Genomic DNA, 112612 nt, shown 5'->3' on the forward strand with positions numbered 1-112612 from the left:
GGTCGCGGATAGGGCGTCACATCATGGCGGTGACGGTCGCAGTGGGCCTGCTGGGCCTGTACACGGTGTTGATCACGCTGGTGTGGCCGTCGGGCCCGGCGGCGGCGGTGCTGCGGTTCGGCCGGTGTGTGCTGCTGGTGGTGCTGGCCGGGTTGATGGTGCAGCGGGTCCGGTTGGTGGTCGACGCCCAACGGGAGCCGCCGGAGGAATCTCCTTGATCGCGTTGCGGGTAGCCGCAGAGTGATGCCCCGCTCGGCTTCGGCCGGGCGGGGCTTTCGTCGTGCCTGGGGTTAGAGGTCGACGCGCAGGTACTCGAACCCGTCGGGGATCTCGTCGTCGTCCTCGGTGTTGAGGTAGACCAGTTCGTCGGGGTCGTCCGGGCCGTAGCCGATGCTGTCGAGCCACGCCTGTACGTCGGGCCGGTCGAGGAGGCCGGGGATGTCGGGGCAGCCGGGGTCGGCGAGTTCGTGGCCGGGGACGGTGTCGCCGGGGGCGGCGGAGATCAGCCAGATGGTGGGCATGGTGGTTCCTTCCGTGGGTGCTGGCGGGGAACCCTCAAGGGCTGATGATGGGCCAGCGTAGCGCCGGTCAGGCAAGGCCGGGCGGGGCTTTCGGAGCGTCTGGGGTCAGGCGAGGTCGGTGGCGGTGACGGTGGCGGCCGGGGCGTCCGACTCGTCAGCGTTCCAGACGATCACCCGGAGCAGGGGGCGCCCGTCGGTGTCGACGGCCTGGGCGTCGTTGTCGTAGGTCCAGCGGTCGAGGACGTTGCGCCCGTAGTCGGCGGCGGTGCCGTCGTGGTCCTCGGCGGCGTCGGCGAGGATGATGGTCTGCCAGGTCGGGTTGGCGGCGGTCTCGGTGCTCTCGATGGCGTGCAGGTAGCGCATGGTGGGTCCCTTCGGGTGCTGGCGGGTGATCAGGCGAGGTCGGTGCGGGCACCCCGGCCGGGGCGGGCCGCCTTGGCGGTGCGTACGTCCCCTGCCCGGTAGCGGGCGGTGACCCTGCCGCTGTCCGGGTCGGGGGCGTACTCGGCGGCCTTCACGCCCCAGCGGGAGAGTGTGCGCCGGGCGGAGTCGGGGGTGGCCGCGCCCAGGTAGTCGGCTGCTTGGGCGGCGGTCCACAGTTCGTCGCTCACTGCTCGCCGTAGGCGGCGGCGAGAGCTTCGCGGATGGCGTCGGCGGTCTCGTCGCTGATGGTCAGCCAGCAGTAGACGTCGAGGTCGCGGGGGTTGTCGACGAGGAGTTCGGGGCGCATCGGCTCGGTGGCGAGGATGGTGTCGTCGCCGTCGATGTCAACGATTTGGGCGAGGAAGGCGTGGATGTCGCCGTGGGCCTGGGCCCGGGTGAGGCCGTAGGTGTCGACGGCCTCGTCGAGGAGGTCGTAGCTGTGGACGGAGCGGCCGGGGATGCGGCTGGCGATGTCGGTGGTCATGGTGGTGGGCTCCTTGTGGCCGGCGGTGGGTGCTGCCTTCGAGAACAACTATGCCTCACGTGAGGCAAGGTTGCAAGTGGGCGATCCACCCATCACTGTCCGTCAGAAGTGCTACGGTGAAACCGCTTTACTCCCCGCACGCGCGGGGATGGTCCGACGTTGGAGTCCACACAGCCCTGCTCCCCGCCCTCGCGGGGATGCTCCAACCTTGAACCGCGTCCAACACTGCTCCCCGCGCCTGCGGGGTTGGTCCGTCGATGGGCCTAGGTGCATCGACAGCCCTTTCCCGCCTTCGCGGGGATGCTCCGTAGCCCTTTTTTCGAGGCGCTTTGGGCCCGCGCTCGCGGCAACACACCGCCCCGTCTCCTTCGGGAGGCGGGGCGGTTCCGTGCGTCCAGGCCCGGTCAGGCAGCCGTCGTCGGCAGCGCCTCGACGTCCACCGACGTGAACACCACCGGCTCCCCGGTGCCCTCGTCCCGCCCGTACTGGGTGTGCACCGCGACCACCCGAACCCGATCCCAGTGCAGCCCGATCACGTCTCCCACCGCCGGAAGCGGGATCGGGCCCTGCGAGTACCAGCCCATCAGCTCGATCGGTCCCGCCGGGTCGAGGGCCACGAACGTGATGCCGTGCCGGATCGGCACCACGGCCCGCGCTTCGGGCATCGACGCCTCGGCTCGCCCGATCTCCTCGAACACCGCCAGCACGTTCTTCTCGCTCATGCCGGCAGGATGCCAGCCCGGGCGCGGCGGCGGGCGAGTTTCGCGAGACCGGTCCGATCAGGCGGCTGCCGCGACGGCCTCGCGGGCCCCGTCCCGCAGCGCCTGCAGCGTCTGCGCGTGGCAGCCCTCGACACGGGCGTGCTCCAGCACGGGGTGGAGGCGCACGGCGTCCGCCGCGGCCAGGTATGCGGCACGGGCGGCATCCACGTCACCGCCCCGCAGGCCGCGGCCTCCAGGGCCCGCGCGGCATCGAAGGCGGCGCGTCCCAGATCGCGCAGGTCATCGGGGAGGTCCAGGGGCTTCGGCCCCCTGGCAGTGTAGGCCGCGGCGCCCCCGTGGGATGATCACCGCCATGAGCGAGTGGACCGTGCACGGCAGCCGCCCCATCTACACAAGCCCCTGGGTCGAGCTCGACCTCGTCGACGTCGAACCCCCCGGCCGCGACCGCTACGAGCACCACCTCGTTCGATTCGCCCCCGTCGCCGCCGTCGTGGTCCTCAACGACCGCGACGAGGTGCTGATGATGTGGCGCCACCGCTTCGCCACCGACACCTGGAACTGGGAGATCCCCTCGGGCATCGTCGAGGACGGGGAGTCCCTGGAGCAGGCCGCGATCCGGGAGGTAGAGGAGGAGACCGGCTGGCGCGTCGCCGCGGTCGAGCCCCTCGCCTACAATCAGCCCATCGGCGGCATGAGCAACGCCGAGCACACCACGTTCCTGGCCCGCGGGGCCGAGTACATCGCGCCACCCGTCGACACCCACGAGGCCGACCGGATCGAGTGGATCCCCCTCGACCGCATCCAAGGAATGATCGACCGTCGGGAGATCGTCGCCGGCGTCGCCGTGGTCGGCCTCCTGCAACTCCTCGCCCGCCGCCCCTAACCCTCCAACTCCGGAGCGGCGGGCGGCTGGACCAGCTCGCGCAGCTCGGCGACGGCCACACCCCGGGCCGCCCGGGCCGGAACAGCGGCCAGCACCTCGCGGGCCCGGGACACCACGATGCCGGTCCGGTGCTCGTCGGGCAGCGACTCCAGCGCGTCGACGCCGACCTGAGCGCCGGTGGTGATCTCACCGACACCGATCAGCCCATCGGCCTGGTCCAGGGCGATCAGCGCCCGGTCGAGGCGCTCGGCGGGCGAGTACAGGGTGAGCGCCTCGTCGAGCGCCAGGTGCGCGCGCCGGGTGTCGCCGAGCGCGGTGTGCATGCTGCCCACGTGCCAGCGCAGTTGGCGCAGGGTGTAGCCGTAGGCGAGGTCGGCGGTGTGCCGCTCGTCCAGGCGCTCGAACGCCCGGACGGCGATAGCCATGGCGGCCCGGGCATCCTCGTCCCGGCCTAGCCGGGCCAAGGAGCGGGCCTCCAGGGCCGGGGCCCACGCGGCGGTGGCGCACACGGTGGAGCCGGCCACCATGCGGGCCCGCTCGGCCAGCCGGGCGGCAGCAGCCGGGTTCCCCCCGTAGAACGGGATCACGGCCTCCCGGCACAGCAGCCACGCCCGCAGCGCCCGGTCACCGGTCTCCTCCGCGGCCAGCTGCGCGACCCGGAACCACTCCCGCGCCTCCCGCTGCGAGCCGAGCGCCACCAGCGCCATGCCGGCCGCCCCGGCGAGCTGCGCGGCCACATGGCACAACCGGCTGCGCCGGTCGGCCGGCTGGCGGCGGGACAGCACCTGCTGCACCTCGACGAAGTCGAGCACCGCGCCGCCGAGCATCCGCGCCGGGGGGACGACCTGGTACGCCTGGCCGAGTTCGGCGGCCGACCGTTCCAGCTGGTCGATGGTCGTTTCGGCCAGCCCGTCGGAGAGGGTCTCCGCCATGCCCTGCCGGGCGCCGGCCAGAGCGTGGAGCACGTGCCCCGGGATGGCCGGACCGAGGCCGCCCAGCAGGTCTTGCAGTATCGCCCGCTGCTCTGCCGACGCCGCCGTACTGCCGCGGCGTACGACCTGCCCGGAGAGCGGCGGGCGGGCGCCGCCCGGGTCGTCGGGCTGGCCGGCGGGGGTGTAGTCGCGCCCCCATCCGAGCCGGTCGGGCCGGGTCCGGTAGAGCTCGCACAGCCCGTCGAGGTGGGTCTCGCCGGGGCGCACGGACCCGGTCTCCCAGCTGGACATCTGCTGCACCGTCACCGGCGCCCTCAGATCGCGGTAGGCGGCGCACGCCTGCGCGAGGGTCCACCCGCGGGCCAGGCGATGCGCCTGGGCGAGGGAGACCTCGGCCTGCTCGGAGATCCGCTGGACCAGGGCCCATGGGGACCAGCCGTCGACGTCGGCCGTGGCGCGTAGCTGGGCGGCGGTACTCCGGGCGCTGGGCCGCATGAGGGGCTCCTGCTGCAAGGGGGTGAGTGGCGGTGAGTTCACCGTAGCGCCGCACGCCGGGCGCTGTGGGCCGTCGTCATCATGCCGTCGCGATGGGGCGGGTGGCTCGTCATCGCAACGCCGTGATGACCTTCGGTTTTCGCGGCCGGGCCGTCATTGCCCGGGCCTGGGCGTTGGCCGACTCTGATCCTGCACCGCTTGGTGCCGCTCCCCGGCGATCAGAGGAGTACCCATGAGCACGACGACGCGACGGGCCCGCATCCCGTGGCCGCCGGACCCCGACGAGCACCGGCCGTGCAAGGTCTGCTCCCGCTGCGTGTCCGGCACCGGCCGCGACCGCGACCCCGACGCCTCCGACTGCTATGTGGACTGGCTCGAAGCCGCCACCGTCCGGCGGTCGGCGTGAGCGGCCAGCAGCCCGGCTGCTACCGGGCGGAGCGGCTGAAGGTGTCCGCCGCCGGCGTGCAGCTGTGGGGCGTGCGCGCCCCGGACGGCGAGTGGCTGCTGTCGATGGGCCAGCCGGAGTGGCACCTCAGCGAGACGACCGCGCTGCGGATCGCCGACGAACGCAACCAGGCCAAGGGCCTGCTGCCGGCCGGCGACGCCCGACCGTAGCTACTCGGCCTCCGGCTCGTCCTCGTCGCGGAACAGGCGCCAGGCGGGAACGCCGAGCGCGTCGGCGACGACGAGGTAGGCGGCCAGGGACGGAGCCTGCCCTCCGGCTTCCATGCGGCCGATCGTGTTCCGGTGCAGGCCCGTGCGCTCGACGAGGTCTTCTTGGGTCCAGCCGCGGTCCTCTCGTAAGGACTTGATGCGGCTGGCGATCACCTGCAGTTCCATCAGCAGGTGTACGGGCAAGTGGATCTTGAATGGCACCCGTCTAACGCTGCCCCGGCGCAACCGGAATGTCCGCACCTTATTGTGTGCATCTGCGGCTCCATCCGGGTAGCATCCCGCGCACGGAGCCACTCTGTGTCACGAATCGCCGAAGCTGTGCAATCGCAAATCCGTTCGATAAACTGCTCCACCCGCCCGCCAAACGGCCGCCTTCCAGGACCTTGTGCGGGATGCACACATGCGGAATCGTGGATACCTCCACTCCGTCAACTATCCCTGTGGGTACGGGCGGTAACACTCGACCCTGCAACGACGAAGGCCCGACCGATGAGTCGGCCGGGCCTCCCGATCGCCCGCCGGCAGCGCCCGTTCAAGCCGGGCACTGTCGGCGGGAGTACGGGTCGGTCGGATGTATCTCGCGTGGGAGACGCGTCGGCATCCTACTGACCCACCGAACCGCCTCGTACCCCCTCGGCCGGGGGGCGCGAGGCGGTTCTGCGTGCGCTCCCCTGGGGAGAGTCTGGGGAGTCGCCCCACTCGGGGAGCGTCCGGGGAGACGCGGCCCGAGGAAGCCAGGGGTCGCGTGAGGAACTGTGAGGAACCTTCCCATGCAGGTCGACACCCCTGAGCGACCATCACTGCACGTCATCACCCCCCGGCCTCATGTACGAGGAGTACAAAGAACCGCTGTACGCCCCGCCTCCGCTGCTGGCCCGGATGGTGGAGGCCGGGATGCTCGGCCGCAAGAGCGGGCGCGGCTTCCACCCGCACCCGGCGGTGTGAGCGGGCTCGGCCCCGCCGGTGCCCGTCCCCCGTCGCGGAGGGCCGGTCAGCGGCGGGGCCGTCCCCGTCGGACCGCCTCGTCGATGGCTTCGATCAGGGCCGCGGGGTCGGCCGGTCCGTCGTCCTGTCGCTCTCCGTCCGGGGGCGCCAGCATCTCCCGCACCCGGCCCAGCAACGCGCGGGCCTGACGCAGTTCGGACTTCAACTGCTCCGCGTGGCTGTTGAGTGCGCCCAGTTGTCTGCGCGAGGCGCTCAGCGCGGCGTAGTCCTCCGGAGTCAGCACGACGACCTCCCTGCCGTCGATCGACATCGTCCGGGGCTTCGGGTGACGGCTCACCGTGCCGACCTCCCCGCTGCGGTGATGGTGCCCGGGACGAACGCGACCGGTGCCTCGAAGGCGGCGCGGCGGGCGGCGCGGCGGAAGACGGCGAGCACGGCCGGGCCCGCGAGCAGCACGGCCAGCGCGGTGGTGACGGCGCGGCCGGTGTCCCAGCCGAGCGAGGTGGCCAGGTCGAACAGCAGGTAGCGGTGCCACTGCTCGGTGAACGGCAGGCCCGGCAGGTAGGCGATCGAGCTGTGCGGGTCGAGGGAGAACGGCCAGAACGAGAGGTTCAGCAGGAAGCCGAACAGGTAGCCGGACAGCGCCCCGTACCCGGCCAGCAGCAGCACCTCGGCCCGGCCGCCCAGCCGGGGCAACAGGCCCGCGATCAGGCCGACGAACGCGCAGCCGAACATCTGGTACGGCATCCACGGGCCGACGCCGCCGGTGAGCAGGGCGGAGGCGAACAGCGAGGTGCAGCCGAGGGTGAAGCCGAAGCCGGGGCCGAAGACCCGGCCGGCCAGGACGAGCAGGAAGAAGACGGTCTCCACGCCCGCGGTCCCGGCGCCGAGCGGGCGCAGGCCCGCGTTGACGGCGGAGAGCACGCCCAGCATGGCCAGCGCCTTGGCGTCGATGCCGCCCGAGGCGATCTCCGAGACCACCACGGCCAGGATCAGCACCAGCAGCGCGCCGAAGATCAGCGGCGGCGCGTACGCGGACCCGAAGCGGCCCGGTGCGACGACGAACGGCCAGGTGAAGGCCACCAGGCCGGCGAAGGCGGCGCCCGCGATCACGGCCCGGGCCCGGAGCGGGACGCGGACGGCCCGGACGGCGGCGGTCATCGGGCCGCCCCCGCGGTGTCCAGGGCCCGGCCGACCTGGGGGACGGTCAGGTAGGGCAGCGGGGCGAGGATCTTGGCGGTCTGCGGGGCGAAGGTCGGCGAGGCGGTGATCACTTCGGCCGTGGGTCCGTCGGCGACGACCTCGCCCTCGGCCATCACCACCACCCGGTCGGCGGCCGCGGCGACGAACTCGACGTCGTGGGTGGACACCATGACGGCGTGCCCGTCCGCCGCGAGCCGGTCGACCACGCCGATCAGGGCCTCCTTGGCCTGGTAGTCCAGGCCGCGGGTGGGCTCGTCCAGGAGGACGACCCTTGGTGCGGCGGCGAGTTGGACCGCCAGGACGAGAGCGAGCTTCTGTCCTTCGGAGAGGTCCCGGGGTGGGTGCCGTCGGCGATGCCCGGGGCCAGGCGGTCCAGGATCTCACGGGTGCTCGGCCCTGAGCCGACACCGTCCCGGTCGCTCTGGGCGAGTTCGGCCGCCACGGTGTCCAGGTAGAGCAGGTCGGTCGGGGTCTGCGGGACGAGTCCGACCAGTTGTCGGGCCTCGGCGGCGGAGACGCGCTTGGGATCGACTGCCTTCCCGCCCGCTGTGCCGGTGGTGCCGACGGTGCCGCCCTGACGCGGTCCCGAGCCCTGGAGCGCCCACAGCAGCGAGGACTTCCCGGAGCCGTTGCGTCCCATCAGCGCCGCCACCTGTCCGGCCGCCAGGTCGAGCGAGACCTCCCGGACGGCGAACACCGGGCCGTGGCGCACGACGATCCGTTCGGCGGTGAGCACCGTCTCCCCGGCGGTGCCGGTGCGTCGCGGCGGCGGCACGGGACGCGCGGAGAGCCGCTCGCGCAGCGGGGCGGCGGCCCGGCGGGCGTCGCGCACCGACAGCGGCAGCGGGTGCCAGCCGGCCAGCCGGCCCAGCTCGACGACCGGCGGGGCGATCGCGGTGTCCCGGAACACCTCGGCGGGCGGCCCGTACCGCACGGTGCCGTCCCCGGGCAGGTACGCGACGCTGTCGGCGTACTGCACCACCCGCTCCAGCCGGTGCTCGGCCAGCAGCACGGTCACCCCCAGGTCGTGCACCAGCCGGGTGACGGCGGCCAGTACCTCCTCGGCGGCCGTCGGGTCGAGGGCGGAGGTCGGCTCGTCCAGCACCAGGACGCGCGGGTGCGCGGTGAGCACCGAGCCGATCGCCACCCGCTGCTGCTGGCCGCCGGACAGCTCGTGCAGCGCCCGGTGCCGCAGGTCGGCCAGGCCCAGCAGGTCGAGGGTCTCCTCGACGCGTTTGCGCATCACCTCCGGCGGGACGGCCAACTGCTCCATCGCGTACGCGAGTTCCTCCTCCACCGTGTCGGTGGTGAACCCGGCCAGCGGGTCCTGTCCCACCACGCCCACCACGTCGGCGAGTTCGCGCGGCGGGTGGTGCGCGGTGTCCCGCCCGTCGACCGTCACCCGGCCGTGCAGGGTGCCGCCGGTGAAGTGCGGCACCAGCCCGTTCACCGCGCCCAGCAGCGTCGACTTGCCGGCGCCCGTCCGGCCCACCACCAGGCACAACTCGCCCTCCGGGATCGTCAGTCCGACGTCCCGGAGGACCGGCTCGGACGCGCCGTGGTACACCACGGAGACCTGGTCGAAACGGATCACTCGGACACCTCGGAGAGTTCGCGGTCGGCGGCAGGAGCGGCTGTCCGCTGCCCTGGCAGGGCCGCGGGGGCGGGCGGTCGGCCCGGCGGCGGGGCGAGGGCCCGGCGGCGGCGGCGATCAGCAGGGCCAGCACCGGAACGGTCGGCAGCGCGGGCCAACTCAGCGGGTACAAGGAAGGGTTGAGGTCGGTGGCGTCGTAGCCGACGGTGACGCACAGCAGCACGGCGGCGGCGACGCCGCAGCCCGCCACCCCCCACTCGGCGCCCCGCCACGGATCGGGCCGGTAGGTGGTGCGCCGCACCCGCCGCCCGCCCAGCGCCAGGCCCGCCACGCACAGCGCCGACCCGACCGCCAGCCCCGGCAGGCCCAGCCAGGCCGGGGCCGTCCCGTCCAGCAGCCCGTACAGGCCGGCGCACAGTCCGCACATGCCCAGCAGCATGAGCCCTCCGGTGAGCCGGCGGGACGCCTTGGTGGCGGTGCCGGAACGGCCGTAGCCGCGCGAGTCCATCGCCGCCGCCAGCCGCAGCGAGCGCTCCAGCGCGTCCTCCAGGACCGGGACGACGATGCCGCGCAGGGCGCGGACGCCCTTGCCGCGTCCGGCGCGCAGCCGTCGGGCCCGTAGGACGCGCTGTACGCTCTGGACGAGCTGGGGTGCGACGCTGAGCGCCACGGTCACGGCGACGCCCAGTTCGTACAGCGCGCCCGGCAGCACCCGCAGCGCGCGCTTCGGGTTGGCCAGCGTGTTGGCCGCGCCGATGCAGCACATCAGACAGGCCAGCCGCAGCCCGTCCACCGCCGAGGACAGCACCGCCTCCAGCGACACCGGGCCGCCGATCTCGATGCCCGCGTACCAGGCGGGGGTGGGGAGGTGCGGCAGCGTCAGCAGCACGTGGTCGTCCGGGGTGACGCCGGTGGCGAAGACGCACCGGAACAGCACCCGGATCGCCACGATCGTCAGCGCCAGCCACAGGTAGTACTTGAAGCCGCGCGCCCACGGGGCCTCGGTCCGGCGGGCGGTGACGACGTAGCCGAGCACCGCGAGCACGAGGAACAGCAGGAGCGGGTTGGTGGTGCGGCTGGCGGCGGTGGCCATGGCGAGGGCCCAGATCCACCAGGCGAACGGGTGCAGGTCGCGCGGGATGCGGCGGCCGCCCGGTGCGTCGCCGGGACCGGCCGGGTCGAGCTTCGGCACCGGGTCACTCCGCCCGTCGGCGGCGGCGCAGCGCGGTGACCGCCGTGGCGATGCCGAGGGCGACCACGAGGGCGACGCCGGTGACCGCGGGGGCGATCGAACCGGAGGAGGGGTGCGGGGCGTCGGCTACGGGTGCGGCGTCCACCGCCACGGGCCGGCTGCCCTCAGCCGAGGGGGCCGCGGAAACGGCGGAGGCGAGCCGGTGGGCGGCTGGGACCCGCGGCGGTGTCGAGGGGCCGGCTGACCGGAAGGACTCTCCTGCTCGGCGCCGGACCCGTCGGTGGACGGCTCGGGGGCGGACGTACCACCGCCGGACGTCCCACCGCTTCCGGTCCCACCGCCCGATGACTTGCCGGCTCCGGTTCCACTCCCGGTCCCGCCACCGGACGTCCCACCACCGGACGTCCCACCGCCCGTACTGCCGCCGCCGGCAGGAGGGGTCGGCTTGGGCGCGGCGGTCTGGGTGGTGCCGCCGGGGGTGGTGTTGTGGGCGCGGACGCTGTCGGGCGAGAAGGTGGGACGGCCCTCGGTGCCCTCGATGTCGGTGCCACCGAAGATCCACAGGTCGACGCTGCCCGGCACCGGGTGGTAGCTCATCGCCCCCAACTGGCTGTAGGACCAGGTGTTCTGGCCCGGGTCGGCGTGCCAGTACGACCAGTACGCGGTGGCGGGCGGGGTGAGGACGCACTTCTCCTGGGCCGGGTCGGGTACTGGGTGCCGCCCTGGTGGCCGCTGTAGCCGATTCGGCAGATGAAGGCCGGGCCGTCGTGCTGGGTGCCGGTGGTCTTCCAGCCGCCCTGGTTGAGCAGTTGGTAGCCGGTGGTCGGCGTGGTGCCGCAGGAGCGCAGCAGCGGGCCGCCCCAGTGGCTGAAGTCGACCGCCAGCACCACGCCGGAGGTGGTGGTGCACTGCTCGATCGGCAGCGCCGTGGCGGCGGCCGGGGTCGCCCCGGGCCGAGGCCGACCAGGACGAGGGCGAGGGCGGCACAGCCGGATGCGGCGCGCGCGGCGAGCCGGCGGATCACCGGTGCCTGCCCGCGGCCGGGGCGTTGCGTCGGCGGTGGCGACCAGGACCGCACCGCCCGCGGCGGTGAGCAGCAGGCCGGGGACGACCAGTTCCAGGACGTCGGTACCGGTCCACGCCAGGCTGTCTGATGCGGTACCGGTGTCGCTGCCGCTGCCGGTGTCGCTGCCGGGCGGAACCTGGCCCGCACCGGTGCCCGCTCCCGCCCCGGTGGTCGAGGAGGTGGGCGGCACGGAGCCGCCGCTCGCCGTCACCGAGGGCGACGACGGTGCCGAGGGAGAGTCGGACGGCGGGGCGGACACCGAGGGCGACGGAGACGGAGAGGGAGAGGCCGAATCCGACGGGGACGGGGACGGCGAGCCGGTCGGGGTGTCACCGCCGAGGTCGCGGTGGAGCGTGCCGAAGGAGAGGCCGGTCACGCCGCCGAGCGTCTGGGTGGAGGCCCGGACGTCGGAGCCCTGCTGGCCGGCGGAGGCGACGTTGAAGCCGCCGTCGGCGTTCTGCTCGGCCGCGAGGAACTCGACGGCCCTGGCGATCTGCGCGGCGTGGGCGGACTGGCGGAGCGTCAGCCCCTGGATCGCGAGGGCGGCGGAGTTGGTCGAGTCGCCGGCGGCGCCGGGGAAGCCGCCGTCCGGCAGTTGCTGGGCCGCCAGCCAGGCCAGGCCCTTGTCGACGGCCCGGGCCGCTTCGTCACCGGGGACGAGGGCGAGCGCCATGACGGCCATCGCGGTGCTGTCCACGTCGGAGTCGCCGGAGGCGGGGATGAGGCTCGGCCAGGAGCCGTTCGCGGCCTGGAGGCCCTTCAGGTAGGCGATGGGCGCGGCGGCGTGCTCGGCGTCACCGGCCCTCAGCTGGGCCATGACTCCGAGCGACTGGGAGAAGACCGAGGTGGCCCAGAGGTAGTTGCCCTCGGCCGCACAGCCGTTGGCGGCGTCGGCGTGGTCGCAGACGGCCTGGGCGAGCGCGGCGATCAGGTCGTGGCCGCCGAAGTTCCGCGGATCGCGCCCGACGACCTCGGCGAGCAGCGCCTCCTTGCCGACGGAGCCGCCGCCCACGTACTCGGTGCCGACTGACGTCCAGTCGTTGACGGTGCGTTCGTTGCCGTCCTTTCCCTGCTGGTCGAGGAAGTCGACGATCCGGCGCAGCGCCGCGTCGTCGGTGCCGGTGGCGGCGAGCGCGTAGGCGGCGTCGATGGTGAGGCCGAAGTCGGCGAACCCGGAGTCGGGGAACGCCTCGTAGTAGTGGCCGCCGAGCAGGCGGGCGGGGTCGGTGAGGTAGGCGCCGCCCTTGGCGAGGTCGGGCGTCCGGCCGGGCTGGGGCGCCGTGCCGAGGTCGTGGGTGACCGTCAGCGGGTCGGTGCCGGTGAGGGCGAGGATCGCCTGCTCGGTGGCGGCCGGGTCGGAGTCGGGGGTCCACTCGTCGGTGGCGAAGCCGCCGTCCGGGTTCTGCCGGGTGGCGATCCACGCGGTGGCGGCGGCCCCTCCGGTGGTACGGCCCGCGGCCTTGAGGCCCTGGGCCGCCATGGCGGTACTGGAGGTGTCGCCGCTGGAGGCGCCGACGTAGGGGAGGTAGGAGCCGTCGGTCTGCTGGCTCGCGGTGAGCTGGCCGACGGCCTTGTCCACCGTCGCTCCGCGGCCGCCCGCGGCGTTCAGGGCGAGCACGGTGAGGGAGGTGGTGGAGGGGTCGGACTCGCAGTGGTCCCCGGCGGCGATCATGGCACCGGATATGCCGCCGTCGGCGCACTGCAGGGTGGTGAACCGGTCGAGGGCCGCGGCGGGCACGGTGGTGCCGGCGCGCAGCAGGGCCATGACGGCGAGGGCCTGGGTCCAGGGCGAGGCGGCGCCGCGGAAGTCCCCGGCGGCGGTGCACTGCCCGTTCTCGCCCGCGGCGGTGCAGACGTGGTCGGTCAGGGCGGCGATCAGGTCGTGGCCGCCGAACGCCCGGGGTTGCCGCCGGTGCTCTCGGCGACGAGGGCGAGCAGGGCGGCGGCCCGGGTGTCGGGAGCGCCGGCCTGGCCGTCGGGCAGCAGGAAGTCCTCGGTGTGGGCCCGGAGGAAGGCCACCACCTTGCGCAGGGCCGGGTCCTGGGTTCCGGCGGCGGCGAGGGCGACGGCGGTGAGCGCGGTCCTCGGGTAGTCGGGGCCTTCGAAGGCCCAGTTGCCCATGTAGCTGCCGTCGACGAGCTGGGCGGCGAGCCAGGCCGCCGCCGCGGCGGGGTCCGCGGTGGCGGGCGGCGGGCCGCTCTGGCTCGGGCTCGGCGAGGCGGACCCGGAGGGCGGGGTGGACGCCGAGGCTGAGGCTGAGGCGGAGGCAGACTCGGACGCGGAGGGCGAGGACTGGCGCTGTTCTTGGCACGTACCGAGTCCGGGGTGAAGCTGGGCGCACCGCTGGTGCCCCCGATGTCGGTGCCGCCGTAGACCCACGCCTCGACCTCGCCGGGCTTGGGCTTCTGGGTGTCGGCGCCGAACTGGCTGTAGGACCAGGTGTCCTGGCCGGGGGCGGCGATCCAGTACGACCAGTAGGCGGTGGCCTGCGGGGTGTTGACGCAGGGCTCCTCGGCGGGGGTCGGGTACTGGGCGCCGTTGCCGAAGGTGCTGCTGCCGAGGCGGCAGATGAAGCCGGGGCCGTCGTGCTGGGTGCCGGTGGTGGTGAACCCGGCGTTGTGCAGCAGGTTCATGCCGGTGGTGGGGTGGGCGTCGCAGCCTCGCACGACGCCGCCGCCCCAGTGGCCGAAGTCGACGGCGACGACCGCGCCGGTGGTGGCGGTGCACTCCTCGATCGGGTCCGCCGCGGCCCGGTCGGGGTGACCGAGGGCGAGGGTGGCGCCGGCGGTGACCGCGAGAGCTGACGTGAGTGCCAGGTAGGTCAGCCGTCGGCCTCCGCGGCCGTGGCTCGTAAGCGTGTTGGTGGCCCGCACCGGCGACTCTCCCCGTGGTAGGTCGAGGCTGGATACGACGGCGCGGCAGACGGTCCTCGGAGGAGGGAATCCGGCCTGCACCGCGTCGTAGTCCGCGACGACGCATCTGCTTGTGACTGAAGTCCCCCGGCGCAGGCATTCCGGCTCATCCGCCCGGAGGGGCGGATCTACGGTTGCGGGTCAGCGCCGGATTCGGACCGGCTTCCCCTGACTGCCGAGGGTGAAAAACCGGTTCATCAGACCATGGTGCGTGGCGGCACGTCAACGGGGCGTCATGTCGCCCGCGCCACCTCGTGGGTCGGGGCGCGGTGCGGTAGCGTCCCGGGTGGCCGCGTGGGGGAACCCGGTGCGAATCCGGGGCTGACGCGCAGCGGTGAGGGGCCTCCACGCGCCCGAGTCCGAATGCCCGCCGGCCACGCACCACGAGCGAAAGCCAGCCCACGCGATCCGGGCGGCGGCCGCCCACCAGCACGCGGCCCGTCAGCGCAGCCGTGCGCCCGGGGCAGGTCGGCGCCCTCCTTCCAAGGAGACCCACCGTGTCCCTCCGCTCCTTCGCCGCCCCCGCGGCCGTCCTGACGGCCGGCGTCGTCCTGCTGTCGGCCGTCCCGGCCGCGGCGACCGCCACCCCGGCCCAGATAGCCACCTCGAAGACCAACGGCGTCGCCTACCTGAAGACCCTGCAGGCCGCCGACGGCAGCTACGTCACCTCCGGCGGGCTGTCCAACGAGTGGGCGTTCAGCGCGCTCGCCGCCGCCGGGACCGCCGCCGTGGATGTGCTGCCCGGCAGCGACCCGGCCAAGAACGCCCGCACCGTCTACCGGGGCCAGCTCGCCGCCGGCAGCTGGCCCGGCTCGTCCCCGGTGGTCACGGACTACGAGCGCGCGATCCTCAACTCCTACGCGGCGGGCATCGACCCGGCTCGGGTCGGCGCCGGACGCAACCTGGTCGCCGACCTCGCCGCCTACTGGCAGAGCGCCGAACCCGGCTACTGGGGGCCGTCCGCCAACTTCAACGGCACCGTCTTCGGCCTGCTCGCCCTCGGCGGCGCCCGCACCCAGGCGGGCGGGCAGCGAGTCCCGCAGGCCCTGGTCGACGCCTCGGTCGCGGTCGTGCGCGCCAACCAGCACACCGACGGCGGCTGGAACTACAGCAAGGCCGCCGGAGACCCGAGCGCCCTCGCGCAGGGCAGCGACATCGACATGACCGGTGCCGCGATGGCCTCGCTCTGCGTCGGCGGTGTCCCGAACACCGACGCGGCGGTCGTGGCCGCGAAGAACTTCCTCAAGGGCAAGCTGCTGTCCTCCGGTGCCTTCAACTCGATGTTCGGTGCCAACACCGACTCCAACGGCTGGGCCGTCTCCGGCCTGAACGCCTGCGGCATCAACTCGCAGGGTACCGACTTCACCAGCGGCACCGGCAAGACCCCGGTCGACTACCTGATCTCCCAGCAGTTCAAGCCCGGCGGCGGCTTCAAGTACCTGTCCACCGACGCCTCGCCGTCCGCGTACGCCTCCGTGGACGGGCTGCGCGCCGTGGCCGGCGCCGGGTTCACCGCCGCCCCGCCCGCCCCCGTCACCTCCGGCGCCCCCACCTGGGTCGCCACCTCCGCGTTCACCTCCGGCACCGCCGCCCGGATCGCGCTGGTCGTCGACAACGGCACCGCCGGGGCCCTGAAGGTCTGCGCCGTCACGCTCACCCCGACCGGGACCACCACGACGCTCGGCGCCGTCCTGGACGCCGCCGCCACCGCCACCCGAGCGGCTGCGTCACCTCCGTCACCCCCTCCAGCGGCACCGGCACCGTCACCGCCGTCAACGGCACCGCCAACAGCGGCTCCTCGACCTGGAAGGTCAGCCTGGACGGCGCCACCGCCACCGCCGCGACCCGTGGCACCGTGGTCAACGTCGGCGATACGGTCTCGCTCCGCTACGGCAGCTGACCGCGCGTCGGGCAGACAGTGGGAACACCTCTCCCGGGAAGGGATCGCGCCGCCCGGGAACCGAAGCGACGGAGGGGGAACCGATGGGACGGTCGACATGGCCGGGGGCCTGCTACGTGGCCCTGGTCGGGGCGCTGGCGGCGCTCGGCGGGCTGAGCGGGAACGGGCGGTACTACTTGGCGGCGACGGTGCTGACCCTGCCGGTCGGCCTCGTCGCGGTGGGGGGCGTCTACTTGCTGCGCGGTACGGCGACCGGGGTCGGCGGGCTGTTCGCCGACACCGTGCTGCCGGACGGCAGCGATCCGGGCTGGCTGACCTCGGTGGGGGTGGTCGGCAACACCGTGCTCTTCACCGCAGCAGCGGCCGTCACGGCCCTGTTCGCCGCCCGGCTGCTCCGACGCGCGCGGACGTCCGCCCGCTGAGCGGAACGCCGGTGCCCCGGCCCTCTCGACGAGGGTCGGGGCACCGGCGTCACCGGTTCAGGGGGCGGTGATGCCCGGCTGGGCCCCGCGCCGAAGGACCAGCCCTCGACCTCGCCGGGGGCCGGGTTGTAGCTGCCCGCACCGAGGCTGCTGTAGGTCCAGGCGGTGCCGTGCTGAGCGTGCCAGTACGACCAGTAGGCGCTGCCGGTCGGGTTGGTGCAGGTCGTCGGCAGGGAGTTGATCGTGCAGACGAAGCCGGGGTAGCGCGGGTGGAACGCGTACGAGAATCCGGCGCCGGTGAGCGCGGCGAGGCCGCTGGCGGGGTCGCCCGGGGCACAGCCGGTCTGGATGCCGCCGCCGACGGCGGTGAAGTCCACCACGACGGTGACGCCGGTGGTGCCGGAGCAGGCCGCGGCCTTTGCCTGTGGGGCCTGGACGGCGGAGACGCCGAGCAGGCCGGCGGTCAGTGCCGCCGCTGCGGCGATCGAGCCGAGGGTGCGGCGGGCCGGACGGGTGGGCGTGAGGGTGTCGCTCATGGAGGTGCTCCTGGTTCCGAAGGTCGGCCGGTCAGGGTGTTCAGTGGGCCGCGGGGCAGGCGAGGACAGGTGCGGTGGGGCGGGCGCCGCGGGCCGAGAGGGAGACCAGCGGCGTGCCGGAGAGCCCGAGGACGGCTTGGGCGGTGGCGCGCGCGGCGTTGCCCGGGTCGAAGCCGGTGGCGTCGTAGGCGACCGCGCCCCGGACGGCCGAACCGGCGGCGCAGCCCTGCTGGAGCTTGACCAGAGCGCCCCAGCCCTTGAGCCCGGCCACGAGGCGGCCGGAGGACAGCAGGCTCTCGGTGGCGAGCCCGGTGCTGTTGGCGTTGGAGGCGGCGGCCCCGGCCGCGGCGAACCCGCCGTCGGCGTTCTGGTGCGCGCTCAGCCAGTTCAGTCCGGCGGCGGCCTTCGCGGCGCGTCCGGTGGCGGCGAGGGCCTGGACGGCGAGCGCGGTGGCGTCCGGGTCGGCGGTGCAGGCGGCCTGGCCGAAGGAGACCGGGAACCCGCCGTCCGCGCACTGGCTGCCGGCCAGGAAGTCGACGGCCGCGGCCGGGGCCCCGGCGGGGGTGCGGGTGAGGGCGATGACGGCCAGGGACTGGCCGAAGGAGTTGCTGTAGTCGCCCCACTGGGAGCGGTCGGAGAACCGGCCGCTGGGCGTCTGCAAGGAGCGCAGCCGGGCCGGGAGGTCGACACCGCCGAAGGCGGCCGGGTTCACGCCGCGGACCTCGGCTGCGAGCAGGAGCTTCGCGGTGGCGCCCGCGTACGCCTCAATGGTGCCGTCGCCCAGGTAGCCGGCGGTGTTCTCCGGCCGGGCGAGCCAGGCGGTCGCACGGGCGGCGGCCTCGTCGGAGCTGTGCGAGGCGGCGAAGGCCAGCACGGCGTCGATGGTCAGCCCCTGGTCGGGGTAGGCGGTGCCGTCGAAGACGGTCTCGAAGTGGTCGCCGTCGACGAGTTGGCGGGCCAGCCAGCCCGCAGCGGCGGCGTCCGGCCGGAGGGCGGCGGTGCCGGCGGGGACCGGGGCGGCCTGGGCGGGGACGGCCGCGGGGAGCGTGGCCGCGAGGGCGAGCGCCGGTATCGCGAGCAGGCGCAGGGGGCGGCGGAGCACGGTCATGGAGAGCCTTTCCGAACCTGCGCGCGGGGCCCGGAGGAGATGGCGCGCGGCGGCGCAGCCCTCGGAGCTCCGACCCGCAGACCACGACGGGAGGAGTGGACGTACACCTCCGCCACCGGGTGATCGGGCTCGCCGTCGACAGCCGTCGACGGCCTACCGTTGCGGGTCAGCGCCGGATTCGGACCGGACTTCCCCCGACGGCGGAGTCAGGAAACATGACGGCCCATCATGGCGAGGCGCCGAAGGCCGGGTCAAGGGCGCACGCACCCCGCCGACGGACGCCCCGGTCGGCGGTGCGCCTCCGGTTCTTCGCAGGATTCGCCGATTCGCAGGTCCGCCGGGTGCGGATTCCGCAGTGTGGCCTGCTGGACCGCCCGCGGTGCGACCGGCAGTCTCGATCATGCGAACCCCAGCAGCCGACGCCTCCGAGGAGTCCCGTGATCGAGCACCGCGTCCGTGTCCACCCCAGCGCCGACCGCCTCCCGCGCGAGGAGCAACTCGCCTGGAAGCTGGCCTCGGTGGCCACCGGAACCGAGGAGTTGGAGCCGGAGAGCGTGCGGATGGCCGTCAACCGGGTGATCGACAACGCGTCGGTGGCCGTCGCCTCGCTGCTGCGCCGCCCGGTGGCGGTGGCCCGCGCCCAGGCCCTGGCGCACCGCCCGGCCGCGCCCGGCGCCTCGGTGTTCGGCAGCGGCACCCGGGTCTCCCCGGAGTGGGCGGCCTGGGCCAACGGCACCGCCGTGCGCGAACTCGACTTCCACGACACCTACCTGGCCGCCGACTACTCGCACCCCGGCGACAACATCCCGCCGCTGCTGGCCGTCGCCCAGCACACCGGCCGGACCGGCGCGGACCTGCTGCGGGGCGTCGTCGCGGCGTACGAGGTGCACGTCGCCCTGGTCAAGGGCATCTGCCTGCACGCGCACCGGATCGACCACGTCGCGCACCTGAGCGCGGCCACCGCCTGCGGCCTCGGGGCGCTGCTGCGGCTGCCGACCGAGGTCACCTACCAGGCCGTCCAGCAGGCGGTGCACACCACCACCGCCACCCGGCAGTCCCGCAAGGGCGAGATCTCCAGCTGGAAGGCGTACGCCCCCGCGTTCGCCGGGAAGGTCGCGATCGAGGCGGTGGACCGGGCGATGCGCGGCGAGACCTCGCCGTCGCCGGTCTACGAGGGCGAGGACGGCTTCCTGGCCTGGATGCTGGACGGCCCGTCCGCCGACTACGGGGTGCTGCTGCCGGGGCCGGACGAGCCGCGCCGCGCGATCCTGGACACCTACACCAAGGAGTACTCGGCCGAGTACCAGGCCCAGGCGATCATCGACCTGGCCCGGCGGCTGCGCGAGAAGGCCGGCCCGCTGGAGCGGGTCCGCTCGGTCGTCCTGCACACCAGCCACCACACCCACCACGTGATCGGCTCCGGCGCGAACGACCCGCAGAAGTACGACCCGACGGCGAGCCGCGAGACGCTCGACCACTCGATCCCGTACATCCTGGCCGTCGCCCTGGAGGACGGCGGCTGGCACCACGAGCGCTCCTACGCCCCGAGCGGGCCGGGCGCCCGGAGACGGTCGCGCTGTGGCGCAAGATCACCACCGTCGAGGACCCGGAGTGGACCCGCCGCTACCACGACCCCGACCCGGAGCGCCGGGCCTTCGGCGGGCGCGTGGTGATCACGCTGGACGACGGCTCGGTGGTCGAGGACGAGCTGGGCGTGGCCGACGCCCACCCGGCCGGCGCCCGCCCCTTCGACCGGCCCGCCTACCAGCGCAAGTTCCGCACCCTCGCCGCCGACGTCGTCGCCCCCGCCGACCAGGACCGCTTCCTGGCCGCCGCCGACGGCCTCGCCGAACTCGGGGCCGCCGACCTCGGCGAGCTGTTCCCGGCCGTGGACACCGAAGCGGTGCGCGCCTTCGACGCGACCCTGCCGAAGGGCCTGTTCTGATGCTGCACACCCGCACCACCCCCGCCCAGCGCCGCCGGGCCTTCCGCGAACAGCTCGCCTCCGGCCGGCTGCTGCGCCTGCCCGGCGCGATCAACCCGCTCTCCGCCCGCCTGATCCAGGATCTGGGCTTCGAGGCCGCGTACCTGTCCGGCGCGGTGCTCGCCGCCGACCTCGGCCTGCCCGACATCGGCCTCACCACCGTCACCGAGATCGCCCAGCGCGCCCAGCAGACCACCCGCGCCACCGACCTGCCGGTGCTCATCGACGCCGACACCGGCTTCGGCGAACCCATGAACGCCGCCCGCACCGTCCAACTCCTGGAGGACGCCGGCGTCGCCGGCCTCCACCTGGAGGACCAGGTCAACCCCAAGCGCTGCGGCCACCTCGACGGCAAGACCGTCACCCCCCGCGAGCAGATGGTGCGCCGGATCCGGGCCGCCGTGGACGCCCGCCGCGACCCCGACTTCCTGCTCATGGCCCGCACCGACGCCCGCTCCGTCGAAGGACTCGACGCCGCGATCGCCCGCGCCAAGGCCTACGTCGACGCGGGCGCCGACGCGGTCTTCCCCGAGGCGCTGGCCGACCTCTCCGAGTACGAGGCGTTCCGCAAAGCCGTGGACGTACCGCTGCTCGCCAACCTCACCGAGTTCGGCAAGACCCCGCTGCTGGACACCCGCACCCTGACGGACCTCGGCTACAACATCGCCCTCTACCCCGTCACCCTGCTGCGCCTGGCGATGGGCGCGATCGAGGACGGCCTGCGGACCATCGCCGCCGAAGGCACCCAGGAGTCCCTGCTGCCCCGGATGCAGACCCGCTCCCGGCTGTACGAGCTGCTCGGCTACCGGGAGTACGCGGCCTTCGACTCGGCCGTCTTCGACTTCACCCTGCCGCCCGGCACCTGACGCACCGGAGGTTCACCCATGCCCGCCACCACGCCCGGGGTCCACCGCGGCCTCGCCGGTGTCGTCGTCGACACCACCGGGATCTCCACCGTCATCCAGGAGACCAACTCCCTCACCTACCGCGGCTACCCCGTCCAGGAGCTGGCCGCCCACCGCTCCTTCGAGGAGACCGCCCACCTGCTGTGGCACGGTGAACTCCCCGACCCGGCCCAGCTGCGCGAGTTCCGCGCCCGCGAGAGCGCGCTGCGCCCGCTCGACCGCACCACCGCCGAACTGCTGGCCAAGCTGCCCGAGACCTGCCACCCGATGGACGTGCTGCGCACCGCCGTCAGCTTCTTCGGCGCCGAGGACCCCACCGAGGACGACGGCCGCCCGGCCCCCGCCCTCGCCAAGTCGCTGAACCTGCTGGCGAAACTGCCCACCGTCGTCGCCGCCGACCAGCGCCGCCGCCGCGGCCTGTCACCGATCGCCCCGGACCCGGACCTCGGGTACGCCGAGAACTTCTTCCACATGTGCTTCGGCGCGGTGCCCGCCCCCGAGGTGGTGCGCTGCTTCGAGATCTCCCTGGTGCTGTACGCCGAACACAGCTTCAACGCCTCCACCTTCACCGCCCGGGTGGTCACCTCCACCCTCTCCGACCTCTACAGCGCCGTCACCGCCGCGATCGGCGCCCTCAAGGGTCCGCTGCACGGCGGCGCCAACGAGGCGGTGATGCACATGCTGGAGGAGATCGGCGACCCGGACCGCGCCGCCGACTGGCTCGACGAGGCGCTCGCCTCCAAGCGCAAGATCATGGGCTTCGGCCACCGCGTCTACAAGAACGGCGACTCCCGCGTCCCGATCATGCAGGCCGCCCTCGACCGGCTGGTCGCGCAGTCCGCCGACCCGGAGGTCACCCGGCTGGCCGCCCTGCACACCGCCCTGCGCGAGGCCATGCTGGAGCGCAAGGGCATCCACCCCAACCTCGACTACCCGGCCGGCCTCGCCTACCACCTGATGGGCTTCGACACCCCCGTCTTCACCCCGATCTTCGTGATGAGCCGGATCACCGGCTGGACCGCCCACATCATCGAACAGCTCGCCCACAACGCCCTGATCCGCCCGCTCGCCTCCTACGACGGCCCCGGCCAGCGGCCGGTGCCGGCCTCCGTGTAGCCGCCGGGCTCACCCGGCTCCCGGGTACTCCTCCCCGTCGGCCACCGGGTAGGGGACCCGGGTGCGCCGGTCCGGGTCCACCACGAGCCGGCCGGCGGCCGGGGGGCGGGCCCGCTGGGCGCAGTCGGTCCGTTCGCAGATCCGGCAGCCCAGGCCGATCGGGGTCGCGGCCCGCCCCCCGTCGAGGGCGATCCCCTCGGAGTACACCAGACGGTGGGCGTGGCGCAGTTCGCAGCCGAGGGCGACGGCGAACTCGCTGCGGGGCGCCCGGTGGCCGTGGCCGCCGTGGGTCACCGTCCGGGCGATCCAGAAGTAGCGCTTGCCGTCGGGCATCTCGGCGACCTGGGTGAGGATCCGCCCGGGGGCGGAGAACGCCTCGTAGACGGTCCAGAGCGGGCAGGTGCCGCCCAGCCGGGAGAAGTGGAAGTCGGTCGCCGACTGCCGCTTGGAGATGTTGCCCGCCCGGTCGGCGCGCAGGAACGAGAACGGCACGCCCCGTCGGCCGGTGCGCTGCAAGGTCGAGAGCCGGTGGCAGACCGTCTCGAAACCGACGCCGAAGCGTGCCTGGAGCAGTTCGATGTCGTAGCGCACCTCCTCCGCGGCCGTGTGGAAGGCGGAGTACGGCATCAGCAGGGCGCCCGCGAAGTAGTTGGCGAGACCGATCCTGGCCAGGTCGGCGGCCTGCGCGGAGGTGAAGGCCGGTTCGGCCGCCGCGACCAGGGCGTCGAGCAGCGGGCGGTGTTCCAGCAGCGCGAGCTGGGTGGCGAGTTGGAAGGCCCGCTGGCCGTCCGCCAGCCAGGGCGACAGGCGCAGGGTGCCGCTCGCCGGGTCGAACCGGCGCATCTCGGCCCGGTCGCCCGGGTCGGCGTCCAGCACCCGCACCCCGTGCCGTTCGCCGAACCTGGCCACCAGCGCGGCCGTGCGGCCGCTCGGGTCCGCGGCGAGGGCGGCGGCGGTGCGTTCGGCCTCCGCGTCGAGGACCGCGATGTGGTTGTGGTGCGCGTAGAAGAAGTCCCGCACCTGGTCGTGGGGTTCGGCGGGCACCAGCGCCGCGGCGGCACCCCCCGGGTGGTCGAGTTCGGCGACCCGGGTGACGGCCTCCCGGTAGCGGCGGTGCAGCGCGACCAGCGCCCGGGCGACGTCCGGATGGTTCCGGCTCGCCTCCACCACCTCCTCCGCCGCGACCGCGGGGCCGCACGCCTCGTCGGCGAGGGCGGCCCGCAGGTCGGTGGCGAGCCGTTCCTCCTCCGCCTCGGAGAAGAACTCCGGCTCCACGCCGAAGACTTCGGAGATCCGCAGCAGCACCGCGGCGGTCAGGGGCCGCCGGCTGTGCTCGATCTGGTTGAGGTAGCTGGTCGAGAGGCCCAGCTCGTGCGCCAACTCGACCTGGTTCATGCCGTGCTCGCGGCGCAACCGCCGCAGCTTCGCGTGGGCGAAGACCTTGCGCCTGACGGGTGGTGCCATGGTGCGGCGTACCTCTCTCCTCTTTCCCGGATGGTCTTTTTCTCCGGATGGTCTTTCGTTCGGGTGCGTCAGGGGGCGGTCGCACGCCCCGCCCGGTGGGCCCGCAGGGCGGCTTCGACCCGGACCGCGTCGGCGACGGCCCCGACCTCGTGCACCCGCACCGCCCAGGCGCCCTGCGCGGCGGCCAGGGCGGCCGTCGCGGCGGTGGCGGCGTCCCGCTCCCGGGCCGGGCGGGGTTCGCCGGTGGCGGGGTCGGCCAGCAGCTCGCCGAGGAAGCGCTTGCGGGAGGGCCCGACCAGGAGGGGGCGGCCGAGCGCGGCCCAGGCGTCCAGGGAGGCGAGCAGCGCCCAGTCGTCCCGGCGCCCCTTGGCGAAGCCGAGCCCGGGATCGACCACGATCCGCTCCGGATCGACGCCGGCCGAGACCACCGCGTCCATCCGGCGGCGCACCTCCTCGACTACCTCGGCGACCACGTCCCCGTAGTCGGCCAGGTCGTCCATCCGCCGGGACTGCCCCCGCCAGTGCATGAGCACGAACGGCACGCCCGCCCGGGCGACCGTCTTGGCCATCGCCTCGTCCGCCAGACCGCCGCTGACGTCGTTGACGAGACCGGCCCCCGCGTCGACCGCGGCCTCGGCGACTTCGGCCCGCATCGTGTCGACGCTCACCGGGACGCCCTGTCGGGCCAGGCCCCGCACCACCGGGAGCACCCGGGCGAGTTCCTCCTCGGCGGGGATGCGGCGCGCGCCGGGGCGGGTGGACTCCCCTCCGACGTCCACGATGTCGGCGCCCCGGGCCGCCAGCTCCAGTCCGCGTGCGACGGCCCGTCCCGGGTCCAGCCAGCGGCCCCCGTCGGAGAAGGAGTCCGGTGTGACGTTGAGGATTCCCATCACCGCGCAGCGGTGGTGGTCGGGGACGCCGGCGAGTCCGTGCGAAGGTCTTTCCATGCCCTCATTGTGCGGCATCACCGCAGCCTGCCCCGCCACCCGTCCGACCGCCTTTCCCCTCCTTCGGAAATTCCGCACCTCCGCATTCACCCGGCGAAATCCAGCCGTATCACAGGGTGGACTGCCGGGGACAGTTCCGCGTGCACCGGATAGCCTGCTTTCATGACACTGGGAACCTCGTCCATCCGCACCGACCGGGCGGTCTCCGTCCGTGATCTCCTGGCCACCGGAAAGCGTTCCTACTCGTTCGAGTTCATGCCGCCGCGCAGCGCCGAGGCGGAGGCCGGGCTGTGGAACGCGATCCGTCGGCTGGAGGCGCTGGCACCGACCTTCGTCTCGGTGACGTACGGTGCCGGCGGCTCCACCCGGGAGCGGACGGTGGGCGTCACCGGCCGCATCGCGCAGGAGACCACGCTCACTCCGGCGGCCCACCTGACCGCCGTCGGCCACAGCGTGGCCGAGCTGCGCAACATCCTCGGGCACTACGCCGACCAGGGCGTACGCAACATCCTGGCCCTGCGCGGCGACCCGCCCGGCGACCCGCTGGGCCCCTGGAACCGGCACCCCGAGGGGGTGGAGTACGCCGCCGACCTGGTGGCCCTGATCAAGGAGTCCGGGGACTTCTGCGTCGGGGTGGCCGCCTTCCCCGAGCGGCACCCGCGCTCCCCCGACTGGCAGGCGGAGATCCGCCACTTCGTCGGGAAGTGGCGCGCGGGTGCCGACTACGCGATCACCCAGATGTTCTTCGACGTGGACAGCTACCTCCGTTTCCGCGACCGGCTCCAGGGCGCCGGATGCAATATCCCGGTGATTCCGGAAATCATGCCGGTGACCAGCATCCGGTCACTCCGACGCATTCCCACGCTCAGCACAGCGGCCATTCCGGCCGATTTCTCCGCCCGGATGGAAGCACACGGGGACGACACCGCGGCGGTTCGCTCCATCGGGATCGAACACGCCACCGGCATGTGCCGCCGACTGCTTTCCGAAGGAGTTCCCGGCCTGCATTTCATGACCATGAACTTCTCCACCGTCACCAGCGAGATCTACCAGAACCTCGGTCTGTCCCGGTCCTGACGGGCGGGGGCGGTCCGGGCCGCCCCCGCCCGTCAGGACGGCTCCCGGTCCGGCGCGCCACCACCGCCCTCGGCCAGGGCCAGCCGGGCCAGCGCGTCCGCGAGTGCCTGTTGGAGGACCCGCGTCCGGGCTCCGATGGCGCCCACCTGGCGGCGGGTGGCCAGCAGTCCCTCGTACTCCTTCTCCGAAATGACGACCAGGACTTCACCGTCGATCCGGACCCGGCGCGGCAGCGGCCTCCTGCTCATGTACGACCCCCTCTGTCACTGCGACGGCCGGCTCCCCGCCCCGGACGGTCCCGGGCGGGGAGCCGACCGTCCGGGCGGGCGCGGCTCACGGACCGCACCCGCCCTTCCTGCCTGTTCCCGGTGGTTCAGTCGGCCAGTTCTGCCCGCAGGGTGCGGGCGGCGGTGACCAGGCTGTCGATCGAGGCCCGGGTCTCGGTCCAGCCGCGGGTCTTCAGGCCGCAGTCCGGGTTGACCCAGAGGCGTTCGGCGGGGATCGCGGCCAGCCCGGCCCGCAGCAGTGCCAGCGCCTCCTCGGGGGAGGGGACGCGCGGGGAGTGGATGTCCCACACGCCCGGGCCGACCTCGCGCGGATAGCCGGCCTCGGCCAGTTCACCGGCGACCTCCATGTGCGAGCGGGTGGCCTCCAGGGAGATCACATCGGCGTCGAGGTCGTCGATCGCCGTCATGACGGCACCGAACTCGGCATAGCACATGTGGGTGTGGATCTGGGTGTCGGCGCGGACCCCGGAGGTGGCGACCCGGAAGGACTCGGTGGCCCAGTCCAGGTACGCGGAGCGGTCGGCGGCACGCAGCGGGAGCGTCTCGCGCAGCGCGGGTTCGTCGACCTGGATCACGGCAGCGCCCGCCGCCTCCAGGTCCGCGACCTCGTCGCGCAGGGCGAGGGCGACCTGCCGGGCGGTGTCGGCCAGCGGCTGGTCGTCGCGGACGAACGACCAGGCCAGCATGGTGACCGGGCCGGTCAGCATGCCCTTGACCGGGCGGTCGGTGAGGCCCTGCGCGAAGCGGTACCAGTCGACCGTCATCGGGTGCGGACGGGAGATGTCGCCCGCCAGCACCGGCGGACGCACGTACCGGGTGCCGTAGGACTGCACCCAGCCGTGCCGGGTGGCCAGGTAGCCGGTGAGCTGCTCGGCGAAGTACTGCACCATGTCATTGCGCTCGGGCTCGCCGTGCACCAGCACGTCCAGACCGGCCTTCTCCTGGTACGCGATCACCTCGCGGACCTCCGTCTCCATCCGCTCGCGGTAGGCAGCGGTGTCGATCCGGCCGGCCGTCAGGTCGGCACGGGCCACCCGCAGTTCGGTGGTCTGCGGGAAGGAGCCGATGGTGGTGGTGGGCAGCAGCGGCAGGCCGAGCCGGGCGCGCTGGGCCTCGGCGCGCTGCGGGTAGGGCTGGGCCCGACGGGCGTCGGCGTCGGTGACGGCGGCGGCCCGGGCCCGGACCGCCGGGTCGCGGGTGATCGGCGAAGTGGCGCGGGAGGCGAGGTCGGCCCGGTTGGCGGCCAGGTCCGCGGCGATCGAGACCGCCCCCTCGCGCAGGCCGCGCGCGAGCAGCGCCACCTCGGCGGCCTTCTGCTTCGCGAAGGCCAGCCAGCGGCCGATCTGCGGGTCGACGTCACGCTCGGCGGACGCGTCCAGCGGGACGTGCAGCAGTGAGCAGGAGGGGGCGACGTCCACCGTGTCGGCCAGGCCGAGCAGGGTGCCCAGGGTCGCCAGGGACCTCTCCAGGTCGTTGATCCACACGTTGCGGCCGTCGACCACGCCCGCGACCAGCCGCTTGCCGGGCAGCCCGCCGACGGCCGCCAGGTCGCTCAGGTTGCCCGCCGCCGGGCCGGTGAAGTCCAGCGCGAGCCCGTCGATCGGGGCCTTGGCCAGCACCGGCAGGGCTTCGCCGAGCCGGTCGAAGTAGGAGGCGACCAGCAGCTTCGGCCGGTCGGTGAGCGCGCCCAGCTCCCGGTAGGCGCGGGCGGCCGCGTTCAGTTCGGCCGGGGTGCGGTCCTGCACCAGCGCGGGCTCGTCGAGCTGCACCCAGGCGGCGCCGGCCGCCCGCAGGTCGGCCAGCAGCTCCGCGTACACCGGCAGCAGCCGGTCCAGCAGGGTGAGCGGCTCGAAGTCGGCGGCCACGCCGGGCGCGGGCTTGGCGAGCAGCAGGTAGGTGACCGGGCCGACCAGCACCGGGCGGGCGGCGTGGCCGAGCGCGAGCGCCTCGCCGAACTCGGCGACGGCCTTGGCGGAGTTCGCGGCGAACACCGTGTCCGGGCCCAACTCCGGCACCAGATAGTGGTAGTTGGTGTCGAACCACTTGGTCATCTCCAGCGGCGCCACCTGCTGGGTGCCGCGGGCCATCGCGAAGTACCCGGCCAGCGGGTCGGCGGCCACTGCGGCCCGGTGCCGGGGCGGGATCGCGCCGACGGCGACGGTGGTGTCCAGCACGTGGTCGTACAGCGAGAAGTCGCCGGTGGGGACTTCCTGGACGCCCGCCTCGGCGAGCTGCTTCCAGTTGCTCCGGCGCAGGTCGGCGGCGGTGGCCAGCAGGGCTTCCGCGGTGACGGCGCCCTTCCAGTAGCCCTCGATCGCCTTCTTCAGTTCCCGGTTCCCGCCCTGGCGGGGGTATCCGTGAACGGTTGCCGCGGCTACGGACTTCGTGGTCAAGGGACTCTCCTTCGCGAGTCTGTCTCCTCAAGGGGCCCGGGACGGGACGAGGACGCGAAGGTATGCCGAACCGGACGGACGCCGACACGGCTCCGCCTGGTATGCACGCCGACCCGCCCACGAGGTCACCGGAAGACCGCGCGCGAACGGTCGCGCACGGACAGCGGGCAGGTCTTCGGACTCGCGGGCACACCCGGGGAGTTCGACACTCCCGGGCACCTACTGGCCGTCGCTTCCCAGGTCCGTCCGGACCCAGTGCGTATGACGGCGGTCGTTCCCACTCACCGCTGCGGGGCAGTCCCGGACTGGCCGTTGAAGGCGTCACCGGGTTCCCTCTTACGACGCCCCGCCTGGCGGACGGGGCGAACCAGCTGCACCGGCCAGAATACGGCCAACACCGAGGTGCCGTGGGAAGAATCGCCAAATCGTCCGCATCCTGAGATGAGCGGGGTCTTGTGGGCTCGCCGCAGAAGGCTCTGCGGCGAGCCCACAAGACCCCGTCGGCGGATCAGCGGTGGGTGAACGACGGTGCGCGCTTCTCGGCGAACGCCGTCATGCCCTCCTTCTGGTCCGCGGTGGCGAAGACCGCGTGGAAGAGCCTGCGTTCGAAGCGGACGCCCTCGGCGAGCATCGTCTCGAAGGCGCGGTTGACGCTCTCCTTCAGCATGACCGCCGCCGGGGCGGACATCGCGGCGATCGTCCCGGCGGTGGCCAGGGCCTCGGCCTGCAACCGGTCCGCCGGGACGATCCGGGAGACCAGGCCGGCCCGTTCGGCCTCCTCGGCGTCCATCGTCCGGCCGGTCAGACAGAGCTCCATCGCCTTGGCCTTGCCGATCGCCCGGGTCAGCCGCTGCGAACCTCCGATGCCGGGGATGACTCCGAGCTTGATCTCCGGCTGGCCGAACCTCGCGTTGTCCGCCGCCAACAGGACGTCGCACATCATCGCCAGTTCGCAGCCGCCGCCCAGCGCGTACCCGGACACCGCGGCGACCACCGGTGTGCGCAGGGCAGCGAAGCGGTCCCAGGCCGCGAACCAGTCGCCCAGGTAGGCGTCGACGAAGGCGAGTGCCTGCATCTCCTTGATGTCGGCCCCGGCGGCGAACGCCTTCTCCGAGCCGGTGACGACCAGACAGCCGATCTCCGGGTCACGGTCGAACTCCGTTGCCACGGAGACGACTTCGGTCATCAGCTGGGTGTTGAGGGCGTTCAGCGCCTTCGGCCGGTCGAGGGTGATCAGCCCCACCCGCCCGCTGCGTTCGACCCGGATCGTCTCGTACGTCATGCGGGGTCCTTCCGGAGGGTGTGGATGATCGCGGAGAAGTCCAGCCCCGCCTCCTCGCCCCGGGCGAAGGCCGCGTACAGCTCGGCTGCCCGGCCGCCCAGTTCGGCCGGAACTGCGGCGGTGGCGGCCGCCTCGGCGGCCAACCCGAGGTCCTTGGCCATCAGCGCGGCGGCGAATCCCGCCGCGTAGTCCCGATTGGCGGGGCTGGCGGGGACGGGGCCGGGCACCGGGCAGTTGCTGGTCAGTGCCCAGCACTGCCCGGAGGCTGCGGAGGCGACGTCGAACAGGGCCTGGTGGCTCAGGCCCAGGCGCTCGCCGAGGACGAACGCCTCGCTGACCGCGATCATGGAGACGCCGAGGATCATGTTGTTGCAGATCTTGGCGGCCTGCCCGGCACCGGAAGCACCGCAGTGGACGACCCGGCGGCCCATCGCCGCCAGCACGGGCTCCGCGGCGGCGAAGTCGGCACCGTCGGCCCCCACCATGAAGGTCAGGCCCGCCGCCTCCGCACCGGCCACGCCGCCGGAGACCGGTGCGTCGACGGCCCGGTGCCCGGCGGCCCGGGCACGGTCGGCTGCCTGTCTGGCGTCCTCGACCGCGATCGTGGAGCAGTCCACGAACAGCGCGTCACGGGCGGCCGGGGCCAGTTCCCGGTAGGCGTCCAGAACGTGTCGCCCGGTCGGCAGCATGGTGATCACCAGATCCGCCCCGGCGACCGCGGCGGCGGCCGAGTCCGCGACCGCCACCCCGCGGCCGGCGGCCCTGTCCCGGGCCGTGCGACGAGGTCGTACCCGGTCACCCGGTGTCCGGCCGCGACGAGGTTGGCGGCCATCGGGCCGCCCATGTTGCCGAGCCCGACGAAGGCGATGTCGTGGGTCACCAGCGCTCCAGGAGGTCGTGGGCGGCGAGGCCGAGTTCGCGGTCGCCGAGCGGGGCGAAGTAGCGGGCCGCGGCCGCCGGGGTGACGGCCTCCAGGGTGGCCGGGTTCCAGCGCGGGGCACGGTCCTTGTCGATGACCTGGGCCCGGATCCCCTCAGCCAGGTCGGGTGTGGTGAGAGCCGCGCAGGAGGTGCGGTACTCCTGGTCGAGGACGGCCTCCAGCGGTCCGAGGGCACGGGCCCGGCGCAGGGCCGTCAGCGTGGCCTTCACCGCGCTCGGCGAGTTGGCCGTGATGCGGTCGGCGGCCTGTCGCGCCGTCGCTTCGCCGCTGTTCCGGAGCCGGTGGAGGATCTCCTCCACCGTGCCCGCCGCGTAGCAGTGGTCGATCCACTCGCGGTGTCGGCCGAGGTCTGCGGGGGGCGCGGGGGCGGCGTACCGGGCGAGGGCGTCGTGCACGGAGAGCTCGGCGAGGTCGTCGAGCAGTGCGGGCAGCCGTTCGGCGGGCACGTAGTGGTCGGCCAGCCCGCACAGCAGCGCGTCGCCCGCGTCGGCCGAACCCGCGGTGAGGGCCAGGTGGGTGCCGAGTTCCCCGGGGGCGAGGGCCAGCAGGTAGGTGCCGCCGACGTCCGGGACGAAGCCGATCCCGGTCTCGGGCATGGCGATCCGGGTGGTCCCGGTGACGATCCGGACGCTGCCGTGGGCGGAGACGCCGACGCCGCCGCCCATCACGATGCCGCTCATGACGGCGACGTAGGGCTTGGGGTAACGGGCGATCCGGGCGTTCAGCCGGTACTCGTCGCGCCAGAACTCCTCGGCCGCGCCCGGGTCTCCGCCGGTCGCGGCCCGGTGGATGGCGACGATGTCGCCGCCGGCGCAGAAGGCGCGACCGCCGGCGCCGGTGACGACGACGGTGGTGACCCGGTCGTCCCGCTCCCAGTCGTCCAGTGCCCCGGCGATCCGGCGCACCATGGCGTGGGTGAGGGCGTTGAGGGCCTTGGGTCGGTTGAGGACGATCAGCCCGGTCCGGCCCTCTCGCTGGACGAGCACCTCCTCGGTGCCGTTGTCGGCCATCAGGCGACTCCGATCAGGCCGCGGGCGACGATGACGCGCATGATCTCGTTGGTCCCTTCCAGGAATCTGGTGCACCCTCAGATCACGGACGATCTTCTCGATGCCGTAGTCGGCGAGGTAGCCGTAGCCGCCGTGGAGCTGGAGGGCCCGGTCGGCGACCTCGAATCCGGTGTCGGTGGCCAGGCGCTTGGCCATGGCGCACAGTTCGGGGGCGCGCGGGTCGGCCCGGTCCAGGGCGGAGGCGGCCCGGTGCAGCAGCGCGCGGGCGGCCTCCAGTTCGGTGGCCATGTCGGCGAGGCGGAACTGGAGCGCCTGGGCGTGCAGCAGTCGGGCCCCGAACGCCTCGCGGTCGCCGAGGTGGATGAGGGAGCGCTCCAGTGCGGCCTGTGCGCCGCCGAGGGAGCAGGCGGCGATGCCGAGCCGACCACCGTTGAGCCCGGCCATGGCGATCCGGAATCCACCGCCCTCGGTGCCCAGCAGGCGGTCGGCGGGCAACCGGACGCCGTCCAGCCGGACCTGCCGGGTGGGCTGCGCGTTCCAGCCCATCTTCCGCTCGTTCGGACCGAAGGACAGGCCCGCGTCCTCCCGGTCGACCAGGAACGCCGAGACTCCCTTGGCGCCGGGCCCGCCGGTGCGCGCCATCACCAGGTAGACCCGGGCCGCACCCGCGCCCGAGATGAACTGCTTGACGCCGTCGAGCACCCAGTGGCCGCCGTCCCGGACGGCCCGGGTGGTGATCGCCGCGGCGTCGGAGCCGGCGCCCGGCTCGGTCAGGCAGTAGGCGGCCAGGTGCTCGGCCGTGCAGAGCCGGGGCAGCCAGCGGGCGCGCTGCTCCTCGTCGCCGTGCCGGTCGACCATCCAGGCCACCATGTTGTGGATGGACAGGTAGGCGGCGATCGACGGGCAGCCGGTGGCCAGCGCCTCGAAGGCCAGCACGCCGTCCAGGCGCGAGAGGCCGGAGCCGCCGACGTCCTCGCGCACGTACACGCCGCCGAGGCCGAGGTCGGCGGCCTTGCGCAAGACGTCCACCGGGAAGTGCTTGTCCCGGTCCCAGGCGACGGCGTGCGGGGCGAGGTGCTCGTCCGCGAAGGCGCGGACCGCCTCGGCGATCGCCCGCTGCTCATCGGTGAGGTCGTACACCGCGCTCATCCCATCGTCGGAATGGTGAAGCTCGCGCCCTCCTTGACCCGGAGGGCCAGCGCGAGGTGACGGTCCGGGTGCGGGTGTAGAAGCGGATCGCGTCCGGGCCGTGCTGGTTGAGGTCGCCGAACGCGGAGCGCTTCCAGCCGCCGAAGGTGTGGTAGGCGAGCGGCACCGGGATGGGGACGTTGACCCCGACCATGCCGGTGTTCACCCGACGGGTGAAGTCGCGGGCGGTGTCGCCGTCCCGGGTGAAGATCGCCACACCGTTGCCGAACTCGTGCTCGCTCGGCAGGCGCAGCGCCTCCTCGTAGTCCGCGGCGCGGACCACGCACAGCACGGGGCCGAAGATCTCCTCCCGGTGGATCCGCATCCCGGGCGTGACGCGGTCGAAGAGGCAGGCACCGAGGAAGAACCCGTCCTCGTGCCCCTCCAGCCGGAAGTCCCTCCCGTCGACCACGAGTTCGGCGCCCTCGGCGACACCGCTGTCCACGTACTCGCGCACCCGCCGCACCGCGTCGCGGCCGACCAGCGGGCCGAAGTCCGCCTCCGGATCGTCCGACCGGCCGACCTTGAGCGCGGCGATCCGCTCGACCAGCTTGGCCACCAGGGCGTCCGCGGTCTCCTCCCCACCGGAACGGCGACCGAGATCGCCATGCAGCGCTCCCCGGCCGAGCCGTACCCGGCGCCGATCAGCGCGTCCGCGGCCTGGTCGAGGTCGGCGTCCGGCATCACCACCAGGTGGTTCTTCGCCCCGCCGAAGCACTGGGCCCGCTTGCCGTGGGCGGCGGCGGTGGCGTAGACGTACTGGGCGATCGGAGTGGAGCCGACGAAGCCGACCGCCTGTACCCGCGGGTCCTCCAGCAGCGCGTCGACGGCCTCCTTGCCACCGTTGACCACGTTGAACACGCCCGGCGGCAGACCTGCCTCCAGGAACAGCTCCGCGAGACGCAGCGGCACCGAGGGGTCGCGCTCGGACGGCTTGAGGACGAAGGCGTTCCCGCAGGCCAGGGCGGGCGCGGCCTTCCACAGCGGGATCATCGCGGGGAAGTTGAACGGGGTGATGCCCGCGACCACGCCGAGCGGCTGGCGCATCGAGTAGACGTCGATGCCGGTACCCGCGTTGTCGGTGAACTCGCCCTTCAGCAGGTGCGGGACGCCGGCGGCGAACTCCACCACCTCCAGGCCGCGCTGGAGGTCCCCGTGGGCGTCGGCGACGGTCTTGCCGTGCTCGGCGGAGAGCAGCCGGGCGAGGGAGTCCCGCTCCTGCTCGACGAGTTGCAGGAAGCGCAGCATGACCCGGGCCCGCCGCTGCGGGTTCCAGGCCGCCCACGCGGGCTGCGCCCGGGCCGCGTCGCCGACCGCGTCGGCGACCTCCGCCCGGCTCGCCAGCGGTACCCGGGCCTGCACGCGGCCCGTGTTCGGGTCGTACACGTCGCCGAAGCGGCCGGAGGTGCCGACGACCGGCTTGCCGGACACGTGGTGGGTGAGTTCTCGTACCATCGGTTCCTTCTCCCGTCCTGGGTGGTGCGGAGAGGAGGAGTGGAGGCCGCCGGCGGGGGTGGGTGCGCGGCGGTGCGGCCACCGCGCGGGCGCGGCGGCCTGACACGTCGTCAGGGGTTCTCGGCCCCGGCGGGCTTCGGCACGTGACCGGATGGCGCACCGGCGGTACGGGGGCAGCCCGGGGTCATGGCGTGTCGTCTCCATCCTCGTGGAAAACACGGATCACCGCGGCCGGTATCCTGACTCCCGGATCGACGCCCGTCCCCCGGCCTTCCCGGCTGGCTGCCAGTGGCCCTCGTCTGCGAGGACGGACTCCCCGGTCACAGTGGCGGGACCGTGCCGGACTCGCACCGGCTTCCCTGACACCGCGGACCTGTCGCCCACCATATAGTTGGACGTCCTAGTAAGTCCAGGGCATCCGCACCCCTCGCCCGCGCGCCGCCGTCACCCCCGAGCCGCGCCACCGGCGGACGAGCCGGGGACGGCCGTGCGCCGCGACGTCAGCAGGACGGCGGCGAGCGTGCCCGCCTCGGTGATCCGGCCGTCCGCGCACATGGCCACCGCCTCCGGCAGGGGCACCCAGCACACCTCCATGTCGGCCTCGCTCGCCTCCCGGCGGTGCTCGCCGACGGTCAGACCGGTGGCGAGGTACAGGTGTTCCCGGGTGCGCGCACCGGCGGGCATCCGCCACATCGCCGTCAACGGCTCGACCCGGTCGGCCCGGACCCCGGCCTCCTCCGCCAACTCCCGCCGCGCCGCCGCCGCAGGCTCCTCCCCCGGCTCGCACCCTCCCCCGGGACACATCAGCAACCGCTGCCCGCACGCGTAGACGTCCTCCGCCACCAGCGCGATCCGCCCCCGCCCGTCGAGCGCCACGACCCGCACCCCGTCGACGGACTCCGTGAACTCGTAGGTCCCCGTGCTCCGATCGGCCCGCCGGACCGCGTCACGGCGCACCACCAGCCGCGCTCCCCGGTACTGAACGGTCGACGAGAGCGTGGTCCAACCGTCGATCATGCCGACTCCTCCCGAGGCCGTGGCGCACGGCCCGGCAGCGCCCCGAGGACCTCCAGGGCCCGGTCGGCGACCTGACGGGGCGTGCGGCGGGCGGTGTCGATGACGTCGGCGGCGGCGGCCAGCCACCCCCGGTACGCCTCGGTGTAGCGGGGCAGCTCGCCGCGCCGGAAGACGCGGACCTTCTCGCTGCGCTCCTCGTCCCCGGGGAACTCGGCACCGGCGTCGATGCGGGCCCGGACGGTGTCCGGGTCGGCGTGCAGCAGCAGGTGGCGCAGCGGGACGCCGGCGGCGCGGATGGCGTGGTGGATCTCGGCGGCGTAGTCCCGGCGCAGCAGCGTCATCGGGACGATCACCGGCCCGCCGTCGTTCTCCCGGTGGCAGCGGACGGCGAGTTCGGCGACGAGGGGGCGCCAGGCCGGGTTGTCCTGGAAGTCGGCGTACTTGCCGGGAAAGACCTGGCGCAGCAGGAAGCCGACCTCCTCCGGGTCGACCAGGACGCCCCGGGCAGCTCGCTCCGCAGGGTGGCGGCGAGGGTGGTCTTCCCGCCGCCGAAGGGGCCGTTGAGCCAGACGATCACCGGGGGCTCCTTCCGTGGGAGGCCGGTCCGCCGGTGCGGGTGGCGGCGTGGTGCCGGACGAGGCGGCGGGTGGAGTCGCGCAGGTGGAGGCGGTGCAGGTCGTCGGGGCGGAACCAGTGCACGAGGACGCCCTCGCGCAGGTCCGCGGTGTCGGGGTGGCCGTCCCAGTGGGCGGTGAAGATCTGGATCGGGACGGCCAGGCCGTGCCGGTCGGTCGTCCACTCGACGGTCAGCGGTTCGACCTCACCGAGGCGCAACCCGGGGACCTCTTCGGCGAGTTCGCGGCGCAGCGTGGCCTCGATGGTGGCGTCGCCGGGTTCGCGTCCGCCGCCGAGCAGGCTCCACTCCCCCGGCGCCCAGATGCCGGGGAAGTTGTCGCGCAGGTGGAGCAGGTACTGGCCGCGGCCGTTGTGGACGACGGCGGAGGCGTTCACCGGCTCGGTCCGGCCGGTCAGGCCCGCGGCGAGGAGTTTGGCGTGCAGTTCGGGCGGGGCGACCTCGGCGAGCGGGCGCCACTCGAACCCTGCGACCTCCGCCGTCCGTGGCGGCGTGCCGTCGTCGGTGAGGTGGAGGACGAAGCGGAAGTCGTAGTGCCGGTGGGCGACTTCGCCCTGGGCCGGCTCCGGGTCGATGTCGTCCGCCTGGATGTCGACGGGCGCGTCGAGCAGCTGCGGGGCGAGGCGGAGCGCACCGGCCGGGATGCCGGTCTCCGCCTCGACCTCGCGGATCGCGGTCGCGAGCAGGCTCCCGTCCCCGGCCTCGGTGTGGCCGCCCGGGCGCCGCAGCAGCCCGGTGGCCCGGTGGCGGACGTGCAGGACCCGCAGGTCGCGGTCGAGGACGACTCCGCTACAGGTGACGTGCGCAGGCGACGTGGTGCGGCCGGTCGGCTCGGCCGCGGTGGCCGACCGCTCCAGCAGCGGCCGGAGGCGGGCCCGTTCGGCGGGGTGACGGTCCAGGTAGGCGCGGGTGACGGCATCGATCTCCGTGCTGGTGACTGGCAATCGAGGCTCCGTATCCGGTCTCACGGGTGGGCAGGGCCCGCCCGGTCGGGGCGACAAGTCCCCACCTTCCGAGGCTGGTTGGGCATCCGATGGTCGGGGATCGGGCGCGCTCCGTTCAAGTGGGCCGTCCCCGGGCGCGCCCGGGTCGAACGGGGCGTTTTCGAGCACCCGGACGTAGCCGTCCGGCGCGGTGCCCGACGGTCGGCGCGCGCTCCCGGCTCCCGACTCGCGGGCGGCGCGGGCCTGTTCGAGGGGGGTTGCCCGACCGTTGCCCGTCCGGTGGCCGACCGGTGGCCGGGACGGTGCGGGCGGCGGGGTGGCCGGCGGCCGGGCGAGGGAGTCGTACGGGGCGCAGCCGTCGGCGGATTCATCCGTTCGGCTGACGGCGGCCCGGGCGAGGTTTCGGGCGGGCCGCGCCACCCGCGTCCGGCAGGCACCCGGCGGGGCCTTCGGCCGAAACGGCCGGCAGCCGAGCGGACCGAGCCGAACCGACCAAACCGGCCGGACCGGACACCGCCCGCCCCGGACGGCAGGCCGTCGCCGGACTGCGGCGGTTCAGCCGTTGCCGATCCGCAGCAGTTCGGCGACGGCCGGGCCGGCCGACTGGGCGCCGTGCAGGCCGCCCTCGACCTCGGCGGCCACGGCCAGGTCACCCCGGTAGGCGGTGAACCAGCTGTCGGCGGGCTTGCCGCCGCCGACCTCGGCGGTGCCGGTCTTGGCGGCGGCGCCGGGGATGCCGGCCATCGGTCCGGCGGCGGTGCCGCTCTGCGCGGTCCGGGTCATCAGGGCGCGCAGGTCGTTCAGCACGCCCTTGGAGAGCCGCCGGGCGGCGGGCTGCTGCGGCAGGTCGGGCAGCAGGATCGGCATCCGGAAGGTGCCGTTCTGGACGGTCGCCGCGACCGAGGCCATGGCGAGCGGATTGGTCTGCACCCGGCCCTGGCCGATGAGCTCGGGGCGGCGGCGGCCATGTTCGACTCGATCGGAATCTTGGTGTCGAAGTTGGTCAGGCCGGTCTTCCACTCCAGGCCGAGGCCGAACACCTCCATGGCGGTCCTCGGCAGGCTGTCGGGTTTCAGCACGTCCCGGCCCTTCTCCAGGAAGGCGGTGTTGCAGGACTGGGCGAAGTCGTCGGCGAAGGTGTTGCCGGGCCGGGCGTCCGCGAAGTCGTTGGCCACCGGGAGGCCGGTGACCAGGGTGGTGGCCGGGCAGGGCACCGGGGTGGACGGGGTGATCCCGGCCTCCAGCAGGGCGGCGGCGGTGACCACCTTCATCGTCGAGCCGGGCGGGGTGGAGCCGGTGAAGGCCGGGTTCGAGCCGGTGGACGGGGAGAAGGCGTAGGCCAGGACGTGGCCGGTGCTGGGCTCGATCGCGACCAGCGAGGCGGCCCGGGTGCCACCCGCGGACTGCTTCGCGACGGCGGCTTCGGCGGCCTCCTGGAGGCGGGCGTCCAGGGTGAGCCTCAGGGCGGGGAGCGGCCGGGGTTCGGTGACGGTGAACAGTTTCTCCGCCGTGCCGTCGGAGTCCTTGGTGATCAGCACGGCGGAGCCGTCGTCCGCGGTGCCGCCCTGCGGGACCCGCGCCGTGGACTGCTCCAGGAACTTGGCCAGCGAGGGGAAGCCGGTCAGCGGCTTGCCGTTGCGGTCGGTGATGCCGGCGGGTGCCCCGGCGACCGGCCGCACCGCAATGCTCTCCCCGGCGTCCAGGTGCGGGTGGATCACGTGCGGCGTCCAGTGCACGACGGTCCGGCCGTCGCGGGTCCGCACCAGGCCGAGCACACCGTCGTAGGTCCACGGCGTGCCGGTCCCGGCGAACTCCACGCTCGCGCCGAACGGCACGGAGAGCGCGGTGTCCGCCGGGGTCGCGGACGGGGTGGAGCCCGCCGCCGAGGGGTCGGGGCCGGCCGCGGGTGCGCCCGCGGTCAGGTGGAGCGCGCTCGGCCCCACCCGGCGCTGGAACGCGGTCAGCGCGGTGGTCGCCGCGGCGGGGTCGTCGGTGGCCGCGGCGGCGCCCGACAGGTCGCCCCCGGCCCAGGCCGCGAGGAACGCCCGGGCGGCGCCGGCCGCCTGCTCGGCGGTCGGCGGCCCGGTCACCGCGGGCCGCGCCCCGGCCGCCCCGCCGGACCCGCCGGTCAGGGCGGTGGCGATGTTGTAGACGCCGTAGCCGGCCACGGTCACCATGGCCGCGAGGACGGTGGCGATGGCGATCTTCACGCTCTTGGGCATGGTGCTCTCCCCCCTGGGTCGGGCTGTCGGGGAGGCCCCGGCCGCGCACCACGCACCGGCACATCACGCCCCGGCCCGTCGCGCCCCGCCCGAGTCCTCCGCCCGCCACGCTAGGGCCGTACGCGGACGGCCCGCCTGAGCATCCGTACTCAGAAGGGGCCGCACGGGAGCGCCCCGGCCCGGTGGTCCGGACCGGGGCGTCCACAAGAGGACGATCAGGACGAGCAGTTGACGGAGGATCAGGAAGCGGAGTCCGGCAGGCCGAACACCACCTGGTTGGAGAGCACCACCCCGTGGCTGCTGACGTCGATGGTGATCCGGTCGCCGTCCGCGATCCGGAACCCGTCGTGGTAGCTGGCCTGGTCCGCGCCGAGCAGCAGGTAGTGGACCAGCCCGGGGCGGCGCAGCGCCGGGTACTCGAAGAGGTTGTCCACCATCGCCTGGATCTTGAAGTACAGCGCGTCCTCGCCGCAGTCGAACGGGCCCTCCCAGGCGGTGGCGCCGTCCCGCTCGATGGTGACCCGGCCGGTGACCGAGGAGGGCGGCTCGCCGAGGAAGAGCCAGGGCGCGATGGAGGTGTCGACCAGCTTGCAGTACGGGTTCCAGCCGGGGTTGCGGATGTGCAGGCCGATGTCGCACAGGTCGTTGCCGAAGGTGTACCCGGCGTACCGCGGGTTGCCCGCGTCGTCGTTGACGTAGACCAGGGCCACCTCGGGCTCCTCGATCAGCGCGACGGAGCGCTTGGGCGCGACCAGCGGGTCGCCGGGCAGCCGCAGCCAGGAGCCGAAGCCCTTGAAGAACCAGTTCGGCGCCACGAACTCCTCGCCCTCGACCGGCTCCTTCTCGAACTTCGAGCGGTGGGTGCGCATGAAGCCGCTGAGCAGGGCGTTGCCGGTGGCCTCGGGCAGCAGCGGCGGCAGGTAGCGGATCTCCTGCTCGCCGCCCTCGACGACGACCGGCTCGGCCTCGGCCTTGATCGCGGCGATGACGTCCTCGGGGTTCTCGGCGGCGATGAACTCGGCCTGCAGCCGGCCGTCGTTGACCCGGTAGAGGGTCAGCGGGGCGCCGGGGACGGGCTTCTCGAAGCCCGCGTACCGCTGGCCCTGGTATTCGCATTCGAAGAGTACGGCCATCTCCGGTTCCTCCTGAGCTCGTTGGTGCGTGCGGTCCGGCGCGGGCCGGACGGTGCGTGCGGTGACGGGTGGGGTGGTGCGTGCGGTGACGGGTGGGGTGGTGCGCGCGGTGACGGGTGGGGTGGTGCGCGCGGTGACGGGTGGGGTGGTGCGCGCGGTGACAAGTGGGGTGGCGGATGCGGTGGCGGGCGGGGCGGCGAGGTCGGCCAGGACCTCCTCGATCCGGTCGACGGACGCCCTGATCCAGGGCAGGTCGAGCGGGTCGGCGGCGGCCAGCGCGGCCTCCTGCCGTTCGGCGGTGTCGCCGTAGAGCCGGCTGGTGGCGGCGCGCAGCCGCAGCGGCCCGGGGTCCTCGCCGAACTCCTCGGCGGCGAGCACGCCGAGGCCGTGGCGGTCGGTGAGCAGCCGGGCCAGCTCCGTGCCGGTGTGCACGCCGTGGGCGGCGAGCGGCTCGCGCAGCGGCTCGAAGTCCGGGTAGAGGTAGCAGGTGGCGCGGACGGGGTCGAGCAGGGCGCCGGCGGCGGTGAACCGTTCGGCGACGGCGCGGACGACCTGCCCGTGCAGCCGGGTGGCGGCGGCCACCCGGGCGGTGACCTCCGGCGGTTCGTCGAAGGCGTAGGCGGCGGCGGCCTGGACGGGGCCGGCGGGCTGGACCAGATCTGGCTGGCGACGGCGACCAGCCGCTCGCGCAGCTGCCGGCCGGCCGGGCCGGAGGGCAGCAGGGCGACGCCGGTGCGCCAGCCGCCGACCGCCAGGTTCTTGGTCAGTCCGCCGGTGACGACGGTGCGTTCGGGGGCGAACAGGGCCGGGGAGGCGGCCGGGGTGTCCGGGTCGAAGACCAGGTCGGTGTAGATCTCGTCGGAGATGACGGTCAGGTCCAGTTCCCGGGCGGCCTCGGCCAGTTGCCGCACGGTGTCGGGCGAGGCGACGTTGCCGGTGGGGTTGTCCGGCAGGGTGACCACGACCGAACGCGGGTCGCGCCCGGCGGCGCGGGCGGCCCGGACGGCCTCGCGCAGCGCGTCCGGGTCCGGCACGCCGCCCTCGCCGGGCCGGACGGGGACCCGCAGGGCGGTGGCCCCGGCCAGCGCGGCCTGGGCCGCGTAGCTGACCCAGCTGGGCCGGGGCACCACCACGTCACCGCCGATCGCCTTGACCGCGGCGAACAGCAGGGACTTGCTGCCGGGCCCGGCGACCACCGCGTCCGGTTCGGCGGCCAGGCCGCGCCGCCGCCAGTACCCGGCGGCGGCGGCGCGCAGCGCGGGGCTGCCCGCCACCGGGCCGTAGGTCGCCTCGCCGACGGCGGCGGCCAGCCGCTCCCGCAGTTCGGGGAGGACGGGCAGGCCGATCTCCCCGCTGGCCATCATCAGGACCTGCTCGCCGGCGGCGCGCCGGCGGGCGAGTGCCTCGTCGGCGGCCAGCGTCGCCGACAGGGTCACCGGGGCGGGCTCGGTCATGGGCGGACTCCACGGGTCGGTTCGGGTCGGACGGGAGGGCGGCCGGCGGGCCGGACGGGGACGCCGCCCGCCGTGGCCCCGCCGCGCCCCGGCCCCGCAGGCCCCGAAGGTCCCGAAGACCTCGCGGAGCCCGCGAGCCCGGCAGGTCCCGGGGGCCCCGCCGGGGCGGGGCGCCCGGCGGGAGCGGGGTCACTGCCCGCCATGGCTGCGGCGCAGTTCGGCCTTGCGGACCTTGCCGGTGAGCGTCTTGGGCAGGGCGTCGACCAGCACCAGGCGGTCGGGGAGGAAGCGCTCCTCCTGACCGGCCGCGCGCAGGTGGGCCAGGATGCCGTCCAGGTCGGGGCGGGCGGGTCCGCTGGGCACGACGACGGCGAGGATCGGGTCGTCGGGGCGGCCGGTGGTGCCGACCAGGGCGGTCTCGGCGACGTCGGGGTGGCGGGAGACGATCGCCTCCAGTTCCGTGGTCGGGACGACCGCGCCGTCCCGGAGCAGGGCGTCCCGGGCCCGGCCGAGGATCCGGATGCCGCCCCGGCCGTCGGTGCGGGCGAGGTCGCCGGTGTCGAACCAGCCGTCGGCGTCGAGTTCGGCGGCGAAGGCGTCCGCGCGCCGGTGGTAGCCGAGCGCGCGGGCCGCGCCGCGCACCCGCAGCCGGCCGACGTCGGCCCGGGTGCCGGGGCGGTCGGGGTCGTCCACGCGCAGTTCCATCGCGTCGATCGGTCCGCCGTTGCTGTACGCGGCCCGGTCCGCGTCGTAGTCGAGCCGGGTGATGGTGACCGGCCCGAACTCGGACATCCCCCACACCGAGTAGGTGCGGGCGCCGAGCGTCTCGCGGACGTCGTCGACCAGGTCCTGGAGGACGGGCGCGGAGCCGGTGATGGCGTGCCGCAGGGTGGAGACGTCGCGCGGTTCGGCCCGCTGGGCGCGGATGACGTCGGCGAAGGTGCTCGGCGGGCCGTAGATCAGCGTGGCGCCGTACCGTTCGACCAGGTCGAGCAGGACGTCGTTGCGCCGGAGGTCCTGGAAGGCGACGGTGCCGCCGACCATGACGCCGGTCAGCACGCCCTGGCCGAAGCCGGAGTAGTGCACCAGCGGGGTGGTGACGGCCGCGACCAGGCTGTCGTCGAGCAGGAAGGTGTCGGCGTAGCCGCGGACCGCCGCGTGGACGGTGTTCTGGCTGTGCAGGACGCCCTTGGGCAGGCCGGTGGTGCCGGAGGTGAACAGCACCACGAACGGTTCGTCGGGGGTGAGTTCGAGGCCGTCCAGGTCGCCGGTGCGGCCCTCCTCCCAGGGGGTGGCGACGAAGTGGTCCTCGAAGGAGAGGGTGCCGGGGCTGCGCCCGCCGACCACCACCACGTGCTCCAGCGGCAGGTCGGCCTTGAGGGCGGCGAGGTGCGCGGCCAGCGGGTAGCCGTTCCACTCCGGGACGGTGACGCAGACCCGGGCGCCGGTCAGTTCGAGCCGGTGGCGCAGTTCGTCCTCCTGGCAGACCGGGTCGATCGGGCAGGTCACCGCGCCGATCCGGATCGCGGCGAACAGCAGCGGCACCGACTCCCACCGGTTGGGGAGCTGGACGGCGACGAAGTCGCCGCGCCGGACCCCGAGTTCGAGCAGGGCGACGGCGAACCGGTCGGTCAGCCGGGCGAGTTCGGCGTAGTCGAGGGTGTCGGTGCGCGACTCCCCGACCCGGCGGGCGGCGATGGCGAGCTTGCGCGGGCGCAGCCGGGCCTGCCGGCGCAGGTCGTCCAGGAAGGTCTCCCGGCGCCACCAGCCGCGCCGCAGGTACGCGGCGGCGAGTTCGGGGCTCGGTGCGAAGTCCGTCTCCTCCGAAGGGGTGTGACCGGTCGTGACGGTCTCGGCGGCGGCGGTCATCCGCGCTCCTTGCGGCGCACGTCGAGCAGCTCGGGCAGCGGGTTGCCGGCCCGGCCGGCGGCGATCTCCAGCAGGTCGCGGGTGTTCTGCCGGACCCGGTCGGCGACCCAGTCGAAGACCCACTGCTTGCGGGCCTGCGCGGGCAGGTGGAAGGGGACGACCCGGGTGACGGCGAGGGCGGCCGAGCCGGCGCCGCCGATGTTGGCGATCACGCCGGGGACGAGGACGGCGCCGGCGGCGGCGATCTTCTCCTTGGCCTCGGCGGTGGAGGCGAGGTTGGCGCCCTCGACCACCAGGCGGGCCCGCAGCCGGTGGGCGTTCTCGGCGTTGAGCGCGTACTTCTGGGCGGCGAGGACCAGCAGGTCGGCGTCGACGTCGAGCCAGGCGTCGGGCTCGCCGGAGAGGGTGACGCCCTGCGGGAGGCGGGTGCGGTCGATCCGGCCGAACTCGTCGGTGATGTCGATCAGGTCGGCGACCGGCAGCCGGTCGGCGCTGATGGTGCCGCCGATGTCGGCGACGCCGACGATCAGGTGGCCGCGGTCCTCCAGGAACTGGGCGACCGCGCGGCCCACCGCGCCGAAGCCCTGGACCACCACCCGGGCCGGGCCGGTGCGGCCGTTGGCCTCCAGGGCGGTGACGGCGGCGACGCCGACGCCGTGGCCGGTGCAGTCGATCAGCGGCTCGTAGTAGGTGCGCCAGTCGATCGGCATGTCGGGGGCGCCGAGCCGGTAGCGCGGGTCGTACCCGGCCTCCTCGAAGAACACCGCCCGGTCGGCGGGGGTGACGCCCATGTCGATGCCGAGGTGGATGCCGCCGTGCAGCAGCGGCTTGACGGTGCGTCCGAAGGTGCGGAAGGTCTGCTCGCGGTTGCTGCCGTCGGAGACGATGCCGGCCTTGGCGCCGCCGATCCGCAGCCCGGCCAGGGTGAACTTCTCGGTCATGTCGCGGGCCAGTCCGGCGACCTCCTCCTCGGTGACGCCGGGGGTCATCCGGGTGCCGCCCATGGCGAGGCCGTCGACCAGGGAGTCGACCACCACCCAGCCCTTGAGGGTGCCGCCGCTGCCGTTGAGGTGGGTGGTGAAGGCGGGCGGCTGCGGGTCTGTCGAAGTCATTGCGGGGTCCTCCAGTACACGGACGGTTCGGGGTCGTGTGCCGCCTCGGCGGGCCGGACGGGGGTCACTGGTAGAGCTGGGCGAAGCCGCGCAGGATCTCCCGGCCGTCGCTGCGGAACTCCAGGTGGGCCTGGGAGCCGAGGATGCGGCCGTCGTCGGAGCGGATGAACTCCACCGGCGCGTGCTCGGAGCGGCCGATCGAGCGGAAGCCCGCGGGCGCCTCCTGGAGGTAGAGGGTGTGCCGGTGGAAGACCGTCACCTCCGGGCCGACGTGCGCGAAGAGCGGTTCCTCCTTGTCGACCTGCGCCCGGTGGCCGCCGACCCGCTGCGGGCCCTCGGCGAGCCGGCCGCCGGCCGCGACGGCGATGACCTGCATGCCGCCGCAGATCCCGAAGACCGGGACGTCCGCCTCGTTGACCAGGTCGATCAGCGGCTTGTAGAACTCGCCGTCGTAGGCGCGGACCTTGGTGCCGCTGAGCACGATCGCCTGGTAGCGGCCGTCCAGCCGGGCGGGGAGCTCGGCGGCGGCGGCCACCTCGGTCTCCGAGCCGAGCTCCTCGAAGCGGCTGCGGAGCTGTTTCAGGGACAGCGTCCCGTTGTTGACGACCAGCACTCGGGATTTCGCCACGTGCGGTGCTCCTCGCTGCTCAGGTTCGGGTGATGACGGTGCCGGTGCGTTCGGCGACCAGCTCGGTGACGGGGGCGCTGCCGATGACGACGCGCTCCACGCCGCCGTCCAGGGCCTCGCCGGCGGCCCGCAGCTTCTTGCGCATACCGCCGGTGGCGCCCTTGTCGCGGAACTTCGCGGCGGCCTCGGCGGTGATCCGGCGCACCGGCCGGTCGTCGATCAGCAGGTGGGCGACGTCGGTGACGAGCACCAGCTGCCCGGCCCCGATGCCCCCGGCGACGGCGGCGGCGGCCCGGTCGGCGTCGGTGTTGACCTCCTGGCCGGCGGTGTTGCGGGCCAGCGGGGTGACCAGGTGGACGTGGCCGGGGCGCACCGCCTTGAGCGGGGCCGGGTCGACGCCGGTGATCGGGCCGACCAGGTTCTCCAGCTCGACGAGCTGCTTGTCCTTCCACCACCAGCGCTCGCCCTCGCCGGCGGTGACCAGGCCGTCGCTGCCGAGCAGCCGCTCGCCGGTGACGCCGCGCCGCTCCAGCCGGGCCAGGACGTCCGCGGCGAGTTCGGCGCTGACCTGCTTGATGTCCCCGATCACCTCGGGCGTGGTCCAGCGGCTCTGGTTGCCGTACCGGTCGCGCAGGATCGCGGACGGGTCGCGGTAGCGGGCGCCGAGGTTCTTCAGCGGCTTGGACCAGCCGTGCACCAGGACCAGCGGCCGCTGCCGGGCGTACGCGGCGAGGTCGTCCCACCAGGCGTCGGCCAGGTCGTCGACGGTGCTGCCGCCGAGCTTGACCACGGTGGGGGTGGACTCGGGTGTCGTCGCGCTCATGCGGGCATCACCGGCTGCATGGTCAGGCCGGTCTGGACCGGCAGGCCGAATCGGATGTTGGTCACCTGGATCGCCTGGCCGGCCGCGCCCTTGACCATGTTGTCCAGGGCGGCCAGCACGACGATCCGCCCACCCTCCTCGTCGTGCAGGGCGGTCACGTCGCAGTAGTTGGAGCCGAGCACGGCCTGCGGGTCGGGCACCGGGATCAGCGTCTCGTTGGAGCGGCGCACCCGGACGAACGGGTGGTCCTTGTAGAACCGCAGGTAGGCGCGTTGCAGGGTGCGCGCGTCCACCGGGTCGTCGGTGAACACGTAGCTGCTGGCCATCAGTCCGCGCACGTGCGAGACCCCGTACGCCGACATGCTGAGCGATTCGACGCCGCCCGGCTTGCCGCGGTCCAGGAAGTCCTTGACCTCCGCGGCGTGCCGGTGCCCGGACGGGGCGTAGGGGGCGATGGCGCCGTTGCGCAGCGGGTGCAGGTTGGCGGTGCGCAGTTCGAGGCCGCCGCCGCTGGAGCCGGTCTTGCCGTCCACCACCACGGTCTTCAGGTTGAGGCCGAGGGAGAGCACCAGCGGGGCGAGCCCGAGGGTGATCGCGGTGGCGAAGCAGCCGGGCAGCGAGATCAGCGCGGCCCCGACGAGCTGGTCGCCGACCAGCTCGGGACGCCGTAGACGAAGCGGTCGGCCAGGTCGTCCGTCCGCGGCACCTTGGGGTACCAGCGCCGGTGCAGCTCGGGGTCGCGGATTCGGAAGGCGCCGCTGAGGTCGACCACGCAGGGCACCTGGTCGGCCAGTCGGGCGGCGAGCGCCGCCGAGGCGGGCGCGGGGTGGCCAGGAAGACCACGTCGCAGCGGTCGGCCAGGCTGTCCGGGAGCGCCTCGATGGTCAGGCCGAGGTCGAGGCGCAGCCCGGGGTGCAGCTCGGACGGGCGCCGGCCGGCGCTGGAGGAGCCGCCGAGGAAGGTCAGTTCCAGTTCGGGGTGCTGGAGCACCAGTCTGATCAGTTCGCCGCCGGCCAGCCCGGAGGCCCCGACGATGCCGACCCGGATCATCCGGTCTCCTCCTGGACGTAGCGGGCGACGGCGGCGGCGATGTCCACCCCGGTGGCCGAGGCGACCGCCCGGAAGGCCGGGGCGTGGTTGACCTCGTTGACGACGTAGCCGTTCGGGGTGGCGAACAGGTCGATGCCGTAGATGCCGGGGCCGAGCACGTCCAGCACCCCGTCGACGGTCTTGCGGACCTCGGGGTCCGGGTCGACGGCCCGGTTGCGGTTGCCGAGCGCCGCGTTGCTGCGCCAGTCGGTGCCGGCGCTGCGGAACTCGGCGATGGCCACGGTCTCGCGGCCGACGGTGAAGCAGCGCAGCGAGGTGCCGGAGGCCAGGTAGGGCTCGACCAGGCCGGCCTGTTCGAAGCCGTGCCCGAGATCCTCGACGTAGTCGTAGACGGACTGCGCGCTGTCGGCGTCGCGCAGCAGGGTGACCCGCTTGCCCATGCCGCCGAAGACCGGCTTGAGCACCACGGGCGGCGGGAGTTCGGTCAGCGCCTTCTCGAAGTCGCGCCGGGAGAGGACCAGGCGGAAGTCGGGCACCGGCACGCCCGCGGCCCGCAGTTGGGCGCGCAGGGTGAGCTTGTTCTCGCAGGCGTGGATGGCCGGGGCGGTGTTCAGGGTGCGGATGCGGGCCGCTTCGGTGAGGGTGGCGATCAGGCCGCCCCGGGTGTAGCTGCGGCTGCGGACCAGGACGGCGGCGTGCTCGCGCAGCGAGGCCGCGTCGCGGTCCCCCAGGGCCAGCGACTCGTCGTTGACCCATTCGATGCGCAGGCCGAGGCCCGCGGCGGTGTCGATCAGTCGGCGTTCTTCCCAGCCGACCCGGTCGGCGATGAGGGCGACGGTGCGTGTCATCGGCTCACTGGCCCCAGTCGCGCAGCTGGACCTCGACGGCCTGCAGGCTCAGCCGGCCGTCCTCGATGTCCTCCACCCGCAGGGTCAGCAGGCACTCGGGGCAGGCGATGGTCTCGCCCTGCACCAGCGGCGGGGTGGTGAGGTCGGTCTCGCACTCGGGGCACAGGCCGGTGAGCGTGGCTACAGACATGGTGTTCTCCGTGATCGGTTCGGGTCGGTGGACCGGAAGCGGGGTGGGAAGGGGACAGGGGTCAGGGGACAGGGGAAAGCGGCGGGGCGGCTCAGGCGGCCTGGTACCGGTCGGCCGCGGCGCGGATCGCGTCCCGGTCGAGCAGTTCCTCGCCGTGCGCCTGGCGCTCGGTGAGCCAGGTGGTGAAGGCCGCCAGGTCGAGGGAGTCGGCGGTGTCGCCGAGCGCCCAGCGGACGAGCGGGGTGGTGAGCCGGGTGCGCACCCGCAGTCCGCGGGCGTTGCCCACCACCTCGGGCGGGAGCGTCTCGTACGCCTCGGGGTGGGTCAGCTGGCCGGGCAGCTCGTACGCGAACGCGTGCGGGGCGGTCGGGCCGGACTGGAAGGCGTGGCCGAGCCGGGCGCCGCGCAGGGCGGCGTTGGTCAGCTCGGTGAGGTGGCTGAGGTCGAAGCGGGTGTCGCCGTACACCACCCGCAGCGAGGTGAGCAGTTCGGCGAGCGGGGCGTTGCCGCCGCGTTCGCCGATGCCGCCGGCCGTGGCGGAGATCCAGCGCGCGCCGGCCCGGTAGGCGGCGAGCGAGTTGGCGACTGCCATGCCCAGCATGTTGTGCGAGTGGATCTCGATCTCGGAGCCGTCGATCGCGGTGATCTCCCCGATCACCGACTCCATCTGCCAGGGCGACAGGCAGGCGACCGTCTCGGCGAGCCGGAACCGGTCGGCGCCCGCCTCGAAGCCGGCCGTGACGTAGGGGACCAGGCGCTCCTTGGGGGTGCGCGCGCCGTCCTCGCCGCTGAAGGTGACGTGGAAGCCGCGGTCCTTGGCCTCCTCGATGGCGGTGCGGGCCAGCGAGATCAGGTACTTGGTGCTGGGCGAGGCCAGCTTGAGCCGGGCGTGCTCCTCGGAGGTCGGGATCGAGAACATCACCGACCGCACGCCGAGCCGCAGCGCCTCGTCCAGCGCCTTCACCACCTGCTGGCGGTCACGGACCATGACCAGGGTCAGGCTGCGCTCGGGCCCGACCGCCTCGTGGGCGGCCAGGACGAGGTCCGCGTCGCCGGAGTTCGGGCCGGACACCATGCCGACCTCGACCAGCTCCACGCCGGTCCTCACCAGCAGGTCCGCGATGGTGGCGGCGTCCTTGGCGTCGAACTCGACGCCGGCCATGTGGGCCGAGTCGCGCAGGGTGGCGTCGGATATCCGGGGGAGTTCTCCCGGGGGTATTTCGACGTTCTCCGGAGGTGCCATTGCATTCACTCCTCATTGACCGTCATGAATCGTACGGAATCAGTGCGACGCGGTGCGGTGAAGCCGGGGTCAAGCCTCGCCGCTCGCCCGATCCTGGGTCAAGATCCGCCGTGTCAGAGCTGTGTCAATATTCCTCAGGCGAATGTCAGGCCGATGTCAGGGCCGCAGAATCCGCCGGACCGGGCGGCGTGTTCCCGCTCACGCCGGGAAGCGGTGCGTCCGCCGGGATTCCGGGATAGAGTTCCCGGAGCCCGGCGGCCGGCCCGCCGGAATGCGGGAACACTGGGGCACGGGGACGGGGGGAATCGGGTGATCTTCGCGGTCGAGCTGATCCTGCCCGCGGGCGCGGGCGGCGCTCCGCGCGGGCTGCGGGAGCACCGGGCGTACTGGGACGGCCTGGCCGGGGAGGGCGTGCTGATCGCCGGCGGCCCCTGGCAGGACGGCTCCGGGGAGCTGCTGCTGTGCCGCGCCCCGGACCGGGCGGCCGTGCTGCGCCTGCTCGAACAGGACCCCTACCTGCGCTTTCGCACCGTGACCAGGTACACGGTGCGGGCCTGGCAGCCGACCGGCGACCTGCCGACGCCGCCCGCGCCCGCCGCCGCGTCCACGCCCGCCGCCCCGCCGGTCGCGCGGCGAGCCGGGCGGGCGGCCGCCGCGGCCGGGGCGCTGACCCCGCACGAGGAGCGGGTCGCGGCGATGGCGGTGGCGGGCATGACGAACCGGGCGATCGCCGCGGCGCTGTCGGTCTCCACCCGTGCGGTGGAACTCCAGATGACCCGCATCTACCGAAAGCTCGCCATTCGGCGCCGGGCCCAGCTGGCCCTCGCGTTGAACGGCCGGGTAAATGCGGGCGGACTGCCGGAACAAATCGCCTGAACGCCCGCCGCTACGGTTTCCCGTAGTGTCCGCACGGTCGGTCGACAATAGCCTGGGAGGAATACCTCCGACCGATGGGTGAGATCGCCATGGGCATTCCTTCCGCACCCCGGATAGGGCTGGTCGTTCCTCCGGAGAACCCCAATGCGGAGCCGGAGTACACCCAGCTCCTGGGCCGCGGCCCGACATTCCACACGACCCGTTTCCCGACCACCCCGGACAGCACCCTGCGGGACATGCTGGACACCTACAACGAGGTGCTGCCGGACGTGCTGGCCGGGTTCGGCCGACTGCCGCTGGACGCCGCGGTGGTGGCCTGCAGCGCCTCGCACTACCTGCACGCGCCGGACGGGGACCGGGAGTTCTGCGCGGAGCTGTCCGAGCGGACCGGCTTCCCGGTGCGCTCCTCCGCGCTGGCCACCCTGGACGCCCTCCGGGCCCTCGACCTGACCCGGCTGACCCTGGTCTCCCCCTACGAGCCGTGGCTGACCGAGCTCTCCCGCTCCTACTGGGAGCGGGCCGGGCTGACCGTCGAGCGGGTCGTGCAGGTGTCCACCGACGGCCGGTTCGACCCGTACACCGTGACCACCGACGGGCTGCTCGCCCAGCTGCGGCGGCAGGACGTGCCCGAGGACGCGACGCTGCTCTTCACCGGCACCGGGATGTTCACCCTGGACGCCCTGGCGGAACTCGACGGCGACCCGGACCGGGTGCTGCTGAGCTCCAACCTGGCCAGTGTCTGGTGGGCGCTGCGCACGGCGGGCGGGCGGCCCGGCGAGGCGGCGGGTGACCACCCGCTGCTGCGCCGGCTGGCGCGCCGGGCTGTCGCGGCCTGAGCCCGCCGGCCCCGGGCCCGGCCGCTGCGCGCGGGCCGGGCCCGGGCTTCAACCGCTGCCGATCCGGTAGCCGACGCCCCGCACCGTGATGATCCACTTGTTGCCGCCGAGCTTGCTGCGCAGGCTGCTGACGTGGGTGTCGATGGTCCGGCTGGACTCGGTCCAGTCGCACTCCCAGACCTTCGCCATGAGCTCCTTGCGGGACAGCACCGATCCGGGGTTGGAGGCCAGCACGTAGAGCAGTTCGAACTCCTTCGCGGTGACGTTGACCACCCGGCCGTCCACCTGCACCTCGCGGGTGCGGCCGTTGATGTGCAGCGGGCGCAGCGAGATGTCCTTCACCGCGGGCTCGGGGTCGGGGGCGGGGGTCCGGGTGCGGCGCATGACCGCCTCGATGCGGGCCACGATTTCCTGCGGGGGGCAGGATTTGGTCACGCAGTCGTCCGCCCCGGCCTGCAGGGCGAGCACCCGGTCGGACTCCCGGTCCCTGGCCGCGAAGGCAATGACCGGCGTACTGCCGGAGGATCGCAGGAGTCTGCACGCTTCGAGCCCTTCGATATCGGGGAGATCGAGGTCGAGCAGCACCAGATCGACGTCGGGGATCATTTCCAGGGCCTCCCGGCCGGTGCCGGCGATCTTGGCCTCGTACCCCTTTCGCAAAAGGCTGTAGAGAACAGATTCGGCCACGGTAGAATGCTCCCCGACCAACAGCACGCGTACCATGTTTCCTCGTCCTCTCCATAAACGGTCGCATCACGACGTCCCGTCCCGGTCGCCCGGTCCCGGGGCGAAAACGGCACGGAGGGGCCCCGGCGCGTCCCGGAGGGACGGGTCGGGGCGGCCGGCAGGGGCCGGGAGTCAGGTCACCGACCGGCGCGACATCGTACGGTGGGCGCGGCGGCCGGTTCGCGACGGCTCTGCATCCGACCTGCTCCCCTGAGGATTCGAACGGCTTCCGGCACCGGTACGGACGGGGCTGGAGTGGTGGAAGACGCCCGTGCGAATTCCGTCCGTTCCGAGTGCGATTCGCCCATATCCTGACACCCCGTGCCGCCGAGGGCAAGCATATGCCGGAGCCCGCCGCACGCGGGCGGGCCGGCTGTCCAGGGAATCTGTCCAAATTGGTACCGATTCGAGCCGAAGGACCCGCTCCGGATTTCACACAGCGGCAATGGAAGCGGGCGCGACCCCCCGAAGGCCGAGGGTTTCCACCCTCGGACCCCAGGGGGCCGCGCCCCGATCCCGGCGATAGCGTCCCCGCCGCGAATCCTCACTGCGCGTGTGCTCTTCGGCGGTCTGCGTCGCGGACAGTAATTGCCCGGCGGGTCGCTTCCGGAATCGTTCATCCGGCTGTCTCACCGGAAATGTTTGAAACAGCTCCTCCTTATTCCGCCGCTCCTCCGGGCCTCAGCCCGCGGCGCCGGCCGGGGCACCGGCCCGGGCGTAGCGGCTGACCGGACGGGGCAGGCCGAGCAGCCCGCGCAGGGTGTCCGCCGCGTAGGCGGTGCGGAACGCGCCGCGGCGCTGGAGTTCCGGCACCAGGGCGCGGGTGATCGCGGTCAGGTCGTGCGGCAGGGCGCCGGGCCGCAGCCGGAAGCCGTCCAGGCCGGTCTCCCGCCAGTCCAGCAGCAGGTCGGCGAGTTCGGCGGGGGTGCCGGTGAAGACCAGGGCGTCCGAGCCGAAGACGCTGCCGTCGGTCTCGTCCAGCCGGCGCTTGCGCGCGGCGGCGCGGCCCGGCTCCTCGTCGAGGAAGACCACCAGGTCGGCGAAGGTCCGGATCGGCTCCTCGGCGGGCCGCTCGAAGCGCTGCCGGGCCCGGTCGAACTCGCCGAGCCGGGTGACGGCGTCCGCGCGGGACTGCGGGGTGACGAAGACGACGTCCGCCCCGGCGGCGGCCAGCTCGTACGGGGTGCTGGCGTGGGCGAGGACGGCCACCACCGGCTGGCCCTGCGGCGGGCGCGGGGTGATCGAGGGGCCGCGGACGGAGAAGTGCTCGCCGGTGAAGTCGACGTGGTGCACCTTGTCGCCGTCGAGGTAGCGGCCGGTGGCGGTGTCGCGGATCTCCGCGTCGTCCTCCCAGCTGTCCCAGAGCCGGCGGACGGCCTCGACCACCTCGTGGGCCTCGCCGAAGAGGTCGCGCAGCCGGGCGGCGATCAGCTCGGAGTCCCGGACGTCCTCGTCGGTCAGCTGCGGGGTGGTGCGGCGGCCGAAGTGCGCGGCGTCGGCGGCCCGGGAGGTGATCTGCGGGCGCCAGCCGGCCCGGCCCAGGCTGGCGTGGTCGAGCGAGGCGATCCCGATGGCGAGGTGGAACGGCTCGGTGTGGGTGACGTTGGTGGTCGGGACCAGCCCGATGTGCGAGGTCAGCGGGGCGAGCGCGGCGGTCAGCAGGACGGCGTCCAGCCGGCCCCGGACGTGGTCGGTGCGGTCGTCGGGCAGGTGGAAGGCCGAGGTCTGCAGGCCGAGGGTGTCCTCGATGGTGACGAAGTCGAGCAGGCCCTGTTCGGCCTCGGTGACCAGGTCGGCCCAGTAGCGGGCGGTGAGGATCTCGGCGGGCCGGGCGTCGGGCTCGCGCCAGGCGGCGGGGTGCCAGCCGGTGCCGTCCAGGGCGACCGCGAGGTGCAGGTGGGTCACGGGGTCTCCTCGAAGTGGCGGCGGGCGGGCTTCAGGCCGAGGTGGTCGCGGAGCGTGGGGCCGGTGTAGTCGGCGCGGTGCACGCCCATCTCCTGGAGCAGCGGCACCACCCGGTCGACCAGTTCGTCCAGCCCGCCGGGCACCACGTTCGGGGAGAAGACGAAGCCGTCGGCGGCGTCGTTCTGCACGAACGCGTTCATCGCGTCGGCGACCTGGCGCGGCGTGCCGACGAAGGTGGGCCGCGCGGTGACCTCGACGATCAGCTCCCGGATGCTCAGCCCGCGCTCCTCGGCGGTCTTGCGCCAGTGCCGGACGGTCTCCTCGCGTCCCCGGCTGCGGTACAGGTTGTGGCCCTTGGTGACGACGTTCTCCGGGACGGGGTCGACGTCCGGCAGCGGGCCGTCCGGGTCGTAGCCGGACAGGTCGCGGCCCCAGGCCGCTTCCATCAGCATCAGCGCGGTCTGCGGGCTCACCTGGGCGCGGGCGACCTCCTCGGCCCGCTCGGCGGCCTCCTCCGGGGTGTCGCCCAGGACGTAGCTGACCGACGGGATGATCTTCAGGTCCTCCGGGGAGCGGCCGTACTTGGCCAGCCGCGCCTTGACGTCCCGGTAGGCGGCCTGCCCGGCCGCCAGGTCGCTGTGCCGGCTGAAGATGACGTCGGCGTCGGCGGCGGCGAATTCGCGGCCCTCGGGCGAGTCGCCCGCCTGGATGATCACCGGGTGGCCCTGCGGGCCGGACGGGGTGCTGAACCGGCCGGATATGTCGAAGTGCTGCCCCCGGTGGGCGAACCGGCCGGCCCCTGGCCGGATGAACGCGCCGGTGGCGGCGTCGGGCCGGAAGTCGCCCGGCCGCCAACTGTCCCACAGCTCCCGGGCGGTGTGCAGGAACTCGGCGGCCCGGGTGTAGCGGTCGGCCTCGTCCAGGAAGCCGCCGCGCCGGAAGTTCTCGCCGGTGAACGCGTCGTAGCTGGTCACCACGTTCCAGGCGGCCCGTCCCCCGCTCAGGTGGTCCAGGGTGGCCACCCGCCGGGCCACGTCGTAGGGCTCGTTGAAGGTGGAGTTGACGGTCGCGGCCAGCCCGAGGTGGGTGGTGACGGCGGAGAGCGCGCTCAGCACGGTCAGCGCCTCGGGGCGGCCCGCCACGTCGAGGTCGAGGACCCGGCCCTTGTGCTCGCGCAGCCGCAGGCCCTCGGAGAGGAAGAAGAAGTCGAACTTGCCGCGTTCGGCGGTCCGGGCGAGCCGGGCGAAGGAGTCGAAGGCGATCTGGCTCCCGGCGGCCGGGTCCGACCAGATCACGGTGTGCTGGACGCTGGGGAGTTGGGCGGCGAGGTGGATCTGTTTCACTGGCACGGCGAACGTTCTCCTGGTGCGGTGTGCGCTGGTTCAGCGGGGTATTCGGTCCGGGTCGGCGGCGGCGGGCCGCCCGCAACAGCCCAGCCCCGCCACGGCGCGGCGCGGCCCGCAGGCGCGGGACGGCAACCGTCCCGCGCCCCGGACCACCTGACGGCCGCTCACCCGCGCCGGACCGGGAAGCCGTGCGCCCGGGCGGAGACCACCACGCCCAGCACCGGGGCCAGCAGGATCAGCACCGTCCACGGGAAGGACTCGGCGCCGATCCCGTCCAGCAGCAGGCCGCCGATGATGCCGCCCGCGGCCATCGCCACGTTCCACAGGGTGACCAGCATCGCCTGCGCGCCGTCCGCCTGCTCGCCGCCCGCGTCGCCCACCGCGGTCTGCAGCAGGGTCGGCACGCCGCCCCAGCCCAGGCCCCAGAGCGCCGCCGCGACGTACACCAGCGCGTGGGTGCCGGACAGCAGGCCGAGCACCGCCGCCGCGACCGCGACCAGCAGGGTGCTGGCGATGGTCAGGACCCGCAGCTGGCGGTGGATCCGGGCGCCGACGATCCAGATGCTCAGCATCGAGGTGATGCCGAAGACCAGCAGCACCCGGTCGGTGGAGTCGCCCATGCCGAGGTGGTCGAGGTAGGTCGCGACGTACGCGTACAGGATGGTGTGGGCCAGCACGAAGACCAGGGTCACGAACAGCACCGGCGTCACGCCGGGCACGGAGAGCGCGCCCAGGATGCGGGTGCGGCCCTCGGGGCGCTGCCCCGGGTAGTCCGGCACGGTCGCCGCGATCCACCCGATGACGATCACGGCCAGCACCGACATCGCCAGGAACGCCACCCACCAGTCGAACACCCGGCCGACGAAGGTGCCGGCCGGCACGCCCAGCGACAGCGCGACCGGGATGCCGGTCATCACGATCGCGATCGCCTTGCCCTGGAGCGGCACCGGCGCCATCCGGCGGGCGTACCCGGCCAGCAGCGCCCACGCCAGGCCGGCCGCCACGCCCGCGACGAACCGGCCCGCCATGGTCAGCACGTAGTCGGTCGACAGTGCGGTGACGGTGTTGGCCACCACGAACGCCACCATCGCGGTCAGCAGCAGCCGCTTGCGCCGCCAGGCGGCGGTGGCCACGGTCAGCGGGATCGCGGTGAGCGCGGTGGCGATCGCGTAGATCGTCACCGACTGCCCCATCGCCGACTCGCTGACCTTGAGGTCGGCGCTCATCGCGGGCAGCACGCCCGCCGGGAGGGTCTCGGTCAGGGAGGTGATGAAGACCGCGGTGGTCAGGGCCAACAGCGCCAGGAGGGGCAGTTTGCGGCTCTCCGGCTGCGCGCCGTCGTCGGTCGGGTTCTGGATGTCCGGTGGCGACTGTGTGCTCATGGCGGCTATGTTTGAACCCTCACATATATGTGAGGGTCAATCCATCCTGATGTGAGGTGGGTCACATGCGCATCGGAGAGCTGTCGGAACGCACCAACACCTCCCGCCGCCTGCTCCGCTACTACGAGGAACAGCAGCTGATCGTCTCCGCCCGGATGCCCAACGGCTACCGGGAGTACGACGAGCGCTTCGTCGACCGGGTCCTGCAGATCCGCGGGCTGCTCGACGCCGGGCTGCCCGTCAGGATCATCAAACAGATTCTGCCCTGCCTGGACAAGCCCCGAACCATCCACTTCCCGGACGCCACCCCCGAGATGCTGGCCACCCTGCGCCGCGAGCGGGACCGGATGACGAGCGCATCAATTGCCTGATCCGCAACCGCGACTCGGTCGCCGAGTACCTCGACGCGGTCAGCCAGGGCCAGCGCCCCGCCCTCACCCCCGCCCCCGCACCCGCCCCCGCACCCGTCCGGGAGCCGGTCCCCTCCGGCGCCTGACGGCCGCCCGCCCGGCGGGCCGGTGCCGCCCGGTGGCACCGGGTCAGCGGGCCGCACGGGGACGGCTGAACGCGGCGGTGGCGTGGGCGTAGACGGCGCCCGCGTCGTCGGTCACCACCGCGTGGGCGACGGCCGTGCGGTCCGCGCGGGCAAGCAGGCCGGCCTCGGCGACGATCCGGTCCACCGTCATCGGCACCCGGGCCAGGTAACGCAGGTGGATGTCCTTGGTGTAGACGGCGTCACCGCCGGGGTCGACCACGTCGCTGACCGCCAGCCAGCAGACGGTGTCCACCAGGGTGGCGATGGCCGTCCCATGGACCGTGCCCGGCATGCCCTCCACGGCCGGCGTCACGGGCAGGGCGAGGGCCGTGCGGCCGGGGGCCGCGTCGAGGGCGACCAGGCGCAGGGGCGCGGCGAACGGGCAGGAGACCACGTCGTAGCCCATGGGGTTTCCTCCATCTCGAACGGGGCCCGCGGCACCCGTCGGGCCGCGGCGGTGCCGCAGAGCACCCGCCGCCGGACGGCTGCGGGTACGGCACCACCCCTGCTTCGGGGCCTGCGCCCGCGCGGATCGGGGTTCCGGCCGACCGGCTCGTTGAACATGCCCGGCGGCGGGGCCGGCTTTCATCCCCCGCCGGCCTCACGCGAGAGGCACCGCAGCACCCGACCGGCGGCCGGAGAGGCCCGCGAGCGCGGCCGCACTCGTCCGTCCAGGTACGCCTTCCGCCGAAATCGATCACACTGCGTATCTCGATGTGCACTTCCGGTCACCACGTGTCTTGATGGACGAGACGCCGGCGGCCCTCGTCCGGCGGACCGTTTTCCGAGAGAGGCATTTCCATGCGCAAGATCGCCCGTGTGATCGCCGTCGGCACCATGGCCGTTCCGTTCCTCGCCGGTCTGACCGGTGCCGCCTTCGCCGACACCGCCGGCTACCACCAGGAGCAGCAGTTCGCCGGTCCGACCGGTGCGGCTGCCTCGTCGATCCTGAGCGAGGTCGGCACCGGCGTCGGCGGCGCGGGCAACGGCGCCTGTTTCGAGGCCGTCAACCTGGCGGCGGGCCCCAACGGCGCCGCCCTGTCCGAGGTCAAGTCGCACGTCTTCAACGGCGACGACGGCACCGCGGGCGCCGGCTACGAGCAGACCATGATCGCCGCCGGCCCGGCCGGCGCCGGCGTGCAGAGCGTCGGCAGCCACGTCTTCACCGGCTGACACCCCCACGCCCCGGCGGTCGGCCGCGGGCGGGGACGCGTACGAATCCTCGACGCGTCCCCGCCGCGGCCGACCGCTTGCGCGTCCGGGTCAGTGGCCGACGGCCTCGGCGAGCGTCGCGTCCGCGTGACGAGGACGGCCTGGCGGGCTTCTGAGCCGGTGACGGTGACGCGGACCGCGTCGATGCTCGCCCCGACGCTCCCGCTCCACCACCGCTCGGGCTGCTTGAACTGCTCGCACTGATCGGACCGTTCAGGCTGCTCGGGCTGCTCGCACTGATCGGACCGGTCGGGCTGCTCGGGCTGCTCGGGCTGCTCGGACCGTTCAAGCCGGTCGGGCTGCTCAGGCCGGTCGGGCTGCTCGGGCTGCTCGGGCCGGTCGCCGTCGGGCTCGCCACCGCCGCGAGGGCGGGCTCCACGGCGGGCGTGCCCTCGCGGCCCGGGAGCGGCGGAGCCGTGACGGGTGCGTTCCGCTCGTTGAGGACGACCTCCGCGACCATCGGCCGCGTGACGTCCGCGGAATCCTGATCCGCGTCCCCGGAGCCGGGTTCTGCGGGATGCTCGCCACCTCGATGCCGCCGTAGCGGACCGTTCCGCCGCTGATCGCCATCGCGAACTCGGGTGCGCGGCCCGCCTCGGCCACCACCGAGACGCGCAGCCCCGACAGCCGCACCTCCACGGCGGCCGAACCGGCCGTCGCGAACGGGTCCGCGCCGGGCACCGCGGCCGGAACCGACAGCCCCAGCGTCCGCGCCTGCACCGATGCCTCCAACCGGCAGCCGTCCGGGCCGGGTCGCGCCCCCAGCGTTCCGCTCGCGGTGGTGCGCACCGCCATGTCCCGGCCGTCGGCCGCCGCGGTCGGCACCGCGTCCGCGCTCACGCCGGGCAGCGACACGACGCCGGGGAAGCCGTCCGGACCGGCGAACGGGGAGATCCCGACCAGGTCGGCCAGGCCGGACCGACTCGATCGGCCCACCGAGACGCTCCCGTCGAACGGCCCCCTCTCCTGCGGCACCCCGACCGCCTGCGGCCACTGGGCCTGCCACAGCCGCGCGCCGGAGTCGTCACCGCTCAGCGCGGCCGCCCACGCGCGCGCCAGGCCGCAACCCGCCGAGGTGGTGCTCCCCGTCGCGTCGGCCGCCGTGGCGGCACCCGTGCCGCACAGCACCGAGACACCCACCGCCACGCCCGTCAACGCACAGCCGACCGGCATCAACCGTTTCATCATCCGACCCTTTCATCGCAGTACTTTCAGCCCTCTTTAGCTCCTCCCTCGGCTGGAACCGGACCGGCAGGCCACGATTCCCCGGCACCCCACCCGGATGGCCCACCGCACGCCCGTGGTCGGGACGGGAGTCGACGGCGGCGGCTGGCCGGGGCGCCACGGACGGTCGGCAGCCCGATGGGTGGCGAGCGGCGCGGGCGGCGCGGGCCGGACGGGGCGTCAGCGGTAGTCGTCCCCGGCGTCCGGGTCGGCGTCGCGCAGGTCGTCCGCCGCGGTGAACCGGAGCGCGTCGGACAGCGGTTCGGAGTCGTCGGCGTCGTCGAACTCCGCGGCCTCGTCCTCCTCCTGGTCGGTCAGGTGGACGGCCGCCTCCTCGGCCCCGGCCGCGCCGCCGTCCGTCCCGGCGTCCTCGGCGAACAGGTCGGTGTCCTCCTCCACCAGCCGTCCGGCCCGCGGGCCCGGGCCGGACGGCCAGCGGTCGTCGACGTCGGGGGCCGGCGCGTCCGGCTCCTCCTCCGCGAGCAGCCGGTCCAGGGACTCGCCCGCCTCGGCCTCCGCCGCGGTGGTCCCGTACCCGGTGGCGCCGCGGTAGCCGTCGGCCGTGGCGATGCCCGTGTCCAGCGGGTCGTCGTCCAGGTCGTCGTCCTCCAGCGAGTCTGCCGGGTCGAGGACCCCGTCGTCCTCGGCGGGCAGCGGGTCCTGGGGTGCGGGATCGGTCATGGCGGGTCTCCTTCGGAACGGGCCGGACGGGCTCCGGCGGTGGACGCGTCGGGTGGCGCGGCCCGGGCCCGTCGGGCTCCGGGCCGGTCAGGGGGCGAGGAGGTCGAACGGGCGCCGGGCGGACCGGCCCTCGTCGCCGGGACGGGTTCGGCGGTCCTGCGGCCGGTGGCACCGATCGGACGACCGGGCCCACCGGTCGGAGGTCCGGAACGGTCGGCCCGGCGCCCGTGCGGCGCCGGGGCGGGACGGCGACCGGTGCGGGCACCAGCCAACCGCACGACCGCGGCCCCCCGGCGCCAACACACCGCGCCGCGGACCCGAACGGGTGAAGGCCCGCCGCGCGCCCGGACACTGACCCGACGTCAGTTCCGCGCACCCCTGCGGCCGGTGTGGGTGGGGTGGGGAAGACTACGGGCACCACCGGTGCACGCGCCGGCGGCGATCCCTTCCCACGGACGAAGTTGAGGCCCATGCCAGCGACAGCTCCCCCCGCGCCCCTCTCCCCCCCCACGCCGAACTGGCGGCGCGGCACGGGCTGGGCGCCCCGACCGCCACCTTCGAGCCCCAGCGGTACGGGGTGCTGCTGAAGGTCTCGTTCTACCTGACCCTGGCCGTCCTGCTCTTCCTCTTCGTGGTGCCGGCCGTGGTCTTCTACTACGTGTCGCTGCGCCGCCAGCCGGACTTCAACCCCCGGCAGGCGGCGAAGCGGCTGCACCTGTTCGAGCACGGCCTGATCGTCGACCAGGAGACCGGCCCGGCGGCCGGTGGCCCTGCGGTGGGACGAGGTCCGGCTGCACGAGGAGCAGACCCAGAAGATCATCAACGGGATACCGGGCCCGGTCCGCTACACCTGCCTGCTGCGGGCCCGGGGCACCGGCGTGACGGTCACCGACTTCTACCGGACCCCGGCGGTCTGGGCCCGGGCCATGCAGCACGCGGTCCTGCGGGCCCAGGGCCCCGGGGCGCAGGAGGCGCTGCGCGCGGGCGAGGTACTGGACTTCGGCCCGTTCGACCTCTCCGGCGCGGGCATCACCCACCAGCGGCAGCTGCTCCCTGGGACCGGCTGGGGCGGGTCGAGCTCGGCGGCGGCGCCGTCCGGGTGGTGCGGGACGACGAGCCCTCCCCCTGGGCCCGCGCGATGGCGAAGAGCGTCCCGAACCTGTCGGTCTTCCTGGCCCTGGTGGAGGCGCACGGCGCCGGCTGAGGGCCCGAGCCCCGGCCGGGCGGCCCCGGCCTCACCGCCCGGGCCGCTCCTCCAGGGCGGGCAGCACCTTGTCCAGCGTGACGGGCAGGTCCCGCACCCGCGCCCCGCAGGCGTGCCACACCGCGTTCGACACCGCGGCGGCGGTGCCGACGATGCCGATCTCGCCGATGCCCTTGGTCCCCAGCACGTTGACGTGCGGGTCGTGCTCGTCGAGCCAGTGGGCCTCGACCTCGGTGACGTCCGCGTGGGCCGCGATGTGGTAGCCGGCGAGGTCGTGGTTGACGACGTGGCCGGTGCGGGGGTCGAGCACGCTGTTCTCGTGCAGCGCCATGGACAGTCCATGGTCATGCCGCCGACGAACTGCGAGCGGGCCGTGCGCGGGTTGACGATCCGGCCCGCGGCGAACACGCCGAGCAGGCGCGGCACCCGGACCTCGCCGGTGTCCAGGTGGACCCGCGCCTCGGCGAACTGGGCGCCGAAGGCGTGCATCGCCCAGCGGTCGGACCCCGGCCGGACCGAGCCGGACGCCTCGGCCCGCTCCGGCGGCTCGGCCCCGTACCGGGCCCGGAAGGCGCGGGCGGCCTCGACCACGGCCGAGCCCCAGGTCGCCGTGCCCGAGGAGCCGGCCGGCCACCGTCGCCATCGGGTAGGCGGTGTCGCCGATCCGCACCGCCACCCGCTCGACCGGGACGCCGAGCGCGTCCGCGGCGATCTGCGCCAGCGTGGTCCAGGTGCCGGTGCCGAGGTCGGCCGCGCCGATCTCGGCGACGTACCGGTCGCCCTCCCGCCGGATCGTCGCCGTCGACTCCGGCATCAGGTGCACGGGGTAGGTGGAGGCGGCGACGCCGGTGCCGACCAGCCAGTCGCCGCTGCGGCGCACCCCGGGCGCGCGGTCGCGCCCGGCCCAGCCGAAGCGGGCCGCGCCCTCGCGCAGGCAGCCGACCAGGTTGCGGCTGGAGAAGGGCTTGCCGGTGTCGGGGTCGGTGCCGGGCTCGTTGCGGACCCGCAGCTCGATCGGGTCGAGACCGAGGCGCTCGGCCAGTTCGTCCAGCGCCACCTCGGGCCCGAACATGCCGGGGCACACCCCGGGGCGCGCATCCAGGACGGCACCGGGACGTCCAGGGCGGCCAGCCGGTGGGTGGTGCGCCGGTTGGCGGCGGCGTACATCATCCGGGGGCACGCCGGTCTGCTCGGCGAACTCCTTGATCCGGGAGGTCTGTTCGACCACGTCGACGGCGAGGGCGGTCAGCCTGCCGTCGCGGTCGGCGGCCAGCACGCAGCGCTGGATGGTGGGGGTGCGGTAGCCGGCCAGCGCGAACATCTGCTGCCGGGTCAGCACCAGCCGCACCGGCCGACCGGGGACGGCGCGCGCGGCCATCGCGGCCAGCACCGTGTTGACGTGCGGCTCGCCCTTCGAGCCGAAGCCGCCCCCGACGTACGGGCAGATCACCCGGACCTTCGCCTCGTCCAGGCCGAACACGGCCGCCAGCGCGGTCCGGGCGGGGTGGACGCCCTGGGTGGAGTCCCACAGGGTGAGGAAGCCCTCGGCCTGGTCCCAGCGGGCCGTGGTGGCGTGCGGCTCCATCGGGTTGTTGTGGTACATCGCGGTGGTGTACGTCCGCTCGACCGTCACCTCCGCCGCCGCCACGGCCGCCGCGACGTCGCCCTCGACGGTGTCGGTGGGGAAGTCCGGGTTGACCTTCTCGGGCGCGTACAGGTCGTCGCGGTCGGCCCGCAGCTCGCTGTCGTGCTCCTGCCGGTCGTACTCCACCCGGACCAGGGCGGCGGCGTGCCGGGCCGTCTCGGAGCTGTCGGCGACCACCAGGGCGACGACCTGGCCCCGGAAGGCGACCTCCCGGTCCTGGAGGGCCGCCAGCTCGCGGTTCCCGGTGTCGGCCAGCCGTTCGGCGCGGTCGGGGGTGAGCACCGCGAGCACGCCGTCGAGCGCCTCGGCGGCGGCGGTGTCCAGCCCGGTGATCCGGCCCGGGCGACGGCGGCCTGGACGGGGTGCGCGTGGGCGGCGTCCGCCACCGGGGCCTCGGCGGCGTAGGCCGCGGTGCCGCGCACCTTGGCGGCGCCGTCCCGGCGGGGCAGGGCCCGGCCGATGGCGGCGGATTCGTCGACGGAGGTCATCGGGCGTCCTCTCCGACCAGCTCGCGCAGGGTGGCGGCGAGGGTGCGGCGCAGCAGGGGGATCTTGAACGCGTTGCCGCCGTCGAGGCCCTCCAGCGGGCGGGCGTCGGCGAGTTCGGCGTCCGCGGCGGCCCGGTAGGACTCCTCGGTCGCCGCGGCGCCGCGCAGCACCCGCTCGGCCCGGCGGGCCCGCCAGGGCACGTGGGCGACGCCGCCGAACGCGACGCGCGCGTCCGTGATCACGCCGTCCCGCACCTCCACCCGCCGCGGCCACGCTGACCAGGGCGAAGGCGTACGAGGCGCGGTCGCGGACCTTGCGGTAGGCCGAGCGGCGGCCGGCGGCAGGGCGGGCAGGTCGATCGCGGTGACGAGGTCGCCGTGTTCGAGCACCGTGTCCCGTTCGGGGGTGTCGGCGGGCAGCCGGTGCAGGCCGGTGAAGGGGACGGTGCGCTCGCCGTCCGGGCCCAGCACCCGCACCCGGGCGTCGAGCGCGGCCAGTGCCACCGCCAGGTCGGAGGGGTGGACCGCGACGCAGTGCTCGGAGGCGCCGAGGATCGCGTGGTGGCGGGTCCAGCCGCCGAGGGCGGAGCAGCCGGAGCCGGGCTCGCGCTTGTTGCAGGGGGTGGTGACGTCCTGGAAGTAGGCGCAGCGGGTCCGTTGCAGCGGGTTGCCGCCGGTGGTGGCCATGTTGCGCAGCTGCCCCGAGGCGCCCGACAGCAGGGCCTGGGACAGCACGGGGAAGCGTTCGCGCACCGCGCGGTCGGCGGCGAGCGCGCTGTTGCTGACGCCCGCGCCGATCCGCAGGCCGCCCCCGTCGAGGTCCTCGACCGTGGCGGGCAGCAGGTCGGCGACGTGCACGACCAGGTCGGGGGCGACGATCCCCAGCTTGAGGTGGTCGACCAGGTTGGTCCCGCCGCCGAGGAACACCGCGGCCGGGTTCCGGGCGACGCTGCGGACGGCCGCCGCCGGGTCGCCGGGGCTCAGGTAGTCGAAGGGCTTCATCCGGCGGCCTCCGCGGTCGGTCGCCCGCCGGTGCGCAGGGCGGCCGCGGCCTGCTGGACGGCGGGCACGATGTTGACGTAGGCGGCGCAGCGGCACAGGTTGCCGCTCATCCGCTCGGCCACCTCGGCGCGGTCCAGTTCCGGCGGCCGGGCACCGTCCGTGACGGCGCTCGGCCAGCCCCGGGCGAACTCGTCGAGCGCGCCGACCGCGGAGACCACCTGCCCGGGGTGCAGTAGCCGCACTGGAAGGCGTCGCAGTCGATGAACGCCCGCTGCACGGGGTGCAGCCCGCCCTCGGCGTCCGGCGCGCGGGCGGCGAGCCCCTCGGCGGTGACCACCTCGGCGCCGTCCTGGGTGACCGCGAGGGTGAGGCAGCTCAGCACCCGGCGCCCGCCGGACAGCACCGTGCACGCGCCGCACTGCCCGTGGTCGCAGCCCTTCTTCGGGCTGGTCACGCCCAGCCGCTCGCGCAGGGCGTCGAGCAGCGTGGTGCGGGTGTCGACGGTCAGCCGGCGCGTGGTCCCGTCGACGTGGACGGTGATCTCTCTCAGCACCGCCCGAGGGTTCCCGGCGCGGGCCCCGGCCACACGGCGTCCGGCGAGGGCCCACCCGGACGGCGGCGGCCCCCCGGACGGCGGCGGCCCCGGCTCCGGCTCCGGCCCCGGCCCCGACTGCCCCGGCAACGGTGTGATCATCCGTGATCATGAATGGCTATGCTCACGCTCCGTCAGGTGCCGGACGGCCCTGGCGGAACGAGAGGGTGGTGTCACGATGATGGGACCGGCGCACGCGCTGTCGGGCGCGGCGGCCTGGGTGGCGGTGGGCGCGGTGGCGGCCGTGCTGGACGAGCCGATGCCCTGGCCGGTACTGCTGGTCGGTGCGCTGATCACCGCGGGCGCGGCGCTCGCGCCGGACCTGGACCACAAGGCGGCGACGATATCGCGGGCGTTCGGTCCGGTGTCGCGCTGGCTGTGCGAGGTGATCGACCAGCTGTCGGCCGCGGTCTACAAGTCCACCCGGGGCAAGGGCGACGCCCGGCGCTCGGCGGCCACCGGACGCTGACGCACACCTGGCCGTGGGCGGTGATGTGCGGGGCGGTGGCCGCCGCGGTCGCGGTGTACGGCGGCCGGTGGGGCGTGCTCGCCGTGCTGTTCGTGCACATGGTGCTGGCCATCGAGGGCCTGCTGTGGCGGCACGCCCGGGTCTCCAGCGACGTACTGGTGTGGCTGCTCGGGGTGACCAGCGCGTGGATGCTGGCGGACATCCTCGACGAGCCGGGCCACGGCGCGCGGTGGCTGTTCGACGAGCCGGGGCAGCAGTACCTGTGGATCGGCCTGCCGATCATGCTGGGCGCGCTGGTGCACTGCGTCGGCGACGCGCTGACGGTCTCGGGCTGCCCGGTCCTGTGGCCGATCCCGATCGGCCGCAAGCGCTGGTACCGGTCGGCCCGCCGAAGGGATGCGGTTCCGGGCCGGCAGCAAGGTCGAGGTGAAGGTGCTGTCGCCGATCTTCATGGGGCTGAGCGCGGTCGGCGCGCTGGTCGCCCTCCAGGTGATCGGCTGACGGCCGGGAACGGGGGTCGGGGCGCGGCCGGTCAGGGGGTGACGACGGCGAAGCCCGGGTCGGGGGCGGTCAGGTGGCCGAGGAGGAGTTCGGTGACCGTGTGCGGGTCGCCGGTCACCCGGGCCCGGCCGTCGGCGGCGAGCTCGTCGAGGCGGGCGGTGCCGAGCAGGACGGCGCGCAGGTCGGCCTCGTCCAGGGTGACGGTGAGGTCGGGGGCGGCCACCGCCGGGCCCTCGCCCGCGGTGTGGGTGAGGACGCCGTTGTGCAGGCGCAGCGTGATCGGCTCCTCGTGGCCGGTGAGGTTCCAGCGGATCGCGAGCGAGGCGTCCCAGCTGCCGGGGCCGTCGATCCGGATGGCGAGGGAGTCGAAGAGCTGGTCGAGGGTGAGGGCGGCCAGGATGTCCGGGGAGACGCTCTCGGTGGGGGTGCCGACGTTGCCGTCGCGCAGTTCGAGGGCGCCCATCAGGTAGAAGTTGCGCCAGGTGCCGTTCTCGCTGCCGTAGCCGAGCTGTTCGAGGGCGGCGGCCTGGAGGGCGCGGGCGTCCGCGTCGTCCGGGTCGGCGAAGACCACGTGGTTGACCACCTCGGCCACCCACCGGTAGTCGCCCGCCGCGAACGACTCCCGGGCCCGGCGCAGCACCTCGTCCGCCCCGCCCATGAAGTCGACGTACCGGGTGGCGGCCTCGACGGGCGGGTGCTGCCACAGGTGGGCCGGGTTGCCGTCGAACCAGCCCAGGTAGCGCTGGTAGATCGCCTTGGTGTTGTGGCTGACCGAGCCGTAGTAGCCGTGGGTGTGCCACGCCTTCTCCAGCGCGGGCGGGACCTGCATCCGCTCGGCGATCTCCGGGCCGGTCAGGCCGGTGTTGAGCATCCGCAGCGTCTGGTCGTGCAGGTAGCCGTACAGGTCGCGCTGCTCGGACAGGAAGGCGATCACCCGGTCGCGGCCCCACACCGGCCAGTGGTGCGAGGCGAACGCCACCTGCGCGTCCGCGCCGAACAGGGTGATCGCCTCGGTCAGGTAGCGCGACCACACGTGCGGGTCGCGCACCTGCGCGCCGCGCAGGGTCAGCAGGTTGTGCAGGTTGTGGGTGGCGTTCTCCGCCATGCACAGCGCCGCGTGGTCCGGGAAGAAGATGTTCAGCTCGGCCGGGGCCTCGGTGCCCGGGGTCAGCTGGAAGACCATCCGGATGCCGTCGACCACCTCCTCCTGCCCGGTCCGGGTGATGTCCAGGGTCGGCGGGATCAGCCCCGCCGCGCCGGTCGAGGTGGTCTGCCCCAGGCCCGCGCCGACCTGCCCGCGCGGCCCCTTCGGCAGTGCCGCACCGTACATGTACGCCGCCCGCCGGCCCATCGCCGTGCCCGCGTACACGTTCTCGCTGACCGCGTGTTCCAGGAAGCCCTCCGGCGCGAGGACCGGGACCTCCGCGCCGTCCGGGACCACGCCGCGCACCCCGCCGAAGTGGTCGATGTGGCTGTGCGTGTACAGCACGGCCGTCACCGGACGGTCGCCCCGGTGCGCCCGGTACAGCGCCAGTCCGGCCGCCGCGGTCTGCGCCGAGATCAGCGGGTCGACCACCAGGACGCCGCGCTCGCCCTCGACGATCGTCATGTTCGACAGGTCGAAGCCGCGCACCTGGTAGATCCCCTCCACCACCTCGAACAGGCCGTGGTCGGACACCAGTCGGCTCTGCCGCCACAGGCTCGGGTTCACGCTGTCCGGGCAGTCCTGGGCGAGGAACCCGTACGCCTGAAGGTCCCACACCGTCCGCTCGCCGTCCTTGACCAGCGGGTCGGCCGCCGTCCCGAGGAACCCGCGCCTGGCGTCCTCGAAGTCCCGCGTGTCGTCGAACGGGAACCGGCCGAGCACCGCGCGGTTGGCCTCCGCGACGCTCGGCTGGGCGGGCTCGGACTGGGTGTGCTGGCTCATCGCTGACTCCCGGGGAGAGGGCTCCGTGTCGCTGCCACCCTTCCCAACGGGGTGGCCGGGCGCCTCGCATGATGGGCCGTTCGGGTGGGCGCCGGTGCGGCGCGCGCCCCGGGCAGGGGGCCGCCGGTCCTTACCGGTCGGTGACGTCGCCGTCCGCCTGCGCCGTTCCCGGGCCGGGCGTGGGTAGCGTCGCGGGGCATGAGAATCCTGGTGACGGGCGGGGCCGGTTTCGTCGGCTCCGCGGTGGTGGGTGCGCTGCTCGCGGGCGGCCACGAGGTGCGGGTGCTGGACGCGCTGCTGCCGGCGGTGCACCCGTCGGGGCTGCCGTCGGCGGTGCCCGCGGGCGCGGAGTTCCGGCACGGCGACGTGCGGGACGCGGCGGCGGTGGAGGCGGCGCTGGACGGGGTGTCGCGGTCTGCCACCAGGCGGCGATGGTCGGGCTGGGGTGGACCTGGACGACGCCCCCGCCTACGCCGGGTGCAACGACCTGGGCACGGCGGTGCTGCTGTCGGCGATGGCCCGGCGCGGGGTGCGGGACCTGGTGCTGGCCGCCGGTCCATGGTGGTGTACGGCGAGGGCGCGTACCGGTGCGGGCGCACGGGCCGGTGGCCCCGGGCCGCGCCGGGCGGCGGACCTGGACGCGGGGCGCTTCGAGCCGCCGTGCCCGGCGTGCGGCGAACCGCTGCTGCCCGGCCTGGTCGGCGAGGACGCCCCGGCCGACCCGCGCAACGTGTACGCGGCCACGAAACTGGCCCAGGAGCACCTGGCCTCCGCCTGGGCCCGCGCCTGCGGGGGCCGGGTCCTGACGCTCCGCTACCACAACGTGTACGGGCCGGGGATGCCGCGCGACACCCCGTACGCGGGGGTCGCCTCGCTGTTCCGCTCGGCGCTGGCGCGCGGCGAGGCACCGCGGGTCTTCGAGGACGGCGGCCAGCGGCGCGACTTCGTGCACGTCACGGACGTGGCGGCGGCCAACGCGGCGGCCCTGGCCGCCCTCCCCGACCGGCCGGCGGGCAGCGCGCGGGCGTACAACGTGGGCAGCGGGGACGTCCGGACGGTGGGCGACCTGGCCCGGGCGCTGGCGTCGGCGTACGGCGGCCCGGCCCCGGTGGTGACGGGCGAGTACCGGCTGGGCGACGTCCGGCACGTGACGGCGGACTCCGGACGGCTCCGCACCGAACTCGGCTGGCGGCCCCGGGTGGCGTTCGAGGCGGGGGTGGCCGAGTTCGCGGCCGCCCCGCAACGGGCCTGACGGCCGGTCGAGGCGGGGCGGGGGGCTGGGCGGGCGCCGGCGGGGCCGGACCGGACCGGGTCCGCCGTCCCCGGGGCCGGGGGGCTGGGGCGCGGTTCGGCCGTCAGGGGCGGCGGGTGGTCGGGAGGCTGATCTCGAAGCAGCAGCCGCCGTCGACGTTGCGTACCCGGGCCCGGCCGTCGTGGGCCTCGACGATGCCGCGGACGATGGCGAGGCCGAGGCCGGCGCCGCTGTCGGCCGTGTCGGGGGTGCCGGGGCGGCGGGGCGGGGGGTGCGGGCGGGGGTGCCGCGCCAGCCGGTCTCGAAGACCCGGGGGAGGTCGGGTTCGGGGATGCCGCCGCAGCCGTCGGTGACGGCGAGGACGACGGCGTCGGCCTCCCGGCGGGTGGAGACGGCGACCAGGCCGTCCGGCGGGGTGGCGCGGATCGCGTTGACCAGCAGGTTGCCGATCACCCGGGTGATCTCCCGGGGGTCGGCCTCGACGGGCGCGGGTTCGACCCGGCGGCCTTCGAGGCGTACGCCGCGCTGCCGGGCGAGTGGGTGGGCGCCGGCCAGCGCGTCGTCGACCAGGTCGTGCAGCGAGACCCGGGAGAGGGTGAGGGAGAGCGCGCCGGCCTGGATGCGGGAGAGTTCGAACAGGTCGTCGACCATGCCGGTGAGGCGTTCGACCTCGGTGCGGATTCGGGCGAGGTAGCGCTCGGGCTGTTCGGCGACGCCGTCCTCCAGGGCTTCGGCCATCGCGCGCAGGCCGGCCAGCGGGGTGCGCAGGTCGTGCGAGATCCAGGCGATGAGTTCCCGCCGGGAGGCGTCCAGGGCCCGTTCGCGGTCCCGGGATTCGGCCAACCGGGCGCTGGTGGCGGCGAGTTCGGCGCTGACGGCGGCCAGTTCCCGGCCCAGCGGCCGGTCCGGCGGGGTGAACCCGGCGTCGCCGCCGACGGTGCGGGCGGCCACCGCCAGGGCCCGGCCGCCCGCGGTGACCTGGCGGCCCAGCAGCGCGGCGGTGAGCAGCGCGACCACCGAGGCCATCGCCAGGACGGTGCCGACCACGCCGAGGTCGTGGTGGGAGAGGAACATCGCCTGGGCGACCGCGAACGTCCCGGAGGTGACGGCGAGGACGCTGACCACGGCGACGGCGAACAGGGTGAGCGCCAGCGAGCGGCGGCGCAGCAGGCGCAGCGCGGCCAGGCCGAGCAGTCCGGCGGCGGCGGCGCCGAGCGCGGCGAACAGGGCGATCAGCAGCAGGTCCTTCACGCCGCACCGCCCCGCACGGAACCGGTCGGGCCGGTCGGGTCGGTCGGGTCGGCCGAGCCCGTCGGGCCGGTCGGCTCGGCCGGGTCGTAGCGGTAGCCGACGCCCCAGACGGTGCTGATCAGCGCGGGCGCGCCGGGGTCGTCCTCGATCTTCTCGCGCAGGCGGCGGACGTGGACGGTGACGGTCGACAGGTCGCCGAAGTCCCAGCCCCAGACCCGCTGCATCAGCTCCTGCCGGGAGAACACCGTCGCGGGGTGCCGGAGCAGGAACGCGAGGAGGTCGAACTCGCGGCTGGTGAGCGGGAGTTCGCGCCCGGCCCGGTGGGCGCGGCGGGCCCGGTGGTCGAGCGCCAGGTCACCGGAGCGCAGGGGCCCGGACGCGGCGGGGGCGGGGGCGGTGCGGGCGCGGCGCAGGATCGACTGGACGCGCAGCACGAGTTCGCGCGGGCTGAAGGGCTTGGTGACGTAGTCGTCCGCGCCGAGTTCGAGCCCGAGGACGCGGTCGGCCTCGTCGCCCTTGGCGGTGAGCAGCACCACCGGCAGGTCGGGCCGGTCCGGGCGGGCGCGCAGGCGGCGCAGCACCTCGAGGCCGTCCAGGCCGGGCAGCATCAGGTCAAGGACGAGCAGGTCGGGCCGGTGGCGTTCGGCCAGGTCGAGCCCGCGCGGCCCGTCCTCGGCCCGGTCGACCAGGTGCCCGGCCCGGGTGAGGTAGCCCGCCACCACTTCGCCGACGGTCGGGTCGTCGTCGACGACCAGGATGCGGGCGGGCTCCGGCGGATCGGCGGGAGCGGGGACGGGAGCGGGGCCGTGGTTCACCCGCCCGAGGATACGAGCCCTCCCCGGCCGACGGCCCCGGCCCGGGCCCGCGTTCGGGTTCCGTAAGATCCGCCGCCCGCACGGAACGTCCGAACGGATCGTCCGAACGGGTCGCCAGAACGGATCGGCCGGCCGACTCCACGCCGACCGGCTCCCCGGCACCACCCGCTGGTTGCCGTCCCGCGCGGCTCCGCGCCGCGCGGCTCCCCTGCGCCGTACGACTTCCGTAAGGGCGTGGTTCGGCCGCCGCGGGGGCGGGCGTGGTTAGCGTGGCGGGCGTGACTCCTCCTCTCCTTCCGTCTCCTCTGCTCCCGTCCTCGGTGGACGTGGTGCTGCCCTGCCTGGACGAGGCGCGGGCGCTGCCCTGGGTGCTGGGCCGGATGCCGGCCGGCTGGCGGGCGATCGTGGTCGACAACGGTTCGCGGGACGGCTCGGCGGAGTTGGCCGCCTCGCTGGGGGCGACGGTGGTGGCGGAGCCGCGCCGGGGTTTCGGCGCGGCCTGTCACGCCGGGCTGCTGGCGGCCGACGCCGAGCTGGTGTGCTTCCTGGACTGCGACGGCTCGCTGGACCCGGCGCAACTGCCCCGGGTGGTCGGGCCGGTGGCGGCGGGCGCGGCCGATCTGGTGCTGGGGCGGCGGCGGCCGGTCTCGTTCGGGGCGTGGCCGCCGCACGCCCGGTGGGCGAACCTGGTGCTGGCCCGGCGGCTGCGCGCGGTGACGGGGGCCGGGCTGCACGACCTCGGGCCGATGCGGGCGGCGCGCCGGGAGCGGCTGCTGGCGCTGGGGCTGGGTGACCGGCGCTCGGGCTACCCGCTGGAGATGGTGCTGTCGGCGTCGGCGGCGGGGATGCGGATCGCCGAGGTGCCGGTCGACTACCGGCCGCGGGCGGGCCGTTCGAAGGTGACCGGGACGGTGCGCGGCACCCGGCAGGCGGTGCGCGACATGCGGAAGGTGCTCGCGGCCGTGCCGCCGACCCTGCTGGTGATCGCCAAGGCGCCGGTGCCGGGCCGGGTGAAGACCCGGCTGATCCCGGCGTTCGGCGCCGAGCGGGCCGCCGGGCTGGCCGAGGCGGCCCTCGCCGACACCCTGGCCGCGCTGTCGCTGGTCCCGGCCGGACGGCGGCTGCTGGTCCTGGACGGGGCGCCGGGCCGGTGGCTGCCGCCGGGCTGGGAGGTGGTGCCGCAGTGCGCGGGCGGCCTGGACCGCCGGCTCGCCGCCGCCTTCGCCCACGCCGCCCGCCTGGCGCCGCACGCCCCGGCGCTGCTGGTCGGCATGGACACCCCGCAGCTGGACCCGGCCGTCCTCGCCGCGCCGCTGTCGGCCGCGCGGCGTCCGGGCGTCGACGCCTGGTTCGGCCCCGCCGAGGACGGCGGTTTCTGGGCCCTCGGCCTGGCCCGCCCGGACGCCCGCCTCGCGGCCCGGCTGCTGCACGGCGTGCCGATGTCGACCGCCGGCACCGGCCGGGACGTCCTGGACCGGCTGCGGGCCGCCGGTCTGACGGTCGGCGAGCTGCCGCCGCTGCTGGACGTGGACGGCCCGGACGACGCGGCCCGGGTCGCCGCCCTGGCGCCCGGCACCCGGTTCGCCGCCCGACTGCTGGAGTGCGGGACCGCCCCCGGACCGGCCGCCCGGTGAACGCCCACCCGGCGGGTGCGGGCGCGGACCTCTCCCCCGCACGCGGCGTCGACGCCGCCGCGCCCCGGATCGCCGCCGAGCCCTGGGTCGACGACCCGTTCGGACGGGCGGTGCGGGCCGGGCGGGGGCCGTTGTGGCTGCGGCGGGCGGACGGTTCGCGGCTGGCCCTGGAGGTGGAGCGCTGGTGCGCGCCGGTGGCCGGGGCGGACCACGGGCTGGTGCTGCGCTGCCTGGGCCTGTCCGCGCCGGTGCTGGACCTGGGCTGCGGGCCGGGTCGGTTGGTGGCGGCGCTGTCGGAGGCGGGCGTGCCCGCGCTCGGGGTGGACATCTGCGCGGCGTCGGTGGAGCGCACCGCGGGGCTGGGCGGTCTCGTGCTGCGCCGTTCGGTGTTCGACCGGCTGCCCGCCGAGGGCCGTTGGGGCGGCGTGCTGCTGGCCGACGGCAACCTCGGCATCGGCGGCGACCCGGCGGCCCTGCTGGCCCGGGCGGGCTCGCTGCTCGCCCCGGGCGGGCTGCTGCTGGTGGAGACCGCGGCGCAGGAGGTGGACGAGGTCGCGGACGTCCGGGTGGAGGGCCCGGACGGCGCCGGTCCACCGTTCGCCTGGGCCCGCTGCGGGCCCGCCGCCACCCTGCGGCACGCCCGGGCGGTCGGCCTGGAGCAGGCCGAGCGCTGGGTCTCGCACGGCCGCTCGTTCCTGGCGCTGCTCCGCCCTTGACGGTAAGTCAGCCGGCGGCGGGTCGGTCGCGCTCCGTCCACTGCGGGTGCTCGCGGTCGGCCCACTCCCGGTCGACGGTGCCGGTGCGCATGCCGCGCCGGGCCTCCGGGTCCTGGTGGGCCATCCGCAGGTGGCCGAGCACCACCACGGCGACGGCGAGCGCGAACCAGTCGTGGACGAAGGTCGCGCCGGTGCGCCACACGGCCGGGGCGAGGCCGGTGAACCACATCAGCAGGCCGGTGCCGAGCATGACCAGGGTGGTGCCGAGCGTCCACTGCGCGTACAGCTTCTGCCCGGCGTTGAACTTCCCGGCGGGCCGGGGCCCGAGGCGGCGGCGGCGCACGGTGCGCAGCCAGGTGCGGTCGGCGGCGGTGAAGCGGCCGAGGCGGGCGGCGTCGCGGCGCATCGCCCGGGAGGCGAGGGAGAGCAGCAGCGGGACGGGCAGCAGCAGGCCGCACCACTCGTGCAGCCCGGCCACCAGGCGCCGGCGGCCGACGAGTTGGGCCAGCGGCGGCAGGTAGAGGCAGGCGGCGGTGGCCAGGCAGGTGAGCATCAGCGCGGCGGTGGTGCGGTGCGTCCAGCGCTGGGCGCGGGTGAACCGGGGGCGGCGGTCAGTCGGTGGGTGCATCGTCGCGTCCGTTCGATCGGCCGACCCAGGCGTCCACGTCGTAGCCGAGCCGTTCCCAGTAGCCGGGGTGGACGGTGTCGGTGACGGTGATCGAGGACAGCCACTTGGCGGACTTGTAGAAGTACATCGGGGCGACGTACAGGCGGACCGGGCCGCCGTGCGCGTGGCCGATCGGCTGGTCCTGCATCCGCAGCGCCACCAGGACGTCGTCGCGGCGGGCCTGGTCCAGCGTCAGACTCTCGGTGTAGGCGCCGTCGAAGCAGCCGAAACTCACCGCGCGGCCCTCCGGCCGCACTCCGGCGGCCGCCAGCAGCGCGGACAGCGGGACGCCCTCGAACGGGGTGGCGGGCACCCGCCAGCCGGTGACGCACTGCACGTCGTGGACGATCCGGCGCTGCGGCAGGGCCCGCAGGTCGGCCAGCCGCAGGGTGGTGGGCCGCTCCACCAGGCCGTCGACGGTGAGGGTGTAGTCGGCCTCACCGCGTTCGGGCACCGAGGCGGTCACCGAGTAGTAGCGGAACCCGCCGCCGGGCAGCAACCCGCTCAGCCCGGTCGGGTCGTTGCGGCTCAGGGTGTCCTGGGCGCGTTGCAGCCACGGGCCGACCGCGACCCCGGCGGCGCCGAGGCCGAGCAGGCCGAGCACCACCCGGCGGCCGACGGGGGTGCCGCGGGCTCCGTCGTCGTCGCCGTCGTTGTCGCTGTTGCCGTTGCCGTTGTCGTCGTCCACGGGGTGATTCGACCAGTCGGGGCCGCCGTTGCCCAGGGGCGCGGGCGGGCCGTCAGACTTCCGTCATCTGTGCGCGCACCGGTCGCGGCCACCGTCCGGCCCGCCGCGCGGACACCGCCGCGATCACCAGCAGGGCCGCCCCGTAGGCGAGTTGCTGCGTCCGTTCACCACCGGCCAGGTACAGCAACTGCCCGGCGGCGGGCACCGCCAGCCACTCCCAGCGGCCGTCGAGGGCGACCAGCGCCACCACCAGCAGCCCGTACCAGGGGTAGCCGGGGGCGGCCAGCAGCAGCGCCCCGCCGGTCACCAGCAACGCGCCCCGCCAGGGCCGCCCCGGGTCACCGTGCCGCAGCACCCGCCACACCAGGACGGCCAGCAGCGCCGCCCCGCCCCACGGCGCGAACCGGTCGGGCAGCACCAGGCGCAGCAGCCCGAATCGGTCGAGGTGACCCTGCTGGTAGCCCTCCTCCCGCAGGTAGCCGGGCAGGTAGCCGAGCACCCCGGCCCCGGACGCCGCCACGTACGGCAGGTAGCAGAGCACGAACACCCCGGCGGCGGCCACCAGCAGCACCAGGGCCGCAGCAGGCCGGAACGCACCCCCGGCGGGCCGGCCGGGCGCTCCCGGGTCCGTCTCCGGCGCGGCGCGCGGGCCGGCCGGGGCCGTGCCGGGTCGGTGCCGGGCGGGCGGGGGAGAGGACGCCGGAGAGGGCGCCCGGGAGGGCCAGGGCGGGGAGGAGCTTCACCGCCGTTGCCGCGCCCAGGGCCGCGCCGGCCGGCACCGGCCGGGTGCGGGCCGCCCAGCTCAGGCCGGCCACGGTCAGGAGTGCGCCGAGCGTGTCGACGTGGGCGTCGTTGACCGCCCAGACCGCGACGCCCGGGCACCAGGCCCAGAGCGCGGCCCGCCGCCGTCCGCCCGTCACCGCGAGCAGCAGGGCGGTGGTCGCCACCGCCAGGGTCGCCCCGGCCGCCTGGGCGACCCGGACGCCGTCGCCGAAGGGGCGTTGGAGGAGGAACCACGCCTCGGCCAGCGGCGGGTAGACGGTGTGCACGGCGGGGCGGTTGATCCGGGTGCAGGCGCCGTCGGCGGTGCGCCGTTCGTCCCACTCCGCGCAGCCGTCGCCGACCGGGAACCGGCCGGGGTCGCGCAGCCGGGTCAGGGCCGGGTCCTCGGGGTGTGCGCGTACGGGGAGACGCCCGCGGCCTGCACCTTGCCGTCCCAGCCGTAGCGGTAGGCGTCGTCGCTGGTCCGGGGCGGGGCGAGCAGGCCGGTCGCGGCGACCAGGACGCCGCCGGCCAGCACCAGCCGGGTCACCTGCCGGGCCGGTACCCGGCGCAGCAGGAGCAGCGCCGTCGCGAACAGGGCGGCGTCGGCGGCGTACCAGCCGTAGAGCGGGGTCCGGTCGCCGAGGGTGCCGCCGGTGGTGAAGGTCAGCGCGAGGCAGCCGGCCAGGGCGGTGACGGCGAGGGCGCAGGGCAGGGCGGGGCGTGCGGTCACCGCCCCACCCTCGCAGCTCGGGGCGTCCGGGGGGCGGCGGCGGGGTGCCGTCCGGATTCCGTAAGCATCCGCCCGAACACCCGTCCGGACACGGGCCGTTCGGTCGGGCCGTTCGGATTCCGTAAGCACGTCGTAGCGCCGTCGGGGCGGCCGGGCGCGCTTCGATGGTCTCGTGGACTCCGACCCCTCCCCGCCCGGCGGCGCTTCGATCCGCCGCTGCCCGCCCCGCCCGCCGCGCTGCGGCGCGGCCCGTTCCGCCCGGGCGCGTTCCGCTCCGCCGCGCACGAGCCGCGCACCGCGGTGGCGATCGGCCGGTGGCTGGGCGCGGCGGTGCTGCTGTGCTTCGCCACCGGGCTGATCAGCCACCTGCTCCAGGACCCGCCGTCCTGGCTGGCGCCGCACCTGCCGTCCCGTCCGGTGAACGGCTACCGGGTCACCCAGGGCCTGCACGTGATCAGCGGGCTGGCCGCGATCCCACTGACGGGCGCGAAGCTGTGGACGGTGTACCCGCGGCTGTTCGCCTGGCCGCCCGCACGCAGCGTCCTGCAGGGGCTGGAGCGGCTGTCGATCGCGCTGTTGGTCTCCGCCGTGCTGCTACAGCTGTTCACCGGTCTGCTGAACACCCTCCAGTGGTACCCGTGGCCGTTCCCGTTCCGGCAGACCCACTACTGGACGGCGTGGACGGCGGTCGGCGCGCTGCTGGTCCACCTGGCGGTCAAGGCGCCGGTGATCGCCGCGCACTGGCGCCGGGCCACCGCCGTCCCGCTGCCCGGGCGGCGGGCGGTGCTCGCGGCGACGGCCGCCGCCGTCAGCGCGGTCACCCTCACCACCGCGGGCCAGACCGTGCCGTGGCTGCGCGCCCTGGACCTGTTCGCCCCGCGCCGCCCGGGCGCCGGGGGCCAGGCGCTGCCGGTGAACCGCACCGCCGCTCAGGCCGGGACGACCACCGTCCCGGCCGACTGGCGGCTGGCCGTCGACGGCCCGGCCGGCTACCGGATCGGCCTGGCCGAACTGCGCGCCCTGCCGCAGACCACCGCCGAACTGCCGATCACCTGCGTGGAGGGCTGGAGCGCGAACGCCCGCTGGACGGGCGTGCGGCTGACCGACCTGCTGCGCCGGGCCGGCGTCCCGGCCGGGTCGACGGTGCGGATCACCTCCCTGGAGGAGGACGGGCCGTACCGGGTCACCGAGATGCCCGCCGGGTACGCCGACGACCCGCTCACCCTGCTGGCCCTGGCCCTGGACGGCCGCCCGCTGACGCCCGACCACGGCTTCCCGGCGCGGATCGTCGCGCCGAACCGGCCCGGGGTGCTACAGACCAAGTGGGTCGCCCGGATCGAGGTGGTCTGAGGTGCGGATCTTCCGCGGTGCCCTGCTGCTCGGCGGCCTCGCCCTGATCGCCTGCGGGCTGACCGGCCTGCTGACCGACCCGTACGTGACCGGCCCGCTCGGCGTGCTGCTGTGGGCCGTGGGGCTGCTGGTGCTGCACGACGGGCTGTGGCTGCCGCTGGTGTGCGCGGTCGGCGCGGCCGCGACCGGTCGGCCGGTGCTGCGCGGCTGGCTGGTGGTGGCGGCGGCGGTGGGCGCGGTGGCCGTCCCGGCGGTGCTGCGGGCCGGGGACGACCACGGCAACCCGACCCTGCTGCCGCTGCCCTACCTGCGGAACTGGCTGCTGTTCCTGGCGGTGAGCGCGGCCGCGGCCGCGCTCACCGCCGTGGTCCGACGGCGGGTCAGGAGGGCACGCCGGGCAGGCCGGTGACCAGCCCGTCCAGGGCGTGCGAGCACGGGCAGTGCCGGACGGCGGGCAGCGCCTCCAGGGCCCCGAACAGGACGGTGCGCAGGCGCTCGACGTTGTGGGCGAAGACCTCCAGCACCTCGGCGTGGGTGACGCCCTCGCCGCTCTCGACGCCCGCGTCGAGGTCGGTCACCAGGGCCAACGAGGTGTAGCAGAGGCCGAGTTCGCGGGCCAGGACGGCTTCCGGGTGGCCGGTCATGCCGACCACGGACCAGCCGTTGGCGGTGAACCAGCGCGACTCCGCCCGGGTGGAGAAGCGCGGGCCCTCGATCACCACCAGGGTGCCGCCGTCCACGGGCTCCCAGGCGAGGTCGCGGGCGGCGGCCAGGGCGGCGGCGCGGCCGGCCGGGCAGTAGGGGTCGGCCATCGAGACGTGGACCACCTCGGGCACCGAACCGTCCGGCAGTATCCGGCCGTCGTAGTAGGTCTGCGCCCGCCCGGAGGTGCGGTCGACGAACTGGTCCGGCACCAGCAGCGTGCCCGGCCCGTACTCGGGCGCAGGCCGCCCACCGCGCACGGCGCCACCACCTGCCGCACCCCCAGCGCGTGCAGCGCCCACAGGTTGGCCCGGTAGTTGATCCGGTGCGGCGGCAGCCGGTGGCCCCGGCCGTGCCGGGGCAGGAAGGCGACCCGCCGGCCGGCCGCCTCGCCGACGAACAGGGCGTCGGACGGCGGCCCGTACGGCGTCTCCACCCGCACCTCGACGGCGTCCCCGAGCAAGGCGTACAGCCCCGACCCCCCGATCACCCCGAGCTCGGCGCTCGGGACGCCGTCGGCGCGGGGCGGGTTTCCCTGTGCAGAAGCAGTGGTCATGCCCCCACCCTAAGGAGGGCGGGCGGCCGACCCGCCCAGGACGGCCTTACGGCTCGCTGACGGCTCCGGCCCGGGGGCCGGAGCCGGGACCCGGGGTGTTCCCGAAGGGCGCCCAGCGGGTCTACTGTTCGGTAACATCCCGCACCGCCCGGACGACCAGGAGAACCGATGACCGCCGACCGTTCCGCCCGCCTGCTGGGCGGCCTCCTGCTCGCCGCCGGAGTCGCGCACTTCGCCGCGCCGAAGCCCTTCGACTCGATCGTGCCGCGCAGCCTGCCCGGCGACCCCCGGACCTGGACCAGGGCGAGCGGCCTGGCCGAGCTGGCCGTCGGCGCGGCGGTGCTGCACCCGCGCAGCCGCCGCGGCGGCGGGCTGGCGGCCGCCGGGCTGTTCGCCGCCGTCTTCCCGGCCAACGTGAAGATGGCCTACGACTGGCGCCACCGCCCGGCCCCGCTGCGCGCCGCCGCGTTCGCCCGGCTGCCGTTGCAGGCCCCGCTGATCGCCTGGGCGCTGCGGGTCTCGCGCGGCTGACGCCCGCTCAGCCGCCCCACCGCTCGGCGGGCCCGACGTCCCCTCAGCCGCCGTACCACTCGGCGGGCCTGACGGTCGCGTCCGGTCCGCCGGGGCGGCGGGCGAGGATCTGGTCGACCCCCATCCGCCCCTCGGAGAAGGCCAGCGAGCTGCCCGCCGTGTAGAGCTGCCACAGCCGCACCGCGGGCCGGCCGACCAGGGCGGTGAAACGGTCCTGGTGGCGGGTCAGGGTGTCCCGCCAGGCGTCGATGGTGCGGGCGTAGTGCGGGCGCATCGCCTCGGTGTGCAGCACCTCCAGGCCCGCCGCCTCGATCAGGTCGACGGTCTGCCCGAGCGGGCGCATGTGCATGTCGGGGGCGATGTACGCCTCGATGAACGCGCCGCCGCCGGGCGCGGCGGCCCCGCGCGACATCTGCTGGACCAGCAGTCGGCCGCCGGGGCGGAGCAGTCCGTGCAGCCGGGCGGCGAAGTCGGGGTACTGGTCCCGGCCGACGTGCTCGCCCATCTCCACGCAGCTGACGGCATCGTAGGCGTCCGCGGCGATCTCCCGGTAGTCGCACAGCCGGACGTCGACCAGGTCGGCGACGCCCGCCTCGGCCACCAGCGAGCGGGCGTGGGCGTGCTGGCGGGCGGAGAGGGTGACGGCGGTGACCTGCGCGCCGTAGTGGACGGCGGCGTGCCGAGCCAGTGCGCCCCAGCCGCAGCCGACGTCGAGCAGCCGGGTGCCGGGGCGCAGGTCGAGCTTGCGGCAGATCAGGTCGAACTTGGCCTCCTGGGCGGCCTCCAGGGACTGGTCGTCGGAGGTGTAGTAGGCGCACGAGTAGGCCATCGCCGGTCCGAGCAGCAGGGCGTAGAACTCGTTCGACAGGTCGTAGTGGTGGCTGATCACCGCCCGGTCCCGACCCCGGCTGTGCAGGGCACCGCGGACCCGGGCCCGGCCGCCGGGCCGGGGCGGCGGCGGTCCGACGGCCCCGAGCCGGGCGGCGGCCGACAGCAGGGCGGGCCAGCTGCCCGGGGACGGCCGGCCGAGCCGCCGTCCGGCGAGTTCCCGGCGGACGGCGGACAGGGCCTCGCCGAGGTCGCCCTCGACGTCGAGCTCACCGCTGATCCAGGCGTCGGCCAGCCCCAGCTCGCCCGGCTGCCACAGCAGCCGACGCAACGCCCGGCGGTGGCGCACCACCACCTGCGGCCCGGTCGCCGGGCCGGTGGTCGAACCGTCCCAGAGCCGCAGGCCGAAGGGCGGCGGCCCCCCGAGCAGCTCCTGGAGCACCGGGGCCAGCACCTCGGCGGCCCCGGCGCGCGCGCCCGCGCGCCGTTCGGGTGCCGGGCTGTTTCGGGTGGCAGGTACGGTCATGGGTCCCCTCCGCCGGACGGGGCCGCCGGGCGGCCTCACGCTGGTGTCTGCTCCCCGGGTTCGGAGCCGACCGCGCCGCGGATCGGTCACCCGCGCCACGAATCGACCTGCCCGGCCTCCGGCTGCGGCCGTGGCCTCGGCGACGGCGACGGCGACGGCGACGGCGACGGCGACGGCTCAGGCTGACCGGCCGGGCGGCTCAGCGAAGCAGTCGGGGGGGGACGGGCGGTGGGACAGGCGGTGGGACGGACGGGCGGCTCAGCGGGGCGGCTCGGCCGGGCGGGTGGTGGGCGGCCGGGCGGTGAAGGACTGTTCGATCAGGTCCAGCGCCGCTTCGAGCGTCCGGGGGCGGCCGGTCGGGGCGGGCGGGTCGTGGCGGTGCCAGCCGGGGCCGGCGGCGACGACCAGGGGGCGGGTCCGGGAGCCGGGCGGGCCCCAGACGGCTCGGTCGACCTGGCGGGCGAGGAGCGGGTCCGCGGTGCGCTCGCTCTGCGACCAGAGCAGGACCGCGGAGGGGCCCAGGCGCTGGACAGCGTCGAGCAGGGCCCGGGCCGGGACGGTCGCGCCGAGCATGCGGTAGGGCAGTCCCCGGACGGCCATGCCGGCCGCCACCGCCTCCAGCGGCAGGGTGTGCTGCTCGGCGGGCATCGCCGCGAGCAGGACGGGCGGCCCGGACCGGAAGCGGGCCGGGGTGACGGCCACCGCGCGCAGCGCCGCGGAGACGTGCCAGGACAGCAGGTGCTCGACCTCGACGTACTGCTCGCCGTCGGCGGCCCACTTGCGGCCGGCCGCGCGCAGCGCGGGCATCATCACCTCGGTCCACGCCCGTTCGGGGCCGAGGTCGGCGAGGGCCAGCCGCAGGATGTCGGCGACCTCGGGCCGTCCAGCCGCACGGCCGCCCGGGCCAGGCCCCGGCACTCGGGCCGGACGGTGCCCACCGGCATCGCGCGGCTGCCGCCGGGCGGACGGGGGCCGGGCCCGGCCGGGGCCGCCTCGTCGGACCCGGAGTCGGGCCGGGTGGGGTCGGGCCGCGCGGGGCCGGTCTCCGGCGGCCGGGCGGCGCGGGCGGCCTCCCCCGGGGGACGCCGCGGGAGGTCAGGCGGCACATCTCCTCCAGCAGGGCGATGTCCGCCGGGCTCCAGCGGCGGTGCCGGCCCGGCTCCCGGTGGGAGGGGCCGATCCCGTACCGGCGCTCCCAGGAGCGCACTGTGGTGGGCGACACGCCCAGCCGCCGGGCGACCGCCCCGGTCGACACCCCGGCCAGGGCGTCGTCCGCCGGGTCGTGGCCCGGGCGCGGGTCACCGGTGTCCGTCGCCGTGGAGGCCCGGCCTCCTGCCGTCGCCGTCTCGTTCACCATCGGGACGTCCCGGGCGCGCCCTTGAACGGGCCGGTGATCTCGTCGGTGATCCAGCCGCCGTAGAACCCGCCCTGCTGCGGCCGGACGGTCTCGCCGTCCACCGTGCAGCGGTCCACCCGGTCCGGGTGGAACGCCAGGTGGTCGCGGAGCGCGCGGTAGCCGGGCATCGGCTCGGGGTAGCTCCAGGCGGCCCGGGGCGACAGCCGCCCGTCGGCCAGCACGTTCCAGTACCGGGCGCGGCCCTTCCACTCGCACAGGGTGCCGCCGTCGGCCGGCCGGAGCAGGGCCGTGGCCACGTCGGGGCGCGGCAGGTAGAACACCGGCGGGTGGCTGGTCTCCAGCACGCGCAGGGCCCGGCGGGTGGAGGCGAGCAGCCGCCCGGCGAAGAAGACCTCGACGAGCCGGCCGTCGGGCACCAGGGCGGGCGGTCTGGGGTAGTCCCAGACCGATTCGGTCGGACGGTCCTGGTGGTGCACGGTTCTCCTCCTCACCCGTCCCCGCGGCCTCACGCCTCGTCGAAGGCCGCGCGCAGCCGCAGCAGGCCGTCCCGCATCCGGCTCTTGACGGTGCCCAGCGGGACGTCCAGGAGGACCGCGATCCGGCTCTGCGAGTAGCCGCCGTAGTAGGCGAGCACCAGGGCCTCGCACTGGGCCCGGCCGAGCGCGGCCAGGGCCTGCCGCACCCGGGCCGCCTCCATGGACCGCTCGACCTCGTCCGCCACCGGTTCGGCGGCCGGCGCGGTCGCCGTCCGGTCGGCGCGCACGACGCGTTCCTCGCGTTCGGTGCGGGCCCGCACCGACCTGACCCGGTCGACGGCGCGCCGGTGGGCGATCGTGCCCACCCAGGCCGCGGCCGAGCCGCGCTCCGGCCGGTAGGACGGTGCCGAGCGCCAGACCTCCAGCAGCGCCTCCTGGGCGACCTCCTCGGCCTGCCAGGCGTCGCGCAGCACCCGCAGGGCGATGCCGTGGACGGTGGGCGCGATCTCCTCGTACAGGTCCGCGTACGCCGCGCGGTCGCCGTGGGCGGTGCGCTCCAGCAGGTGCCGGAGCGACTCGGCGCGGCCGGGGCGGGACGTCGTGGTCGAGGTGGCTGACATGCTCCGCACGCTCCTCGCCTGCAGCGTTTCCCGCCACTTGCAGCGTTGTCGCATCGATCCGCGCAGCGTTCGCCGGTGCACCGTTTGCCGGTGCGGCGGTCCCGGCATGGCACGGCACGGCGGCGGGCCCGCACGACGGCGGGCCCGCATGGTGGCCGGTGGCCGGTGGCCGACCGGGTCAGAGCGTCGGGGGGCGGTGGCCGGTCCCGGCCGTGAGCGCTCCGAGGCGGGCGTCGGCCGGGTCGATCGCGCGGGGCCGCCCGGCGGCGTCCGGTGCGGCCGACTCGGGGTGGCGGTGGCGCCAGTACGGGTTGTCGTACGGCAGTCGGCCGCTGACCCGCCCGTACATGCCGAAGGTCGCGATGAGCAGGCCCATCGCGAAGCTGAAGACCACGTTGGGGATGCGGAACGCCAGCACGTTGGCGCCGGAGTCGAGCAGGGCGAGGTTGACGAAGCCGCTGAGCACGAACAGGGTGCCGACCACGATGTTGACCGTCGAGGCTGTGGTGCCGCCGATCGCCGCACCGATGATCAGCACCACGGCCGTCACGATCGACACCAGGCTCAGCAGGCCGTTGCTCGACAGCCCGGCGACGCTCTCGCCCCGGGTGCTGAAGAACGCCAGGCCGTCGGCCAGGCCCAGGCAGCCGAACACCAGCAGCACGACACCGCACAGGCCCGCGCCGAACCGGTACACCCGAGCGAGGGGGTGGTCCACGGGAAGCTCATCACGGAAGTCCATGACGACTCTCTCCTTCGACAGGGGAGGCGGGTGCCTCCGCCCTCCACCGTCGGGGCCCGGCCCGGGCGGGGGAAGTCGCAGCGTTCCCGCATCGAAGTGGCCGGGTCGGCCGGGGGCGGCCGGGAACGGTCAGGAGGGCAACCTGGGAGTGGGCGGCGGGGCGGCCCGGGCCCCAGCATGGACCGTCCGTTCCGTCCGGCCGACCCCGCGGGAGAACACCCATGCCTCACATCAGCATCACCAACGGCCTTCCGGGCATCAGCGGCCTGATGGCCCAACGCCCGGACACCGCAGCCCCGTTGAACCAGCTCGCCGAGACGCTGCTGCGCAGCCCGGCGTCCTCCGCACTGAGCCGGGGCGAGCGCGAGCTGATCGCGGCGTACACCTCGGAGCTCAACGAGACGGAGTTCTGCGCGCAGTCGCACAGCGCCTTCGCCGCGGCGCAGCTGGACGGCGGTGCGGAGCTGGTGAAGGCGGTGCTGCACGGGCCGGACGAGGCGCCCGTCACCCCGAAGCTGCGGGCGCTGCTGCGGATCGCCGGCGCCGTCCGGGGACCGGTCCGGGCGCTGCCGGCGGAGCTGGTGGCGGAGGCCCGGGCGGCCGGTGCCGACGACGCGCAGATCCACGACACGGTGCTGATCGCGGCGGCGTTCTGCCTGTTCAACCGGTACGTCACCTGTCTGGACACCGAGCTTCCGGCCGACCCGGCTACTACGAGGAGGGCGCGGAGCGGATCGTCGCCCGCGGCTACGCCCCGGCGGCCGGCTGACCCCGCGCGGCTCCCCCGCCCCCGACCCTCGGCCCGGTCAGCCGTCCGGCCCGGTCAGCGGGCCGGGCCGGGGGTGCGGGGGCGACGGAGCCGGGGGCGGCGGAGCATCAGGAGGAGGGCGCCGGGCAGCAGGACGGCGTCGACGGCGAGCAGCAACAGGTTCCAGGCGCCGTCGACGGCGTGGCTGTGGGCCGGTGCGGTGTCCTCCGCGAGGGGGTGCCGGGGCGGGGGCGGTGGTGGTGCCGAGGTCGAAGGCGGTGGTGCCGGAGACCTCGCGGTCGGCGTCCAGGACGAGCCGGTAGACGACGCGGTAGGTGCCCGCGGCGTCGGTGCGGACCTGGGTGACCAGGCGGCGGCCGTCCAGGCGGGGCGGGCCGTCGGTGACGGGGGTGCCGTCGGGGCCGTTGACCTGGAGGTAGACCGCCGAGGGGTGGAAGTCGTCGCCGGAGAAGGTCAGGGCGACCTCGCCGGGGGCCCGGGTGAGGGCGCTGCCGTCGGCCGGGGTGATGCCCGCCAGCCGGACCGGCTGGCGGGCGCTGATCCAGAGGAGTCCGGCGAGCAGCAGGACGGCGAACGCGGTGCCGAGGACCAGGACGCGCTGGAAGGGGCGACGCGGTGCGGGGGTGCTCACGCGAGGGCCGCGGCCTCGTGCTGGTGGGCGGTGGGTCGGCAGCTGCACGTCATCGCGGCCAGTTCGGTCCGGCTGGGCCGCAGGTGGTAGTACATGCCGATCACCATCGGGATGAAGACGATGGTGTTGTAGAAGAGGTGCAACTCGACCCGGGGGAAGGCGAGTTGGAGCACCGAGGTGGGGACGGGCTTGCCGAACAGGAAGTGCCCGGTCTGGGCCTGGAGCAGCAGGAGCAGGTGCTCGATGTGGTGCCAGAACTGGATCGCCAGCGCCACCGTCCACCAGGTGCGGCCCCGTCCGACGAAGCCGGGGCGCAGCAGGAACAGGCCGATCAGCATGACCAGGGCGTAGCCGTAGTGCATCCACTCCGAGGTCACCAGCCACGGGAACGCGTACCCGAGCAGCCCCTTGGACTTCGGGACCGGCCAGCCGAGGCCCCAGATCTGGTACGCCTGCGCGAGGTGTTCGGCCCAGTGGCCGAGCACCACCACCAGGAAGACGTTCAGGGCAGCGCGGTGCGATCCGTGGTTCAGGTGGCCGACCGGCCCCTGGGGGGCGGTTCTCGACGGGGCGGTGTGCGTCGTCATCGGTCTGGTCTCCTAGCGGAGGAGGGATGCGGGAGCTCGGCCGGCACGCTCGGTGGCGGCGCGTGCCCCAGAGTGGTGGCCGCGCGCCGGGGCGGGCTTCTTCCAACGTGCTCAGTTGCCCGCCCCGGTGGCTTGACGGTGCGTCAGCGAGTCTGCGCGGTCGGCTACTTGACTCCGATCAGGCGGGCGGCGGGGACCGCGGGGACGGGTTCGGGCCGGGGGTGCAGGACCTGGACGAGCTCGGCGGTGCACATCATGTAGCCGTCGGGGGTGGGCAGGTGGGCGAGGTAGTGGGTGAGGTCGGTACCGAGGGAGAAGACCCGGACCGGGGTGCCGGCGGCCCGGGCGGCTTCGACCACCCGGCGGACGCCGTCCAGGACGGAGGGGTGCCGGGTCTGGTAGGAGTCGGCGACGAGGTGGTTGCCCCGGTCGGCGGCCAGGTAGAACTGGACCAGGTCCTTGACGCCGACGAACAGTTCGCTGGCCCCGGCGGCGCAGATCCCCCCGGTGGCGTGGACCGCGGCCGGGGTCTCGATGAACGCGGAGAGCGGGACGCTGTCCGGGAGTTCGAGGTGGGCGCGGAGCTGAGCGTACTCGTCGGCGTCGTTGAGGAACGGGACGGAGAGGTGGATTCGGTCCGCCTGGTCGCCGAGCCGGGTGCGCAGCGTGTCGAGCACCGTGCGCAGGGCGTCCCGGTAGGGGGCCGAGCCGAGCAGCCAGCGGGCGCCGTGCAGGCCCAGTTCGGGGTTGGGCTCGATGGCGACGGCGGACTGCTCGGTGACGCTGGCGGCGTGGTCGGAGCGCAGGTCGAGCAGGCGCAGGACCAGCCGCTGGCCGGGCAGGAGTTCCTCGACGAAGGCGCCGAGGCGTTCGGCGACGGCCCGCCCGTAGCCGGCGATCTCGGCGGGGCCGCCGTCGAGGGCGTCGAACGGGCTGAGCCCGGCGGCGAGGCAGAGGAACTCCTCGCGGATGAAGAACGAGTCGACCCGTTCCGCCTCGGGCCCGGAGGAGTTGACGGTCCGGATGTCCTGGAAGTCGGCGATGACCGCGCAGGCCGCGCCGAGGTCCGCCGCGGTGGGGGCGGCGGCGCCCCGCCCGGGGGCGGGGTCCGCGGCCGGGTCGGGGTCGAGCAGGATCGCCCCGTTCTCCAGGTCGAGGGTGACCTCGCCGACCAGGGCGGCGAGGTCGGCCTCGTCGACCCGGAGCACCGGGATGCCGCGGCCCCGGCACAGGGACTGCATGTGGCCGGTCTGCCCGCCGCCGCCGCAGACCACGGCCCCGGCGGTGACGATGGCCTCGTACAGGCCCGCCTCCAGGTGGGGGGCGATCAGGATGGAGCCCTCCTGCGGGCGGCCGGTGCGGTTGCAGGTGCCGCGCAGCGTCGCGCGGGTGCCGCCGGTGAGCATGAAGCCCTGGATCCGTCGTCCGTTCACTCAGTCCTCCGTGTCCTCGTCGGTGTCACCCCCGTCCGCGATCCCCAGGTGACGGCGCAGTTGGCGCGGCGTCACGGAGACGTCCGTGAGCCTCCGGACGGCGGACCGGGTGACGGCCGCCCGCAGTCGGCGGCCGCCTGGGTCGTCCGGGGTGGTGAGGAGGCCGATCAGGGCGTCCAGGCGGGTGTCGAGCCGTTCCCGACGGGCCCGGGCCCGGGTCGCCATCCTCCGCACCTCCAGGTTCACAGCCTGATCGAACGCGGGGTCGGTCGCTTCCTCGAACGTGCCGTCGGAGGTGCGTGATCCGGCCAAGTCGCGGACGGCCGGCGGGGCCGGTTCGGGGGCGGCGCCGGGCAGTTCGAGTTGCTCGATGACGTGGGCGGCGACCGCGATGGAGTGGTTCTTGATCGCGGCGAGGTTGAAGGCGAAGGCGCCGGTGCGGCCGTTGCGGACGATCTCGTCGCCCTCGCGCAGCGGCCCGACCGCGGTGAGCGGGCCGCCGGGCACCCCGGCGGGGGTGAGCAGGACGCCGCGGTGGTCGACCTCCAGGCCGCGGCCGGTGCGCTCGTGGGGGGTGGCCAGGCCGCGGCGCAGCAGGTTGCGCCAGAGCGGCTCCTCGACCCGCCGGTAGTCGCTCTCCCGGCCGAAGTTGGAGACCACCAGGTCGGCCCGGACGGTCAGCTTCTCGTCGGCGGTGGCGACGGTGACCTCCAGCAGGCCGGATTCGGCGGGGACGATCGCCTGGACGCCGCCGACCAGCAGCCGCACCGGGCCGGGGTGCATCGCCCGCTCGATCACCTCCAGGGTGTAGGGCACCGCGCCCACCCGCAGGGCGGCGATCGCGGTCCCGAACTCGTCCAGCAGCGACCGCAGTTCGGGGGACGGGATGCGGGCGAGGGCCTCCGGCAGGTGGGGCTCCCAGGCTTTGGCGACCCGTTCGGCGACCACCTCGGGGGCGATCTCGGGATGATCGCGGGCGACGCTCGCGCAGGCCGCCGTCCACTCGGCCCGGACCCGGCCGAGGAACTCCTCTCGGTCGCGGTAGGGCTCCAGCAGCGTGCGGGGGCAGGCCAGCCGCAGGACGCCGTGCTCGTGGGCGCCCGGGTAGGAGCGGAACATCGTCCCGGTCCGGGAGACCAGCACGATCCGCCCGGTGTGGCCGCGGCGCAGCAGCAGGCCCGCCGAGTCGTAGGCGCTGAGCACCGAGCCGACGATCACCACCTCGGCGTCCGGCGGCAGCGCCTCCAGGCGGCGCACGCCGTCGGCCGAATAGGGGTGGCGGACGAAGCGCGGGTGCTCCAGCACCTCGGCGGCGAAAGGGATTTCCTTCAGCTCCAGGCCGGTGGCGAGGACCGCGTGCGCGGCGGGCAGCACGTGCGCGGTGCCGTCGCTCCCGCGGACCGCCACGTCGACCCCGGCGGCGGTGGGCACCAGGTCGAGCGCCTCGCCGTCGGCCTCGGTGAGCAGGACGCCGGGGGCGGCCTCCCGGGCGGCCTCGGCGAGCCGCTGCTCCAGGTAGTCCTGGAAGATCCGCCGGGGCGCCGGGCCCGGCTCGGTGAACTCGTGGTCGGCCCACTGCGCGGGCCAACCGCCGCGGTCGGCCTCCCGGTTGGCCCAGTGGACGAAGTCGAGCACGTCCTCCCGGAACACCGACATCCGTCCGGCCTGGATGTTGAAGACGTGGTCCCAGGGATTGCCGTGCCGGTGGTAGGCGACCCCGGCACAGCGGTAGTCGGAACGCCGCTCCAGCAGGACCACCTCGACCGGGCGGCGGGCGAACCGGAGCATCCTGAGGGCGGTGGCCGTGCCGGCCAGACCTGCTCCCACCACGACGATCCTGGGGCGGGTTCCGGTGGGGGTCATGCGGGAGCCTCTCGGTCACGGGGCGGGAGCGACCCAGGAACGACTGATGGAACGTCAGGAACTTTGTACACCAGCGAGGTTGGCCCCGTCGTCCGGTTCGCGGCACGGCAGGGGCACGGCAGCGGCCCGGGGCGGGGCGGGGACGGGACGGGGGCGGGGCGGGAACGGGCGGTTGGATGCCCCGCACGGTACCTGCGGGCGCCCGGCCGGGACTTCTCCCTGGTTGCCCGGGGGACGGCACGGGCGGGAAGGCAGCACGGGCGGGGAAACGGCGGAGCCCGGGAGGCGGCACGGGCCGGGAAACGGCGGAACCCGGGAGGCAGCACGGGCCGGGAAACGGCAGAGCCCGGCGCCCGGCCCCGGCACGCTCGGAGAAGTCGGGCCGGCGACCGGGGGGTGAGACTCGGCGCTGGAGGTGGGTGCCGGTGCGGATGACGGCGGATCAGCGGCGCGAGGCGGTGGTGCGGGTGGCGGTGGAGGTGTTCGCCCGCGAGGGGTTCCACGCCGCGACGACCGCGGCGATCGCGGACCGGGCCGGGGTGTCGCAGCCCTACCTGTTCCGGCTGTTCGCCACCAAGCGCGCGGTGTTCCTGGCCGCCGCCGAACTCGCCACCGGCGAAGCCGCCCGGGCGTTCACGGCTGCGGCCCGGGACGCGGGCGGGGCCGGGGCTGCGGAGGCGGCTGGGGCCCGGAACCCGGGCGGCGTCACCGCGTTGCGGGCCGGGGAGCGGGCCTGGCGGCGGATGCTCGGGCCGGGCGGCCCCTTCGCCCTCCAGTGGCAGTTGCACGCGGCGGCGGCCGGCGACCCGGTGGTCCGGGCGGCGGCGGCCCGGCACTGGGGGGTGCTGTGGCGGACGGTGGCCTCGGCGACCGGCCTGCCCGATCCGGTGCTGGTGGCGTTCTTCGGCCGGGTCCTGTTGCGGGGCGCGGCGACCGCGCTGCGTCCGGAGCCGCCCGTCGACACCACCGCCACGGCCACGCCACGCCCAGCGCCACCTCCCGGCACCACAGCCGCACCGCACCCGGAGCCGTCCCCCGACACCGCCGCCGCCACCACCGCCCCGCTCCCCCGCCCGGGCCCGGCGCCCCCGGTCACCACCCCGACGGCACCCACTGCGCGTGGAACCCGTGCGGCACCCGTACCGGCAGCGGTACGGCCGCGACCGGCGGGCCGGTGAAGTCGGCGGTGTCCAGGACGAGCAGTTCGCTGCGGTCGGCGGCGGGGTCGTACACCAGGGTGAGCAGCCAGCCGTCGCCTTCGGGGGCGCGGGCGTCGCGCGGGACGAAGACGGCTTCGCCGCCCTGGCGGCCGTCGGCGAAGGGGTGCCGGTCGGTGCGGCCGGTGGTGAGGTCGTGGCGGAGCAGGGCGGGGCCGCAGAGGGCGGCGCCCTGGCCGGGGGCGAGTTCGAGGGTGAAGGCGTAGCGGTAGGGCAGTCCGGTGCGGCGTTCGTCGATCCGCGGGAACTCCTGGGTCCGGCCGTCGAGCCGGTGTTCGAGGACGGCGCCCTCGCGGGGGTCGAGGGTCCAGCGCCACAGGGCGGGGGCGGATTCGCTGGGGTGCAGCCGGTCGCGGTCGAAGGCGCGTTCGTGGCGGATGACGTCGACGGTGATCCGGCCGTCGGCGTCCTCGAAGGCGTTGACGGGGTGGAAGACGAAGCAGGGCGGGACGTCCAGCCAGAGCGGGGCGGCGTCCGGCCGGTCGCGGGGGACGATGCCGATCCGGGCGTCGCGGTCGTGCTGCCAGGTGTGGGGGAAGGACGAGCCGGCGGCGGCCTCGGCGGGGTCGTGGGCGACCGGCAGGTCGAACAGGACGGTGTGGCGGGCGGTGAGCGCGAAGGCGTGCATCCAGGGGCGGCCCTTGACCGCTACGGGCCGCGCGTCGCGGACCCGGCCCCCGGTGTCGACGGTGAGCAGGACGGCCCGGTCGCCGTCCGGGTCGACGGCGACGGCGTGCAGTTCGCCGGTCACCGGGTCGGTGAGCGGGTGGGCGCAGAGGCCGCCGGGGAGGGTGCCGTCGAGGTCGGTGCGGGCGAGGGTGCGCAGTTCGGGGTCGAGCAGGAGCGGCCGGGTGCCGCCGTCGGTGACGGCCAGGGTGCGGCCGGCGTGGCGGACCAGGTTGGCGTTGACGTTGCCGTCCGGGCCGTGGCGCGGGCCGGGGACGGGCAGTTCGCCGAGTTCGCGGCTGAGGGCGCCGTCGCGCAGCCAGCGGTTGCGGTACCAGTGGGCGCGTCCGCCGCCGAGGCGCAGTCCGTGCACCATGCCGGCGCCGGCGAAGGCGTGCTGGACGGCGGGGTCGTGCTCGCCGCGGGTGTTGGGGCCGATCCGCAGGAAGGTGCCGTCCAGTTGGGGCGGCAGGGTGCCGCGGACGGTGAGGTCGGTGTGCGCGGTCTCGGCGGGCACCGGCCGGTAGCCGGGTCCGAGCAGGTGGGTGGTGCTGTGCGGGTGGCTCCTGGTGGGGTGTGCGGTGGTGCCGGGCATGGTGGCCCCCTCCGTCGATAGCACCGTTACATAACGCCGTCATTGATGAGGGTCACAGGTGGCTGACATACTGTCAAGGGTGAGTCCACGGCGGGTCGACCCGAACCTCAGTGCGCAGCTGATCGAGGCCGCGGCGAAGCTGCTCAGCGAAGAAGGACCGGCCGCGCTGTCCACCCGCAAGCTGGCGGCCACCGTGGGCACCTCGACCATGGCGGTCTACACCCACTTCGGCGGCATGGACGACCTGGTGCGGACGATGGTCCGCGAGGGCTTCACGCTGCTCAACCGGCGGCTGGAGGCGGTCGAGGAGACCGACGACCCGGTCGCCGACGTGGTCGCGCTCGGCTGGGCGTACCGGGCCAACGCCCGCGAGCACCGGCACCTCTACAACGTGATGTTCGGCGGCGCCGGCCTCAGCAGCTTCTCGCTCACCGACGCCGACCGGCAGCACGGCCGCTACACCCTGGACGCCCTGGTCCGGGCGGTCAAGCGTTGCGTGGCCGCCGAGCGCTTCCGGCCCGCCGACCCGGAACTGGTGGCCCACCAGCTCTGGATCGCCCTGCACGGCCTGGTCACCCTCGACCTCGGCGGCTACCTGGTGGAGCCGCTCACCGCGGACGTCTGCTTCGAGGCGCAGGTCTGCGGCATGGTCCTCGGCGCCGGCGACGACCCGGCCCGTGCCCGGGAGTCGGTCGCCAAGGCGGCCCGGCGGCCGGTCTGAGCCCGGAGCGGCCCGGCCACCCCCGCCGCGACGAGACAGCCACCATCCACCCCGTCACCGCCGTCCCCGCCCGGCTACCCGGCCGTCCGGCCGGCAAGACGATCCGGACGATCCGGACGGAGCCGCCCCAGGAGCCGTTCAAGGTCCGGATCGTGTAGCTGGAGTCAGGGACTTCAACCACACGATCGATCCGCGATGGCGCAGGCCGTCCGCGTAGCTTTCCGAGCCCTTGTCGTATCTGATGACCAGGCCTCACCGGGTCTTGATCTTCTGGAAGCACCCACCGAGACCAGAACCTCGCACCAGTTCCTCACTTGCCGGTTGACACCCGGCGTCGAACAGGTGTGACCCGGAGTGGCAGGCTGTGGTCGTGGAAATCGCGAGGGACGACCAGCCGAGGCCGCTGTCGACGTGCTGGCTCTACTGGATCGCCGTACCGACCGGGGACCAAGCGGGAGTCATTGCCTCCCTGGGCCTCACCCGACCCGTCCCCGTGACGTTCGCCGAGGCCGAGGTCGTCATCGACGGGGACGGACACGGAGAGGCCGAGGACAATCCGGATGGAATGGCCCGGGTGTACGTGAGTCCTGAGATTGAGGGATGGACTCTGGTGATCGGCCCGTGGTGCAATCCGTGCGACAGCGACAGAGGCGACGAAGTCCTGCGGCTGTGTGTCGACCTCAGCTCCCGCTACGGAGCCGCGCAGGCGTACTACTTCGGTACACAGAACGACGGCTCGGCCTGGCTGATCGCGGAGCACGGGGTCGTGATGCGGCGGTACTGCGAGACCGGTACGGCCGAGGACGGACTCCTCACGCTGGGACAACCCCTCGTGCAGGAACAGACCGAGCGGGAGCGGATCGGCCTGCCCCTCACCTGGAAGGCGAGCGAGCGCAACGGGGAGGCCGAGGAGGAGTGGAAGTGGCGGGCATTCGACATGGCCCCCGAGATCGCCTCGGCCCTGGGCATCAGTCCGCTCGCTCTGACCGCGACGATGCGAGTACGCGGCGTCGGCGTTCTCGCGGAGACACCTGTTCCGGTGCACTGAACGGTGCGTTCAGCTCTCCGTAGCGGTCCTCCTCAATTTGGTCCCCTTCTTGTCGTGGGTGGGCCGCGTGTACGCCTCGCCGGTGGCCAGGATTCTGCCGACCTCGTAGCGGGCGGCGGGCCGCTGGTTCTTGTGGCCGGGCGGCCGACCCGGTCCGGGGCGGGTGGGTTTCTGCGCTTCCACTGGTAAGGGGGTCTTCGTGTGCAGGTTTCTGAACCCGCGCCGGACGCGGGCGGGGGTGAGCTTGTTCGGTTCCGCCGGACGCTCCCACGGGTGGCGGAGGTCGGCGGCGAGCGAGCGGGCGAGGCGGAGCTGGGCGTGGGCGGCGATGACGATCCAGGTCCACCGGTCCGCCGCCTCGGGGGTGCGGGTCTTGGGCCGGGTCCAGCCCATGGTCTGCTTGAACAGTCGAAAGGTGTGCTCCAGGTCGAATCTTCGCAGGTAGGAACGCCACAAGCGGTCAACGTCGACGGCGGTGGCGCCGGTGGCCGAGGACCACAGCCACACCGGGGCGGGGTTGCGGTCGCCGGGCAGGTGGTCGACCTGCAGGCGGAGCAACGTGCCTTCGATGACGGGTAGTTCGCCTTCGTGGCCGAGCCAGCAGGTGCGGTGGGTAAGCCGCGGGTGGAGCCGGTCCCAGCTTCGGGCCGTCACGGTGCCGTAGCGGGTCGTTTCGGTGGTCGTGGTATGTTCGCTCCGGCCAGGTGGCGGACTTGGCCAGGGCGAACTCGGGACCGTGCTTGGGCGGCCGCCCGTCGGTGCCCAGCAGTCTGGGCGGTTTGGGCAGCCGCAGCACCCGGCCGGAGCGGATCCGGCCAAGCACCTCGACGGGCAGGTCCGCCAGGACGAACGCCAGCCGGGTGACGTCATAGCCGGCGTCCATCACCACCAGGATGTTGGGATCGCCCTCGCACCAGTGCCCGGCCGCGATCAGCCGTTGGACCACGCCGCGGAGCTGCCCGGCGGTCACCGCGGTGGCGTCGTCCTCGGGCCCGAGCCGGACCGCGTCCAGAATCGCGGTCCACGACGTGCGCCCGGATTCCAGGACGGCCCCGAACGAGTACAGCCAGCCCGGAATGAACTGCGAGACGCTCTTCGCCCTCCCGTAGACGTGGCAGAACAGCCTGTCCGCGCTGGTCGGCGTGTCGGACCGCAGCCGCGGGCTGACGTCCACCGCCAGCACGATCCGACCGTCGTCAGCCCTGGGCAGGGGCAGCCCGGCCAGTTCGGCACGCAGCCGGTCCGCCTCGATCCGCCCGCAGTTGAGCCCGTCATAGAGCGCGCCATGGCCACGCGGGTGCTCGGCGGTCAGCGTCAGCTCGACCAGCGACTTCACCGGCCCGTCGGCGCACAGCAGCGCGTCGGTGAGCTCGAACAGGGCATCCGCCCGCGCGGTCAGGCAGTCATAGAAGCCCGCCCGGAAGCATGACAACACGGACAGGGACACGACGCAGTCGGCGTTGTCCAGCAGACTCATCCGCACGGCCTTGGTCAGTGATCATGGGCGCTTCGCAACGCACATGATCACGCCAGGGCCGTACCGCTGTCCGGTGAACAGCGAAACCTTGCGGACGTGACCTCCCTGCCGGCCTTGCTACAAGTCCTCGGGGCGTTCGAACTCCCCGCAGACAGCAGCGAGGGCTTCCACCGGGTCAGACGTGAACTTTCGGGTGACGCCCTCGACGATGAACGGTGCCTGGCCATGCGGACCTGAATCGACCTGCACGTAGCCGGTGCCGGAGTTGACACGGAGGAAGTACACGTTGTCGTCGTCGCTGAGATGAGTCACCTGAAGCCGCTCGACCGAGAGGCCGGGCACAACAAGGCGGGCACCGCCGAGAACATCGTCCAGCGGGCCGCCGCTGCGGTCGTCCGGTCCCCACACCCTGCCCCTGATCAACGGTTCACTCATGCGGTGCATCATCCACGACCTGACGTCCGCTCGCGCTACGAACAAGTCCGAGGGTTACTGACGTCGGCCCTTTGGGGTGATGGTGGATGTGGGCGGGGCGACGGCGGAGACACGTGATCGCCGCGAGGCGGTGTGTCTGGAGGCTGCCGGCTGTTTGCCGAGGACAACAAGCCTCCGGACGCGGGCCAGCGGCAGCGGGTGAGCCGCATGGTCTCGTACTTGGCGCCAGGCATGGAAATATGTACCCGTCGGTGTCAACTCCGGGAGAAGGAAAGGCTCGTGGCGGTGGGAAGTGCAGCCCGTCAGGCGCTGCGAATGGCGAGAGTCGAGGCGGTGTTCGGCAAGGACGCGACCCCGCGGCGCTCGACCTGTTGGAACTTGTCGAGCGCGCGTGGCACGACGCCTATCACGAGATCGCGCCGACCGAGGAAGTGATCGACGACATCCTGACGTGCTCTCAGGGTGATCTTGGGCGGCTGATCCATTTCGGCCTGTTGGCAGTCGTGGACGCACGGGACCTATGGGTGGCCGTCGAGAAGATCCGGGCGGCCGAGACGGCGGCACCGGCGGTCCCACCAGCTGAGGTGCCGTGATCGACCGGTGCGCGCCCGGTGAGCCCCGAGCTCACCGGGATATCAGCTGAGCAGTGAGCGTTTTCAGAGCGGTCACCGATCGGGTGACGGCCCGCGGTCGTGGGGCAAGGAGAACGGACAGGGCTCCCGGGCAGTTGAGTGGGGTATCTGACGTCTCAACTCTGTTGCCGGGGAGCCCTGGTGGTTACTGACTTCGGTTCGTCAGGGTGGGGTTGGGGTGTCGAGGGTCAGGCCGGTGCCGGCTATGAAGCCGTCGGGGGTGTCGGGTGGGTACTGCAGGCGTTTGAGCCGGTTGCGGACGAGGGCTTCGAGTCGGTCGAGGGCCATGACGGCGAGGTTGGCGAGGCTGTGCTTGACGTGTGCCCAGACCCATTCGACGGGGTTGAGGTCGGGTGAGTAGGCGGGCAGCAGGAACACCGTCAGCCGGGCGCGCTGGTCGACCAACTCGCGCACGGCGCGGGAGACATGGGTGTTCAGACGGTCCCAGACCAGCACGATCGGCGCCTTGACGAGTTGGTGGACGCCGTCGACCAGGGCGATGAAGTCGCGCTCGCCCATGCTGCGGCGCATGCCCTTGCCCGCGGGGTGGGTGACCAGGCGGTGGCACAGCCGGGTGCGCGAGCCCGGCCGCACCGCGATCAGCCCCGCCACCGACAGGCGTCCCGCGCGGCGCCCGCTGACGGTCACGACCGGCGTGCGGCCCCGTCTGCCCCAAGTGCGTCCGCGGGGCGGTCGGCGGGTGAAGCCTGCCTCGTCCTCGAAGCAGATGTATCCCCCGCAGGCCGCCCGGACTCTTCTACCTCCGCCCAGGTCACCTCCTTCCACCCGGTGACGGCCCGCTCGTCGCGCCCGGCCACCCGACGCGCGGGGACCTGCGGGCTGAAACCGAGCCGGTGCATCAGCCGCGTCGCCCCGGACACGCTGTAGGTGACGTGGAACTTCCGCCCGATCAGCGTGACCACCCGCGCCGCCGTCCATACCTGGTCCTCCACCCAGCCGTGCGCGGCCGGACCCTCGTCCAGATACGCGGCGAGCTTGGCGAGGCAGCGCCGCGACAGGCGGCACCGCGACCCGCCCGGGCCGCGCGATGCCAGCGCCTCGACCCCACCGTCACGCCACAACTGGTGCCACTGGTAGGCCGACTTCCCACTCACCCGCAGGCGCCGGGCCACCTCCGCCGACTTGACCTCCTGCTCGAACAACTCGGCTGCCTGCATGCGCACCGACTCCCGACGCAGCCGTCCTGCGGCGATCAGCCCGCCCCCATCCGCATATCTCACACACCAGGAGGTACAGCCACCGCTTCAGGCCCATCAGGCACTCCACATAAATTCACCCTGACGCGCCGAAGTCAGTAAAGAACAAGGCTAGGGCCAATACCGGTGATTTAGGTTGTTTTCCGGCTGGTTGAGGTCGCTCGGGTCGGCCCGACCAGCCGGACCATCGGGATGTCGGGTCGCGGTGAGCTGCGGTGCTCGGTGCGTTTGAGTGCCCAGTTGGACATCTTGCGTTTGATCACGCGGGGGTTGGAGCGCAACCGCCGTGCGGGCAGCAGTCGTTCGGCGATCTCACTCAGGCTCTGGGCGATGGCCCGGGCGAGTCGGGAGGGGGGAAAGCGCCGCCTGCCCGGTGACGTGGCGGCGGACGATGCGAAGGGTACGGGTGAACGAGATCCGGTCCGGGTCGTGTCCGCCCTTGAGGGCGGCCTGGTGCATCAGGTCCCGCAACGCATGGTGGACCAGCAGGAACGCGAAGATCTCCTGCTCGATGCCGGACGGGTGCTGTGAACGGAGCACGAGGCGTGGCCCACCCTGGTGGTTCTTGATCTCGTCCAGGACGTTCTCGATCTCCCATCGCTGGGCATACAGGGCGGCGAGCTCGTCGGCCGGTGCCTGAACAGGGTCGAGGACGGTGGTGATCAGCCGGTAGACGGTGCCGTTGCGGCCGAGACCGTACTCGATCACACGGACCCGTTCGGGGTCCGTGCGGCGGTAGTTGTCCCGTGCGGCGACGATCTCCGACAGGTAGGAACCGTCCGCGAGAGTCTCGATCACGGGCAGCACGACGAAGCTGCGGACCCGCCACAACAGGTCGGCACCGGTCGCCTTCGCGGTCCGCCACAGGTCGAAGCCGCAAAATCCCCGGTCCGCCAGGACGAGCATGCCCTCGGTCAGGGCGGGGAACAGCCGCGTGGCCAAAGCGGTCTCGTGAAGCGCCAGAGGGCCGACCTCGGCCGCGAACACGGCGTGGGTGCCGCACTCGGCCAGGGCCGCCACCCTCACCTGCGGATACGCACTGCGGCCCTGCCCGCGGCTGGTTCCCGGACGCCCGAAGAACTCCGCATTCGCCACCGTGTCCGGCACATCGAAGACGGTGCCGTCCACCGCGATCAGCCGCCAGCGCCGATACCAGGCGCCCTGCGTCCCGGCGACCGCGACCGGCCGGCAGACCCGCCCGAACAGGACCCGCAACGGCTCAGGGCCCAACCGCAGCCGGGCCCGGCCGATCGCCGCCGTCGTCGGTACCCGCCAAGCGGTCGCCCATCGGCCCTCCCGCTCGAGGCCCTGAACGAGGAGCCGGGCCACCTCCTCATAGCCCTGACCGAAGAACAGGCACATCGCCAGGACGAAATAGACCACAACCCGCGCGGGAAGCAGCCGCGTACGCTGCTCGACCCGACCGCACTCGGCGACGACCTCATCGACCAACTCGGGCGGGAAGGCCCGCGTCAGCACCCCCAACGCGATCCGATCCGAGAGCCGGTCACTCGTCGGCGACTTCAACTGTCCAGGCCTTGGCACAACCCACTCAACGACCGAACCACACCAAAGTCACCGGTATTGAGGCTAGGGCCTGTCTTCAAACCCCCGTCGTCGCCCGCGGGGGCCCCGCGGTGTCCGGTGCGTGCTCTCGGCGTGCCGGCCGGAAGCCCTCGTACTGGGTGTACTCAGGTTTTCGGCCGGTGCGGCAAGAGGGCGTGCCAGGCGGCGTGGGGCAGACGGGGGTTCGAAGACAGGGCATCTAGCCCGGCGCGCCGCCCCTGTGGGACCCTGGCGCGAGCGGGATGCGGCCGCGGCGGAACACCGGGACGGGGAGTCGAAGTGAGCGCACGCCTGGTCGGGTCACGATGAACATCAGCGTGGTCATCCCGTCCTACAACGTCGGCCCGCAGGTGCGGCGACTGCTGTCGTGCCTGGCCCTCTGCGAGCTCGACGCCGGTGACTCGTTCGAAGTCGTCGTGGTGGACGACGGCTCCGACGACGGCACCGGGGAACTCCTCGCCGCACTGAAGCCGCCCTACCCCCTGCAGTACCTGTTCCTGCCGCGGACCCCGGCCTCCGGCCGGGCGGCGGCGCGCAACGCGGGAATCCGCGCGGCCTCCGGCGACGTGGTCGTCCTGGTCGACGCCGACCAGGTCGTCGAGCCCGGCTTCCTCGCCGCGCACGCCCGGTACCACCGGCTCCGCACCGACCTGGTGGTGGCCGGTCCCCGGGGCGACATGGCCGAGGGGGAGATCGACGACGAGCGCCTGGCCCGGGAGTTCTCGCTCGACGCGATGCCGGAGATCGTCAGATGGGACGGCCGGGAGTTCCTGCTGGCCGAGTTCTCGGAGAACTTCGACAACCTGGAGACCTGCTGGCACTACGCGTTCACCTGCAACCTGTCGGTGCGCCGCGAGCACCTGCTCGCGGTCGGGGGCTTCGACGAAGGCTTCCTGGGCTGGGGCCTGGAGGACTCCGAGCTCGGCTACCGGCTGCGGCGCCGGGGGCTGGCGTTCGCGTTCCAGCCGGAGGCGCTGTCCTACCAGAGGGAGCGCGAGGTCACGGCGGAGATGCTCGGCCAGTGGCGCACCAACCTCGACCACTTCGTCGCCAGGCACGCGGGGGTGGCCGATGTGGCGATCCAGCAGGTCATCTGCCGGGCGTTCGACCCGGCGGAGGCGGAACGCGCCCTCGGCTGGCTGGACTGCACGGTCCGGATGGAGTACGCCGCGCGGGCGCTGGCCGGCCGGCTGCCCGAACCGACCTCGTACGCGTTGCTGGAGGTGGACGACGACAACGTCCGGGACGTCCTCGCCCGGCTGCCCGGGCTGGCCGCCGAACGCGATCTGCTGGTCCTGGACGACACGGAGCGGGCGGTGCTGGCCGGACCGGCGCAGTGCACCGGGACGACGCGTGAGCTGGTGTACTTCCACCGGCCGTCCGCCGACGCCAGGAAGAAGATCCTCGCCCGCTACCCCGTCGGGCCCGACGGACTGACGCCCTGACCGGTCGTTTCGGAGTAGTGGGTTCGGTTCAGGGGCCCGGCAGTCGAGGGCCGCGGGCCGGATGCGGCGGCGTGACGGCCTGGCGGCGGCCGCGGGACCGGACCGGGGCGGGCGGGGTGACCGCGCCCGCACGAGGCGCTGCCCGCCGAACTGCGGGCGGCGGGCAGCGGGCAGCGGGCACCACCTGATCGCCGACCGGAACGGCCCCCGCTCGCCGTCACCCCGGCCGGCACCTTCGCGGATCGATCAGGTGGCTGGAGCCCCTGACTCCGGCCGCCCGATCCGAGCCTTGAACAGTTCCTAGCCCCGGGGTCCTAGCCCCGGGGGATCAGGACGACCTTGCCGAGATTGCGCCGGGACTCGATGATCTCGTGGGCGCGGGCCGCTTCCGCGAGCGGGATCTCGGCGAACACGCGCGGGCGCAGGGTGCCGTTGCGGTGGAGTTCCCACAGTTCGTCGAGCCAGCGCGCGTACGTGTCGGGCTCGCCCCGGGCGACAGCGGCCATCCGGAAGCCGACGACCGAGGCGCTCCGGACCAGCAGTTCGTACGCGTCGATCGTGCCGCCGCCCGAACTGAAGGCGACCAGTCGGCCGCCTTCGGCCAGAGCGCGTACCGCGGGGCGGAGGAGCTCTCCGCCGACCCCGTCGAGGACGACGTCGACCGGATCGCCCCAGGACTCGTCCCCGTAGAGCACGACCTCGTCGGCGCCGAGGGCGCGGACGAACTCCGCCTTGTCCGCGCTGCTGACGGCGGCGACGACGCGGGAGGCCCCGCCCGCCCTGGCGTACTGCAGGGCGAGGGTGCCGACCGCGCTGGCCGCCGCGGTGACCAGGACGGCATCGCCGGGGCGGGGGCGGCCGGCCTCGTGGGCGCCGCGTGCGACCAGGCCGCTGCGGACCAGGGCCACGGCGTCCACGGCCGTCGCACGGTCCGGAATGCGCGAGGCCATCGCCCGGTGGAGGAGAGCCAGTTCGGCGTAGCCGTGGGAGAAGCAGAGGCCGGTGACGCGGTCGCCCACGGCAAAACCGGTGGCGCCTTCACCGACGGCGACGACGGTGCCCGCCACCTCGCCGCCGAGCGGTCCTGGTTCGGTGCCCTCGCGCACCCGCCGTACGGCGGGCAGCGTGACTCCGACCGCCTCGCTGCGGACGAGCAGCTCGCCCGGCCCCGGCTCCGGAACGGGGGCCTCCTCGGTGAAGAGGACCTCGGGGCCGCCGTTGACCTCGTAGCGGACACGGCGCATGGACACCTCCGGGTTCGACGCACGACTCGCGATCGTTGGGATTACCAATGGACGGCAGCCTAGGGGCAGGTCATGGGGAAGTCCAACGATTTCGGGATAGCCTGCTCCCATGACCCGCACCGAGAGCCAGGGCGCCCTGGCTCGGCTCCAGTCCCTGCCGAGCTGGCTGGCCGGCCGGGTCGCGGCGCGCGGCCGGGGCCTGGTCGCCGAGGCGATCGCCGAAGAAGGGCTGAAACCGCCCCACCACGCCGTGCTCGCGGCGGTGGCCGAGTACGGGCCCGTCGCCCAGGCGGACCTGGTGCGCCGACTGGGCTTCGACCCGAAGGACGTGGTCCTCCTGCTCAACCACCTGGAGGAGGCCGGGCTGGCCCGGCGCGCACCCGATCCGCGGGACCGCCGCAAGAACGCGGTGACGGTGACGCCGGCGGGCACCCGGACCCTGGAGCGGTGCGCACGGCTGGCGGAGCGGGCCAACGCCGAACTGCTGGCACCGCTCAGCGCGGCGGAACGCCGACAGCTGATGGAACTCCTGACGCGGGTGCACGAGTCCTAGGACCTGTCGTCGAACCCCCGCCGGAGCCGGGCGGCGGGTACGCGCGCGCCCGGGCGCCGTCGGGCGCCCACCTCCGCAGCCGGTGGTGGGCGCCCTTCCGCGGCCCGGACCGCCGGGGCGTCCGGTCCGGCGACGACGGCTCGGTCCGTGTCCACCGGGTGTCGGTCGACGGCACCCCGGACCGGGCGGTCAGCTGATCCGAACGGAACGGCCTACGCGTTCCAGGGCGCCTTGGGCCACCACAGGTAGCCGAGGTTGCCGAGCAGCCGGACGTCCCAGTACACGACCGTGAACGCGCCCGCCACCAGGAACGCGGTCGCGGTCAGCGTCGCCGCCCGGCCCGGCTTGGTGGCCAGCCAGCGCTGCACGGGCGTGCCCAGCGCGAAGGAGAGCAGCAGGAACAGCAGCGCCATCACCAGGACGTTGCCGATCGACTGGAGAGCGAACGCCACCGCCCCGTACAGCGGGTCGTGCTCCTGCGCCGCGTGCCGGAACAGGTTGCGGAACAGCGGGTAGGGGCGGCCGATCAGGAAGCCACCGACCAGCACGCCGACCAGCACCAGCGGGGCGTTCGGGAACCGGCGGGCCACCCCCGCCAGCGGGTCGGGCAGCACCCCGGCCGCGGCCAGCCCGATCACCAGCATGACCAGGCCGATCACGCCGAACACGATCATCGCCTGGAGGATGCGCGGCGAGAGCGTCCCGGGCGCGGACGCGGTGGAGAACTGCGGCAGGTGGGTGCCGTACAGGCCGACCAGCACCCCGTACCCGGCGGAGACCGGCAGCATCCCGGCCGCCAGCCAGCCCAGCGGGCGCAGCGCGTGCCCCAGCCGCTGACGGCGGGTCAGGCTCATCTGGCCGACCAGCGGGCCGACCGCGCCGAACACCGCCACGTTGCAGGCCGTGAACGAGCCGGCCAGGCCGGAGACGAAGGCGAACAGGACCCCGGCGGCGACGCCGCTCAGCGGGGTGGACCGGGCGTCGTGGCCCAGCAGGCGGTCGGCGGTGGTGAAGCCGATCTCGTCGTCGGCCAGTTTCGAGGACCAGGCGTAGGCGAGCAGCAGCCCGCCCAGGAGGCCCAGCAGGACGACCAGGGCGCGGCGGCGCGGGAACAGGCCGTTGACGAACAGCGAGGTGGCGCGCGGCGGCGCCTTCACCGTCCGGCCCGTGATGGTCTCGGTCACGTGGGGTCTCCTCGGCTCACGGAGGGCCGCTCCCGAAGGGTGTCGGGAACGGGTGGCGCGCGGGGGCGTCACAGAGTGTCGTGGATCCGACCGGTGGGGTGACTACTTCCGGGTTGCCCGGCATCGGCACGGTGGGAGAAGCCCCGCGCCGCCGGGGTCCCGAGCATGTAACCGGAGAGCTGCGGCCATCCGGGCGCGCGGCGGGCGGGAGGCAGTGATGAGCGGAGGCTGGCGGGCGGTCCGACGACGCCTGTTGACACCGAGTCACAACGAGACGAAGTTGTCCACCAGGGGTTTCCACCTCAAGGACGACGCGGCGCGGACCAACCTGGAGACCGTCGGCGGGACCTTCCTCGACGGTTACGCGATCGCCGTCGAGGCGCGCGACCAGGACGAGGCGCACGAGCGGCTGGAACGGATACCGGTGCGCTACCGGGGCTTCGCCTACGAGGGCGCGGCGATGGGCCTGGCCATGCTGGACGGCCTGCCGCTGCCCGGCAACGACCGGGTCGCCCGGTTCCTGGCCGGCCACGGCGCGCCGCACGACTACATGGTGCACGTCGGGGTCGGCTGGGCGATGGCCCGGCTGCCCCGCTTCCGCTGGGCCTCGATCGCGCCGCCCGACCCGCTGCTGCGCTGGCTCGCCCTGGACGGGTACGGCTTCCACCAGGCGTACTTCCGCACCGCGCGGTACGTGCACCAGCACCACCGGGAGAGCGACTTCCCGTGGCCCGGCGACGGGACCGGGCGCTACGCGGGGCACGCCATCGACCAGGGCGTCGGCCGGGCCCTGTGGTTCATCGGCGGCACCGACCCGGCCGTGGTCGCCGACCTGGTCGACGGCTACCAGGCCGACCGGCACGCCGACCTGTGGGCCGGGGTCGGGCTGGCCGCCTGCTACGCGGCCGGGGCCACCGACGCCGAACTACGCCTGCTGCTCGACCGGGCCGGCCCGCACCGGCCCCAACTCGCCCAGGGCGCGGCCTTCGCCGCCACCGCCCGGATCGAGGCCGGCCTGCTCACCGAACACGCCGAAGCCGCCACCGCGGTGCTCTGCGGGCTCACCCCGCAGCAGGCCGCCGGGGTGTGCACCCGGGCCCGGCCGCGCCCGGCGGTCGACGGCCCGGTCCCCGCGTACGAGGTGTGGCGGCAGGAGATCGCCGACCGGATCACCGACCTGGCCGCCGGAGCCCACCGGTGAGCGCCCCCGAGCCCGTCCCGGCCGCCCCTGTCCCCGCTGTCCCCGCTGTCCCCCCTGTCCCTGCCGACTCGCCCGCCGCCCCGCCCGCCCCGCCCGCCCCGCTCGCCGGTCCCGCCGTCGTCCGGCCGCGGCGGGGCGGGTCCCGGCGGCCGCCGGGGCCGTCGCGGGTCGCCACGCCGTTGCTGCTGGCCCGGATGGCGGCCGACCGGCTGGCGGTGATGACCGGGGCGGCGGCGGCCTACGGCGACGCGGTGCGCCTGCCGCTCGGCCCGAAGACGCTCTACTTCTTCAACCACCCGGACCACGTCCGCCGGGTGCTCACCGACAACAGCGCCAACTACCACAAGGGCATCGGCCTGGTGCACGCCCGGCGCGCCCTCGGCGACGGGCTGCTGACCAGCGAGGGCGAGCGCTGGCGGGCCCAGCGCAAGGTGATCCAGCCGGTGTTCCAGGCCCGCCGGATCAACCGGCAGGTCGACGTGATCGCCGAGGAGGCGGCGCTGCTCGCCGAGCGCCTGCGCCGGACGGCGGGCCCGGGCCCGGTGGACGTCCGGCAGGAGATGACCTCGCTCACCCTCGGGGTGCTCGGCCGCGCCCTGCTGGACGCCGACCTGGGGGCGCACGCGTCGATCGGCGAGGCGTTCGAGGTGGTCCAGGACCAGGCCATCTTCGAGATGATGAGCCTGAGTTCGGTGCCCTCCTGGGTGCCGCTGCCGCTCCAGCTCAGGTTCCGCCGGGCCCGCGCCGAGCTGGACCGGATCGTCGCCGCGCTCGCCGACGAGCGCCGCCGCCGGCCCGCCGCCGACGGCACCCGGGACGACGTGCTGTCCCGGCTGATCGACGCCACCGCGGACGAGGGCGACCCGGCGGCCCGGCGGGCCCGGATGCGCGACGAGCTGGTCACCCTGCTGCTGGCCGGGCACGACACCACCGCCAGCACCCTCAGTTGGAGCCTGTACCTGCTCGACCGGCACCCGGAGGTCGGCGACCGGGTCCGCGCCGAGCTGGACGAGGTGCTCGGCGACCGGCTGCCGGCCCTGGACGACCTGCACCGGCTGACCTACACCTCGATGGTCCTCCAGGAGGTGATGCGGCTGTACCCGGCGGTCTGGCTGCTGCCCCGCAAGGCGCTCGCCGAGGACGAGGTCGGCGGCTTCCGGGTGCCGGCCGGCGCCGACGTCGTGCTCTGCCCCTACACCCTGCACCGGCACCCGGAATTCTGGGACGAGCCGGAGCGCTTCGACCCCGAGCGCTTCGCCCGGGGCCGCTCGGCGGGCCGCCACCGCTACGCCTACGTGCCGTTCGGCGCCGGGCCTCGGGTCTGCGTGGGCAGCAGCCTGGGCATGCTGGAGGCCACCGTGGTGCTGGCCGTCCTGCTGCGCCGCCTGCACCTGGCCGTCCCGCCCGGCCACCGGGTGCGGGCCGAACCGATGCTGACCCTGCGCGTCAAGGGCGGCCTCCCGATGACCGTCCGCCCGCGCGACTGACCCCCCGCACTCCGTACTCCGTACTCCCGTACGCCCGTACGCCCGGACCGCGAAGGGCCCGGACCGCGAAGGGCCCGGACCGATTCCGGGGGCCAGCGGTCCTCGCCACACCCGTGATCAGGGGAGTGGCGAGGACCGGGGCGGCAAGAGGCGCGATCCGGACGTGACCCACGGGCACCCGGGACGCCCCGACGCGGCGCACCGGTCCGCAGCCGCGCGCGGGTTCCGTCCCGAGGAGCGCGAGCTGCCGCGCGGAGGTCCGCTGCGCGACCCTGTCCAGGACGGCCTGCTGCGGCAGTACTCCCCCGAGGACACCGACCTGCCGGCCCACGGCCCCCGGACGTCCGGCCGCGCTGCCGGCGGTGCGGGCCCCGGCCTTTCGGGCCGTGTCGGCGGGGGAGGAAAGGCCACCGCTCCCCGGGGGCGCTCGCAACCGCCCCCGGCGCATCCGTACGTCCGTACGTGCGCCCTGGCGCGTGCGGGCACGGTCGTGCGATAACTCAGGGGGGGATGAAATCCTTCCGGGTGACTCGCTTCCGGCGACGGCGGAATGCGCCCGGCAAGGCCGCACGGAAGTCGATCACCGGTCTACCGTTTTGCCGTTCGCCGATTCCGGCGGTTTTCGCCGGAGTGGCTGCGGGTACCGCTTGCCGAGGTCCTTCCGGCACGCGTGCCCGGCGGTACCGGGGGGAGGGGACTGCGGGTGACGGATCTTCAGGGCGCGCCCTGGCGCGAGCTGTTCACGCCCGGCGAGCGGCTGGGCTGGACGTTCACCGACCTGAGCCGGCTGCACCGCCCCTTCCCGGACCCCGAGCCCGCCCCGCCGGACCGGTCCGGCACCGCACCCGGCACCGCGCCGGACACTCCGGAAGGCGCCCAACTCCCGCCGTGGAAACGGACGTTCGACGTCCTGTTACAGGCCGCCATGGCCACCGCCCTGGGCACCGCCGCCGGGCTTCCGCTCGGCGCCTGGCACACCCTCCGGACCGGCAGCCCGCTGGAGCCCGCCGCCCTGTTCGGCGGCGCCGCGCTGGTCGGCCTGGCCGCCGGGGCGCTCTGGTGCCTGCTGCTGGCCGCCCACCGGGCCCTGCTCCGCGCCTTCCGGGCCTGGCGCCGCCGGGTGCACCGGCAGCGGCTGCGGACCGCCCGGGCCGCCTGGCAGCACCGTCGTGACGCACACGAACTCGCAGAGCGGGAAAGGCTTTCCACCGTCGAGGAATGGCGGCCCGCAAAAGTACCGGAGAGCTGGCGCCGGATCGACGTGGTCGGCGGGAACCTCTGGGGGTGGGAGGCGTTCCTGACCGTTTTCGGCTGCTCCACCCTGGCCGGCCGGGGGCCGGCCACCGTCCTGGACCTGTCCGGCGAACTGGTGGTGCGCGAACTCGCCCGGGGCGCGGCCGCATCGGGGCTCACCGTGGACGTCCAGCTGCTTCCGGCCGAGCTGGCCGGAAGCGACCTGCTGGCCGGGCTGGCGGTGCCCGCCCTGGTGGAGGTGTTCGTCGAGTCGCTGCACGGCGGCGCCGCCGAGGCCGGCCGGGCCGAACGGGCCACCGACACCCGGCTGTTGACCGCCGTCTGCGAGGTGCTGGCCGTCGGCGGACTGTCGATGGCCCGGATCGCGGCCGGTCTGCGGGTGCTGCTGGGCGAGCCCGCCGGACCGGCCGACCCGGCCGGGGCCGACGCCCTGAGCGCCGCCGAACGCGCTTTCCTGGCCGACGAGTTGTTCTCCGCCGACTACCGGGCCGGGGCGGCCGACGGCCTGCGCCGGATCGAGGCGCTGGCGCACGCGCTGGGGCCGCTGGGCACCCGGCGCACACCGCGCGCCCCGGCGGCGCTGCGCTGCGTGGCGCTCTCCACCGAGTGGCACAGCGGCTCGGCCGACTTCCTGGCCGACCTGGTGGTCGCCTGGGCGGCCCGGCGGGTGGCGGGCGGCCCGGCGGAGTCGACCACCCTGATCGTGGCCGGGGCGGACGGCCTGGCCGCCCGGCACCTGGAGCGGCTGACCGACCTGTGCGAACGGCGCGGGGTCCGGCTGGTGGTGGTGTTCCGCCACCTGCGGGAGGTGTCGGCCGGGCTGCTCGGCGCCGGTCCGGTCGCCTTCATGCGGCTGGGCAACCACGAGGAGGCCGCCCGGGCCGCCGACTTCATCGGCCGCGAGCACCGGATCGAACTCTCCCAGCTGGCCGAGACCCTGGGCGGCAGCGAGACCCACAGCACGACGGCCACCGACGGCGGCTCGGACGGGGGCGGACTGACCACCTCCCGGTCCCGCTCCGGCGGCCCGCCCGGCAGCGCCTCCTGGAGCCGCTCGGACACCCACGCCTGGAACGTCTCCCGCACCTGGGGCAGCACGCTGGGCCGGGCGGACGGCACCAGTTGGAGCACCACGCGGACCGGACAGCGGGTGCACGAGCACACCGTCGAGCCGGGCGTGCTGCAACGCTTGCCGGACTACGCCATGGTGCTGGCCGGCCACGGCGCGGGCCGCCGCTGGGTCGGCGCGGTGGAGGTCAACCCGGGCATCGCCCTGCTCCGGGCCGCCCGCACCGCCGCGCTCGCCCGCACCGGCCCGGCCGCCGCCCTGGACCCGGCCGACGACACCGTCTACCTGGACGCACCGCCGCCCGTACCGCACGCCCTCGCGGCCGCCGCGCGGTGCCGGCCTGACGGGCCGGCCGGACGGGACGGGCAGGCCGGAGGGGACGGTACCGGATGACCACCACCGTGCCCGGGCCGCCGCTCGCCCCGCCCACCGCCGACTGGCCCGAACGGCCGTACCGGATCGAGGAGGTGCTGCGGCCCTCCGGTCCGGCCGGACCGCCCCTCCCCTCGGCGCGGGCCGCGCTGGTCGCCGCGTACCACCGGGCCCTGGCCTCCGGCGGGCGGCCGCTGCTCGCCGGGTGGTACCGGCTCCGGCCGAACGGCCCGGTGCGGGTGGTGGCCGGGGCTCCGGGCGGGTTCCCGTTCCTGCCCGGAACCCGGGGCGGGACCACCGAACGGGACCGGCTCGCCGCCGAGTTGGCCGCCTTCCCGTGGTGGGTGCCGCTCACCGCCGCCGTCGACCTCCCGGCTCCGCCGCCGCCCGGCCTGCCGCGGGCCACCGCCGGGCCGACCGGCGGACCGGAGCTCTCGCTGCCCGGTTGCTGGCCCGGCCCGTTCGCCCGGCTGCTGCTGGCCCACCCGCTCGGACCGGACGAACTCGACGCCGAGGCGGCCCGGTTGGCCGCCGCCGAACGGGACGCCCGGAGCCGGGGCGGCTCGCCGGAGTACCAGCTCCGGGCCGACCGGTACGCCTGGCTGCACCGCGAGGTCCGGGCGGCCCGCTCCACCGGGCTCTGGCGGGTCCGGCTGCTGGCGGGCGGCACCGACGCCGCCTCGGCGGCCACCGTGGCCGGCCTGCTGGTGGCCGGGCACGACCTCGACGCCACCCCGCACGCCCTGGCCCCGCTGCCACCGGTGCCCGGTCTGGCCACCGCCCTCGCCCTCGACCGCCCCGCACCTGCCGGAGCACCGGCCCCGCCACCGGCCCCGCCGACCGCCGCGCCACCACCCACCGTGCCACCAACCACCGTGTCACCACCCACCCTTCCACCAAGGGCTGTCGACGGTCCCTCGGACCTCTGGGGCGACGGCGGGCACCGGGTGCCGTTCCCGGCCGGGGCCGAGCTGCTGGCCGAGCTGGTCCGGGTGCCGGAGACCGAGGTGCCCGGCGTCCGGCTGGTCGAGGCGCCCGGTTTCGACGTCACCCCGGAGCCCGCCGCCGACGGCCCCGCCCTCCCGCTCGGCCGGGTGCTGGACCGGTACGGCTCCCCCACCGCCGCGCTGCCCGTCCCGCTGGCCTCGCTCAACCGGCACGCCTTCGTCTGCGGGGCGACCGGCGCGGGTAAGTCACAGACCGTCAGGACCCTGCTGGAGGGACTCTCCCGGCTCCCCGAACCGGTGCCCTGGCTGGTGATCGAACCCGCCAAGTCGGAGTACGCCGGGATGGCCGGCCGGCTGGCCGGGCACGGCGGGGTGCTGGTGATCCGCCCCGGCGATCCGGACGCCGTGCCCGGCTGCCTCAATCCGCTGGAGCCCGCGCCCGGCTTCCCGTTGCAGACCCACGTCGACCTGGTGCGAGCCCTCTTCCTGGCCTCGTTCGACGCGGTCGAGCCGTTCCCCCAGGTCCTGGCCCAGGCCCTGACCAGGTGTTACCGGGAGGCCGGCTGGGACGTCGCGCTCGGCGAGCCGCTCACCCCGGGCCCGGCGCCGCGCCACCCGGGCCTGGGCGACCTGCGCCGGGCCGCGCTCCAGGTGGTCGAGGAGATCGGCTACGGCCGGGAGATCACCGACAACGTGCGCGGCTTCATCGACGTCCGGCTCAACTCGCTCCGGCTCGGCACCCCCGGCCGGTTCTTCGAGGGCGGCCACCCGCTCGACCTGCCCGCCCTGCTACGGCGCAACGTGGTGCTGGAGCTGGAGGACATCGGCAGCGACCAGGACAAGGCCTTCCTGATCGGCGCCGTCCTGCTCCGGATCACCGAGCACCTGCGCCGCCGCGCCACCACCGGCCCGGTCGCCCTCCGGCACGTCACCGTGATCGAGGAGGCCCACCGGCTGCTGCGCAACGCGGTGCCCGGCACCCCGGCCGCCCACGCGGTCGAACTGTTCGCCGGTCTGCTCGCCGAGGTCCGCGCCTACGGCGAGGGCATCGTGGTGGCCGAGCAGATCCCCTCGAAGATCATCCCCGATGTGCTGAAGAACTCGGCCGTGAAGATCGTCCACCGGCTGCCCGCCCAGGACGACCGGGCCGCCGTCGGCAGCACGATGAACCTGACGGAGGACCAGTCCCGCCAACTGGTCGCCCTCCCGCCCGGCCGGGCGGCGGTCTTCACCGACGGCATGGACCGGCCGGTGCTGCTCTCGCTGCCGCTGCGCGAGGCCGCCGAGAGTCCGGATGGCGCCGACCGCCTCCCGCCGGTGCAGCCGCGCGAACCGGTCTGCGGCAGCAGGTGCCGGGCCCGGCCGTGCACCCTGCGGGAGATCGGCGCCGCCGCCCGGCTGGCCGAACAGCCCCGGCTGGTCCTGTGGGTCGAGGTGCTGGTGCTCGCCCACCTCACCGGCGAGCCGGCGCCCGCCCCCGAACCGGGCTGGCTCGCCGCGCTGGCCGCCCCTGCCGACCCCCGCACCCTGGAGTGCGCGGTCGGCCACCGGATCACCGAGGCGCTGGCCGACCGCCCCGGCCTGGCCGTCCACTACCGGCCCGGCGAGCTGGCCGCCCACCTCGCCGAAGTGGCGCTGCGCCAACTCGGCGCCCCCGGGGCTCCCCCGCCCTGCGACGGCCGCGAGACCCACTGGCAGGCCGGCCGGTTCCGCTGGGTCGACGTGCACCGCGCGCTCACCGCACACCCGCCGGACGGCCGGCCGCACCCCGACACCGCCGCCTGGCGGGCCCGCGGCCTCGACCTGCCGGGCGCGGACACCGTCGAGCAGCTCGACGCCTTCCGCCGCCACCCCGACAACCACCTGCCCCCGCGCACCCTCGTCACCGGCCGGTCCGACCCGCCGCCGCGGACCGGGCCGCCGCCCTGCTCGACGTCTCCCCCGATCCGGTCACCCGGCTGCGCCGCGCGATCGCCTTCCTCGGCCTGCCCCGCCCCTGGCCGATCGCCCGGCTCCACCCCGGGGCCGCCGCCCGCACCACCACCGCACCCCACTCCGCCAGGAGGGCCGGAGCATGAGCGTGGACACCGCACGGCCGCACGCCGACGACCCGGACGCCCCGGCCCGGACGCCCCCGGCCCGGACGCCCCCGATCCCGCCCCGGCCGTCCTCGAACAGCCCGCCGCCCGCTACGAGGCCGAGCTGGACCACTCCCCGAACCGGAACCGGAAACGGAACCGGAGGACGAACCACCCACCCTCGACCTGGAGTTGGCGGCCCCCGACGAGGACCCGGAGGAGGACTTCGACCCGGCCTTCGACCTGCGCCCGTTGGGCGGCGGATTCCGGCCGGAGGTCCGGGACCCGGACCGGGCCCTGCTCCCCAAGGAACTGGCGATCGCCGAACTGCTGGCCGAGCGGGGCGCCCGGGTCGACGCTCGCCCGGCCGACCACGGCGCCGGGGGCAGGAACCCCGACACGGTGGTCCGCAAGGGACCCGACGAGCCCGGTGTCGTCACGGAGTTCAAGACCGTCACCGGCAATCAGAACGCACTGAAGCAGGAGATCCGGCTCGCCAGCAAGCAGGTGGCCGGAGGGGACGGCGAGGTGGTGGTGGACATCCGCGGGAGCTCCATCACCAGGGAGGAGGCCGACCGGGCGTACCGCCGGGCCGCCGGGCAGCGATCGGACGATCCGGAGAAGCCCGCGACCCGGATAGCGAAGGCAGTGCACATCATTCTCGGAGACGACGAGATCGTCTCGTACGAAAGGCGTTCCTGAATGTCCCAGCAGGACTTGGTGTTCGTCGCCGACGACCGTCCGCTCGCCGAAGCCGCCCGGGAGATCGCCCGTGCCGTCGGCGCCTCGGTGGACCCGGAGCACTCCTCCCCGGAGCGGATCTCGCTCGTGCTCAACAGTTCCTCCGCCGGGGCCGAGGTCGAGGTCAGGTGCCACGTCGAGCGCAACGTGTTCGCCGAGAAGGACCCGTCACCGGAGGAGGTCAACGCCTACGACG

Annotated in this window: 90 protein-coding genes, 23 pseudogenes and 4 riboswitches (2 of these 117 only partly in view); of the genes and pseudogenes, 35 read left to right on the top strand and 78 right to left on the bottom strand. The window is 74.6% G+C overall.

The window, feature by feature from the left end; all coding sequences use genetic code 11:
• Positions 1-218, top strand: the 3' portion of a protein-coding gene (locus tag QMQ26_RS02125; RefSeq protein ID WP_282204559.1) for a putative phage holin. It extends 109 nt beyond the left edge of the window; 218 of the gene's 327 nt are visible here — the last part of the coding sequence; the start codon falls outside the window, past its left edge; its stop codon occupies positions 216-218.
• 72 nt (positions 219-290) lie between these two features.
• Here the strand turns inward: QMQ26_RS02125 and QMQ26_RS02130 are convergent, their stop codons facing one another.
• From QMQ26_RS02130 to QMQ26_RS02155, 6 genes are all read right to left on the bottom strand, one after another.
• Positions 291-521, bottom strand: coding sequence for a hypothetical protein (locus QMQ26_RS02130; RefSeq protein WP_282204560.1), 231 nt, complete (start codon positions 519-521; stop codon positions 291-293).
• A gap of 105 nt (positions 522-626) precedes the next feature.
• The gene (locus QMQ26_RS02135) at positions 627-884 is read right to left on the bottom strand and encodes a hypothetical protein (RefSeq protein ID WP_282204561.1); all 258 of its coding nucleotides are present in this window, start codon (positions 882-884) and stop codon (positions 627-629) included.
• A 29-nt stretch (positions 885-913) separates the two neighbouring features.
• Positions 914-1132, bottom strand: a complete 219-nt coding sequence (locus QMQ26_RS02140) for a hypothetical protein (protein WP_282204562.1) — start codon at positions 1130-1132, stop codon at positions 914-916.
• Positions 1129-1428: a hypothetical protein gene (locus QMQ26_RS02145; protein ID WP_282204563.1), complete on the bottom strand. Its 300-nt coding sequence runs from the start codon at positions 1426-1428 to the stop codon at positions 1129-1131. Before QMQ26_RS02145 ends, QMQ26_RS02140 begins: the two co-directional genes overlap by 4 nt.
• Before the next feature lie 404 nt (positions 1429-1832).
• Positions 1833-2150, bottom strand: coding sequence for a hypothetical protein (locus tag QMQ26_RS02150; RefSeq protein ID WP_282204564.1), 318 nt, complete (start codon positions 2148-2150; stop codon positions 1833-1835).
• A 57-nt stretch (positions 2151-2207) separates the two neighbouring features.
• Complete coding sequence (locus tag QMQ26_RS02155; protein WP_282204565.1) at positions 2208-2357, bottom strand: hypothetical protein; 150 nt, start codon at positions 2355-2357, stop codon at positions 2208-2210.
• A 145-nt stretch (positions 2358-2502) separates the two neighbouring features.
• Between QMQ26_RS02155 and QMQ26_RS02160 the strand changes: the two genes are divergently transcribed.
• On the top strand, positions 2503-3033 hold the full coding sequence (locus QMQ26_RS02160) for an NUDIX hydrolase (protein WP_282204566.1): 531 nt from the start codon (positions 2503-2505) through the stop codon (positions 3031-3033).
• Here the strand turns inward: QMQ26_RS02160 and QMQ26_RS02165 are convergent.
• Positions 3030-4460: a hypothetical protein gene (locus QMQ26_RS02165; protein ID WP_282204567.1), complete on the bottom strand. Its 1431-nt coding sequence runs from the start codon at positions 4458-4460 to the stop codon at positions 3030-3032. The two genes, QMQ26_RS02160 and QMQ26_RS02165, sit on opposite strands and share 4 nt — an antisense overlap.
• A gap of 232 nt (positions 4461-4692) precedes the next feature.
• On the opposite strand from QMQ26_RS02165, the gene QMQ26_RS02170 reads away from it, so the two are divergent.
• Both QMQ26_RS02170 and QMQ26_RS02175 read left to right on the top strand, forming a co-directional pair.
• Positions 4693-4866 carry a hypothetical protein gene (locus tag QMQ26_RS02170; RefSeq protein WP_282204568.1) on the top strand — a complete coding sequence of 58 codons (174 nt, stop codon included), beginning with the start codon at positions 4693-4695 and terminating at the stop codon, positions 4864-4866.
• Entirely contained in the window at positions 4863-5075 is a 213-nt protein-coding gene (locus QMQ26_RS02175) for a hypothetical protein (RefSeq protein WP_282204569.1), read from the top strand. Before QMQ26_RS02170 ends, QMQ26_RS02175 begins: the two co-directional genes overlap by 4 nt.
• Here QMQ26_RS02175 and QMQ26_RS02180 read toward each other — a convergent pair whose 3' ends face one another.
• Positions 5076-5336, bottom strand: coding sequence for a helix-turn-helix domain-containing protein (locus tag QMQ26_RS02180; RefSeq protein WP_282204570.1), 261 nt, complete (start codon positions 5334-5336; stop codon positions 5076-5078).
• A 624-nt stretch (positions 5337-5960) separates the two neighbouring features.
• Here QMQ26_RS02180 and QMQ26_RS02185 point away from each other — a divergent pair.
• Positions 5961-6080 (top strand): annotated as a pseudogene (locus QMQ26_RS02185) (3-hydroxyacyl-CoA dehydrogenase family protein); the annotation flags it as partial.
• Positions 6081-6126: 46 nt separating this feature from the next.
• Here QMQ26_RS02185 and QMQ26_RS02190 read toward each other — a convergent pair.
• The 7 genes and pseudogenes from QMQ26_RS02190 to QMQ26_RS02230 form a co-directional block, all read right to left on the bottom strand.
• On the bottom strand, positions 6127-6390 hold the full coding sequence (locus QMQ26_RS02190) for a hypothetical protein (protein WP_282204571.1): 264 nt from the start codon (positions 6388-6390) through the stop codon (positions 6127-6129).
• A 23-nt stretch (positions 6391-6413) separates the two neighbouring features.
• Positions 6414-7241 carry an ECF transporter S component gene (locus QMQ26_RS02195; RefSeq protein WP_282204572.1) on the bottom strand — a complete coding sequence of 276 codons (828 nt, stop codon included), beginning with the start codon at positions 7239-7241 and terminating at the stop codon, positions 6414-6416.
• Positions 7238-8877, bottom strand: a pseudogene (locus tag QMQ26_RS02205) (ABC transporter ATP-binding protein). The gene QMQ26_RS02195 and the pseudogene QMQ26_RS02205 overlap by 4 nt, the downstream one beginning before the upstream one ends.
• A pseudogene (locus QMQ26_RS02210) lies at positions 8874-9970 on the bottom strand (CbiQ family ECF transporter T component). Before QMQ26_RS02210 ends, QMQ26_RS02205 begins: the two co-directional pseudogenes overlap by 4 nt.
• 103 nt (positions 9971-10073) lie before the next feature.
• Complete coding sequence (locus QMQ26_RS02215) at positions 10074-10214, bottom strand: hypothetical protein (protein WP_282206723.1); 141 nt, start codon at positions 10212-10214, stop codon at positions 10074-10076.
• A 448-nt stretch (positions 10215-10662) separates the two neighbouring features.
• A complete protein-coding gene (locus tag QMQ26_RS37860; RefSeq protein ID WP_404814040.1) occupies positions 10663-12900 on the bottom strand; it encodes a prenyltransferase/squalene oxidase repeat-containing protein in 2238 nt (745 codons plus the stop codon).
• Between the two features lie 110 nt (positions 12901-13010).
• Positions 13011-13256 (bottom strand): hypothetical protein, encoded by a 246-nt coding sequence (locus QMQ26_RS02230; RefSeq protein ID WP_282204574.1) that lies wholly within the window; start codon positions 13254-13256, stop codon positions 13011-13013.
• Positions 13257-14344: 1088 nt separating this feature from the next.
• Positions 14345-14416, top strand: a riboswitch (cobalamin riboswitch).
• Positions 14417-14544: 128 nt separating this feature from the next.
• On the opposite strand from QMQ26_RS02230, the pseudogene QMQ26_RS02235 reads away from it, so the two are divergent.
• A pseudogene (locus QMQ26_RS02235) lies at positions 14545-15947 on the top strand (hypothetical protein).
• A gap of 229 nt (positions 15948-16176) precedes the next feature.
• Here QMQ26_RS02235 and QMQ26_RS02240 read toward each other — a convergent pair.
• Positions 16177-16905 carry a hypothetical protein gene (locus QMQ26_RS02240; protein WP_282204575.1) on the bottom strand — a complete coding sequence of 243 codons (729 nt, stop codon included), beginning with the start codon at positions 16903-16905 and terminating at the stop codon, positions 16177-16179.
• 40 nt (positions 16906-16945) lie between these two features.
• Positions 16946-18013 carry a prenyltransferase/squalene oxidase repeat-containing protein gene (locus QMQ26_RS02245; protein WP_282204576.1) on the bottom strand — a complete coding sequence of 356 codons (1068 nt, stop codon included), beginning with the start codon at positions 18011-18013 and terminating at the stop codon, positions 16946-16948.
• Positions 18014-18110: 97 nt separating this feature from the next.
• Positions 18111-18230, bottom strand: a riboswitch (cobalamin riboswitch).
• A 220-nt stretch (positions 18231-18450) separates the two neighbouring features.
• Here QMQ26_RS02245 and QMQ26_RS02250 point away from each other — a divergent pair.
• The 3 genes and pseudogenes from QMQ26_RS02250 (at position 18451) to QMQ26_RS02260 (ending at position 22018) form a co-directional block, all read left to right on the top strand.
• Positions 18451-19958: pseudogene (locus QMQ26_RS02250) on the top strand (MmgE/PrpD family protein).
• A complete protein-coding gene (gene prpB / locus QMQ26_RS02255) occupies positions 19958-20863 on the top strand; it encodes a methylisocitrate lyase (RefSeq protein ID WP_282204577.1) in 906 nt (301 codons plus the stop codon). The pseudogene QMQ26_RS02250 and the gene prpB overlap by 1 nt, the downstream one beginning before the upstream one ends.
• Before the next feature lie 18 nt (positions 20864-20881).
• Positions 20882-22018 (top strand): bifunctional 2-methylcitrate synthase/citrate synthase, encoded by a 1137-nt coding sequence (locus QMQ26_RS02260; RefSeq protein WP_282204578.1) that lies wholly within the window; start codon positions 20882-20884, stop codon positions 22016-22018.
• Positions 22019-22027: 9 nt separating this feature from the next.
• Here QMQ26_RS02260 and QMQ26_RS02265 read toward each other — a convergent pair whose 3' ends face one another.
• Together QMQ26_RS02265 and folP are read right to left on the bottom strand one after the other, a co-directional pair.
• On the bottom strand, positions 22028-23482 hold the full coding sequence (locus QMQ26_RS02265) for a short-chain fatty acyl-CoA regulator family protein (RefSeq protein WP_282204579.1): 1455 nt from the start codon (positions 23480-23482) through the stop codon (positions 22028-22030).
• 68 nt (positions 23483-23550) lie between these two features.
• The gene (gene folP / locus QMQ26_RS02270) at positions 23551-24429 is read right to left on the bottom strand and encodes a dihydropteroate synthase (protein WP_282204580.1); all 879 of its coding nucleotides are present in this window, start codon (positions 24427-24429) and stop codon (positions 23551-23553) included.
• A gap of 162 nt (positions 24430-24591) precedes the next feature.
• On the opposite strand from folP, the gene metF reads away from it, so the two are divergent.
• Positions 24592-25506 (top strand): methylenetetrahydrofolate reductase [NAD(P)H], encoded by a 915-nt coding sequence (gene metF / locus QMQ26_RS02275; protein ID WP_282204581.1) that lies wholly within the window; start codon positions 24592-24594, stop codon positions 25504-25506.
• A gap of 32 nt (positions 25507-25538) precedes the next feature.
• Here metF and QMQ26_RS02280 read toward each other — a convergent pair whose 3' ends face one another.
• From QMQ26_RS02280 to QMQ26_RS02390, 23 genes and pseudogenes are all read right to left on the bottom strand, one after another.
• On the bottom strand, positions 25539-25754 hold the full coding sequence (locus tag QMQ26_RS02280) for a hypothetical protein (protein WP_282204582.1): 216 nt from the start codon (positions 25752-25754) through the stop codon (positions 25539-25541).
• A 125-nt stretch (positions 25755-25879) separates the two neighbouring features.
• Entirely contained in the window at positions 25880-28186 is a 2307-nt protein-coding gene (gene metE, locus QMQ26_RS02285) for a 5-methyltetrahydropteroyltriglutamate--homocysteine S-methyltransferase (protein WP_282204583.1), read from the bottom strand.
• Positions 28187-28335: 149 nt separating this feature from the next.
• A riboswitch (cobalamin riboswitch) is annotated at positions 28336-28573 on the bottom strand.
• 121 nt (positions 28574-28694) lie between these two features.
• On the bottom strand, positions 28695-29468 hold the full coding sequence (locus tag QMQ26_RS02290) for an enoyl-CoA hydratase (RefSeq protein ID WP_282204584.1): 774 nt from the start codon (positions 29466-29468) through the stop codon (positions 28695-28697).
• A pseudogene (gene mmsB, locus QMQ26_RS02295) lies at positions 29465-30348 on the bottom strand (3-hydroxyisobutyrate dehydrogenase). Before mmsB ends, QMQ26_RS02290 begins: the two are co-directional and overlap by 4 nt.
• Entirely contained in the window at positions 30345-31418 is a 1074-nt protein-coding gene (locus QMQ26_RS02300) for an enoyl-CoA hydratase/isomerase family protein (RefSeq protein ID WP_282204585.1), read from the bottom strand. Before QMQ26_RS02300 ends, mmsB begins: the two are co-directional and overlap by 4 nt.
• Positions 31418-32567: pseudogene (locus QMQ26_RS02305) on the bottom strand (acyl-CoA dehydrogenase family protein). The gene QMQ26_RS02300 and the pseudogene QMQ26_RS02305 overlap by 1 nt, the downstream one beginning before the upstream one ends.
• Positions 32564-34061, bottom strand: a pseudogene (locus QMQ26_RS02310) (CoA-acylating methylmalonate-semialdehyde dehydrogenase). The pseudogenes QMQ26_RS02305 and QMQ26_RS02310 overlap by 4 nt, the downstream one beginning before the upstream one ends.
• A 212-nt stretch (positions 34062-34273) precedes the next feature.
• Positions 34274-34464: riboswitch (cobalamin riboswitch) on the bottom strand.
• Positions 34465-34505: 41 nt separating this feature from the next.
• Entirely contained in the window at positions 34506-35078 is a 573-nt protein-coding gene (locus QMQ26_RS02315) for an NUDIX domain-containing protein (protein WP_282204586.1), read from the bottom strand.
• Positions 35075-35647 carry an AAA family ATPase gene (locus QMQ26_RS37865; protein WP_404814145.1) on the bottom strand — a complete coding sequence of 191 codons (573 nt, stop codon included), beginning with the start codon at positions 35645-35647 and terminating at the stop codon, positions 35075-35077. Before QMQ26_RS37865 ends, QMQ26_RS02315 begins: the two co-directional genes overlap by 4 nt.
• Before the next feature lie 4 nt (positions 35648-35651).
• Complete coding sequence (locus QMQ26_RS02325; RefSeq protein ID WP_282204588.1) at positions 35652-36656, bottom strand: NUDIX hydrolase; 1005 nt, start codon at positions 36654-36656, stop codon at positions 35652-35654.
• Between the two features lie 555 nt (positions 36657-37211).
• Positions 37212-37565: a penicillin-binding transpeptidase domain-containing protein gene (locus tag QMQ26_RS02330; RefSeq protein ID WP_282204589.1), complete on the bottom strand. Its 354-nt coding sequence runs from the start codon at positions 37563-37565 to the stop codon at positions 37212-37214.
• Positions 37457-38878, bottom strand: a complete 1422-nt coding sequence (locus tag QMQ26_RS02335; RefSeq protein ID WP_282204590.1) for a penicillin-binding transpeptidase domain-containing protein — start codon at positions 38876-38878, stop codon at positions 37457-37459. The genes QMQ26_RS02330 and QMQ26_RS02335 overlap by 109 nt, the downstream gene beginning before the upstream one ends.
• A 1298-nt stretch (positions 38879-40176) precedes the next feature.
• Positions 40177-41465 (bottom strand): annotated as a pseudogene (locus QMQ26_RS38615) (pyridoxal phosphate-dependent aminotransferase); the annotation flags it as partial.
• Between the two features lie 189 nt (positions 41466-41654).
• Complete coding sequence (locus tag QMQ26_RS02345) at positions 41655-43334, bottom strand: AMP-binding protein (protein WP_282204591.1); 1680 nt, start codon at positions 43332-43334, stop codon at positions 41655-41657.
• Positions 43331-44446 carry a Glu/Leu/Phe/Val dehydrogenase dimerization domain-containing protein gene (locus tag QMQ26_RS02350; RefSeq protein ID WP_282204592.1) on the bottom strand — a complete coding sequence of 372 codons (1116 nt, stop codon included), beginning with the start codon at positions 44444-44446 and terminating at the stop codon, positions 43331-43333. The genes QMQ26_RS02345 and QMQ26_RS02350 overlap by 4 nt, the downstream gene beginning before the upstream one ends.
• A gap of 64 nt (positions 44447-44510) precedes the next feature.
• On the bottom strand, positions 44511-45074 hold the full coding sequence (locus tag QMQ26_RS02355; RefSeq protein WP_100834658.1) for a type 1 glutamine amidotransferase: 564 nt from the start codon (positions 45072-45074) through the stop codon (positions 44511-44513).
• Positions 45075-45093: 19 nt separating this feature from the next.
• A complete protein-coding gene (locus QMQ26_RS02360) occupies positions 45094-45897 on the bottom strand; it encodes an amino acid kinase family protein (protein WP_100834659.1) in 804 nt (267 codons plus the stop codon).
• On the bottom strand, positions 45894-46466 hold the full coding sequence (locus tag QMQ26_RS02365; protein ID WP_282204593.1) for an Asd/ArgC dimerization domain-containing protein: 573 nt from the start codon (positions 46464-46466) through the stop codon (positions 45894-45896). The genes QMQ26_RS02360 and QMQ26_RS02365 overlap by 4 nt, the downstream gene beginning before the upstream one ends.
• Positions 46467-46519: 53 nt before the next feature.
• Positions 46520-46669 (bottom strand): hypothetical protein, encoded by a 150-nt coding sequence (locus QMQ26_RS02370; protein ID WP_282204594.1) that lies wholly within the window; start codon positions 46667-46669, stop codon positions 46520-46522.
• Between the two features lie 107 nt (positions 46670-46776).
• Positions 46777-46947, bottom strand: a pseudogene (locus QMQ26_RS02375) (N-acetyl-gamma-glutamyl-phosphate reductase); the annotation flags it as partial.
• On the bottom strand, positions 46944-47795 hold the full coding sequence (locus QMQ26_RS02380; RefSeq protein ID WP_282204595.1) for an ATP-grasp domain-containing protein: 852 nt from the start codon (positions 47793-47795) through the stop codon (positions 46944-46946). The pseudogene QMQ26_RS02375 and the gene QMQ26_RS02380, both read right to left, overlap by 4 nt.
• Positions 47796-47799: 4 nt before the next feature.
• Positions 47800-47985, bottom strand: coding sequence for a lysine biosynthesis protein LysW (locus QMQ26_RS02385; RefSeq protein ID WP_100834662.1), 186 nt, complete (start codon positions 47983-47985; stop codon positions 47800-47802).
• Between the two features lie 91 nt (positions 47986-48076).
• Entirely contained in the window at positions 48077-49228 is a 1152-nt protein-coding gene (locus tag QMQ26_RS02390) for an isopropylmalate synthase (protein ID WP_282204596.1), read from the bottom strand.
• Positions 49229-49537: 309 nt separating this feature from the next.
• On the opposite strand from QMQ26_RS02390, the gene QMQ26_RS02395 reads away from it, so the two are divergent.
• Positions 49538-50104 (top strand): LuxR C-terminal-related transcriptional regulator, encoded by a 567-nt coding sequence (locus QMQ26_RS02395; RefSeq protein WP_282204597.1) that lies wholly within the window; start codon positions 49538-49540, stop codon positions 50102-50104.
• A gap of 74 nt (positions 50105-50178) precedes the next feature.
• Complete coding sequence (locus QMQ26_RS02400) at positions 50179-50940, top strand: maleate cis-trans isomerase family protein (protein WP_282204598.1); 762 nt, start codon at positions 50179-50181, stop codon at positions 50938-50940.
• A gap of 48 nt (positions 50941-50988) precedes the next feature.
• Here QMQ26_RS02400 and QMQ26_RS02405 read toward each other — a convergent pair whose 3' ends face one another.
• The 4 genes from QMQ26_RS02405 to QMQ26_RS02420 all read right to left on the bottom strand — a co-directional run bounded on the left by QMQ26_RS02405 (position 50989) and on the right by QMQ26_RS02420 (position 56299).
• Positions 50989-51627: a response regulator transcription factor gene (locus tag QMQ26_RS02405; RefSeq protein WP_404814042.1), complete on the bottom strand. Its 639-nt coding sequence runs from the start codon at positions 51625-51627 to the stop codon at positions 50989-50991.
• Positions 51628-52347: 720 nt separating this feature from the next.
• Positions 52348-53571, bottom strand: a complete 1224-nt coding sequence (locus QMQ26_RS02410) for an LLM class flavin-dependent oxidoreductase (RefSeq protein WP_100834666.1) — start codon at positions 53569-53571, stop codon at positions 52348-52350.
• Positions 53568-54914, bottom strand: coding sequence for an NtaA/DmoA family FMN-dependent monooxygenase (locus QMQ26_RS02415; RefSeq protein ID WP_199847051.1), 1347 nt, complete (start codon positions 54912-54914; stop codon positions 53568-53570). Before QMQ26_RS02415 ends, QMQ26_RS02410 begins: the two co-directional genes overlap by 4 nt.
• 167 nt (positions 54915-55081) lie before the next feature.
• Entirely contained in the window at positions 55082-56299 is a 1218-nt protein-coding gene (locus QMQ26_RS02420; protein WP_100834668.1) for an MFS transporter, read from the bottom strand.
• A 65-nt stretch (positions 56300-56364) separates the two neighbouring features.
• On the opposite strand from QMQ26_RS02420, the pseudogene QMQ26_RS02425 reads away from it, so the two are divergent.
• Positions 56365-56795 (top strand): annotated as a pseudogene (locus QMQ26_RS02425) (MerR family transcriptional regulator).
• A 43-nt stretch (positions 56796-56838) separates the two neighbouring features.
• On the opposite strand, the gene QMQ26_RS02430 reads toward QMQ26_RS02425, so the two are convergent.
• Positions 56839-57240 carry a PaaI family thioesterase gene (locus QMQ26_RS02430; RefSeq protein ID WP_159072945.1) on the bottom strand — a complete coding sequence of 134 codons (402 nt, stop codon included), beginning with the start codon at positions 57238-57240 and terminating at the stop codon, positions 56839-56841.
• A 395-nt stretch (positions 57241-57635) separates the two neighbouring features.
• On the opposite strand from QMQ26_RS02430, the gene QMQ26_RS02435 reads away from it, so the two are divergent.
• Complete coding sequence (locus tag QMQ26_RS02435; protein ID WP_100834671.1) at positions 57636-58007, top strand: hypothetical protein; 372 nt, start codon at positions 57636-57638, stop codon at positions 58005-58007.
• A gap of 342 nt (positions 58008-58349) precedes the next feature.
• On the opposite strand, the gene QMQ26_RS02440 is transcribed toward QMQ26_RS02435, so the two are convergent.
• The 5 genes and pseudogenes from QMQ26_RS02440 to QMQ26_RS02465 form a co-directional block, all read right to left on the bottom strand.
• Entirely contained in the window at positions 58350-59219 is an 870-nt protein-coding gene (locus QMQ26_RS02440) for a hypothetical protein (RefSeq protein ID WP_282204599.1), read from the bottom strand.
• Between the two features lie 231 nt (positions 59220-59450).
• Entirely contained in the window at positions 59451-59951 is a 501-nt protein-coding gene (locus tag QMQ26_RS02445) for a DUF5709 domain-containing protein (RefSeq protein ID WP_282204600.1), read from the bottom strand.
• A gap of 1235 nt (positions 59952-61186) precedes the next feature.
• Positions 61187-63288 (bottom strand): annotated as a pseudogene (locus QMQ26_RS37175) (xanthine dehydrogenase family protein molybdopterin-binding subunit).
• Positions 63285-64289, bottom strand: a pseudogene (locus QMQ26_RS02460) (FAD binding domain-containing protein). The pseudogenes QMQ26_RS37175 and QMQ26_RS02460 overlap by 4 nt, the downstream one beginning before the upstream one ends.
• A pseudogene (locus tag QMQ26_RS02465) lies at positions 64286-64842 on the bottom strand ((2Fe-2S)-binding protein). The pseudogenes QMQ26_RS02460 and QMQ26_RS02465 overlap by 4 nt, the downstream one beginning before the upstream one ends.
• 217 nt (positions 64843-65059) lie before the next feature.
• Between QMQ26_RS02465 and QMQ26_RS02470 the strand changes: the two are divergent.
• A pseudogene (locus QMQ26_RS02470) lies at positions 65060-65851 on the top strand (metal-dependent hydrolase).
• A 31-nt stretch (positions 65852-65882) separates the two neighbouring features.
• On the opposite strand, the gene QMQ26_RS02475 reads toward QMQ26_RS02470, so the two are convergent.
• Complete coding sequence (locus QMQ26_RS02475) at positions 65883-67778, bottom strand: alkyl/aryl-sulfatase (RefSeq protein ID WP_282204601.1); 1896 nt, start codon at positions 67776-67778, stop codon at positions 65883-65885.
• A 198-nt stretch (positions 67779-67976) separates the two neighbouring features.
• Here QMQ26_RS02475 and QMQ26_RS02480 point away from each other — a divergent pair.
• Positions 67977-69030: pseudogene (locus QMQ26_RS02480) on the top strand (NAD-dependent epimerase/dehydratase family protein).
• Between the two features lie 103 nt (positions 69031-69133).
• Here the strand turns inward: QMQ26_RS02480 and QMQ26_RS02485 are convergent.
• Positions 69134-70281 (bottom strand): annotated as a pseudogene (locus QMQ26_RS02485) (sensor histidine kinase).
• Entirely contained in the window at positions 70278-71096 is an 819-nt protein-coding gene (locus QMQ26_RS02490) for a response regulator transcription factor (protein WP_282204602.1), read from the bottom strand. Before QMQ26_RS02490 ends, QMQ26_RS02485 begins: the two are co-directional and overlap by 4 nt.
• A 380-nt stretch (positions 71097-71476) precedes the next feature.
• Between QMQ26_RS02490 and QMQ26_RS02495 the strand changes: the two are divergent.
• The 3 genes and pseudogenes from QMQ26_RS02495 to QMQ26_RS02505 all read left to right on the top strand — a co-directional run.
• Positions 71477-72103: pseudogene (locus tag QMQ26_RS02495) on the top strand (glycosyltransferase family 2 protein); the annotation flags it as partial.
• 168 nt (positions 72104-72271) lie between these two features.
• The gene (locus QMQ26_RS02500; RefSeq protein WP_404814146.1) at positions 72272-72730 is read left to right on the top strand and encodes a TIGR04282 family arsenosugar biosynthesis glycosyltransferase; all 459 of its coding nucleotides are present in this window, start codon (positions 72272-72274) and stop codon (positions 72728-72730) included.
• Positions 72727-73446 (top strand): class I SAM-dependent methyltransferase, encoded by a 720-nt coding sequence (locus tag QMQ26_RS02505; RefSeq protein ID WP_282204603.1) that lies wholly within the window; start codon positions 72727-72729, stop codon positions 73444-73446. The genes QMQ26_RS02500 and QMQ26_RS02505 overlap by 4 nt, the downstream gene beginning before the upstream one ends.
• 7 nt (positions 73447-73453) lie before the next feature.
• Here the strand turns inward: QMQ26_RS02505 and QMQ26_RS02510 are convergent, their stop codons facing one another.
• The 5 genes and pseudogenes from QMQ26_RS02510 to QMQ26_RS37190 all read right to left on the bottom strand — a co-directional run bounded on the left by QMQ26_RS02510 (position 73454) and on the right by QMQ26_RS37190 (position 76296).
• The gene (locus QMQ26_RS02510) at positions 73454-74074 is read right to left on the bottom strand and encodes a cytochrome b/b6 domain-containing protein (RefSeq protein WP_282204604.1); all 621 of its coding nucleotides are present in this window, start codon (positions 74072-74074) and stop codon (positions 73454-73456) included.
• Positions 74058-74801, bottom strand: a complete 744-nt coding sequence (locus QMQ26_RS02515; RefSeq protein ID WP_282204605.1) for a molybdopterin-dependent oxidoreductase — start codon at positions 74799-74801, stop codon at positions 74058-74060. Before QMQ26_RS02515 ends, QMQ26_RS02510 begins: the two co-directional genes overlap by 17 nt.
• A 52-nt stretch (positions 74802-74853) precedes the next feature.
• Positions 74854-75372 carry a hypothetical protein gene (locus tag QMQ26_RS37180; RefSeq protein WP_318552299.1) on the bottom strand — a complete coding sequence of 173 codons (519 nt, stop codon included), beginning with the start codon at positions 75370-75372 and terminating at the stop codon, positions 74854-74856.
• A gap of 202 nt (positions 75373-75574) precedes the next feature.
• A pseudogene (locus tag QMQ26_RS37185) lies at positions 75575-75850 on the bottom strand (hypothetical protein); the annotation flags it as partial.
• 104 nt (positions 75851-75954) lie between these two features.
• Positions 75955-76296 carry a hypothetical protein gene (locus QMQ26_RS37190; RefSeq protein ID WP_318552174.1) on the bottom strand — a complete coding sequence of 114 codons (342 nt, stop codon included), beginning with the start codon at positions 76294-76296 and terminating at the stop codon, positions 75955-75957.
• Between the two features lie 300 nt (positions 76297-76596).
• On the opposite strand from QMQ26_RS37190, the gene QMQ26_RS02525 reads away from it, so the two are divergent.
• Together QMQ26_RS02525 and QMQ26_RS02530 are read left to right on the top strand one after the other, a co-directional pair.
• On the top strand, positions 76597-77646 hold the full coding sequence (locus QMQ26_RS02525; protein WP_318552175.1) for a molybdopterin-dependent oxidoreductase: 1050 nt from the start codon (positions 76597-76599) through the stop codon (positions 77644-77646).
• 1 nt (position 77647) lies between these two features.
• Positions 77648-78055: a hypothetical protein gene (locus QMQ26_RS02530; protein ID WP_282204606.1), complete on the top strand. Its 408-nt coding sequence runs from the start codon at positions 77648-77650 to the stop codon at positions 78053-78055.
• On the opposite strand, the pseudogene QMQ26_RS02535 reads toward QMQ26_RS02530, so the two are convergent.
• Positions 78027-78904: pseudogene (locus tag QMQ26_RS02535) on the bottom strand (S-methyl-5'-thioadenosine phosphorylase). The gene QMQ26_RS02530 and the pseudogene QMQ26_RS02535 overlap by 29 nt on opposite strands.
• Positions 78905-79072: 168 nt before the next feature.
• Between QMQ26_RS02535 and QMQ26_RS02540 the strand changes: the two are divergent.
• Positions 79073-79435, top strand: coding sequence for a DoxX family protein (locus QMQ26_RS02540; RefSeq protein ID WP_100834687.1), 363 nt, complete (start codon positions 79073-79075; stop codon positions 79433-79435).
• 43 nt (positions 79436-79478) lie between these two features.
• On the opposite strand, the gene QMQ26_RS02545 is transcribed toward QMQ26_RS02540, so the two are convergent.
• From QMQ26_RS02545 to QMQ26_RS02565, 6 genes and pseudogenes are all read right to left on the bottom strand, one after another.
• Entirely contained in the window at positions 79479-80789 is a 1311-nt protein-coding gene (locus QMQ26_RS02545) for an SAM-dependent methyltransferase (RefSeq protein ID WP_282204607.1), read from the bottom strand.
• Between the two features lie 258 nt (positions 80790-81047).
• Entirely contained in the window at positions 81048-81707 is a 660-nt protein-coding gene (locus tag QMQ26_RS02550) for a B12-binding domain-containing protein (RefSeq protein WP_318552176.1), read from the bottom strand.
• 223 nt (positions 81708-81930) lie between these two features.
• Positions 81931-82146: pseudogene (locus QMQ26_RS37195) on the bottom strand (MerR family DNA-binding transcriptional regulator); the annotation flags it as partial.
• Positions 82140-82622: a DUF427 domain-containing protein gene (locus QMQ26_RS02555; protein ID WP_282204608.1), complete on the bottom strand. Its 483-nt coding sequence runs from the start codon at positions 82620-82622 to the stop codon at positions 82140-82142. The pseudogene QMQ26_RS37195 and the gene QMQ26_RS02555, both read right to left, overlap by 7 nt.
• A gap of 29 nt (positions 82623-82651) precedes the next feature.
• Positions 82652-83242: a sigma-70 family RNA polymerase sigma factor gene (locus tag QMQ26_RS02560; protein WP_282204609.1), complete on the bottom strand. Its 591-nt coding sequence runs from the start codon at positions 83240-83242 to the stop codon at positions 82652-82654.
• Positions 83243-83420: 178 nt separating this feature from the next.
• Entirely contained in the window at positions 83421-83984 is a 564-nt protein-coding gene (locus tag QMQ26_RS02565) for a DUF4383 domain-containing protein (protein WP_282204610.1), read from the bottom strand.
• Between the two features lie 221 nt (positions 83985-84205).
• Here QMQ26_RS02565 and QMQ26_RS02570 point away from each other — a divergent pair.
• A pseudogene (locus tag QMQ26_RS02570) lies at positions 84206-84753 on the top strand (carboxymuconolactone decarboxylase family protein).
• Between the two features lie 37 nt (positions 84754-84790).
• On the opposite strand, the gene QMQ26_RS02575 reads toward QMQ26_RS02570, so the two are convergent.
• The 4 genes from QMQ26_RS02575 to QMQ26_RS02590 form a co-directional block, all read right to left on the bottom strand.
• A complete protein-coding gene (locus QMQ26_RS02575; protein WP_282204611.1) occupies positions 84791-85384 on the bottom strand; it encodes a copper resistance CopC family protein in 594 nt (197 codons plus the stop codon).
• Positions 85381-85971, bottom strand: a complete 591-nt coding sequence (locus tag QMQ26_RS02580) for a hypothetical protein (RefSeq protein WP_100834695.1) — start codon at positions 85969-85971, stop codon at positions 85381-85383. The genes QMQ26_RS02575 and QMQ26_RS02580 overlap by 4 nt, the downstream gene beginning before the upstream one ends.
• Before the next feature lie 164 nt (positions 85972-86135).
• Entirely contained in the window at positions 86136-87404 is a 1269-nt protein-coding gene (locus QMQ26_RS02585) for a putative PEP-binding protein (RefSeq protein WP_282204612.1), read from the bottom strand.
• A complete protein-coding gene (locus QMQ26_RS02590) occupies positions 87405-89267 on the bottom strand; it encodes an FAD/NAD(P)-binding protein (protein WP_282204613.1) in 1863 nt (620 codons plus the stop codon).
• A 431-nt stretch (positions 89268-89698) separates the two neighbouring features.
• On the opposite strand from QMQ26_RS02590, the gene QMQ26_RS37880 reads away from it, so the two are divergent.
• On the top strand, positions 89699-90445 hold the full coding sequence (locus QMQ26_RS37880) for a helix-turn-helix domain-containing protein (RefSeq protein WP_404814043.1): 747 nt from the start codon (positions 89699-89701) through the stop codon (positions 90443-90445).
• Here QMQ26_RS37880 and QMQ26_RS02600 read toward each other — a convergent pair.
• Complete coding sequence (locus QMQ26_RS02600) at positions 90360-91745, bottom strand: carotenoid oxygenase family protein (protein ID WP_282204614.1); 1386 nt, start codon at positions 91743-91745, stop codon at positions 90360-90362. The genes QMQ26_RS37880 and QMQ26_RS02600 overlap by 86 nt on opposite strands.
• A gap of 79 nt (positions 91746-91824) precedes the next feature.
• Here QMQ26_RS02600 and QMQ26_RS02605 point away from each other — a divergent pair, with 79 nt between their 5' ends.
• Complete coding sequence (locus QMQ26_RS02605) at positions 91825-92466, top strand: TetR/AcrR family transcriptional regulator (RefSeq protein ID WP_100834699.1); 642 nt, start codon at positions 91825-91827, stop codon at positions 92464-92466.
• Between the two features lie 370 nt (positions 92467-92836).
• A complete protein-coding gene (locus QMQ26_RS02610; protein ID WP_282204615.1) occupies positions 92837-93514 on the top strand; it encodes a hypothetical protein in 678 nt (225 codons plus the stop codon).
• A 9-nt stretch (positions 93515-93523) separates the two neighbouring features.
• Here the strand turns inward: QMQ26_RS02610 and QMQ26_RS02615 are convergent.
• Positions 93524-94991 (bottom strand): annotated as a pseudogene (locus tag QMQ26_RS02615) (NF041680 family putative transposase).
• Positions 94992-95108: 117 nt separating this feature from the next.
• A complete protein-coding gene (locus tag QMQ26_RS02620) occupies positions 95109-95426 on the bottom strand; it encodes a hypothetical protein (protein WP_282204616.1) in 318 nt (105 codons plus the stop codon).
• A 371-nt stretch (positions 95427-95797) separates the two neighbouring features.
• On the opposite strand from QMQ26_RS02620, the gene QMQ26_RS02625 reads away from it, so the two are divergent.
• On the top strand, positions 95798-96019 hold the full coding sequence (locus QMQ26_RS02625; RefSeq protein ID WP_282204617.1) for a hypothetical protein: 222 nt from the start codon (positions 95798-95800) through the stop codon (positions 96017-96019).
• Between the two features lie 201 nt (positions 96020-96220).
• Here the strand turns inward: QMQ26_RS02625 and QMQ26_RS38620 are convergent.
• Both QMQ26_RS38620 and QMQ26_RS02640 read right to left on the bottom strand, forming a co-directional pair.
• Positions 96221-97299 (bottom strand): IS630 family transposase gene (locus QMQ26_RS38620; protein ID WP_449768965.1). Its coding sequence is split into 2 segments (ribosomal slippage): positions 96221-96798 and positions 96798-97299, totalling 1080 coding nucleotides; the frame shifts between segments, so codons are not numbered across the junction.
• 288 nt (positions 97300-97587) lie between these two features.
• Complete coding sequence (locus QMQ26_RS02640) at positions 97588-98820, bottom strand: IS4 family transposase (RefSeq protein ID WP_282204618.1); 1233 nt, start codon at positions 98818-98820, stop codon at positions 97588-97590.
• 326 nt (positions 98821-99146) lie between these two features.
• Here QMQ26_RS02640 and QMQ26_RS02645 point away from each other — a divergent pair, with 326 nt between their 5' ends.
• Complete coding sequence (locus tag QMQ26_RS02645) at positions 99147-100286, top strand: glycosyltransferase (protein WP_282204619.1); 1140 nt, start codon at positions 99147-99149, stop codon at positions 100284-100286.
• 314 nt (positions 100287-100600) lie between these two features.
• Here the strand turns inward: QMQ26_RS02645 and QMQ26_RS02650 are convergent, their stop codons facing one another.
• The gene (locus tag QMQ26_RS02650) at positions 100601-101530 is read right to left on the bottom strand and encodes a quinone oxidoreductase family protein (RefSeq protein WP_282204620.1); all 930 of its coding nucleotides are present in this window, start codon (positions 101528-101530) and stop codon (positions 100601-100603) included.
• Between the two features lie 109 nt (positions 101531-101639).
• Here QMQ26_RS02650 and QMQ26_RS02655 point away from each other — a divergent pair, with 109 nt between their 5' ends.
• Entirely contained in the window at positions 101640-102083 is a 444-nt protein-coding gene (locus QMQ26_RS02655) for a MarR family winged helix-turn-helix transcriptional regulator (RefSeq protein WP_282204621.1), read from the top strand.
• Between the two features lie 212 nt (positions 102084-102295).
• Here QMQ26_RS02655 and QMQ26_RS02660 read toward each other — a convergent pair whose 3' ends face one another.
• Positions 102296-103267, bottom strand: coding sequence for a hypothetical protein (locus QMQ26_RS02660; protein WP_282204622.1), 972 nt, complete (start codon positions 103265-103267; stop codon positions 102296-102298).
• Between the two features lie 217 nt (positions 103268-103484).
• Here QMQ26_RS02660 and QMQ26_RS02665 point away from each other — a divergent pair, with 217 nt between their 5' ends.
• The 6 genes from QMQ26_RS02665 to QMQ26_RS02690 form a co-directional block, all read left to right on the top strand.
• Positions 103485-104468, top strand: coding sequence for a DUF1702 family protein (locus tag QMQ26_RS02665; protein WP_100834704.1), 984 nt, complete (start codon positions 103485-103487; stop codon positions 104466-104468).
• Between the two features lie 194 nt (positions 104469-104662).
• A complete protein-coding gene (locus QMQ26_RS02670) occupies positions 104663-105955 on the top strand; it encodes a cytochrome P450 (RefSeq protein ID WP_404814044.1) in 1293 nt (430 codons plus the stop codon).
• Positions 105956-106658: 703 nt separating this feature from the next.
• Positions 106659-108671, top strand: a complete 2013-nt coding sequence (locus QMQ26_RS02675) for a hypothetical protein (RefSeq protein WP_282204624.1) — start codon at positions 106659-106661, stop codon at positions 108669-108671.
• Complete coding sequence (locus QMQ26_RS02680) at positions 108668-112153, top strand: ATP-binding protein (protein WP_282204625.1); 3486 nt, start codon at positions 108668-108670, stop codon at positions 112151-112153. The genes QMQ26_RS02675 and QMQ26_RS02680 overlap by 4 nt, the downstream gene beginning before the upstream one ends.
• On the top strand, positions 112078-112377 hold the full coding sequence (locus QMQ26_RS02685; RefSeq protein ID WP_282204626.1) for a hypothetical protein: 300 nt from the start codon (positions 112078-112080) through the stop codon (positions 112375-112377). The genes QMQ26_RS02680 and QMQ26_RS02685 overlap by 76 nt, the downstream gene beginning before the upstream one ends.
• Positions 112378-112612, top strand: the 5' end (the start) of a protein-coding gene (locus QMQ26_RS02690; protein WP_282204627.1) for a hypothetical protein. It continues 248 nt past the right edge of the window; the window shows 235 of its 483 coding nt (coding positions 1-235); the start codon lies at positions 112378-112380; the stop codon falls past the right edge of the window.

This window comes from Kitasatospora fiedleri, from assembly GCF_948472415.1.
Lineage (GTDB): Bacteria > Actinomycetota > Actinomycetes > Streptomycetales > Streptomycetaceae > Kitasatospora > Kitasatospora fiedleri.

What these genes read in the sequence shown, in the direction of transcription:
- QMQ26_RS02130 (WP_282204560.1), bottom strand. Translation starts at nt 521, where the DNA reads ATGCCCACCATCTGGCTGATCTCCGCCGCCCCCGGCGACACCGTCCCC.
- QMQ26_RS02135 (WP_282204561.1), bottom strand. Translation starts at nt 884, where the DNA reads ATGCGCTACCTGCACGCCATCGAGAGCACCGAGACCGCCGCCAACCCG.
- QMQ26_RS02145 (WP_282204563.1), bottom strand. Translation starts at nt 1,428, where the DNA reads ATGACCACCGACATCGCCAGCCGCATCCCCGGCCGCTCCGTCCACAGC.
- QMQ26_RS02150 (WP_282204564.1), bottom strand. Translation starts at nt 2,150, where the DNA reads ATGAGCGAGAAGAACGTGCTGGCGGTGTTCGAGGAGATCGGGCGAGCC.
- QMQ26_RS02160 (WP_282204566.1), top strand. Translation starts at nt 2,503, where the DNA reads ATGAGCGAGTGGACCGTGCACGGCAGCCGCCCCATCTACACAAGCCCC.
- QMQ26_RS02165 (WP_282204567.1), bottom strand. Translation starts at nt 4,460, where the DNA reads ATGCGGCCCAGCGCCCGGAGTACCGCCGCCCAGCTACGCGCCACGGCC.
- QMQ26_RS02170 (WP_282204568.1), top strand. Translation starts at nt 4,693, where the DNA reads ATGAGCACGACGACGCGACGGGCCCGCATCCCGTGGCCGCCGGACCCC.
- QMQ26_RS02190 (WP_282204571.1), bottom strand. Translation starts at nt 6,390, where the DNA reads ATGTCGATCGACGGCAGGGAGGTCGTCGTGCTGACTCCGGAGGACTAC.
- QMQ26_RS02195 (WP_282204572.1), bottom strand. Translation starts at nt 7,241, where the DNA reads ATGACCGCCGCCGTCCGGGCCGTCCGCGTCCCGCTCCGGGCCCGGGCC.
- QMQ26_RS37860 (WP_404814040.1), bottom strand. Translation starts at nt 12,900, where the DNA reads ATGGCCCTGCTGCGCGCCGGCACCACCGTGCCCGCCGCGGCCCTCGAC.
- QMQ26_RS02230 (WP_282204574.1), bottom strand. Translation starts at nt 13,256, where the DNA reads ATGGGCAACTGGGCCTTCGAAGGCCCCGACTACCCGAGGACCGCGCTC.
- QMQ26_RS02240 (WP_282204575.1), bottom strand. Translation starts at nt 16,905, where the DNA reads ATGAGCGACACCCTCACGCCCACCCGTCCGGCCCGCCGCACCCTCGGC.
- QMQ26_RS02245 (WP_282204576.1), bottom strand. Translation starts at nt 18,013, where the DNA reads ATGACCGTGCTCCGCCGCCCCCTGCGCCTGCTCGCGATACCGGCGCTC.
- prpB (WP_282204577.1), top strand. Translation starts at nt 19,958, where the DNA reads ATGCTGCACACCCGCACCACCCCCGCCCAGCGCCGCCGGGCCTTCCGC.
- QMQ26_RS02260 (WP_282204578.1), top strand. Translation starts at nt 20,882, where the DNA reads ATGCCCGCCACCACGCCCGGGGTCCACCGCGGCCTCGCCGGTGTCGTC.
- QMQ26_RS02265 (WP_282204579.1), bottom strand. Translation starts at nt 23,482, where the DNA reads ATGGCACCACCCGTCAGGCGCAAGGTCTTCGCCCACGCGAAGCTGCGG.
- folP (WP_282204580.1), bottom strand. Translation starts at nt 24,429, where the DNA reads ATGGAAAGACCTTCGCACGGACTCGCCGGCGTCCCCGACCACCACCGC.
- metF (WP_282204581.1), top strand. Translation starts at nt 24,592, where the DNA reads ATGACACTGGGAACCTCGTCCATCCGCACCGACCGGGCGGTCTCCGTC.
- QMQ26_RS02280 (WP_282204582.1), bottom strand. Translation starts at nt 25,754, where the DNA reads ATGAGCAGGAGGCCGCTGCCGCGCCGGGTCCGGATCGACGGTGAAGTC.
- QMQ26_RS02290 (WP_282204584.1), bottom strand. Translation starts at nt 29,468, where the DNA reads ATGACGTACGAGACGATCCGGGTCGAACGCAGCGGGCGGGTGGGGCTG.
- QMQ26_RS02300 (WP_282204585.1), bottom strand. Translation starts at nt 31,418, where the DNA reads ATGGCCGACAACGGCACCGAGGAGGTGCTCGTCCAGCGAGAGGGCCGG.
- QMQ26_RS02315 (WP_282204586.1), bottom strand. Translation starts at nt 35,078, where the DNA reads ATGATCGACGGTTGGACCACGCTCTCGTCGACCGTTCAGTACCGGGGA.
- QMQ26_RS02330 (WP_282204589.1), bottom strand. Translation starts at nt 37,565, where the DNA reads ATGGCCTCGGTCGCGGCGACCGTCCAGAACGGCACCTTCCGGATGCCG.
- QMQ26_RS02335 (WP_282204590.1), bottom strand. Translation starts at nt 38,878, where the DNA reads ATGCCCAAGAGCGTGAAGATCGCCATCGCCACCGTCCTCGCGGCCATG.
- QMQ26_RS02345 (WP_282204591.1), bottom strand. Translation starts at nt 43,334, where the DNA reads ATGACCGCCGCCGCCGAGACCGTCACGACCGGTCACACCCCTTCGGAG.
- QMQ26_RS02350 (WP_282204592.1), bottom strand. Translation starts at nt 44,446, where the DNA reads ATGACTTCGACAGACCCGCAGCCGCCCGCCTTCACCACCCACCTCAAC.
- QMQ26_RS02360 (WP_100834659.1), bottom strand. Translation starts at nt 45,897, where the DNA reads ATGAGCGCGACGACACCCGAGTCCACCCCCACCGTGGTCAAGCTCGGC.
- QMQ26_RS02380 (WP_282204595.1), bottom strand. Translation starts at nt 47,795, where the DNA reads ATGACACGCACCGTCGCCCTCATCGCCGACCGGGTCGGCTGGGAAGAA.
- QMQ26_RS02385 (WP_100834662.1), bottom strand. Translation starts at nt 47,985, where the DNA reads ATGTCTGTAGCCACGCTCACCGGCCTGTGCCCCGAGTGCGAGACCGAC.
- QMQ26_RS02390 (WP_282204596.1), bottom strand. Translation starts at nt 49,228, where the DNA reads ATGGCACCTCCGGAGAACGTCGAAATACCCCCGGGAGAACTCCCCCGG.
- QMQ26_RS02400 (WP_282204598.1), top strand. Translation starts at nt 50,179, where the DNA reads ATGGGTGAGATCGCCATGGGCATTCCTTCCGCACCCCGGATAGGGCTG.
- QMQ26_RS02420 (WP_100834668.1), bottom strand. Translation starts at nt 56,299, where the DNA reads ATGAGCACACAGTCGCCACCGGACATCCAGAACCCGACCGACGACGGC.
- QMQ26_RS02430 (WP_159072945.1), bottom strand. Translation starts at nt 57,240, where the DNA reads ATGGGCTACGACGTGGTCTCCTGCCCGTTCGCCGCGCCCCTGCGCCTG.
- QMQ26_RS02435 (WP_100834671.1), top strand. Translation starts at nt 57,636, where the DNA reads ATGCGCAAGATCGCCCGTGTGATCGCCGTCGGCACCATGGCCGTTCCG.
- QMQ26_RS02440 (WP_282204599.1), bottom strand. Translation starts at nt 59,219, where the DNA reads ATGCCGGTCGGCTGTGCGTTGACGGGCGTGGCGGTGGGTGTCTCGGTG.
- QMQ26_RS02445 (WP_282204600.1), bottom strand. Translation starts at nt 59,951, where the DNA reads ATGACCGATCCCGCACCCCAGGACCCGCTGCCCGCCGAGGACGACGGG.
- QMQ26_RS02475 (WP_282204601.1), bottom strand. Translation starts at nt 67,778, where the DNA reads ATGAGCCAGCACACCCAGTCCGAGCCCGCCCAGCCGAGCGTCGCGGAG.
- QMQ26_RS02510 (WP_282204604.1), bottom strand. Translation starts at nt 74,074, where the DNA reads ATGCACCCACCGACTGACCGCCGCCCCCGGTTCACCCGCGCCCAGCGC.
- QMQ26_RS02540 (WP_100834687.1), top strand. Translation starts at nt 79,073, where the DNA reads ATGACCGCCGACCGTTCCGCCCGCCTGCTGGGCGGCCTCCTGCTCGCC.
- QMQ26_RS02545 (WP_282204607.1), bottom strand. Translation starts at nt 80,789, where the DNA reads ATGACCGTACCTGCCACCCGAAACAGCCCGGCACCCGAACGGCGCGCG.
- QMQ26_RS02560 (WP_282204609.1), bottom strand. Translation starts at nt 83,242, where the DNA reads ATGTCAGCCACCTCGACCACGACGTCCCGCCCCGGCCGCGCCGAGTCG.
- QMQ26_RS02565 (WP_282204610.1), bottom strand. Translation starts at nt 83,984, where the DNA reads ATGGACTTCCGTGATGAGCTTCCCGTGGACCACCCCCTCGCTCGGGTG.
- QMQ26_RS02580 (WP_100834695.1), bottom strand. Translation starts at nt 85,971, where the DNA reads ATGACGACGCACACCGCCCCGTCGAGAACCGCCCCCCAGGGGCCGGTC.
- QMQ26_RS02590 (WP_282204613.1), bottom strand. Translation starts at nt 89,267, where the DNA reads ATGACCCCCACCGGAACCCGCCCCAGGATCGTCGTGGTGGGAGCAGGT.
- QMQ26_RS37880 (WP_404814043.1), top strand. Translation starts at nt 89,699, where the DNA reads ATGACGGCGGATCAGCGGCGCGAGGCGGTGGTGCGGGTGGCGGTGGAG.
- QMQ26_RS02600 (WP_282204614.1), bottom strand. Translation starts at nt 91,745, where the DNA reads ATGCCCGGCACCACCGCACACCCCACCAGGAGCCACCCGCACAGCACC.
- QMQ26_RS02620 (WP_282204616.1), bottom strand. Translation starts at nt 95,426, where the DNA reads ATGAGTGAACCGTTGATCAGGGGCAGGGTGTGGGGACCGGACGACCGC.
- QMQ26_RS02645 (WP_282204619.1), top strand. Translation starts at nt 99,147, where the DNA reads ATGAACATCAGCGTGGTCATCCCGTCCTACAACGTCGGCCCGCAGGTG.
- QMQ26_RS02650 (WP_282204620.1), bottom strand. Translation starts at nt 101,530, where the DNA reads ATGCGCCGTGTCCGCTACGAGGTCAACGGCGGCCCCGAGGTCCTCTTC.
- QMQ26_RS02655 (WP_282204621.1), top strand. Translation starts at nt 101,640, where the DNA reads ATGACCCGCACCGAGAGCCAGGGCGCCCTGGCTCGGCTCCAGTCCCTG.
- QMQ26_RS02665 (WP_100834704.1), top strand. Translation starts at nt 103,485, where the DNA reads ATGAGCGGAGGCTGGCGGGCGGTCCGACGACGCCTGTTGACACCGAGT.
- QMQ26_RS02670 (WP_404814044.1), top strand. Translation starts at nt 104,663, where the DNA reads ATGGCGGCCGACCGGCTGGCGGTGATGACCGGGGCGGCGGCGGCCTAC.
- QMQ26_RS02680 (WP_282204625.1), top strand. Translation starts at nt 108,668, where the DNA reads ATGACCACCACCGTGCCCGGGCCGCCGCTCGCCCCGCCCACCGCCGAC.